Consider the following 115,343-nt stretch of genomic DNA (forward strand, 5'->3'; position numbering starts at 1 on the left):
TCATCAGGGATTGCCACAGGCGATCACTGTCGGTGCGCAGCTCGCTCAGGGTGCTGACGGGGGAGGTATCCATCTGGGCAGTGGTCATCGATTTCCTTCCTCTCGTGAATATTGTTCTTGTGATGTGTCGTGCGGTGTCAGGCTCTGCTGTCGGCCATCAGCTGCGCCGGAGTGACGAGCAGCTGGTCGGCCATTTCCACCTCGAGGGCCGTCATATGGTGCTCGGCATCCTGCATGTGCTCCGTCATGAGCTGACGGACCTGCTCATGGTCCTGCTGGCGGAACGCCGTGATCAGCCCACTGTGGTAATGCTGATTGGCGGCATCGAACTGCTTGCGCTCCGGGAGATAGGCCTTCTTGATGACGACAAGCTCGTGCAGCATGTCGTTGAGGAACTGGCACATGAAGCTGAGCAGCGGGTTGGGACAGGCGCGCGCCAGCACCTGATGGAACTCGATTTCCAGAAAACGCTGGCGACGCTGGTCCTCGTCCTGTGGCTGATGGCAACTGCAGTCACTGACATTGTGCTCGAGCGCCACCAGATCCTCTTCGCTGAGCAGGCCCACCACCGATACCGCCATCTCGACTTCCAGCAGCCGGCGCAGCTGATAGACCTGGGCGCCATTGAGCGTCTTGAAGTGCAGGAAGCTTCTCAGCATGCGACTGGCGGGCTCCATGCTCGGCGCATTCAGCACGGCGCCGCCATTGGGGCCCGTCTTCAGCGTGATCAAGCCTTCGACTTCCAGAATCTTGAGGGCTTCACGCAGCGTGCCCTTGGCGCAGCCGTATTGCGCCATCAGCGCCTTCTCGTTGGGTAGCCGGTCACCTTCACGCAACCCGTCACGCACGATGCTGCGCCTCAGATCATCGCTGATCAGCTCGGCCAGTTTCTGGCGTTTGGGAGCGCCAGAGCCATTGCTGGTGCGTGACGTGATCAGTGGTGGAGGCGATGTCGGCATGCGATGTCCTGAGCGGAGGCGAGTCATTCATATTTATTCGTATAAATAAGCTTTAGTCGCGGACTTGAGCGCTGTCAAACCCGCAATGCGAACGTGAGCGTCGCGAATTCGATCAAGGACATGACGCGTCGCATCAAAGGCTGCGCATTGGCGAAGTTCCGGGTGGCAGTCTTGAAAAGCGCCTGGTCTGACATAAGGTTTCTCTATTCGACCCCGCGAAAGGAGGCCCTATGGAAACGCATGACTCTCAGCGTACGCGTAACGCCGATATCGTCATCGTCGGTGGCGGTGCCGGCGGACTGGAACTGGCGGTCCGCCTGGCCAAGGCAGGCCACAAGGACGTGTTGCTGATTGATCGCGACACCAGTCACGTGTGGAAGCCGCGCCTGCATGAGATCGCGGCGGGCCTCGGACGGCGTCAGGTCGATGAGTTGGGGTATGCCGGTCTGGCGGAGCAGTGGGGATTTCGCTTCGAGTGCGGCACCCTCGAAGGCGTGGACCCTGAACAACGCCAGATCACCCTTGCGGCGATACCGGGCAGGGAAGATGACGCGACCGCCGAGGTGCCGGTCCGCGTCAGAGGTTATCGCCAGCTGGTACTGGCCCTGGGAGGGGTGACGCCTGACATGGGCGTCGAGGGCGTGCTGGAGCATGCCTGTCTGCTTGATTCGCCCGAAGACGCCGAACGTATTGCCGAGCGCTTCTCGCGTGGCTTGCTGGCCAATCATGTGGCGATGGAAACAGCACCGACAGGGGATTCAGGCGCGTCAGCCACCCAGGACGGCGCTCAGGATGGTGCCAAGGGTGGCGCTCAAGAGTCTCCGGGGCGGCCGTATCAGGTGGTGATCGTCGGCTCCGGTGCCACCGGTGTCGAGCTCGCGGCGTATCTGCATGAGGCGCGTGGCAGACATGATGCGCCTGCGCCGAAGGACTCGCGGGTCGAGATCACGATCCTCGAGGCCACCGAGACCTTCATGCCGGGGGTCTCCGAGGAACTGCGCGAGGCGATCCATCAGCGACTCGAGGCACAGGGCATCAATATCGAACTGTCTCGTCAGGTCGCCAAGGTGTCACCCGGCAGCGTCGAGATCAGCGAAGGTGACGAGTCCGTGACACGCGAGGCAGACCTGGTGGTCTGGGCGGCGGGGCGTGTGGGGCCTGCCATCGTCGAGGAGATCGAAGGTCTGGCCAGCAACAAGAAGCGTCAATGGAAGGTGACGCCCGGACTGCAATGCCTTGAGCAGGAAGCCATCTTCGCGCTGGGCGACTGTGCCTGCATCGATGAGGCACCCTTGCCACCCACGGCACAGGTGGCCAGCGAACAGGCCGAGTTCCTGGCGGAAGAACTGCCGCGTCGCCAGCAGGGCGAGGCGGCTCAGGCCTTCGAGTTCAAGGATCGCGGCACGCTGTTGTCGCTGGCCAGGGCGGGCAGCGTCGGTGAGCTCGGTGGCAAGCTCAGCGGCAAGCTGAGCCATGCACAAGGCAACGATGGGCATGAGGATCTGCAGGTGAGAGGGCGCTTTGCACGCGCGGCCTACCAAGGACTGCAGCGTCAGCATCAGTTCCTGCTGCTGGGGCCGCTCAAGGGCTCAGCCGAGGTGGTCAGTGACGTTCTGCGCCATGCCATGGGACCGCGACTCAAGGTGCATTGAGGCAAGCCCATGCAAGCCGGTGCGCTGGCCCGAGAGGGCAGCGTGCAAAGGAGGACAGGCCGACATGTGTCGTGGTGGATTCCATCGGCGCATGTCGGCCGTTATCGTCATCAAAGGCTCGTGTTTCTCACGAGCTTCTGGTCTGTGAACTGGCCACCGGATAGGTGCCGGGCCTGAGAATTCGCGTGTCCACGTCATGGATATCCCGCAGTCCGCACAGGGCCAGCGTGGTATCGAGCTCCTTGTGGATGATCTCCAGGGTCTTCGTCACGCCTTGCTCGCCCATGGCGCCGAGTCCATACAGGAAGGCGCGTCCCAGGTAGACGCCCTTGGCGCCCATCGCCACCGCCTTGAGCACATCCTGGCCAGAGCGAATCCCGCCATCCATGTGGACCTCTGTCCTGTCGCCGACCGCCGCGAGAATGTCCGGCAGAGCGGAGATGGAGGAGGCCGCACCATCGAGCTGACGTCCACCGTGGTTGGAGACGATCACGGCATCGGCGCCTGCCTGAACGGCCATCTCGGCATCCTCCGGCTCCATGATGCCCTTGATGATCAACTTGCCGCCCCAGCGATCCTTGATCCATTTGATGTCATCCCAGCTCAGGCTGGGGTCGAACTGACTGGCGGTCCATTTCGACAGGGAGCTGAGGTTGTCGGCGTCCTTCACGTGACCGGCGATGTTGCCGAAGCTGTGGCGCTTCGTCTTCAGCATGCCGGCGCACCAGCGCCACTTGGTCGCCAGGTTTAGCGCGGTGGCCACGGTGGGGCGAGGAGGGACGCTCAGGCCATTGATCAGGTCCTTGTGGCGCTGGCCGATGATCTGCAGGTCAGCGGTGAGCACCAGCGCGGAACATTCCGCCGCCTTGGCGCGATCGATCAGCCGCCCGATGTAATCCTTGTCGCGCATCACGTAGAGCTGGAACCAGAAGGGGCGTGTGCTGACGGATGCGACATCCTCGATGGAGCAGATGCTCATGGTCGAGAGCGTGAAGGGCACGCCGAAGTCACTCGCCGCGCGCGCGGCCAGCATCTCGCCATCGGCATGCTGCATGCCGGTGAGGCCTGTGGGCGCGATCGCCACCGGCATGGCCACATCCTCTCCCAGCATCTGCGTGCGCAGGGTGCGATTGTCCATGTCGACCATCACCCGTTGACGCAGTCCGATGGCGGCAAAATCAGCCTCGTTGGCACGATAGGTGGTTTCCGTCCATGAGCCGGAGTCGGCATAGTCGTAGAACATCTTCGGCACACGGCGTTTCGCCAGGCGTTGCAGATCATTGATGCAGGTGATGGTCATGCAGAACTCCATCCAAGGAGAGAAGGCGGATCGTTCGAGGTCCAGGGACATCGCCAAGGGGATGCTGGGCTTACTGTCTCCGATGGATGGGGGGTTCACCATTGGCGATACGTCTATCTGTCGAGGACGCCTGTGCCATAGCACCATGGCAATGATGCAACCAACCTGCTGCACGACGTCTGCAGACGGACACGTTGACTGCGCGACCTGAGGTGTCAGGTCGCGCCCCCATGAAAGGTGATGGACCCATGAGATTTGCCTGTAGCGCCTCAGCCGATGGTCGGCGCCCGACAACGCCGCGCGATCCGGCCAGGCCCCATGGCGCGGCAAGGCCAAGAGTCCTGCGTCGTGGGCGTGACGCGATGCTGGCGTCCTGTCTGTCATGGCTGATGATCAGTCCGGCTCACGCAGCGTCCGTGGTCGCTTCCGAGGCGGAGCGTGAGGGACTTGTGGTCGCCAATCTGCAGGAAATAGAGCAGCGGGTCGGCGCGCGCCTTGGTGTGACGGTACTGGATACTGCCGATGGCAGACGTGTCAGCTGGCGGGGTGATGAGCGTTTCCCCATGAGCAGCACCTTCAAGGTGCTGGCATGCGGCAATCTGCTCTCGCGGGTGGATGCCCGTCAGGAGTCACTGTCACGCAAGGTCGAGATTCGCCCGGCGGATCTCGTGACCTATTCCCCCGTCACCGAACGTCAGGTGGAGGGCGATGGCATGACACTGGCGGCGTTGTGCCGCGCCACCATCACCACCAGCGACAATACCGCCGGCAACCTGATTCTCGATGCCATCGGTGGGCCTGTCGGGCTGACGAATTATCTGCGGACTCTGAAGGATGACATCACACGTCTGGATCGTCGTGAAACGGCGCTCAATGAGGCCACTCCGGGAGATCCCCGTGATACCACCACTCCCGACGCGATGGCGTCCACCCTTCAGCGGCTGCTGCTGGGGGAGGCGCTGAGCGAGGCGTCGCGTCTCACGTTGCAGGGCTGGATGCTGGCCAATACCACGGGAAGTGACAAGCTGCGTGCCGCCTTGCCGGATGACTGGCAGATCGCTGACAAGACCGGGGGCGGGGGGCATGGCACCAACAATGATATCGCCATCATCTGGCCGCCGAATCACGCCCCGTTGATCGTGGCGGTCTATCTGACCGAGAGCGAGGCCGAGCGTGCGGTGCGTGACGCCGCGATTGCCGATGTCGGGCGTCTGCTGGTGTCTGAGGTACTGGCCATCGAGAGACTGGCCATCGAGGGTGTGGACACGCACGCTGACAATTGATCGCGTGACGCGTGAGAGCACGTGCTGAAAGAGCGTGCCTGAAGGAGCGTACCTGAGAAAGCCTGCGTGAAGCCTGGGCAACTCAGCGTTGCCGGCCCTGATGCCATCCTTTGCTTGTGACTCCTGCCTCTCGCCCGCATTGTGCCTGAACTATGTCCGCAATGGTTTGCCGGGGGAGATGGAACCCGTTCCCCCTGTCATGTCCGCTCATGAGCCTTGCCCAACCTGTTCCTGCACGTGTCTGGAGGATATCCATGTCCACACTGTTTTCCCCGCTGAAGCTCGGCCCGCTCACGCTGGACAATCGCATCATCATTGCACCGATGTGCCAGTACTCCGCCCAGGATGGCCGGATGCAAGCCTGGCATGACCAGCATCTCGGCAATCTGGCCCAGTCAGGTGCCGGCCTGCTGATCTTCGAGGCCAGTGCCGTCTCCCCCGAAGGGCGTATCACCCATGGCGATGTGGGGCTCTTTGACGAGGCAACGCGTGACGCGATGCAAGGTGTCGTCGAGCGTATCCGTCGTTATTCGCCGATGCCGTTGGCCGTGCAGATCGGTCACGCGGGCCGCAAGGCCTCATGCGAGAAGCCCTGGGAGGGCGGAACTGCCATTGCTCCGGGACAACCCAACGGCTGGCAGACACTGGCACCCAGCGCGATTCCCTTCAGTGAAGGGGGGCCGCTTCCCGAGGCGATGAGCGCCGAGCAGATCGCCCAGACCATCGACGCCTTCGTGGAAGCGGCCCGGCGTGCCGTCGAGATCGGTCTCGACGGGATCGAGCTACATGCGGCGCATGGTTATCTGCTGCATCAATTCCTGTCACCGTTGAGCAATCAGCGCGAGGACGACTATGGCGGTTCACTGGAAAATCGCATGCGGCTGACGCTTGAGGTGTTCGACGCCGTTCGCGCCGCGATTCCTGACGAGGTCATGCTGGGCATCCGGATCAGCGCGACGGACTGGGTCGAGGGCGGCTGGGATCTAGCACAGAGCATCGAACTCGCCAAGGCGCTTGACCGCCGTGGCTGCCACTATCTGCATGTCTCAAGCGGCGGGCTCAGCGAGCAGCAGCAGATTCCGGTGGAACCCAACTATCAGGTGCCGCACGCCGAGGCCTTGAAGGCTCAGGTGGTCATGCCCGTCATCGCGGTGGGCCTGATCACCGAGCCGCAGCAGGCCGAAGACCTGCTGGTGAACGAGCGTGCCGATGCCATCGCGCTGGCGCGTGGCATCCTCTACGACCCGCGCTGGCCCTGGCATGCGGCCGCCGCGCTGGGAGATACCGTCAAGGTCTCGCCCCAGTATCTGCGTTGCCAGCCGCATGGTCTGAAGTCATTGCTGGAGAATCAGCAGGACTGAAGTCCGTGAAAGGACATCGATGACTGACGCCCGCGTTCATGAGCCCTTGCTCGATGATCGCGGGCGTTCTTGTTTGCTCAATCCCCTTTGCTCAATCCCCCTGGCGGCGCGAAGCCTCGATCTGAGGGTGGAGAGTGGAGAGGCGTTTGCGCCTCTCCTGTGGCTCAAGGCGGCGCTGCGCCAGCAGGGCGATGAAGGCACGGGGGAACACAGGACGGCTGGCAGTAATTATACGAGTGTGCAATAGTGGCGGAAGATCCACCGCAATCCACTCGCTGCCAGTCGTGACACAAGGAGAGCCAATGCCAAGCCAAGCCCCGATTCTGGGTGTCTACCTGAGTGAATCCCTGGACCTGGACAGCCTCTACGGTGAGGCGCTGCGCCAGCTGGGCGAGTATGTCGTGCTGCAGAACCCGCATGAGATCGAAGACCCCACGGAAGTCGCGTTCGCCATCTGCTGGCAGCCGGGAGAAGACGCCTTCGCGCCGTACCCCAATCTCATGCTTGCCATGTCGATCGCGGCGGGGGTGGATGCTCTGCTCAGTCATCCGGGGCTGTCAGATGAGGTTCAGGTGGCACGGGTACGAGATCCGCATCAGGCATTTCTGATGGCCGGGTTTGCCGCGCATGAAGTGCTGCATCAAGAGCGCGAGTTTGCCGTCATGGCAGACAATGCCACGCGCCGTGAGTGGCAGCCCTTGCCGATGCGTGCGCCCGAGAAGGCGCAGGTGGCGGTGCTGGGCCACGGCAGCATGGGGCGCGCGGTGGTCACTTCGCTGTCGGCACTGGGATTCACGGTGACGGTCGCCTGTCGCAGCGAACCCGTCGCACCAGTGCAAGGCGTGCGCTATCTGACGGGCGACAATGCGGTGATGGCCGCGGCTCAGGGGGCGGATTACCTGATCAACATCCTGCCGCTGACTCCGGTCACCGAGAATGTGCTGAATGCGACCCTGTTCGCCCAGCTGCGGCCGGGGGCATGGCTTGTACAGATCGGCCGCGGCGAGCACCTGGTGGAAGCCGATCTCGATGCGGCACTGGCGTCCGGTCAGCTGGCGGGCGCGACGCTGGACGTCTTCCGCGAGGAGCCATTGGCGCCCAATCATCGCTGGTGGCAGGACGCGCGCCTGCGCATCACGCCGCATGTCGCCAGTGACTCGCTCCCCGAGGTGGTCGCCGAGCAGGTGGTGGCCACGGCGCGCGAGTTGCGCGATGGCCTGCCGCTCACGTTGGGCGTGGATCGCCAGCGCGGCTATTGAGGCCCTGGTCTATTGAGGACCTTGGCTATTGAGGACCTTGGCTATTGTGGCCCTCGGCTATTGAGGACCGGAAGGTGGAGGCGTCAAGGCTTTTCAGGGCTAAGCGGAGCCTTTCTCGACCCCAGACAGCGACATCTTGATCACAGGAGACAGCGACATGCAGGCATCAACCATGAGTGACGCGGAATGGCAGGCACGCCTTGATCTGGCAGCCTGCTATCGGTTGGCGGCGCACTACCGCATGACCGACCTGATCTATACCCACATCACGGCGCGAGTGCCGGGTGAGGAAGGGCACTTCCTGATCAATCCCTATGGTTGGCGCTGGGAGGAGATCACCGCATCCTCGCTGGTCAAGATCGACGTCAACGGCGAGAAGGTCGATGACAGCGCCGCGCGGGTCAATCCAGCCGGCTTCACCATTCACTCGGCGATTCATGCGGCAAGCCACTCTGCCAGCTGGATCATGCATACCCATACGCGCGCCGGCGTGGCGGTATCGAGCCTGGAAGAAGGACTGCTGCCGCTGAATCAGATCGCCCTGCAGTTCCATGGTCGCGTCTCCTACCACGACTACGAAGGCATCGCGCTGGATCTGGATGAGCGCGAACGCATCGTGGCAAGCCTTGGCGACAATCCGGCGCTGATCCTGCGCAATCATGGCCTGCTGACCACGGGTGCCTCTGCCGCCGAGATGTTCAACAACATGTTCTACCTCGAGCGCAGCTGCGAGATTCAGGTCGCGACCCTGTCCATGGGCCAGCCGGTGCGCCGTCTCTCGCCCGAGATCTGTGCGCATGTGGTCGGCCAGTACGACATGGCCATCCATGAGGATGGCGATCTGGCACTGGAATGGGATTCCCACCTGCGTCTGCTGGAGAGCCTTGGCAGTGACTATCGTCGATAAGCCTTCCCTCGATGCGTGGCCGCTGTCACGTGAGAGTGAGGCAAGTGCGGCAATCCCGGCGTTGAGTGAAGGAGAGGGGCCCAGATGAGTCGCAAGGTGTTCCAGCGCCTTTCCCAGGATCAGCGTCGGCGCGACCTGCTGGAAGCCACGCTGAGCTGTGTCGCGCAGCATGGTCTGGCCGGCGCCAGCGTGCGCCGCGTGGCGGAGGCGGCCGGTGTCTCACCCGGGCTGATTCGCCACCACTTCGGCACCAAGGATGACATGGTGCGGGCCGCCTATGCCTACATGATGGGCCAGCTGACCTCCGATATCGCCGATGCCAGCCCGGTCAGTGATGAATCCTCGGCGTGTCGTCTGGCACGCTTCATCGCGGCGAGTCTCACGCAGCCCAATCTGGCCGCCCACAAGGTCTCCCTGTGGGCGACCTTCATCGGTCGGGTACGTCACGATGCCACCTACTCGGCGGTCCATCAGGAAACCTATCGTGAGTTTCTCGATCTGCTGCGGTTACTGATCCAACCCGTTCTGAGCGCCAATGATCTGCCCGCTGATGACGCCATCTGTGAGGAACAGGCGATCGCCCTCAATGGCTTGATCGATGGTCTGTGGCTGGAAGGCGGGCTGGAACATGGCCTCTATGCCGTCGAGCGATTGCCCGGGATCGCCATGCGAGCGGCAGAGGGCATCCTGCGCCTGCCTCACGGCACCTTGCTTGAGCATGTCGAGATGACAACAACACCCCCACCTCACAGGAGTTGAGCATGCGCTACGCCACCATCACCGAACGATTGAGCGATCTGGGCGGTGACAAATGGGCCGTCCACAGTGCCGCTCGTCAGCGAATTCTGGCGGGAGAACCGATCATCGAGCTGACCATCGGAGAACCGGATATCGCCACACACCCGGCGCTGGTCGAGCGCTGTGTCGAGGCGCTGCGCGCCGGGCGTACCCGCTACTCCGATGGCCGTGGCGAACCGGGGCTGGTCGCGGCATTGGCCGAGCGCTACGCAGCGCGCATGCCCGAGATCAGCGCAGACAACGTGCTGTGTTTCCCCGGCACTCAGACGGCGCTGTTCGCGGTGATGCTGGCGCTGGTGGAAGAGGGATGCGGCGTACTGACCGGCGACCCCTATTACGCCACCTATGAAGGCGTGATCCGGGGTGCCGGCGGTGACCTGCAGCCGGTACCGCTGCGCATGGAGCATGGCTTCGTGTTGCAGCCGGAAGATCTGGCCGCGGCCATCACGCCGCAGAGTCGCGTATTGCTGCTCAATACGCCGCACAATCCGACGGGCGCGGTGATGGACCGTACGACGCTCGAGCGCATCGGTGAGCTGTGTCGCGAGCATGACCTGTGGATCGTCTGTGATGAGGTCTATGAAGCGCTGATCTTCGCGGGCGAATTCGTCTCGCCGCTGGAGATCGAGGCACTGCGTGAGCGCACCGTGGTGGTGTCCTCCATCTCCAAGAGCCATGCCGCCACCGGCTTTCGCAGTGGCTGGGCCATCGGCTCAGCGGAATTCTGCCGCCGGCTGTTGCCTGTCTCCGAGACCATGCTGTTCGGCAATCAGCCCTTCATCGCCGATATGACCGAGGCCGCGCTGCGCGGGGATTTCGATACCACCGAGCGTCTTCGCGAATCACTCGGGCGCCGCGCGCGTCTGGTCCATGAGGCGCTGGCGGCCATCCCGCAGCTGTCCTCCAGCCTGCCCCAGGGCGGCATGTTCCTGATGGTCGATGTCTCACGCACCGGCCTGGACGGTGAGCAGTTCGCCTGGCGGCTGCTGGAACGGCAGCAGGTCGCGGTAATGCCCGGCAGTGTCTTCGGCGACTGCGGAAGGCCACTGGTACGTGTTGCCCTCACCGTGCCGGATGACACCCTGCTGGAAGCCGTGCAGCGCATGGCGACACTGTGTGATCAGCTGGAAGGGGAAGTCATCGTCTGAGGCGCGACTTCGGCCATGCACAGTCTTTCGCTCAATTTCGTGCAGGTTCACGCACAAACGCCGCTCATGAGCGGCGTTTGTGCGTTCAGCGATGCTCATTTCAGGAAATCATTTCCAGCCCATCTGCCAGACATCGTCCTGCTTCAGCTCACGCCAGCCCAGCACGTGATCGCGATGTGTCAGCACCGCCTGCAACACGACCTCGACCACATGCTCATCCTGATCATCACGAATCACGCGCGTGACGATGAAATGTCGCTCACGATTCCTGGGTGTCACGGCGGTCCATTTGCTCTGCAACAGCTTTTCGGGGTTGATGCGGTTCATGCAATGTCTCGTCGGTAAAAAGGAAAAGGGAAAATGAGGAACAGGGGAGGGTATCTGAACTGGGGTAACGTGAGGATGAATCTGACCCTCAAGTCACTTCTTGAGGCCGCTCACTGCCCGAGCGGCGTTGCTCGCGCTCCTGCAGGTAGCGGGCAGGCGTGGTGCCGAGCAGCTTCTTGAACATGCTGATGAAGGCGTTGACGGACTGATAACCGACGTCTTCCGAGACGCGCTGCACGCTCATGCCCTCGGCTAGCAGGCGGATCGCCACCACCAGGTGGAGTTGCTGGCGCCAGCGGCTGAAGCTCAGGCCGGTGTCGCGCTGGATCAGGCGGGCGAGGGTGCGTTCGCTCATCGCCAGTTCGCTCGCCCACTCGGCCAGGGTGCGCCGATCATCCGGTGTCTTGATCAAGGCATCGCTGATGCGGGTCAGCCGCGGGTCTTCAGGCAAGGGCAGATGCAGACGTTCGCTGGGCATGCAGGCCAGTTCTTCCAGCAGGACATCGACCAGCCGCGCTGTCGGCCCCTGTTCAGGATATGGCTGGGGCAGCTCCGCCAGACGCAGCACCAGCTCACGCAACAGTGGCGAGATCGACAGCGTACAGCTGTGGCTCGGCATCTCGAGCGCTCCGGGCTCGATGAACAGGTGGCACACGCGGCCGCCACGGGTCAGGTGGTTGCTGTGGGGCAGGTTGCCGGGAATCCAGACGCCGCTGTGCGGCGGCACCATCCACAGCCCTTCCGGCACGCGGCTGGTCACGACGCCATGCAGGGCGATGACCAGCTGTCCCTTGCGATGCTGGTGGATCGGGACTTCCATCACCTGTTGTCCGGTATCCACATGCAGGGCGCTGGCCGGAATCTCGTAGACGTCCGGGTCATGTTCGCAGACGCTGCTTGAGAAGGGCACGGAGGAGTGACCGCTGGCGACTCCCGACGATGAGGTTGCGTCTCGCGTGGCAAGGGAAATCGGCGTCGCGGAGGTCCTTGAGGAGGTGGCTGACATGTCGGCTCGCAGATTGTCTGATTTCAGGTATCTGATGTCATGATGGCTCAATTCTGCAGCGATATTGGCGATTACGCTATCGTTAATCTGCGCGGGAATTCACCTCTGATGTGTCGTCCCGCTATCTGTCCGTTCCAAGTTCGCTGCGAGCGTCTCATGACTGAACTCTGCCACTCTTCTCCTGTTCGGCGATTGAGCCATCCTGCCGTGTTGATCGCCGGCATCCTGATGATTGCCATGAATCTGCGTGCGCCCTTTACCAGTATCGCGCCGTTGCTTGAGCGTCTGCAGGCGGCGCTGGGCTTCAATGCCACGGCGGCAGGGTTGCTGATGATTCTGCCGCTGTTGGCGTTCGTCGTGGTGTCCCCCTGGGTACCCCGTCTTGCACGGCATGTGGGGCTTGAGCGCAGTGTCTTCCTTGCCTTGCTGGCGATCGCCGCCGGCATCGTGCTGCGGGTACAGGGCAACACGCTGGCGCTCTATGTGGGGATCGCCTTGATCGGGGCGGGCATCGCGGTGGGCAATGTGCTGTTGCCCAGTCTGGTCAAACGCAGCTTTCCCCGACACATCGCGCTGCTGACCTCCTGCTATGTGCTGACCATGGGCATCATGGCCGCCATCGCCTCGGCGGTGATGGTGCCGCTGGCGCAGGATAGTGCGGATGGCTGGCAGTTCGCGATGCTCATCGTGGTCATCCTGCCAGTGGTGACGATGGTGGTGTGGTGGCCACAGTTGTCGCATCGCTCCCTACCGGCGGCGGCGAAGGAAGCCGAGAAGGCTGCCTCGCGTCCGGTGCGTCAGGCAGCCGTGTGGCGCTCGCCACTGGCCTGGCAGGTGACGCTGTTCATGGGGATCAATTCGCTGCTGTTCTATACCGTCAACAGCTGGCTGCCGAGCATGCTGGCGGATAACGGCTTTTCCCCCGAAAAGGCGGGATCGTTGCACGGCCTGCTGCAGCTGGCCTCGGCCTTGCCGGGGCTGATTCTGGTGCCCCTGATGCCGCGCCTGAAGGATCAACGACTGATCGCCTTCGCGACGCCCTGCATGTCGCTGGCAGGGTTCATCGGGCTGTGGCTGATGCCGGGGTGGGCGCTGGTGTGGGTCCTGCTGCTCGGTGCGGGGTCCGGGGCCAGCTTCATTCTCGCCCTGTCGTTCATGGGGCTAAGAGCGCGCGATGCCATGCAATCGGCGTCGCTGTCGAGCATGGCGCAGACGCTGGGCTACCTGCTCGCGGCCATGGGGCCGCCGTTGATCGGGGCGCTCTACGATCGGCAGGGTGACTGGCAGCTGGCATTGATGGTGTGTGCCTCCCTCAGTGTGCTGATGGCGGGAATCGGCTGGTTGGCGGGCAGGGACCGCCAGTTGCCTGAGGCGTCGGCATCTGAATAATGGAGCGTTGCCCTGAAGGGCCACAGGAACATCCCCCCATGACAAGGAAGTGAGAGATGGCGAATGCATCATCCGGAAGGAAAGGTCAGCCGGCCTCTGATACCAAAGAGGCTGCGGGGAACACCCGGCGTCCGCGTGCAATGCGTCGCCTGCGGGCAGCCATCCTCGGTCTGGCCAGCATTGGGGGTGTCGTGATGATCGCTCAGCCAGCCAATGCCGCGACGCTGTCACTGCGCGTGATCGAGACCACCGACATCCACGCCAACGTGATGGATTACGACTATTACAAGGACCGTCCCAGCGTGCGCATCGGCCTGGTGAGGGCGGCGAGCCTGATCCAGCAGGCGCGTTCCGAGGTGGTCAACAGCGTGCTGCTGGACAACGGAGACCTCATTCAGGGCAGCCCGATGGGCGATTACATGGCGGCGGAAGGTCTCGAGGAGGGTGATGTCTTCCCGGCCTACAAGGTCATGAATCAGCTGGATTACGATGTCGGCAACATCGGCAATCATGAGTTCAATTACGGGCTCGAGTATCTCGAACGGGCGCTTTCCGGCGCGCAGTTCCCCTATGTGAACGCCAACCTGCTGGATGCCACGACCGGCGAGCCGTACTTCACGCCTTATCAGATTACCCCCCATGCCTTCACCGACAGTGAGGGCAACGCTCAGACAGTGAAGGTCGGCTATATCGGCTTTGCGCCGCCGCAGGTGATGACCTGGGACCGCAAGCACCTCAAGGGGCGCCTTGTGGCTGAGGACATCACCGAGAGCGCCCGGCGCTGGGTGCCCGAGATGCGCCGGGCGGGCGCGGATGTGGTGATCGCCATCCCGCACTCCGGCATCTCGACTGACCCTTACCGGGTGATGGCCGAGAATTCGGTATATTACCTCTCGCAGGTCGAGGGCATCGATGGCATCGCCTTCGGGCATGCCCATGCTGTCTTCCCCAGCGAGGAATTTGCCGAGGTGCCGGGGGCCGACATCGCCAGGGGTACCCTCAATGGCGTGCCGGCGATGATGCCAGGGCACTGGGGCAGTCATGTGGGCGTGATGGATCTCGAGCTGAGCAATGACTCGGGCCAGTGGCGGGTGGTAAGTGGCCAGACAGAGGCACGCCCGATTCAGATGGGTGGCGAGGCGCAGGTGGCGGAAGATGCCGAACTGGCGGCGTTGGTCGAGCATGAGCACGACGCCACGCGGGAGTACGTCAATCGCAGCATCGGCCGCGCCAGTGCGGCGATGAAGAGCTATCTGGCGCTGGTGCAGGACGACCCGACGATCCAGATCGTCAATCGTGCCCAGGCTGATTACGTCAAACGCTTCGTCGAAGGCGACCCGGATCTGGAAGGCTTGCCGATTCTCTCGGCGGCCGCGCCGTTCAAGGTCGGTGGCCGTCACAATGATCCGACCCAGTTCACCGAGATGGAGGCCGGCGAGCTGAGCTTCCGCAATGCTGCCGACCTCTATCTCTATCCGAATACGCTGGTGGCGCTCAAGGTTACCGGCAAGGAAGTGCGGGAATGGCTCGAGTGCAGTGCCGGGCAGTTCCATCGCATTGACCCGAATCTCGCCACGCCCCAGCCCCTGATCAACTGGGAAGGTTTCCGCAGCTACAACTTCGATGTGATCGACGGCGTCGAGTATCAGGTGGATGTCACGCAGCCGGCGCGTTATGACGGCAATTGCTCGCTGATCGACGCCGATGCCCACCGTATCCAGGGGCTTGCCTACGAGGGCGAGCCGGTCAAGGACGACGATGTCTTCCTGCTCGCGACCAACAACTATCGCGCCTACGGCGAGGCCTTCCCCGGTACCGGAGAGTCGCATGTCGCCTTTGCGTCACCGGACGAGAATCGCAGCATTCTGGCCCAGTACATCTCGCGACAGACACAGCAGCAGGGCGCGGTGGACCCTGCGGCGGATCACAACTGGCGGCTGGCCGCGATCGACACCGATACCCCGCTGGACATTCGCTTCACCACCGCCCCCGGTGAGGATGCGCAGCAGTTCATCGATGCTCAGGCCGTCTACCCGATGACACTGGTGGATCAGGACGAGATGGGCTTTGCCCGTTATCGCGTCGGGCTGGACCGGATGAAATAGCCAAGGCAGCACATTGTCGAGCACGTAGTTATTGGCCTTGATTCAGGTGGGAAAAAACGCCAGTCAGCGATTGCTGACTGGCGTTTTTCTGTCGCCAGCCGTTACCCGCTATCTGTTTCACTATCCGCTTTCACTTCACGACTCTCGATCGCAGGCTCACTGCGGATCAGCGCCAGGGCGCGTGCAAGGCGATGCTCAACAGCACACGTTTGCCGCGCTCGATGCGGCTGACGCTGTGTTCGTGAAGGTCGGGGCGGAAGAACACCACGCGGTCCGTGAGGCAAAAAATGCTGCCATCGGTCTCGAAGACACCGCCCTGGCGGGGCTTCTTGAGCACGATATTGAGCTTGTAGTAGCTGCCGCTACCCATCGGGTCGTTATGGCGCATCACGCTGTGGCCCTCGGGGTAGGTCACCAGATTGATGGTCAGGCGGCGAAGATCGAGCAGACTACGGTTGATGACACGGGCCATTGGGCTTTCCCTTTGAAGATTGAGGCTATTGAAACGTATTTTGAGTGATTGATCAAAAAAGAGGTTGAGTGATTGCTCAAAAATACGTACGGTGGCTCCACGTTCACGGCGCACAAGGTTCGGCAATCGAGATCGCCGAGGCCGTGATTGAGAATCGAGCAAGCAAGGAGGTCAGCAATGAGCCACGACAACGTGACAATGGAAGCCCTGGAAACCCGTTATGCGATGATCGAAGGTCACCGCATTGCCTACAAGGAAATGGGGGAAGGTCAGCCGCTGTTGTTGATTCACGGCATTCCAACCAACAAGCTGATGTGGCGCGATGTGATGCCGGAATTGGCCAGACATTACCGTGTCATCGCCCCGGACATGCTCAACTATGGCGAGTCGGACATGCCGGTGGATGCTGATGTTTCCATCAATGCCCAGACACGCATCTTCATCAAGCTGATGGATGCGCTGGGTGTGGCGAGTGCGGATGTCGTCTCGCATGATATCGGCGGGGGCATCGGTCAGCTGATGGCGGTCAACCACCCCGAGCGCGTTCGTCGCCAAGTGCTGATCGACAGCGTGTGCTTCGATTCCTGGCCGATTCCGGAGTTCAAGCAGCTGCTGGAGCCGGGCGTCGAGGAAGCCACCAGCGTCGAGGAATTCATCAGCACCATGCGCGGCTTCATGCCCAGTGGTGTGCATGATCCGGCGGTGGCGACCGAAGAGATGGTCGAGCGCTACGTATCCCAGTGGAACAGCGAGCAAGGCAAGGCAGCCTTCTTCCGCAACATGCGCCGCCTCAACAAGGAATACACCCAGGCCATAGCGGGCGAACTCAAGAATATCGAGATCGACACCCTGGTACTGTGGGGCGACAAGGACAACTTCCAGAAGCCGGATTACGCCCCGATGCTCACAGATGCCATCCCGGGTGCCGAGCTGATCTGGGTGAAGGACGCCGGTCACTGGGTCACTGACGAGAAGCCCGAAGAAACCGTGCGCTATATCCTGGATTTCCTGGCGCGCTGAGAGATGGCCAGCCCCGATGCCCAAGCGGGGTGTCGGGCGCCATCCCAGAGAGCAAACAAAACCGCCCGGTCATGAGACCGGGCGGTTTTGTCCTCATTGCAGAGACGCTGCCGAGCTTTCTGCCATGGCGTCATGGCGAAGAGGGTGCGAAGACATCTCACTGGATGTCATGGCCCTGGCCCCCGTCTTGACCTTGCGCTGCATGGCGATGATGCCTCCCGCGCGCGTCGGGGTGAAGGGCTCCTCGAGTCTCAAGAATCCATGGCGTTCATACAGGGCGATGGCCGGGCTGTCGGAGAAGGCCCGAAGCCGCAGGAGGGTGTCGTGGGGCTGACGCTTGCTGAGGCAATCGATCAACCAGCTCAGACAGGTGGAGCCGATACCGCGTCCCTGCCACTGGGCCACCAGCTGCAGGTCACGCAGATACACCATGTCGTTCAGCGACTTGAGGCTGATGAAGCCGATCCATTCGCCATTGAGGCGCACGGCGAAGTTCTTGTTGTCCTGCCATTTTTCCTCGAATTGCTCTGCATCCCAATGGAAACCATGACGCTTGTAGGTCGCGAGCATGTTGCCACAACTCAGCCGGTGCGCCGCTGCATTCAGGTAGCGGTTGGCAGGTGTGTCGTAGATGGGGGAAATGCTGAGATCATCCATGATCCTTCCGATTCTTTTGAGAGTTATGTCAGGGAGTAGCATCCGTCACGTTGCAATTTCTGCAGGCCGACCATCCAGTCAGTTAGTGAGTGCTAATTCAAGCGCACTATCTTCAGGTTTTCAGGACAGCCTGACAAGTGAATGCCTGTCCAGTACCAGATGCCGCTCGGGATTGCCAACGCTGGTTCGTTATACTATAACATTGCGTCTTTCTCACGCTGTCTGACGGCAGCGAACATGTCTTTTTGACAGGATGCGCAATGACGATGGTCCACCCTCTGAGCAGGCTCAGGCCTCCTGACGCTGAACGGCGATGGTACAAGTCGCTTTTCCGCTCTCTGACAGCTCCCGTGTCGGCAGATCTTTCCCGGTCTGCAAGGCACTCCCGGCCCGTGGGTGAGCAGATCACGTGCTGGCTAGGAATGACGCTCATGGTGCTCGGTCTTGGCATGCCTCAGGCCGTCAAGGCATCCGCTCAGTCTTCGGGCGATGAGCAGGCGACGTCGCGTCGTCTGGAGATCGTCGCGCCCTTTGACATCAAGGGGGCGGACCCTCTGCTCAGCGGCATTCTCTTCCAGCGCATGCAGATCGTCGAGACACTGGTCGAGGTGGATGCCACGGGAGAGCTGCAGCCAGGGTTGGCGACCGACTGGTCGGTGTCAGATGACGGCCTGGAGTGGCGCTTCACGCTGCGCTCCGGCGTGCAGTTCCATGATGGCAGCCGTCTGGATGCCGAAGTCGCGCGTCAGAGTCTCGAGATCGCCCGTGCCAAGCCGGGCATCTTGAAGTCAGTGCCGATCGAGCGGATCGTCGCCGAGGATGACCAGACGCTGGTGATTGCCCTCAGCGAGCCCTTCGCCGCGTTGCCCGCCTATCTGGCCGATTATCGCCAGCAGATTCTGGCACCGGCGTCCTTCGATGAGTCAGGCACCGCTCAGCAGGTCATCGGCACCGGCCCCTATCGCATGCTGCGCATGACGCCGCCGCTGAGCCTGGAAGTCACCGCCTTCGAGGATTACTGGGGCCCGCAGCCCGAGGTGCGTCAGGCGCGCTATCAGGCGGTCAGTCGCGCCGAGGGCAGGGCATTGATCGCCGAGAGCGGAGATGCCGACTTCACCTATGGGCTGGACCCCGCCAGTCGTCAGCGTCTCTCTAAGTCGCCGCGCGTGACCCTGGCGGCGGCCGCGACGCCGCGCACGATGCTGTTGAAGGTCAACGCCAATCATCCGGCCTTCCAGGACCCTGATGTGCGGCGTGCCTTGAGCCTGGCGATCGATCGCACCGCCATCGCGCAGGTCGTGCTGCGATATCCGCGCGGGGCCAGCCAGCTGTTCCCGCCGATGGTGGAAGGCTGGCATGACCCCGCGCTCCCGGAGCTGCATCAGGATGTCTCTGAGGCGCGTGCATTGCTGGACGCCGCTGGCTGGAAGGTCGCGGAGGATGGCGTTCGTCAAAAGGATGGTCAGCGCCTCGCGATCAGCTTGATCACCTTTTCGGATCGTCCGGAGCTGCCATTGGTGGCCACGGTGCTGGAGCGTCAGTTCCACGCCATCGGCATCCAGACGCGTCTGGATATCACCAACTTCTCGGCAATTCCGGCCGGTCATCATGACGGCAGCCTCGACATGGCGCTGTTCGCGCGCAATCTGGCCATGGTGCCGGACCCCATCGGCAACGTGCTGAGCGATTACGCGGGAACGCCTGAAGCCCCCGGTGGCGACTGGGGCGCGATGGGCTGGTTCGATGCGGACTTCACCGCAGAGCTTGAGCGCATGGCACGCGAGGGCTACGGGCCTACGCCCGCAGGGCAGGACCCGCGCGCCCAGGCCAGCGGCGTGATCCAGCGGGCGCTGCCCGTGATCCCCATCGCCTGGTACTACCAGAACCTGGCGATCTCTCATCGACTGCAACGCGCTCAGGTAGACCCCTGGGAGCGTAGTTTCGGCCTTTCAGAATTGCGGTGGGCACCATGAATCTCCCTTCACGTCTGTTGCAGCTATTGATGGTGGTGCTGATGGTCGGCAGCGCCAGCTATCTGATGATGCAGAGTCTGCCCGGCGACGCCGCCTGGCGTATCGCGGCCGGCCGCTATGGCTATGATGCGCTGGATGCGGCCGCTGCGGCCTCGGTACGCGCCGAACTGGGCCTCGAGGCACAGGGCGGCTTGCACTTCCTTTACTGGCTGGGCGATATCCTGCGTCTGGAGCTTGGCACCTCGCTGATTTCCGGTGAATCGGTGTGGGTGGAGATTCGTCATCAGCTGGGCAACTCCCTGTCGCTCGCCGGCGCGGCGCTGGGCATCTCGCTGCTGATCGGCCCGCCGCTGGGGCTGCTGGCCGGTCTGCGTGCCGGTGGCTGGCTGGACCGTAGCCTGCTGGCCGTCTGCAGTCTGCTGCGTGCCACGCCGCAGTTCCTGCTGGCGCTGGTGCTGATCCTGCTGATCTCGGTGGAGATGGGCCTGCTGCCGGCCGCCGGCCACGGTGAGCCGCAGCACTTCATTCTGCCGGCGATGACGCTGGCGCTCGGGCTGGCAGCGGTATCGGCACGCCTGGCACGCGATGCCATGGCTGCCGTCACCCAGACGGCCTTTCATGATTTCGCGCGCTGGAAGGGCCTCAGCAATGCGCAGACCTTCTGGCGTCACGGCCTGCGCCATGTGGCCTTGCCGCTGGTGACCTATCTGGGGCTGCAGTTCGTGACCCTGGTGGAAGGGGTGGTGGTGATCGAGAGCATCTTCGGCTGGCCGGGCATCGGCCATGCGCTGGTGCACGCCATCTTCTCGCGCGATGTGCCGATGGTGCAGGGCACCGCCCTGGTGCTGGGCGTCGGTTTTGTCGTGATCAATCTGCTGGTCGATCTGCTGGGTCGCCAACTGGACCCACGGGGTGTGAAATGAATCAGGTGGTGGAAGGGCTTGCGCCGCAGCGCGTGGACGCCGTGCGTCGTCCACGTCTTGACTGGCCATTGCGTCGGGTGATCGGGGCCGCAATTGTCGCGAGTCTCGTGCTGCTGGCTCTGCTGGGTAATCTGGTGATACCGGGGGACCCGTTGGAACAGCATCTCTATCGTGCGCTGCAGGGCGCGGACGCCGTCGGTGTCTCTGATGCCGGTGAGGTGATCACCAGCGCCCCGCTGGGCTATGACCATCTGGGGCGCTCCCTGTATCACCGTCTGGTGGCGGCGCTCGGGTTGTCGCTGTCCATCGCTGCGGGGGCGGTGATTCTGGCCGCGTTTTCAGGCATCTCGCTGGGCCTGCTGGCCGCGGGACGCGGTGGCTGGGCCGAGCGCCTGTTGAGCCTGGTGGCAGATAGCCTGCTGGCATTGCCGGGGTTGCTGCTGGTGCTGATGGTCAGCGTCATCCTGCCGTCGACGCCGCTGGCATTGTGGTTGGGCCTGTCGCTGGTGCTGTGGGTGGAATTCTTCCGCCTGGCACGTGCCACCGGTCGCAGCGTGCTGGCGAGTCCCGGCGTCGAGGCCAGCCGTCTGCTGGGCTTCGGGGCCTGGTACCGTTTTCGTCATCACCTGTGGCCGGAAATGGCCCCCGTGATGATGACGGCGTTGGCCTTCGGCATGGCCAACGCCCTGATGGCGATTGCCGCGCTGGGCTTCGTGCACGTCGGCATTCCAGAGCCCACGCCGGAGCTGGGCACCATGATGGTCGAGCTGTTGCCGTACTGGCGTGAAGCGCCGTTCGCGCTGCTGACGCCGGTGCTGGTCACCTTCCTGCTGTTGCTGGGACTGTTGCTGATGTCCGGCAGCAAGGCCAGAACGTCAACCGCCGCTGACACCCTCGAAGGAGCGCGCCCATGAATGTCGCGACAATGAGCATGCCTGCCTCTCACGCGCGGCATGGGGTAACGACGGATGATGTGGTGCTGAGCGCCGAGGACGTGAGCGTGCGGGTCCGCGGCGCGCAGACGGCACTGCTGGCGCCTGTCTCGCTTGCGCTCAAGCCGGGAGAGCCGCTGGTGGTGATCGGCGAGACAGGCTCCGGCAAGAGCCTGCTGGCTCAGGCTCTGCTGGGCACGCTGCCTCAGGAGCTTGTGGCCTCCGGCAGCCTGTGGCTCGACGGCGAGCAATATCCCCTGCACGTGCCAGAGAATCGTCGCCCGCTATGGGGTCGCCGCCTGGCGGTATTGCCCCAGGAGCCCTGGCTGGCGCTGGACCCGCTGATGAAGGTGATTCGTCAGGTCGGTGAGTCATATCGTCTGGTCGCGAGGCGTTCGGCGCAGGCCTCTCATGCGGCCGCGCGCAGTGACCTGGAGCAGCTCGGCGTCGCTGCCGCCAGCGAGCAGTTGCCGGGCAAGCTGTCCGGCGGCATGGCGCAACGTGTGGCCTGCGCGGCCGCCCGCGCCGGCGGCGCGCCGCTGTTGATCGCCGACGAGCCGACCAAGGGGCTGGACGCCGCCCGCGTCAGCGAGATCGGCGAGCTGCTGCTCAAGTCGCTGGCCGAGACACCGCGTGCCGGCTTGATGGTCATCACCCATGACATGGCGCTGGCGCACCAGATCGGCGGCCGCCTGATGGTGGTACGCAAGGGCGAAGTGATCGAGCAGGGCGCGACGCGTGACGTGCTGGCCGCGCCGACACATGCCTATACCCAGCGCCTGGTGAATGCCGCGCCGCAGGCCTGGCCGGAGGCCGCCTTCAAGCCGGCAGCGGACAGTGCAAGCCGTGATGGCAAGGCGGCAGGCGATACCATCCTCCGTGCCGAGAATCTGACCATCGCGCGCGGGGGCACCTCGCTGCTGCGTGACGTGGAGCTCAGCGTGAAGGGCGGTGAGATCATCGGCATCCAGGGCGCGTCAGGTTGCGGCAAGTCATCGCTGGGGGATGCGCTGCTCGGCCTGTTGGCACCGCATTCAGGACGCGTGCTTCAGTATGCCGAACGCCTGGAGTATCAGAAGCTCTATCAGGACCCCGTGGCGACCTTCCCGCCACGCCGGACACTGGGCTGCCTGCTGAAGGATCTCAGCGCACGCCATCGTCTCGATGACAGCCAGTTGCCGCAGCTGATGGAACAACTGAGCCTGGCGCCGGAATTGCTCTCGCGTCTGCCGGGACAGGTCTCGGGTGGCGAGCTGCAGCGTTTCGCGCTGTTGCGTCTGATGCTGATCAAGCCGCGTTTCGTGTTCGCCGATGAGCCGACCTCACGCCTCGATCCGCTGGTCCAGCAGGAGGTGATCGCCTGCATGGTGAAGATGGTGCGGGAGCAGGGTACGGCGCTGGTGCTGGTCAGTCATGATGCGGCGCTGCTGCGCAAGGTCGCGGATCGCGTGCTGGTGGTGGAGGAAGGTCGCTTGAAGGCGCGTCAGCAGCTCTGATCACTCATCAGAGCCCATGGCGGCAGGGTTGCGACAGCAAGAGGACGATTCAAAAGACAGTGCTTCATACGCCAACGCCCGGCCGAGACTCCTGCAGAGTGTCGGCCGGGCGTTGGCGTATCTGGTGTGTTCGTCAGGGCGAGAGGCTCACGGTGCGCAGCGCTCAGCTCCCCAGCAAGGCGGGATTGGCTTGCCAGACGGACCAGGTCAGGGCACTGGCCAGCGTCACCCATGCCAGGTAGGGCAGCATCAACAGTCCGGCGAAGCGATTGATGCGCCAGAAGGTGAACATGGTGACGGCGATCAGCGTCCACAGCACCAGCACATCGATGAAGGCCGCCTGACCGAGATGCCAGGCAAAGAACAGCCAGCTCCACAGGGCATTGACGATCAGTTGCACCACGAAGAGTCCGAGCGCCAGACGATGGCGCGAGCGGAAACCGTTGCTGGCATGCAGACCGTCGCGCGCGACCCGCCAGGCGGCGAGTGCCATCATCACGAAGAGCGCCGTCCAGACTGGTCCGAAGGCGCCTGCCGGAGGTGTCCAGGCGGGCTGGGTGAGGCTTGCGTAGAAGGCCTTGGCATCTACCGAAGCCAGTGCACCGATGGCGGCAGTGAGAAAGCTCAGCCCGAACCAGATTCCCATCTGCACGGTGGCGCGCAGGGCGGTGGGGGGTGAGGACGGTGAACGCTGCAAGGTCATCGGCTGCCTCCTGCTTTCATGGGACGTGATGAAGGAAAGAACGATATACCACGCTGGGCCATGAGAAACGACCATGACTCACACGTTGTTCAGTCCGGTATCGGGGCGTCGAAGACGTCCGTGCGGCGACCGGTCAGCGTCGTGCCAACCGAGGCGGTGATCACCAGTCCAATGGCAAGCCATTGAAGTAGGCCCAGTGTCTGGCCGAGGAACAGTAGCCCGGACAGCGCCGCCACGGCCGGCTCCAGACTCATCAGGGTGCCGAAGGTATGAGTGGGCAGGCGCGGTAGAGCGATCATCTCGAGCGTATAGGGCAGGGCGGTCGAGAGCACGGCGACGGCCAAGGCCAGCGGCAATATCTCGAGTGAGAACATGGCGCTGCCCGCCTCCATCACGCCGATGGGTGCGACCACCACAGCCGCGATCGTGATGCCCAACGCAGCACTCTGAGTACCGTTGCCTGCCCCGGCCTTCTGGCCGAACAGGATGTAGAGCGCCCAGCACACGCCGGCGCCGAGGGCGAAGGCGGCACCGACGGGGTCGATCGGCGCAGCGGTGTCCTCGCCCAGCAACAACAGCAGTACCAGTCCGATGATGGCCAGCGCGACCCAGCCCAGGTCGAGCCAACGACGCGAGCTCAACAATGCCACGGCCAGCGGGCCGGTGAATTCCAGTGCCACGGCGATACCCAGCGGCACCGTCTTGAGGGCCTGGTAGAACAGCAGGTTCATCACGCCCAGCGCCACGCCATAGAGGGTGATGGACTTCCAGGCCTTGCGTGTCACTGCCTTGCGCCATGGGCGCAGAATGGCCAGCAGCAGAACGGAGGCGATGATCAGACGAATCGCCGTCGCGCCAGCGGCACCGATCATCGGGAACAGGGAAGTGGCCAGCGAAGCACCGCTCTGGATCGAGCACATGGCGACCAGCAGCATGGCGACGGGCCACAGACGAGAAGAGGAGGCTGCGACAGCAACGGACATGGGGGTCTCCTTGAGTGATCCAGTGGGTGATGGGCATGGTCAGTCAGCAACACATGCGGCATGATTCGTGGACAATGAGGTAGCAAGGGAGGAGGCGGGCCGGGCGTTATGCCCCCACTTCCTCGTCGTCGGCAAGATTGTACGGATGCGCATTATATTGCACAACGAAAATCAGAGACCTGATGTACTGGTTCACGTCGCGGCCAACGTCCGCCGCCTGCGGCTGGCGGCCGAGCTGAGCCAGCAGGCACTCGCGGATCAGGCTGAGATCAGTCGGCGGATGCTGGTGAACATCGAGAAGGGTGACGTCAATGTGAGCCTCGGCACGCTCGACAAGCTCGCCGAGGCGCTCGGGGTGCTCTTCTACGCGCTGGTGCAGCCGCCGGAAAGCGAGGATTCGGCACGTATCAATGAGGTGGCCTGGGTCGGGAAGGCACCAGAGAGCCGAGCCGTACTGCTGGCCAGCAAGCCGGCCACACAGGAAGTCGAGTTATGGAGCTGGACTCTGGCCCCCGGCGAGCGTTACGACTCCGCCCCGGATGATGCCGGCTGGAACGAGATGCTGGTGGTCACCCAGGGAGAGCTGACATTGACTCTGGAACGCGAGGACATCGTCATTCGCGCCGGCGATTTTCATGTCTATCCCAGTGACCAGGCTTATGCCTACCGCAACACCGGCACTGACATGCTGCGCTTCATTCGCAATGTGATGCATTGATTGCTGCCGGGCCATGGCCTCTCAAGCTTGCAGTATTCGACCCGAACTCAATCCAGCCTGGCCTGTCCCATTGTCATGATGTTTCGTTTCGAGGAGCAACGGATGGCGAAGGTACGTATCACGCAACAGGGCACGATCCATTGTTTTCCGGCAGGCTTGAAGGATGAGGATGGCAAGCTGGTGAATGCCGAGATTTCCGCCGTGGCCTATGACGGTGAGCGGTTGTTGATGGCGAGTGACAAACCGATTCCGGGCGAGGGGCGTTCAGCCGTCTTTTCATTGCCGTTGGATTCCAGCGGGCCGGATGATAGCCAGCTTGAGTATCTGACCACCCCGCTGATTCGTCAGGCGGTCAAGTATGAAGACTTCGCGCTGACCACCGATGGGCGTCACATGTTGGCGACTACCGGGTTTGATCGCATCGACAGCGAGAGCCATGCCCTGAATGCCTACAACCACCTGTTGATCTGGCCGCTGGGCGAACCCGACAAGGTGCAGGTGGTCGACCCGGACCCACGTGATGGGGTCGAGGGCTCACTGGAATTTCGTCAGAAGCTGGAAGCGGCCATTGGCCAGCCGTACTACAAGATCGAAGGTCTGGCGGTCGTGCCGAGTGACTGGGGCGATGGTCTGATCCTGTTCGGGGTGCGGGAACAAGGCAATTCGCATGATGATTTCGCGTATGTGCGTCGGGTCATCGGGGCGCGTTATGCCATGACCGACAGCGACAACATCGAGTTCATTGAGGAGCTTCACGACGTCTATGCCTTCGACCCGGCCGAGTATGACGGCGTGGATCACGAGTGTGGTCTTTCTAGCCTGGAATATGATCCCTATCACGCACGCCTCTATCTGGTGACCAGCTTCGAGACCGAGCAGGGCAGTGAGGAGGTGATCGGGGGATATCTGTGGGTGCTGTCGCTGGCGGACTTCCACGCCGGGAAACCTCCGACGCTGGTGACGCATGAGGATGGCCGTGTGCTGGAGTTCGAGCACAAGGCAGAAGGGCTTGCGGTACTGGATCGCGAACGGATCTTCGTGGTCTATGACAATGATCGCAACCACGAGCTGGGCAGTGTGGATGAACGCGACGAGCGCCATTCCTGTGAAGCGCCCTATACGATGCTGGCGCTGGTCTGACGGCAGCTCGCCGACTCAGAAGCTTTCTCACTGCCCGGGAGAATCAGACTCACGGCTTTTGCACTTGAATGGCAGACTGTCTGTCTTCGCCATGACGTCGTGATCGCCAGACGGGACTGATCAAAAAATCCAGCCGAAATCATCCATCTTCTATCGGGATTGATGACGACAAAGCCCCGACATGCTTCTGCATGTCGGGGCTTTTCATGATCTCACCTTCTCTGTGTCAATGCGCTCTGTCACACAACATCGAGTGGTGAATCTTCTTTATCTCTGGCTCAAGATCACATGGCCTTGTAGAACAGATAATCGGCCTGGTACATCACGATTTCGACCTTGTCCTTGTGGGCGTCATCACAGGCCATCTCAGGAGCGGCACCGCCCTGGGTATTGAGGCGCTGCACATAGGTGACGCCCTGCATATGCCCTTCACCTTCGGCCGGATTGGCCTCGACCAGCTGCAGCGGAATATTGCCCTTGCCGTTGGGCTCAACCGCCAGCTGTGTACCGGTGATCTTGGAGCCATCCATGGATTCCCAGGTGGCGGGCGGACCATAGTATTTGCCGACCTGCTTGCCATCAGCATCATTCAGCGCAGCATCCGGCCCCTTGAAGACCCAGCCCATGGTGCCATCATCCTTTGCTTCACAGGCCCATTTGATCTTGCCGACGCCAACAGTTTCCATGGCGACGTCATTGCCTTTCGGCACCGTGACGCTTTCGGGAATTTCCATGGCTTGAGCCATCGGGCTCAATGCGAGGGCAGCGAAAATACCAGAGATACAGGCGATTGTTTTCATCTTGACGACTCCGTAGACAGATAAGGTTCAGCTAGCGGTTGCAGGTGTGTCGTTGTCTCCCTTGCACTGCTCATAACGCTGGCCTTTCCCGTCTGGATGTCACGGGATCAAGATTTTTTCGTGCTTTCTATTCGAGGTGCGTTTCTGGCTTGTCAGGCGGAGTGAGGCAAGGACAGATTGAGGTAAGAGCGGGATGATCAAAGAAGGGAGGGGGAAGGAGAGAGTGGCGAAAGGAAGCCGAAAGAAAGAGGAAAGAGTGATCAACGATACAGGGCAGGTTTGAAGGCCCTGATACAAAGCCGCCCCGCAGCACCAAGGCTGCGGGGCGTCTTTCCTGCGCGACCTGAACCCTGAAAGGTTCAGCCGTAATCGCGGGTGCCGCGAATCGGGTAGTGGTTGTCCGGCTTGCGGATGAACTCGATACCCCCGATGAGCGTGTCCAGGTCAGGACGTACGAAGGGCGCATTGGCGACTTCTTCGATCTGGACCTTGCCTTCGCCATTGACGATGAAGAAGGCCGGCTCCGGGAAATCGTGATCGGTTTCCTTCTCGCTGCGTGGCGTGGAGATGAACAGCCCCAGCGTTTCCATCTGCTCTACCGTCAGGCCACCGGCAATCGGGAAATTGAGATCCAGAGATTCGAGGTGCTCGTTCAGCTGCTGCTGGCTGTCGGCAGAGACGGCGACGAGATCCACGCCTTGTGCGCTGAAGCGCTCACGATATTCCGTCAGCTTGTTGAGGAACTTGGTGCAGATCGGGCAATGCTTGCCGCGATAGACGACCACCAGTTGCCAATCATGCTCGCCCTGGGGCTTGCCGAGCGTCAGGGTTTCGCCATCGTGGCGCTGGACCTGGATGGCCGGAAATTCACTACCTGGATGAAGCTTGCGTGTATACATGCAATCTGGCTCCCCTGTTGGATATCAAGATGTGCGATACGCCACATGTCCCTCTTGAATGACGCCATTGTCAGGGTTTTCAAGGGACCCTTGGCGGAACGCGGAGATGCATCCATCGCCAGGGGCAGGGACTGGTCGGGCCAGAGCCCCCTTGCTGGGGGCTCTGGCCTGCTGGGGAAAGCCTTAGCCAAGATAGCCGGTGTGTTCCAGCAGGATGGTCGTGCCGATGCCGATCAACACCAGGCCACCGATGATTTCCGCGCGCTTGCCGACCATCTTGCCCAATACGCCCCCGAGCATCACACCGGTGGTGGCCATCACGAAGGTGGCGGTGCCGATCGCCAGCGCAGTGGTGATGATATTCACGCCAGCAAAGGCAAGCCCGGCACCGACGGCCATGGCATCGATGCTGGTGGAAAGGCCAGTCAGCATCAGGCGGGGCAACGATTGCGGCGTGCTGCAATCCTCATCTTCCTCGTCCTTGGAGAGCCCCTCATGAATCATGTGGAGACCGAGCAGCAACAGCAGAGCGAAGGCGATCCAGTGGTCCCACTGTTCGACGTAGACGGCCAATGAGCGACCGATCAGCCACCCGATCATGGGGGTGATGGCTTCGATGACGCCAAAGATGATGCCGATGCGCAGGGCATCTTTCAGGGACGGCCGTCGAATGGCCGCACCCTTGCACAAGGCAGCAGCGAAGGCGTCGCAGGACATGGAAAAGGCGAGCAGGAATGTCGATAGCAAAGGCATGTGTCAGGAAGTTCCAGGCCGGTTACGAGTCAATAACAGCGAGACACCACCGGCCGGAAGCGTCTGACTGTCATTGGTCTCGCCGAACCTTGTCCTGACCGATCATGGGCATGATCTGGATAGGTGGGTCCTCGGTGCCACGGCAATGCCTGCCGACCATGTTGACAACCGAGACTCTCGTTGGGTAACGAGAGCGGGCTACTCCCCAAAAACTGGTGGCATGTTAGCAACAAACTTTCGTCGTTTCATCCCCTTGTGTCACAAGCGTCTGACCGTCATAACTGGGCTACCGAGTTAGAGCGCCACAACAGCGACGTTTCTGACGCCATCGAAGTCTTGAAGCTTCAACAGGATGCCAAGGAGTCAAGGGTATGAGCGACAGCTATCAGCCACCCAAGGTCTGGACATGGGAAAGTGAAAGTGGCGGCAAGTTTGCCAGCACCAATCGGCCTATTGCCGGACCGACGCATGACCAGGAGCTGCCGGTCGGGGAGCATCCCTTCCAACTCTACTCCATGGCGACACCGAACGGTGTGAAGGCCACCATCATGTTCGAGGAGCTGCTGGCGCTCGGACATTCCGGTGCGGAATATGATGCCTGGCCGATCCGCATCGGTGATGGCGATCAGTTCGGCAGTGACTTCGTCGCGATCAATCCCAATTCGAAGATTCCCGCGCTGATGGATAGAAGTGGCGACACGCCTGTGCGTGTCTTCGAGTCCGGTTCCATCCTGCTGCATCTTGCGGACAAGTTCGGCGCGCTCATCCCCAAGGAGCCGGCCAAGCGGGTAGAGGTCATGAACTGGCTGTTCTGGCAGATGGGCTCTGCGCCGTATCTGGGTGGAGGCTTTGGCCACTTCTATGCCTACGCCCCGGAGAAGATGGAGTATCCGATCAACCGTTTCGCGATGGAGACCAAGCGTCAATTGGACGTGCTGGATCGTCAGTTGGCTGACAATGCCTACATCGCGGGTGATGAATACAGCATCGCGGACATCGCCATCTATGCCTGGTATGGCGCGCTTGCCGAGGGCAAGCTCTATGACGCTGCCGAGTTCCTTTCCGTGCAGGACTATCCCCATGTGCAGCGCTGGGCCAAGTCGATTGCCGAGCGTCCTGCGGTCAAGCGTGGTCGCATGGTCAATCGTTTCTGGGGGGAGCCGCATGAGCAGCTGATCGAACGCCATTCGGCGAGTGACTTCGACACCAATACCGAAGACAAGCGCGCCGACTGACCCTCAAGACCCAATGTCTAATGTCTTGTGAAGTTGCCGCTGTCTTGCAATCAAAAAGGGCTACCCATCGGGTAGCCCTTTTGCATTCTGGCCATCAGTCCCTGAGGAAACTGACTCAGTCCTGGCAAACCTTGAGCACGACCTTGCCCACATGACCTTTCTGCTGGAAAACGGCCTGGGCAGCGCTGGTGATGGCGATCACATGAGCACCACGTGCCTTGGCGAGCTGAACGGCTGCAGAGCCGCCCCCCCCCTGAGGCGCCGGTGATCAACACGCGTTCCCCCTTGGCAAGCTGCGTGCGTGTCAGCAGGTTCTCGGCGGTGGAGTAGGAACATGGGAATGAGGCCAGTTCCACATCGCTCAGTGCGCTCTTGATGGGGTGTGCATGGCGTGCTGCCACCTTGGTGTATTCGGCGAAGCCGCCATCGCCCTTGGAGTACCACGCCAGGCGTGTGTTGATGTCGGTGTTGTTGACGCCAGCAGCCCCGACGCGCACCAGTACGTCGCGCGGGCCGGGAACCGGACGGGGGATGTCGTCGCGCACTTCCAGCACCTCCGGGCCGCCGTGGCCGGTCAGATAGATACCGTGCATGGTGTCATGGCGTGTGGATTCAGCGCTCATTTGCGAGGTTTTCCCAGGAGGGTGAGGGTGGTGGAAAGTGCCGCTTCGATCGCTGTGTCGCCCAGTACCAGCCAGGCCGAGGATGCCCCTTCATGAATCAGGAACAGTTCGTTGGCGAGATCTTCCCGGCGACTGCGCGTGCCAAGCCAATGGAGGGTTTCCCGCTTGTGACGGGTGACGGCATCACTGACGTCACGATTGTCAGGGAAGGCCGCCAACGCATTGATCGACATGCAGCCATTGGGGGCTTCGTGCTTCATCCAATGTCCCAGTCGTTGGTAAAGATGACTGAGCGCAGCGGCGCCATCGCTGGGCACCTCGTCCTCAAGAAAGGCGAGGTAGCGCTCATGGCGATGCTGCAAGGCCCCGATCACCATGCTTTCCTTGGAAGGAAAATGTCGGTAGAGGGTGCGTAGGCTCACGCCAGAGGCAGCCTTGAGCTCTGACACACTGGGTTCTGCGAAGCCACGCTGGCTGAAGAGGGCTTCCAGGCGAGCGGCGATGTCGTGCTGAATCATGGAAGGACCATCGTCGAAGATTTCAGGGAGAGCGTTTGTTCTACCTCTGCAGGGTAGAGCGTTCATTCTCCCTGTGTCAATGTCCTGCAGCATTGTCCCGCTCGTCACCCCCTTTGATGGCTCGGCGACCCACGAGCGGTCCTCAATGAGGAACGACATCCTGTCCCCAGAGCGCAAGCGACTGCTTTCATCACGACCAATGGCGATGATTTCGGCCACCTGCTGGCTGGATTCTCGAGATAACGTTGCGACACTTTATGGTAAAGATTATCATTCGCGCTCAATTTGCTGGCGCAGGGGGCGTCAGTCATGGCCATGCTCTGTCGAATACAGGGCGAGATGTTGATTCAGCAGGACGCTGGCACATCACATAGAAGGGTTCCAGGTGCCAAGTCATTCTCGCAACCACGTCGTCAACAAGAATACCGTCAGCAAGAGCACCGTCAGCAAGAGCAAGGGGCCATTTTCCTGTCTGGTCTTCAGCCTCATGGCATTGCCGAGTACCACACTGGCGGCAGGTGAGTCGGCACAGGACGCCTCGGCAGTCGCAAGCTCGGTGATGGTGGTCACCGGCCAGCGGGAATCGGAAGTGGCGCCGGGCAGTTACCGTGCAGAGGCCTCAAGCCTTGCCAACAAGCAGTCGGTGGAGTTTCTCGAGCAGGCCCGCACCATCAATGTGGTGACCCGGCAGGTCATGCACGACTTCAATCTCGATGACCTGGAAGAGTCGCTGCAGCCGGTGGCTGGCATTCAGCTGGGCAATACGCTGGGGGGCACCGAGGATGGCTTCGTCAAGCGAGGCTTCGGCAGCAACAGCGATGGCTCGATGCTGATCGATGGCATCCGTCAGCCGCGCCGTACCTACACCACGGCGACGGTGGACCGCGTCGAAGTCCTCAAGGGGCCGTCATCGCTCTTCCAGGGCCAGCAGAACCCCGGCGGCGTGATCAACATGGTCACCAAGCGTCCGCAGTACGAGACGCACACCGAGATCAGCGGTGAAGTCAGCTCCTTCGGCGGTGGCAATACCACCCTGGACACTACCGGTCCCATCGAGGATACCGGCCTGGCCTATCGCTTCATCCTGTCGCATGAGGATGAGGACTCCTGGCGCGAGTACGGCAATGACCGCCGCACCACCATCGCCCCGTCCTTGCGTTGGGAGGGCGAACACAGCAGCGCCCAGATCAGCTACGAGTATCAGGACTACGAGCTGGATATCGATCGTGGCACCGTCTTCTACAACGGCAGCGCCGCCAACGTCACGCGTGGCACGCGTTTCGATGAATCCTGGAACCGCGTCTATGGCCATGACGAGTCCGTCAATGCCTGGTGGAAGCAGGAAGTCACCGACAACTGGGACATGAAGCTGACCTACGGCTGGACGCGTCGTCAGTACAGCGATGCGCGCGCCAACGTCACGAATGTCAGCGACAGCGGTGATGTGACCGTGCGCGCCGAAGAGAACCAGGGCTATGAACGCAGCGAGCACTACACGGCGCTGGACGCCATGGGTGATGTCGAGATCGCGGGGCAGCGTCACCAGCTGGTCATCGGTGCCGATTACGAGACCACCCGCGACTATCTGGATGAGCGCTATTTCGGCGACTCCGTCACGGTCTCCACCGTCACCGACGTGAATCACGGCCAGCTGGCTCAGGTGACCTCCGACGACATCAACACCTCGCGCAGCAATCGTCTCGACGAGAGTCAGGCCATCGGGGTCTATGTCAGCGACCGCTGGTATCTGAGTGACAAGTGGATTCTAGGCCTTGGCGGGCGCTACACCTGGTTTGATCAGCAGAGCGGGCAGGGCGAGGACTTCGTGTCTGACCCCGATTACAGCGATGACCTGTTCCTGCCCTCCGCGAACCTGCTGTATCGCATCGACGATGCCAGCTCCGCGTACCTCAGCTACAGCGAATCCTTTGTGCCCAACGGCAGCGACAGCGACAGTGGCGAGAGCCTCGACCCTGAGCTCGGCAAGGGCTATGAGATCGGTTACAAGCGTCAGTGGAATCCGCGTCTGGCGACGTCTGTGGCGCTCTACCAGATCCGCAAGGAGAACGTCGCAGTCACTGACAATGGGGTGACTCGCACCATCGGTGAAGCCGGCTCGCAAGGCCTGGAATTCAGCCTCGAAGGCGCCCTGACGGATCGTACTTCCTTGCTGTTCAGCTATGCCTACACCGATACCGAAGTACTCGAGGATACCGAAGGCACCGAGGGCAATCGTCTGCCGAACGCGGCGCTCAACGCGGCTAGCCTCTATCTGGCACATGATCTGGCGATTGATCCATCCTACGGCGAGTGGCGTGTCGGCGGTGGCGTGCGCTACGTCGGTGAGCGTGAAGGTGACGACGACAACAGCTTCTCGATGGATGCCTACACCGTGGCGGATGCCTTCGTCGGCTGGCGTCATGACTTCTTCGGTCCGGACACCGAATTCAAGCTGAATGCGAAGAATCTGTTCGATACCGCCTATTACTACGGCAGTGGCGGTGACACGCGCGTACTGGTGGGCGATCCGATGGAAATTACCCTGTCGGCCAGCGTGGGCTGGTAACACCGCTGATTGCTCTTTATGAGCTGATTGCTCTTTATGAAGAGGGGACGACAGGCAACTGTCATGGACCAGGGGCGCTCCAATGCGCCCCTGATGCGTTGCGACGACTCGACATCGGGGCCTGACGTATCGGGCCCTGCCGCTGATTCAATCGGATTGGCTGATAGACTGACGTCTCGAGGATCTCTTCCTTCATTCGATGTCACTACTGTCCGGAGAGCTTCACATGCTCGACTCGCTTCCCCTTGCCGATATCCGTGCCTTTGTCATGACAGCGGATCACGGCAGTTTCACCCGGGCCGCCGAGACGTTGGGCGTATCGCGTTCACAGGTGTCCAAGCAGGTCACCGCGCTGGAGAAGCTGCTGGGCGTTACCCTGATGCAGCGTTCCACTCGCTCGTTGCGGCTCACCGAGAGTGGTCATCTTCTCCACGCGCAATGTCGTAGTGCGCTGGGCGACATGGCGCAGATCGTGACGCTGGTGCGTGAAGAGCGTAACGCCATGCGCGGTCGGATTCGGCTCAACAGTGTCGGTGGCCCAATCGGCGAGCGTCTGCTGGGGCCAGCCGTTCACGCCTTCATGCAGGCCTGGCCGGAGGTCGAGATCGAACTGGATTTCAGCAGTCATCGCGTGAACCTGATTCGCGATGACTTCGATATCGCCCTGCGCATGGGTGCACTCGAGGATGCCGATTTCATTGCCCGTCCGCTGGCGACTCTGTCCTATGTGGTCGTGGCGAGTCCTGACTATCTTTCGCGGCATGGCTCACCGCAAACTCCCGGTGGCCTGCAGGCTCACCGCTGCCTGGTGGGCTCGGTCGCGCGCTGGAGCTTTCGCGCTCGACATGACCCGAAAAGCGAGACACAGGTGGATATCAGTGCCCAGTTGCAGTGTCGCAACGGGCATGTGCTGGTCAGCGGTGCCCTGGCCGGCAACGGCATCATTCGCGTGCCCAGACTCTACTGTGATGACGCCATCGCAAGCGGAGAGCTCAAGGAAATCCTGCAGGATTGGCAGCCGGCGGATGTGCCGTTGTCATTGATCTACCATCGTGAGCGCCATCGTCCGCTGCGTACCATGCGTCTGATCGAACATCTGGTCACCTGGTTTGATGAGCGCAATGCCTGATTGTGTGCTTCATTACCAAGTGAGTCATACTGAGTTGATTAGGAGCACGATGCTCCCGTGAATGTCGGCCTTCAGTGGGAAACCGCTGGGGATTCACGCATTGCGTGCGCGATGTGCTGGCGGCAAGTCACGGAGTTTCCAGGTGGGATCAATCTGACAGGGAGTCGCTCATGAACCTGATCGCTGCATTGGCCAGTGCGTTGTCAGTCTGAATGCGCCACTTGCCGAATTACCTTTATCAACCGCCCTACGGTGTAGCGACGCTCGCGCCGGAGGCGCTTGACCTGTTGGAACGGCTGTACCGACATGACGCTGACACCCTGGCGCATTCCTGGCGGGTGGCAGGGCTTTCGGTCTCGCTCTATGCCAGGCTGCTCGACCCGCAGGCGCGCAGGCTTTCCTTGCAGGCACTGCACCATGCGGCGCTGCTGCATGATATCGGCAAGCTCTCCATCCCTCGCGAGTTACTGCAGGCGCCACGAGCGCTGATACCAGAGGAGCGCTGCCTGATGCAGTGCCATGCGAGCGAAGGTGGCCTGCTGCTCGACACGCTAGGGGAGCCGCTGCGTACGCTGAGTATCGAGATTGCGGTAGGGCATCACGAATGCTGGGATGGCTCTGGCTACCCTGGCCAGATCATGACGAAGGCACTGCCCTTGTATTGCCGAGTGGTCGGGCTCATGGATGTCTTTGATGCATTGGCGTCTCCTCGGGCCTACAAGGCGGGATGGCCGCTGGACAGATTGATCGCCTTGTTCGTTGCCCAGGCCGGGCGTCAGTTCGATCCGCAGTTGATCGGTCGCCTCTCACCCCTCTGGAAGGAACTGCTCGCGGTGCATCATCAGTTGCTTGATCAGACACGAAGTGATTGAGCGTGATGATGTCTCTCCGGGACATTCAAAGGCCCCTGTCATGAACATCGACAGGGGCCTTTGAAGTTAAGTGCCAAGCGAGCAATGCGTCATCAACAGCAGCGCTCACGCTTGATGGCGGCCCAGTCAGTAGTTGGATTGCGGCGGCCATGATTGCCGGCATAGGCCGCGACCTTGGGCGACTCCCAGCCTGCGAGAACATCGCCTTCCAGCCGGTAGATCTCGACACCCAGCGGGTTGCAGGTCTCCAGCGGATCACGCGCATCAGGGCCCCACAGGTCCACAGACAGATCGCCACCCGGGCAGCAGGACATCGCGCACAGCAGGTCCGTCTCGGCAAAGAACTCCAGGTAATCGCCCTTGCGAGCCGGGCAGGCCTTCATGAAGTACTTGTCTTCGTTGTTGAGGCCGGTGCACTGGAAGATGTTGAGCACATCGTGGATATCGAATTCGGTCAGGCCCCAGGGCGCCACCGCGCGCACCAGATTGGAGTGGCAGTGGTGATCGAAGTCCTCGCCGGTCAGCAGGCGATTGACGTAGGGGTCGCAGCGCGTGCCCAGCAGGTCATACACGCGGCCGCCCTCTGCATCGACACCATAGTCGGCGAGGGTGTCATCGATGATGGTCGCCATCGGGCGCAGGTAGGGCAGTGTGGACCACAGGCGATCATAGGTGCTGACATGCGCACGCTGCAGCTGGCGGGTGCGAGACGCCCACATGCGTTCACGTGGGTTGTGCAGGTTCCACATGTTGAAATCGCCGACCTGTGAGCCCTCGGTGATCTTGATGCGCAGCACGTGGCCCGCCGGCACTTCCCACGCCAGACCATCGCGCAGCGGCACGGTATGGGTCGCGACCAGTGTGCGCTCGGCCTTGCCTTCGGTGAGGCTGTCGTAGAAGTCGCGATCGACGTCCAGAATCGATCCCTTGCTGGCTTGATAGGCGGCAGGTACATCACTCATGACAGGACTCCCGGGGTTGTCAGGTCTGGTCTCTCATTGAGGATCGATGGCGGCATTGTCGGATAATGAAATCGAGCAAGGACGACGTCCACTGTCAGATTGCCACGTCAGGCGCTTCAGTACATTTTTCGGCGACAATGAAACCTTCGGGAGAATGAAACAGAACTGGCGCAGGGATTGCTCCCTGCGCCAGTTCTGTTTCATTCCTGAGTTCAATGTTGCCCTCAGGCCAAGGGTGTCTCTTGGCCGACAGCAGATCTGATCAGCCGTTGAGCACACCAAGCCAGGCCCACAGGCCGAGCAGGGTGGCGATCAGTACCGGCGGGGTCAGCACCAGACCGACCTTGATGTACTGCCCCCAACTGATGTGATGGCCTTTCTGATCGAGCACATGCAGCCACAGCAGTGTGGCGAGACTGCCGATCGGGGTGAACTTGGGGCCCAGATCATTGCCGATCACGTTGGCGTAGACCATCAGCTCGCGTGTCGCGTCACTGACCTGCTGCGCATTGAGGTGGTCGATGGCCAGCGCGCCGATCAGCGTGGCCGGCATGTTGTTCATCACCGAGGCGGTGACGGCAGCCAGCACACCGGTGCCGAGGGTCGCGACCAGACTGCCTTGGCTGGCAAGCCAGGCGAGAATGTCACTGGCGTGGTCGGTCAGGCCGGCATTGCCCAGCCCGTAGACCACCAGGTACATGCCGACCGAGAACAGCACGATCTGCCACGGCGCGCCGCGCAGCACCGGACCGAGTTCGATCACGGCATCATCGCCGCCCAGCCAGCGCCCGGCGATGGCCAGCAGCATCAGCGCGGCGCTGCCGGTGACGACGGCGAGCGGAATGCCCAGCGGCGCGGTCACGAAGTAGGACACCAGCAGCACCCCCAGCAGCGGGAAGGCCGCGCGGAAGACCTGGGGGTCCTTGATGGCGTTCGAGGGTGCCTCGAGCTTCTCCAGCGCGTAGTGCGAGGGCAGCTCCTTGCGGAACATCAGCCACAGCACGATCAGTGTGGCGGCCAGCGCGATCAGGTCGACCGGCACCATCACGGCGGCGTAATGCGTGAAGGAGATGTCAAAGTAGTTGGCGCTGACGATGTTGACCAGATTCGAGATCACCAGCGGCAAGCTGGTGGAATCCGCCACGAACCCGGTGGCAATGATGAAGGCCAATGACGTCGCCGCCGAGAACTCCAGGCGCACCAGAATCGCGATCACGATCGGCGTCAGCAGCAGGGCGGCGCCATCATTGGCGAAGAAGGCCGCGATCACCGCGCCCAGCAGCACGATAAGCGGGAACAGCCTGCGCCCGTTGCCGCCGCCCCAGCGCGCGACATGCAGTGCGGCCCAGCTGAAGAAGCCCGCTTCATCGAGAATCAGCGAGATGATGATCAGCGCCACGAAGGTGAAGGTGGCGTCCCAGACGATATCCCAGACCACCAGCACATCCGGGAGATTGACCACGCCGCAGGCCAGCGCGACCACGGCGCCGCCCAGTGCACTGGTGCCGATGCCCAGACCGCGTGGTTGCCAGATCACCAGTGCCAGCGTGATGACGAAGATTGCCAAGGCAAGCATGACGTCTCCTTGTCGAGGGGGAAGAGCAAGAGAAGCACGACGTGTGCGAACACGGACAGCGTCAGATCGTGCTCTGATTGACGCGTTTCGAGACCTCTTCGGCACTCTCGACACGCTCGGAATAGCGCTCGGTCAGATAGTCACTGCGCTCACGGTTCAGCCAGGTGAACTTCATCAGCTCTTCGCAGACATCGACGATGCGCAGATACAGCGGTGACATGCGTATGCGGCCGTTTTCATCGAATTCATTGAAGGCCTTGGGCACGGATGACTGGTTGGGGATGGTCAGCATGCGCATCCAGCGGCCCAGAATGCGCATCTGGTTGACGCTGTTGAAGCTCTGGCTGCCGCCGCTGACCTGAAGGATGGCCAGCGTCTTGCCCTGGGTAGGACGTACGCCGCCCAGTGACAGCGGAATCCAGTCGATCTGCGCCTTCATGATCGAGGTCATCGCGCCATGACGTTCAGGGCTGGCCCAGAGCATGCCCTCGGACCACTGAGCCAGCTCGCGCAGCTCCTGTACCTTGGGGTGATCGGCATCGCAGTCATCCGGCAGCGGCAGGCCGGCCGGCGAGTAAAGGCGGACTTCCGCGCCGAATGCGGTCAACAGGCGCGCCGCTTCCTCGGCGGCGAAGCGCGAGAAGGAACGCTCACGCAGGGAGCCGTACAGCACCAGAATGCGCGGCGCATGACGTGGTGCATCCGGGCCGACCAAGCGGTCGATCTCCAGCGGTCGCCAGTGTTCGGCGTCGATATTGGGCAGGTCGGCCAATGCCGCTTTCATCGCGTCTGTCATGGTGTCGCCTGTCGGCAGGTGAGAGTGGGTGGAAGTGTGTGCGTTCATGGGTCAAGTCCTTGGGGCGTGGACGACGTCGCCGTCCTCCTTGGTGTAGTGCGCGACCGGGTTGTCCAGAAGCTCCAGTACCGTCTCCGACGGGCGGCACAGGCGCGTGGCTTCGGGCGTCACCACGATGGGGCGATTGATCAGGATCGGGTGGGCCATCATGGCGTCGATCAGCTCGGCATCGCTCATGGACGGGTCATCCAGATTGAGCTCGTCATACGGCGTACCCTTGCGGCGCAGCAGCGGGCGCGGTCCACCGCCCATGGCGTCGATCAATGCTTCCAGCGTCTCACGTGTCGGGGGTGTGACCAGATACTCGATGACCTCCGGTGTCTCACCGGAAGCCTTGAGCATGGCCAGCACATTGCGTGACGTGCCGCAGGCCGGGTTGTGGTAGATCGTGATCGTGTGGGAAGAGCGAGTGGATTCAGTCATCGTTTCCGGGCTCCTGCGACGTACCGGGAGTGTGGGCGTCACCGCAGCTGGGCAGGGTGAGCGAGGCCAGCAACGGATCGCAGACCACCGAGGAGCCAGCGCAGCAGTCGCGTACCAGAAACTGCACGGTGGCGAGCATGTGCTCGAGGTTGGCGCGGTAGATCAACGAACGTCCCTCGCGCTGGGAGTGGATCAGCCCCGCGCGACTCAACACGCCAAGATGGGTCGAGAGCGTGTTGTGCGGCACCTCGAGACGACGGGCGATCTCGCCGGCCGGTAGTCCCTCTGGTTCATGGCGTACCAGAAGGCGAAACGTGTCCAGACGCGTGGCCTGGGATAGCGCCGCGAAGGTGTCCAGCGTGGCCTGCGGGTCGGGCAGGCTGTCAGTATCATTCATATCATCTTGTCCATATGTCGAGACTTGTCGAAATGACGATGGTGCGATGATAGATCAGCGTGCCGCATATGGGAAGATGCCCGGAGGAAAGAATGGGTGCAGATAGCCCTTGGCCATTCTCGAGGATTTGTGAGGGCGCGTATTCCGGTCAGGCAAAGCCCGCACAGTCTTGGTAGCATGTGCGCCATTGATTACCGGACAAGGGAAGATGGCACGATGATGATGGTATTGCAGATTCTGGGGGGCTTCGTGCTGGCGGCGGGTGTGCTGCTTGCGGCAGTGCCGGAGCTGGTCAATCGCTTCAAGGGCCCGGATGACACGCCGTTGACCGTGCCCAGACAAACGGGTGCGGCGATCTCGCGTCGGATTCGCTGGGGCTGGGTCATCGCGGTAGGGTACCTGCTGATGTATCCGCCGATCGGTCTGGGAGTGTTGCCGGTGCTGGTGACGCTCGCGGTGGCAGGTATCGCCGGCATCATGACGGCCCGTCTGATGGGGCTGATGCTGGATGGCATCGACATGCGCCATCTGTTCCGCTTTGCTGCCGAGTCGCTGATTCTCGGCGGCCTGTGGACCTGGTTCGTCAAGCTGTCCGCTTGAGAGGGGGCACCCAGGCAGAGAGCGATTCCCGCTGTTTTTCCCTTCCCTGAGGCCTCTCATGCCGCTCAATGACAACACGCTAGCCGCATTGGCTCATCTGGACAGGTCGCACCCCGTTCTGGTGACAGGAGCGACGGGCTATGTGGCGGGGCAGCTGATTCGTCGCTTGCTGGGAGAGGGCCTGACGGTGCATGCCACCGTGCGCGATCCCGGCAATAGCGAACGTCTGGCGGCGCTCAAGGCGCTGGCCGAGCGCTTGCCGGGGGAGCTGTGTTTCTTTGCCAGTGATCTGCTCACACAGGGCTCCTACGCTGAGGCGATGGCGGGATGTCGCGTGGTCTTTCATACCGCCTCGCCTTTTGTCGTCAGTGTCGAGGATCCCGAGCGAGATCTGGTGCGGCCAGCAGTGGAGGGCACGCGTAACGTGCTCCAGGAGGCCAATCGTCAGAGCAGTGTCGAACGCGTGGTGCTGACCAGCAGTTGTGCTGCCATCTACAGTGACAATGCCGATGCGCTGGACACCCCGCGTGGCTGTTTCGACGAGAGTGTCTGGAACACCACGGCGTCGCTGACACACCAGGCCTACTCCCACTCCAAGACGCTGGCGGAACAGGCCGCCTGGCAGATTGCCGAGCAGCAGTCGCGCTGGCGGCTGGTGGTGATCAACCCCTCGCTGGTGCTCGGCCCCGCGATCAGCGATGACACGCACGGCGAATCCTTCAGCCTGATGACGCAGCTCTGTGACGGCACGCTCAGGATAGGCGCGCCGGATTACGGCATGGGCGTGGTGGATGTGCGGGATGTCGCCGAGGCGCATCTGGCGGCGGGATTTTTGCCCACGGCCACCGGGCGTCATCTGGTCGCCGGGCACTCCTCAAGCTTCATCGCGCTGGGGCGCCTGTTGAGTCAACACGCCGGCCCGCACTACGCGATTCCCACTCGCCAGCTACCCAAATGGCTGGTGTGGCTGGCGGGACCGTTGGCCAACAAGGCGGTGACTCGCAAGGTCGTCGCACGCAATGTGGGCCATCCCTTTGTCTTCGACAATACCCGCAGCCGCGAGCGGCTGGGCCTGATCTACCGGCCCCTCGAGACGACGCTGCACGACATGTTCGATCAACTGGAGGCCAGCGGCCGCCTGTCGTGAACCTCATCTTCTGCACGTCAGCGACGTCGCAGCGGCTCCAGCAGGGCATTCAACCCGTTGTGATCTATCTCGTGCATCAGCGCCAGCAAGCGACCTATCTCGCCTTGCGGGAATCCCTTGCGCGCAAACCAACCCAGGTAATCGCCGGGCAGGTCGGCAATCAGGCGTCCGGCGTACTTGCCATAGGGCATCTGGCGGGTCGTCAGTTTCTGCAGGTCTTCGGGGCTCATCCAGTGACTCTCATTCCACTCGGCTAAGGACGGTCTGGTCAGTTGCAGGTGCCATTCTGGCACAGCTGTGATGCAACGGTTGGGTTTTGCTCCGGCACCGCCATGTTCTGATCATACTCATGACACGGAGTGACTCATGTCCCGCGACTATCAGAATCTCGAGCAGCTACCCCTCGCCGGAGAATGGCGTAACGGCCGAGCCGGCAGGACGCTTGAGGTGATGGACCCCTTCGATCAAAGCTCGCTGCTCTCGATTCCCATGGCCAATGCCGAGGATCTCGATGCCAGCTATCGCAGGGCGCGTGATGTCCAGCCTGACTGGGCTCTGACACCGGCAAGCGAGCGCGCTGGCGTGATGCACAAGGTGGTGGAGCTGATGGACGAGCGACGCGAAGAGTTGCTCGGCTGGTTGATTCGTGAGTCGGGCAGTACCCGCCTCAAGGCTCAGGCGGAGCTGGCGGCGGCCCGTGCGATCACGCTGGAATCCGCCGCGATGGCCAATCGCGTGGCCGGGATGGTGATGGAGGCTCAGGTGCCGGGCAAGGAGAGCCGTGTCTTCCGCAAGCCGCTGGGTGTCATCGGCATCATCAGCCCGTGGAATTTCCCGCTGCATCTGACCCAGCGTTCCCTGGCGCCGGCACTGGCTCTCGGCAACAGCGTCGTCATCAAGCCGGCCAGTGATACCCCGCTGACCGGCGGCCTGCTGCTGGCCAGGCTCTTCGAGGAGGCGGGGCTGCCTGCCGGTGTCCTGAGCGTGGTGGTCGGTGCCGGCAGCGAGATCGGCGATGCCTTCGTGGATCACGAGGTGCCGAGGCTGATCTCCTTCACTGGTTCCACCCAGGTGGGCAAGGGTATCGGCAGGCGCGCCGTCGGTGGTGATCATCTCAAGCAGGTTGCCCTGGAGCTGGGCGGCAATAGCCCCTTCGTGGTGCTTGACGATGCGAACATCGAGCAGGCGGTGGACGCCGCGCTGGTCGGCAAGTTCCTGCATCAGGGGCAGATCTGCATGGCCATCAACCGCATCATCGTCGATGCGTCGGTCCATGACGCCTTCGTCGATCGCTTCGTGGCGCGTGCCCGTGAGCTGAAGGTCGGCAACCCCGCTCAGGTCGATACCGTCATCGGGCCGATCATCAATGCCAAGCAGCGTGATGGTCTGCTCGAGATGCTCGAGACGGCCAAGGGCGAGGGCGCCAAGGTGATGCTTGAGGGCGAGGCGCAGGGTCAGCTGGTGCCGCCGCATGTGTTCACCGATGTCACCAATGACATGAGTCTGGCGCAGAACGAGATCTTCGGCCCGGTGGTCGGCATCCAGAAAGCCCGTGATGAAGCGCATGCGCTGGAACTTGCCAATGGCACCGAATATGGCCTCTCGGCCTCCGTCTTCACCGCGGATATCGCACGCGGCGAGCGCTTCGCGCGTCAGGTCGAGGCGGGCATGGTGCACGTCAATGACATGCCGGTGAATGATGATCCACGCGCGCCCTTCGGCGGCGAGAAGAATTCAGGCCTTGGGCGCTTCAATGGCGACTGGGTGCTGGAGGAATTCACCACCGATCAATGGGTCAGTCTGCAGGTCGAGCCACGTCAGTATCCGTTCTGATCCCTCTTATCTGTAGTTGCGCATGACAAACAACGCCCCGCTCAGCCTGCTGGCTGAGCGGGGCGTTTTTGATGGTGAGTAATGCAGACACGTCATGGTGATGATGCAGGCAAGAAGGCCCAGGGATCTTGACAGCAAGGGCGGCGCTGTCGAGAGGACAGAGACGCAAGCTTCGATCATCAGTAGGGATCGAGGGCGGAAAGCGTCACGACCAGCCCCAGTACCAGCGCCGCCAACATCACTTCCAGTCGCGTCATCCACTCAAGGGCTCGTGTGGTGCCGCCCTGGCCGGAAAGCTTCGGCACAAGCCAATAGCGATTGAAGAGGGCGATACTGACCATGCTGAGCACCAGCCCGATCTTGATGGCCAGCAGTCCTTGATAAGGGTGTGACCAGTCCAGCGGGGGTGTCCCGAGAATCAGCCCGGTATTGAGGGCCCCCGTCACGACCACCAGAGCGACCGCGAGGTGGCCCATGCGGGAGAAGCGTATCAAGGCAGCTCTGGCGGCCTGGCGGAACGTTTCGGCATGCAATGCACGCAGGGTGGACACCACCGGGAACAACGCCCCGATCCAGAAGCCACCACTGAGTAGGTGCAGCCATTGATTGGCGCGGTGAATACCTCCCAGCCAGCCACCGTGCATGGCGGCGTGACCGGAGAGCGCAAGGCTTGCCAACATTGCCATGCTCGCAAGCGCCAGGACCACCAGGCGATGTGCGGGAATCACCATCAGCGCCAGCAGTGCCATCGACAGGATGCCTGCCTTGCCTGCCCAGGCAAGCCCCGAGGTCGTCTGGGTCATGACGCTCCATGCCAGGGAGACATTGGAGAGATCTCCCCAGCCAGCCCCGATGATGGCTGTCTGGAGTGGCAGTTGGCAGGCAGTGGCGATCACGGCCAATGCCAGTGCCAGGCGCAAGGCCCCCGACCAACGCTCCTCAAGCCAGAGGCGCAGCTCGCGCGACGACGATGTCAGCAGGAATCCGCTGACGCCCCAAAGGAACACGACCGCTCCGTCAAGGACGAAGCGGCTCGCGGCAAGGGCGTTATCGGGGCCGATCACGGCGTGACGGTGAACTGATACTGGCCTTCGGTCTTGTGACCATCGGTGGAAAGCACATGCCATTTGACGGCATATTTTCCTGCCTCGAGCGTCTTGCTGACCGGAGCGTTCAACGTCTTGCCGCCATTGTCGAGAGTGGCATCCCCCAGGGAGACGGGGTTGCCATCGACTCTGCTGAGACCCAGGCCACTGAAGGGCAACTCCAGCCCTTCGCTGAAGGTGAGGCTGATGCTAGTCGGCGAGGCGATTCTGGCGCCGTCCGCGGGATTGGCACTGCTGACATGGGCGTGAGCGAATGCCTGGCCACTGAACAGCAGGCTGCCAGCGACGAGTGTGGTGAGCCAATGTCTTGCATGCGTCATCTTGATGTCCTCTGGACTTCGGTCGCGTTGACTTGTGCATGGTCCAGCCATGGGGATTCACACCCTCTGGCCAGAGGTATGCACTTGCAGAAGGGGCACGTTACCTCAGCCAGCACTTTGGTGTCCCCCGCAATAATGTCGCACCCCGAGTTCCGCCTGGTGGCGGATCAATGACTGATCAGAGAGACGCTACCCAGCCAGGCAAGCCTGAGTGCCAGCAATGACAGCGCCCATTTGAACAGGCCATCGAAGTGCCGGTTGGAGACACGATCCAGAAAACGCAGTCCGAGGCGGGTACCGATCAGGCCCGCACCGATCATCAGCACGATCAGGGGCAACCACTCATGGAAGAGAAACCCTGCCATGCCGAAGATGAAGGCCTTGGTGAGGTGCTGCGCGACCATGCAGGCCGCGAAGGTCGCCACCTTGGTGTGACGCTCGCCGCCGCCTTGCTTGATGAAGCTCGCGACCAGTGGGCCGCTGGCCCCGATCAGACTCGAAAGGAACGTCGTGATGGCACCGGCGATCAAGGTGCCTGTGCGGCTCAATGCCCGCTTGGGCAGCGGCGGCCCCCAGCAGGTGAACAGCACGAACAGCGCGATGGAAAGCTCCAGCACCCCCTCAGGCAAGCGGATCAACACCCAGGCCGCGACCAGCGCACCCAGCGCCACACCCGGCAGAAAGGCTAGCAGCCGGCGCATGTCGATATGGCGCCAGGTCATCGCCATGCGCCCGCCGTTGGAACCCAGCTGCACCATGCCATGCACCGGAATCAATGCAGCGGCAGGCATCAACTGCGCCATGATCATGATCAGCAACGTTCCACCGCCGACCCCGACAGCCGCAGACAGCGCGGAGGTGGCAGCAGCCAGCAGGATCAACGCGATGACGATGGGCAGCGAGAGCGGGAAATACTGCGCGAGGCCGTCAAGCAGGCTTGCGAGGTAGGGAATATCGGCGGAATTGGCGGGCATTGCGGGCATCCTGTGCAGATAGCCAATAAAGAGAGGGAATGGGGGCTCAGGCAAGACAGTCGACATGATGCATGACCTGCCTGACAAGCGTGCAAGGCTACCTTGAGCAGGCGGCGCTGCACAGTATTGCCTTTGGGACATGTGTGGACTCATCCAGGGTGCCATTGTCTGCAAGGTCTCCGCTGACGAATGAACTGGGTATGCAACGTCAGGAAAGAAGTGCCAGCAATGAAAAGCCCCTCTGGCCGTCATGGGCTTGAGGGGCTTCAGTCTTCTGCGTCATGCCAGACAGGATGAATCAGGCCGGTGAAGAGGCCTCGACCCGCTCCGCGCGCTCGGCACGCTTGAGCATGCGATAGCGAGAGCGCACCTCGTCACGCTCCAGGTAGCAGCCCTGCAGCCAGCGGCTGCCGCTGTCGCCTTCGAAGGCATCGCGGGCGTGCAGCAGGCGGCGATTGTCGAAGATGACAAGGTCACCCGGCGCGTAGGTGAAACGCAGGGCGAAGCGCGGCTCACGCAGCATGCGCTGCAGTGTCATCAGGGCGTCGTAGGCGATTTCGGTCTGCTCGAACGGTGCCATCATCGGGCCACGCAGGAAGTCGGCGATCCGCACTTCCAGCAGCTCTCCCGCCTGGCCCAGCACGATCATCGGCGAATGCCAGACGTGATCGGTATTGCGCGAGGTATTGGCGTAACGCCAGTGCACCGTGGTGAGGGTCTCATAGGCCTCTGGGTGTTCTTCCTTCAGTGCCGTGGCGATGGCGAAGCCATCCATCATCACCGCCATGCCGCCCTCCACGCTGTTCTCGATGCAATGCAGACACTGCAGGCCCGGCTGGTATTCCCGGGTCGGCAAGTCTACATGCGGTGGCAGCGCGATGGAGGTGTAGGCGTTGGAGTCCGGGTTCTGGATCGCGCGGACATTGAAGAGGTGACCGAAGTTGGTGGTGCGGATCGCGCCGATGCGCTCGGCGACCTTCTCCAGGGCGCCGGACTCCGCCGGCAGATTACGCAGACGCACCAGTCCCTTGCCGAGCAGCTCGTGCAGGGCCGGATTGAGGATCTCGGACTCCTGCTGGCTGCCATGCTCGGCACTGGCCAGGCGGGCGGCGTCGATGGTCGGGGGCTGTTCCAGCTGTTCACCATGCCAGAGAGCAAGCGGCGGCAGTTCTGGCGGCAAGACACTCTGGTTGTCGTAATCATTGGCACGCAGGAAGCCCGGGTGGAAGCTCAGGCGGCGGTCTTCCGGCGTGAACAGCACGCTGAGCGCACCATCCTCATCGATGCTGGCCTTGGCGATCTCCGGCCATGCTGGCAGCTGGGAGAGATCCAGTATGCGTTCGCGCGTCGCTGGATTGATGGTGGTGTCATCCGCGGCGTTCTCGCGCAACCAGACACTGTGGAAACGACTGACGCGCCCGTCGCTCCAGCTCACGCTGAGATAGCGCGCTTCGTGGGTGACCTTCACGAGAGTCTCGTCAATCGGCCAGCTGTCGTAGTCGGGTGTCATCGGGAGCGCCATGGAGAGTCCTTCCTTCTGTCGGTGATCAGTTCCCCGACAGAATGGCAGTCCATGCAGGTGTCTCCTGTGCCCAATTCGACGCCATCTGTGCCCAATTCGACATCTGGTGCGCGCGTGGCGTGTCAGCTCATGAGACGGGACGCGGTGGCTGGCGTCGTGCCTGTGTCGGGGTGATCCCGAAGCGGCGACGAAAGGCGCGGGTGAAGCTCGAGTGCGATGTGAATCCGCAGGCCAGGGCGATATCGGTGATGCCGTGGCGGGTGTCATGAAGCAGACTGCGCGCATGCAGCAGGCGACGTTCTCCCTGATAGGCCTGAGGCGTGCATCCCAGCCCTTGCTGGAAGCGCCGCTCCAACTGACGCCATGAGAGCCCGAGCTCCTCGGCCAGTGCCTCGATGCTGAGTGGCGCCTCCAGGGTGTTTTCCATGCGCGTGATGGCACGTCTGAGCAGCGGATCTGCCAGGTCTGCCGATTGTTGACTGAGGCCGCGCTGCCGGCTGGCGGGCAGTCGTCCCTGATCGAGAATCAACTGTTCGCGTACCGCCTGATAGAGCGTCTGGCCATGCTGGCGGCGGATCAGCTCCAGGCTCATGTCCAGCGGGGCGCTGCCTCCGGCGCAGAAGAAACCGTCATCACTGATTTCATAAAGAGACTCCACGGCATCCACCTCATCGAAGCGTTGGGTGAATTCCGGCAGGCTCTCCCAGTGCAATGTGACCGTCTTGCCCGTCAGCAGGCCTGCACGTGCCAGCACGAAGCAGCCGGTGTCCACGCCCCCGAGCTGGCAGCCGCTGCGGGAGCGCTGCCCAAGCCATTGGAGAGTGCGATCTTCCAGATAGGCTTCCGGGGCAAAGCTGGTACATACGACCAGCTTGTCCACCGAGGGGAGCTCGTCACGTGCCGTGTCCACCGGCAGGACCATGCCGTTGGAGGCCTTGACCGGTGCGCCATCCTGACTGGCGAGTGTCCACTGATACAGGCGTGTCCCGCGCAGGCGATTGGCGATGCGCAGCGGTTCGATCATCGAGAACAGCGCGACCATCGCGAAACCCGGCAGAAGTAAGATGCCCAATTGGTGGCGCTCGTGCTGAGTCGGCGAGGCGAGCGCTGCCGTCAGGGGCGCGATGCCGGTGGGCTGCGCTGACAGAACGCCATCTTCCGCCAGGCCGACGGCGCTGCGGGAACCAGGGGAGGAGGCATGGGAGTCGTGTGATGACATGAACGCTCTGGCAATGAAGGCGTCGGGTGGCTTGGCATCGAGGCGAAGCCCATGACATTAGCCTGTTCGCTGGCAGAGTGCGAGGCGTCAGCCAATCCCCGCTCGATCGCTCGCGGGTCATCAGGGGGGGCGGTTGGCGGGAAACAAGAGGCCCGAGTGTGATCTCGGGCCCGTTTGGCGTGAAGGCAGACAGCAAGACGTTCTGTCATACCATCCTGAGGCAGTTCCGCCCATCTTCCTTGGCGGCGTACATGGCCTCGTCCGCGCGAGCGATGAGCTGCTCGCGCGTGGCACGCTCGCTGGGTGCAAGACAGGTAAGTCCGATGCTCAATGACAGTGGCAGGCGTTGTCCAGCGTGCTCCAGGACACTGTCCTTCATGCGCTGACGCAGCGTATTGATGCGTGTGGCAGAGTCGCTGAGCAGTGAATTGGGCAGGATGGCCAGAAATTCCTCACCTCCCCAGCGGGCGAGAGTATCCCCGGGAAGCAGAATGTCCTCGGCGAGGACACCCAGCTGCTGCAAGGCAAGGTCACCGGCGTCATGGCCGTAGTTGTCGTTGATCTTCTTGAAGTGATCGAAGTCCAGCAATGCGACGCACAATGGTTGGTCGACCTGGGAAGTCGACAGCGCGGTGATACTCTCCTCCAGCACTTTCTGAGCATGACGTCGGTTGTAAAGGCCGGTCAGCGGGTCAGTGATCGCGACCTTCTCGAGCGCCTGATGGGCTTCCTTCAGAGCATTGATGTCATTGGCACGCGCGACTTCATGTCCGGCCCACAGTGCGATGAGACGCACCAGCTCGATATCCTGCGAAGTGAAGGGTTTCACCGGATCGGGGCTCGAGAAGTTGAAGGTACCGTAGCGTTCACCATCCACGATCACCGGCGCGCCGATGTAGGCTTCCAGATTGAAGTTGGAGTAGCAGGGATGGTTTCTGATCTCGCTGCTTGCCACATGGTGGAAGGCTTGTACGCTATCGGCCTTGTAGACGTGATCACAGTAGGTATCGCTGAGGGAGAAACTCAGTCCCGGTGCCAGCAGGTCTTCCGGATGGCAGGCACGCTGGACGACGTAATCACCATCCGTGATGCGGCTGAAGATACCGATGGGCAGGCCAAAGTGGGCACATCCCAGTTTCAGGAGTTCATCAATGCGATCATTGAAGGACAGCTGGCGCGAAGAGGTGATGGCGTGGAGTCGGTGCAGGGTGTGCTCTGCTGTCACGCGACGAGAGACATCGCGAATCAGGCCGAACATGAAGGTGTTGTCGCTGGACGGGTCCTTGATGGGGCCGCCGAGTGTCTCGCCATAGAAGAAGCTGCCATCCTGACGTCGATAGCGAATGACCCGCCCCTCCCTGGGGGGCAGGGCATCGGTGCGGAATTGTCGCGTGCCCTGGCGCTCGAATTCATCGTTGGAGGCATACAGTATGCGTGTCTGCTGGCCGATCAGCACGTCACGCGGATAGCCGAATGCCTTTACCGCGCTGTCGTTCATGTAGGTGATGTGTCGCTGATCATCCGCAAGCAAGATGATATCGTCGATCTGGCCAAGCATCTGGCCCAGCAGGGTTTGAATCATCTCAAAGCGTTGCATGACGCATGCTCCTTGAGTCGTGCCGGTATCTTGGGAGGGGCATTCCTTGCCGCAGTCGTCATTCACATCGCTGGGAAGGCACGGACGTTACCGTCATCAAGCAGTGGCGTCGCGACGGCTGTTGCACGTTACTGAATTCATCTTAACGTATGGGGATGCAGTCGCGTCTTGATCTCATCCCGCTCGGCATTCGTATATTCAACGTAAGGGTATTGCAGTGCCAGAGGCCGTATCGTCAGGTTCCCCCCAACCGTCCACTCGCCAGGATGACCTCGAGCCGGACACCGGCGTGAAAGCGACTCCCACCACGGCTCATCAGGGCTTCGTGATGACGCGACACTGGCGGGATACGCCGGAAGGTGTCGTGATCAGCGTCTGGATTCGCACCGAGGATGGCGGGATGCGAGTCCAGACTCAGCCCCAGGAGGTGGTCGCTTTCCTGCCAGCTGAACAGCAGGTGCTGGCGCAGACTCTGGTCCGCTTCCAGCCCGGGGCCGAGCTGCGCCCGTTGGTACTGGAAGACTTTCATCATCGTCCGGTGGTGGGGCTTTACTGTCGCGAATACCGCACGTTGGGGCAGCTGGCACGTCGTTTGAAAGCGATCGGTGTCGACGTCTATGAGGCGGATGTCCGTCCGCCTGATCGCTATCTGATGGAGCGTTTCATCACGGCGGGCGTCACGGCGCGTGGTGAGCGTCACGCCGATGGCAGTCTGCACAATGCACGCCTCATGCCGCTTGACGGCTACCGTCCTCCCCTGCGCTGGGCATCGCTGGACATCGAGACCGATGCCCGGGGCAACCTGTATTCCATCGCGCTTGAAGGCTGCGGCCAGCGTCAGGTCTACATGCTGGGCCCGGAGAACGGTGAGACGACTGCCCGATGCGATTTCGGGCTCGAGTATCGGGATAGCCGGCGTGAATTGCTGCAGTGCCTGATCGACTGGGTGGCACGCCATGATCCGGACGTCATCATCGGCTGGAATGTCATCCAGTTCGATCTGCGCATGTTGGTGCGGCTCTCGGAGGCCGAGAATCTGCCTCTGCGGCTGGGGCGCGATGGCAGCACGATGCAGTGGCGAGCGCATTCGCGTCAGGCGGAGCATTATTTCGCCGAGATTCCCGGCCGGTGGGTGGTGGACGGCATCGAGGCGCTCAAGTCGGCCTTCTGGCATTTCGAGTCGTTCAGCCTCGAGAATGTCTCGCGTGAGCTGTTGCAGGAAGGCAAGGCCATCGATGATCCCTATTCCCGTCTGGACGAGATCCTGCGCATGTTCGCCGAGGACAAGCCGTCGCTGGCGCGCTACAACCTCAAGGATTGCGAGCTGGTCACGCGTATCTTCGAGCAGACGCGGCTGATGGAATTTCTGCTGGCGCGGGCCAGTGTCACCGGACTTGAAGCCGACCGCAGCGGTGGCTCGGTGGCGGCCTTCACCCACCTTTATCTGCCGCGCCTGCATCGACTCGGCAAGGTCGCGCCCAATCTGGGAGATGTGGTGGGGGAGGACAGTCCCGGCGGCTTCGTGATGGACTCCCAGCCCGGACTCTACGACTCGGTGCTGGTGCTGGATTTCAAGAGCCTGTATCCCTCCATCATCCGGACCTTCCTGATCGATCCGCTGGGGCTCATCGAAGGGTTGCGTGAGTCGGAGGATGTGTCGTTGGGCCAAAGCGTCCCGGGGTTTCTCGGTGCGCGGTTCTCGCGTGACAAGCATTGTCTGCCCGCCATCGTCGCGGAGATATGGCAGGCGCGGGACGCCGCCCGGGCGGCAGGCGATGTGCCGCTGACGCAAGCGCTCAAGATCATCATGAACGCCTTCTATGGCGTGCTGGGCTCACGCGGTTGCCGATTCTTCGACCCGCGTCTGGCCTCCTCGATCACACGGCGTGGCCATCAGATCATCCAGCAGACGGTGGCGTTGATCGAAGCACGCGGCTACACCGTGATCTACGGTGACACCGACTCCACCTTCGTCTGGCTTGGCGAGGCGCACACGGAGGAGGAGGCCGGTGAGATCGGCCGTGAACTGGCCGCCCATGTCACCGCCTGGTGGCAGCGACATCTCAAGGACAGTCTGGGGCTCGACAGTGCTCTGGAGCTCCAGTTCGAGACCCATTATCAGCGTTTTCTGATGCCCACCATCCGGGGAGCAGAGGAGGGCAGCAAGAAGCGCTATGCAGGCCTCCGGCAGACGGGGGAGGAAGGTGGGAGCGAGCTGGTGTTCAAGGGGCTCGAGTCCGTGCGCTCCGACTGGACGCCGCTGGCCAAGCGTTTCCAGCAAGGCCTCTATCGCCGCATCTTCGAGGGAAGCCCCTACCAGGAGTATCTCAAGCGCTACGTGCAGGAGTCTCTGCAGCGCCATGCTCAAGGGACTGACAGCCACTCTGACGTGGATGCGCTGATCTATCGCAAGCGCCTGCGGCGACGTCTGGATGACTATCAGCGCAACGTGCCCCCGCATGTGCGGGCAGCGCGTCTGGCGGATGACGAGAATCGCAGGCGCGGCCTGCCGTTGCGTTACCAGCGTGGCGGCTGGATTCGCTACGTGATGACCACTGCCGGGCCGGAGCCTGTCGAATACCTGCGCTCTCCCATCGATGTGGAGCATTATCTGAGTCGTCAGCTCAAGCCCGTTGCCGGTGGCATTCTTCCGTTCGTGAAGGATGATTTCGATCGTCTGCTGGATCGCCAGATGACGCTATGGTGAGACTCACGGCCACATGAGTGGCCCGTGACTGCCGAGCGCCATGAGCGAAGGGAGGTCCTCGCGGGGACAGGTGCAGAGAGCGGGATCGCGCGACGGCAGTTACCGCTGTCATTTCGTAGTGATAATATTTCTCATTATTTCTTGCATTAAAGTATGCGCGCCGTAAGATTCCTGTCGGCGCAGTCACATGAGCTGCGTCGCCGCCTTCTGGTGGCGGTCTGATTGCCATGGTGCCCGGGAGCAGGTGTGACGTTACTGAAAGTGGTTCTTGCCCATTATCGCTGGTCCTTTCTTGGTGTGATCTTTCTGAGCCTTGTCAGTGCAGGGCTGGGAATCGGTGTCATTGCCTATATCAACCAGCGACTCATCGCGCATTCTGCCACCGTCCCCCTGGACGAGGGGCTTGCGGCCCATGTCGGGGTGCTTCCGGAGTTTCTCGGACTGATTCTGCTGTTGCTGGCGATCACCCTCGGGGCACAGCTGGCGTTGACGACGCTGGGGCATCATTTCGTGCACGGACTGCGCGGGCGTCTGGTCAAGCAGATCCTCGATACCGATATCGAGCGGCTCGAGCAGCTGGGCAGCGCCAACCTGCTGGCGAGTCTGTCGAGTGACATCCGCAACATCACCCTGGCGTTCGTGCGCCTGCCGGAACTGGTGCAGGGCATCGTGCTGACCCTGGGGGCCGTGTTCTATCTTGGCTGGCTATCCCCCGGCATGATGCTGGTCACCGCCATCTGGGTGACCTTGACCATCATGGGGGGCAGCTGGCTGGTCACGCGAGTCTATCGCCACCTGGCCGAGGTGCGTGAAGCGGAGAGTCGCCTGTACGCCGACTATGAGGCGGTCATCGATGGGCGCAAGGAGCTGGCGCTCAATCGACCCCGTGCGCGTGACTATTTCGACACCCGCTATAGCGTCAATGCCCGTGAGTATCGCCATCACGTCGTGCGCGCGGATACCTACCACCTGAGCGCCGTCAACTTTTCCAACATCATGATGCTGGGGGCCATCGGCATCGTCTTCTATCTGGCCAATGGCCTGGGCTGGGCCAGCGGTGAGGTCGCCGCGACCTTTTCCCTGACGCTGCTGTTTCTGCGCACGCCCTTGATCCAGGCCGTGGGGGCATTGCCGACCTTGCTGGGGGCGGATGTGGCCTTTGCCAAACTGCGCAAGCTGGCATTGGCACCGGTCAACGCCGACTTCGCGTCTCCTCAAGATGCTCCGCCGCAGGGACATGCGTCAGCCGCAGACACGTCGGCCGGGTCTGACTGGCAGACCTTGAGTCTGCAGGGTGTCTGTTTCCGCTACGCCGGCCGCGAGACCCTGGGACAGGACATTGCGCACAACGACGCGCAGGCCTTCTGCGTCGGCCCGCTGGATCTTACCCTCAGGCGCGGAGAGCTGGTCTTCCTGATCGGTGGCAATGGCAGCGGCAAGTCGACCCTGGCCAAGCTCTTGACCGGCCTCTATCGGCCGACATCAGGCTCCCTTCTGCGGGACGGGCACCCGATAGGAGAAGACGAGCGGGAAGCCTGGCGTCAGCAGTTCTCGGCGGTCTTCACTGATTTCCATCAGTTCGATCGCCTGCTGGGTCCGACCGGTGATCCGGCAGATCCGGCATTGATCGCGCAGTGGATCGACTACCTGCAGATGCGCGAGAAGCTGGTGCTCGAGGAGAACCGTGTGATCAACACCGAGCTGTCTCAAGGGCAGCGCAAGCGACTGGCGCTGTTGATGGCCGTGGCAGAGCGTCGCGACATCGTGTTGTTGGATGAATGGGCGGCAGATCAGGACCCGCAGTTCCGCCGTATCTTCTATCGCGATCTGTTGCCGCGTCTGCGCGAGATGGGCAAGACGGTCTTCGCCATCAGTCACGATGATCATTATTTCGCGCAGGCAGACAGGTTGTTCGAGATGCGCGCCGGCACGTTGCAGGAGTTGTCGGGCGCCCAGCGTGATCGCATCAGCCAGGATGCCGTCGCGCGTCTGGATGAAGCCTGAAACAACCCGTTCGGGCTGGCGGCGAGGCGGCCGCGGGATGCCGCGGTCGCTCATTTCCTCCGACATCACCAGACAGGCAGTGGCAGGACGTGAGCCCCGGAGGCGGTCTCATGTGATGTATCAGGGATGATGCCCGGCTGCAGCGTGAATCGCCCCTCGGGGTGTTGCAGTCGGTCAGACGCGCCATTCTCGGGATTGCATGCTGGTGCATGCAGAACGGTGTGTCACCACGATTCACATTAGATGAATACGAATCATCCTGATTCCATTCCGTATTCGCCATGAGCGTGCCAGTGAGAGACGCCACGAGACGGAAGGGGAGATTGACCACACAACGATCGTTGCAAGGGAACACGATATGTCCAGACATCCAACATCACGGCAGACACCTGTCCGGCCGGCCCTCGCCCCTCTGTCGCATACCATACGGCTCTGTATCGCGGCAGGGCTCCTGTCACAGTCGGCCAGCGTGCTGGCCGCCGAGACCGATGACACCATGGTCGTGGTCGGCACGGCCCTGAAAGTCGATGCGCCACTGGTGGAGACGCCGCGTCCGGTCTCGACGGTCAATCGCGAAGAGCTCGACACGCGCAACGTCCAGCAGCTCGATGAAACCTTCCGCTACCGTGCCGGCGTCCTGTCTGGCCATTATGGGTCCGACAACAATACCGACTGGTTCAAGGTGCGTGGCTTTGATCAATCCACCTATCAGGATGGCCTGCGCATCTACCGTGAAGGTTTCTATCAGTGGTTGCCGGAGACCTGGGGGCTGGAGCGGGTCGATCTGTTCAAGGGGCCTTCCTCCATCCTCTATGGTGAGGCGCCTCCCGGCGGGTTGATCAACGCCATCAGCAAGCGCCCCACCGATGAGCCGCAGACGGAACTGCAGCTGCAGATCGGCAATCGCGGTCTGCGCCAGACGGGGCTTGATACCAGTGGGTATCTGAGCGAGTACGGGGATGTGCGCTATCGTCTGGTCGGGCTGTACCGCGAACGTGATGGGGATCTGGATCATACCGAGAACGAGCGCTACTACTTCGCGCCGAGTCTGACCTGGGACATCTCGGAGGCAACCCAGCTGACGCTGCTCGCCAGCCTCCAGAAGGATGATGGCGTCCCTACCAATGCCTTCAAGCTGGCCTATGGCACCCATGATGATACGCCATTCGGCAAGGTGGACCCGCAGACCAACTACAGCGAACCGGGGTATGACAAGGATGAGCGTACCCAGACCTCCCTGGGGTATGAGCTGCGCCACCAGCTGAACGACACCTGGGCGCTGGAGCAGGATTTCCGCTATAGCCAGCTGGATCTCGACCTGATCAGCAGTTACATCCTCTATCAGTCCTCGGCGCGCGAGGGACAGCGGGGGCTGCTGTACCGCGAGGGCACCATCGACAGCTATACCGTCGACAATCGGGCCATCGGCAAGTGGTATGGCGAGCGCACCGAGAACACCTTGCTGCTGGGCGTGGATTATCAGAATCTGAGCCTGTCGGGCAAGGAAGCGGATGACTATGCCTTCGGCGATCCGATCGATCTGTTTGACCCGCAATACGGCAATTACACCGCCTTGAGCGATGACCAGATCACGCGGCGTGATATCGACAAGGAGCAGATCGGCCTCTACGTGCAGGATCAGCTGCGCATCGATGACAAGTGGGTGCTGCTGGCGGGCGTGCGCTACGACCAGGCCGAGACCGAGAACGTCAATCAGACGACGGGGTCACGTGAGCGCTCCGATGATGACGAGATCAGCTGGTCGGGCGGGGTGATGTACCTGAGTGACTTCGGCCTCAACCCCTATCTGAGCTATACCGAATCCTTCGAGCCGATCAGCGCGACCGATGATCGCGGTTCGCTCTATGAGCCTCGCGAAGGACGCCAGTGGGAACTGGGCGCCAAGTATCAGCCCGCCGGCTGGGATGGCTACGTGACGGCGGCTGTCTTTGACCTCACCGAAGACAATACGCTGGTCACGACCGGCGGAATCCAGGTGCAGGAGGGCGAGCGTCAGTCGCGTGGCTTCGAGCTGGAAATGGTCGGTTATCTGACGGACCATCTCAAGCTGACCTCGGCGTATACCTATACCGATGCACGCCTGGAAGACGATGTGCGTGCCCCGCTGATACCGCGCCACCAGGCTTCCAGCTGGCTGGATTACGCCTTCGAGCGTGGTGCCCTGGAGGGGCTGCGTCTGGGGGCGGGTGCGCGCTATGTCGGAGAATCGGTGGATGGCGACACCACCGTGTCAGACTATCTGCTGTTCGATGCGATGGTCGGGTATGACTTCACCCGCGAGCTGAGCGCTCAGGTCAATGTCAGCAACCTCACCGACAAGGAATATGTCGCCAGCTGCAGCTACTGGTGCTACTACGGGGAATCCCGCAGCATCATTGGCAGTCTGAGCTATCGCTTCTGATTCCTTGCGCCTTTGTATCATGTCCTTTTGAACGACAACGCCCCGCAGGCATCCGCCTGCGGGGCGTTGTCGTTTCTGGCCGCGTGCCACACTCTCGCCCGCGACCTGGAGCAGTGGTCATCCCGTGATGCGCCGTCTACATCAACGCCAGATGGTTGTCCCAGTGGGTATTGGCCAGGCGCACCGGCCCCAGCGCCGGCAGCCCGTCCTCATCGATCAGCAGCCATTCTCCGCGACCATTGCTGACCACGAACCCCGCGGGAGTCTCCTGAGTGGCCGGTACTGCCAGCGCCCCCGCACAGTCGGCGAAGTCCAGTGTCGTCTCAAGCTCGCCGGTCTCGAGATTCCACAGCGTGATCAGGTTGCCCCTGGGGGCAGTGGCCACCGCCAGGTGGCCCTCGGGGGCGATGGCGATGCTCGCGATGTACTGCTTGAACTGAGGGACGTATTCCGGCGGTAGCGGCAATTCCTGCAAGGTCTCGCTGGCGGGGCGCTTCATCACCACCAGGGGGTGATGGTCCGAGGCAGGTCCCTGATACTGATACCCCGCGACGATGGTGCCATCGCGGCTGACATCCACATGACGCAATGACAGCTGATGATGCGATGGTTCGCCTTGCCAGTGAATCTCGCCCGAGACGCGATCCAGCAGCGTCAGATTGGACTGCATCGACTCCAGATTGAGCTTCACGCGACCGGTCTCCGGGCGCGTGAGAATTCCGCCATTGGCGATGATCAGCTGCCGACCGTCCGGATGCAGACGGACCTCATGCGGGCCGATCCCGCCACTGGCGAACTCGCCAAGTCGCGCGAAGTCGCGATGCATGTCGTAGATCCCGATACGGCCTTCCCCGGAGGTGATGGCGTTCTCGGTGGTGTAGAGCAGACCGCCATCCGGGCTGAACACGCCATGCCCATAGAAGTGGCGGTCCGGCGCGGCTTCGATGCGCGTGATCCGCTCACCGGTCTCGAGATCGAAGACATTGATTTCGGTGCCGGGGCGCCGGGCGAAGATCAGCGCCCAGGGCTTGTGAGGATGGCGGGTGGCGCCATGGGCGCGTTCCTTGATGGGCTGACGCCAGCGTTCCTGTCCCTGGTAACTGGTACAGCTGGCAAAGTGCTGCCCCGTGTCATCGTCACAGGCCGAGATGGCCACCCCGGCTGGCACATGGCCTCGAGCACTGGCGGCATTGTTGCCACCGGCCAGTGCCGCGCCGCCGGGTAACCCCAGCAGCGGGGTGCAGGCCAATGCCTTGAGCAGTCGCCGGCGCTGACGTGCCTCCGTTGGATGGGTTTCCAGCATGCCATGTCCTGTCTTGCTCACGTGCTTCACTCCCGAATCAATCGCCATCGGTACTGTTGAAGCCCAGAGACAGCCCGAGTGCCGGGTTGAGGGTATCGGCAAAGCCTGCCTGCAGGGTCTCGAGGTGGATCATGGCCTGCTGCAGATCGCCATTGCGCGGGTCGTCGCGCAACATGCCAGCAAGATCCGCCGGCAGGGCGGCGAAGGCGTCACGCGCATCGGCAAAGTCTCCGGTGGTGGAGGCCACCATGCGCGGGTCGACCTGCTGATTCAGGTAGCCCTGAATGCCTGCGACCTCGTCATTGCCGAGCCAGAGCGTCTCCATCATCGCAAGCGTCGCCCCGATGTTGGCAAGCCCCATGCCGCCACGCCAGGACTCTGCCGCGTACGGGTTGGCCGTGCCGCCGTTGTCGAGCCCGATCGGGCGGCGCAGCTTGCGGTCCTTGATGGCCTCAAGCTGCACGGTCATCGCGCGTACCAGGTAAAGCACGGCGTCACGTGGATCGCTGAAGGCGCCAGTGCCATCGGCCAGGTGTGGCGTGAACTGCTGCCACTCTTCGAGCAGCGTCTTGCCGGTGCTGGCGGCGTAGGCGGTGTTGGCCGTCATCAGCTCACACCGCCGCGTGTTGGCGGTGAGGGGCGAGTCGGCATAGCGGGCATCGAACAGTTGAAATTCCACACTGCCCAGCCCCTGCATGACGATGGATTGCTCCGCCAAGCCATCGGCCGTGATCGGGGCATCGCCAGCGAGCAGGGCGCGTGTCTTGCCTGACACCAGGTCCTTCTTGTCCGGCCAGAAATACAGCTGCCATTGGCGAGAATTCTGCAGGATGGGCCCCATCTCGACCCAGTTGACCTGATTCAGACCCAGCATGGCGCTGCGCCAATCCTCCTTGAGCGTCTCGAGCGTCACGTCACCCTCGGCGGAGCAGAACGCCTGGCTGTGCTGCGAGAGCTGCGTCAGGCGGTTGGCGAGCTGCTGGTGGGCTTCGCTCAAAGTGTCAGCGGCAAACTGGCTGACGGCGTCCGCGCTGGTGGTGTTGGCGCTAGAAGAGTCCGATGCCGCCAGTGTGCTCGTCGACAGCAGTGCGGTGCCCAGCAGGGTCATGGCGGAGGTCATCAGCGCCAGGGGCGAGGGCTTGCGCGTGAAAGGTTTCATCGGGATGGCAGCAGAGGTGAAGGTGTCACGGGACATGTCGCGGGATTCCTTGTCAGAACGGCACGCCAGGCGAAAGTCGGGGGCGTGCCAGAGTCGGCTGGCGGGTAGAGGCTGAGAGGAGATCAGAGCGATTCCAGGAAGCGCAGCAGCGCCTGCCGCTGGTCAGTCGGCAACGCCACGACCTTGTCTCGACTGGCCCTGGCTTCCCCGCCATGCCAGAGCACGGCTTCAAGCAGGGTGCGGGCGCGTCCATCATGCAGGAAGCCCGTCGCGGGATTGACCGTCTGCGCCAGGCCGATCCCCCAGAGTGGCGGCGTGCGCCACTCATTGCCGGTCGCCTCGAATTCGCGGCGATCATCTGACAGGCCATCGCCCATGTCATGCAGCAGCATGTCGCTGTAGGGCCAGATCGTCTGGTCAGCCAGTTGGGCGGCCACACCACCGGATGCGGTCGTCAGGCGTGGTCGGTGGCAGCTGGCGCAGTCAAGCTCCCGGAACAGTTGCTCGCCTTCGCGCACCGTCGGGTCATCGAGGTCACGCCGTGTCGGTACGGCGAGATTGCGCGAATAGAACGCCACATTGTCCATGACGTTGTCTTCCACCTCGATGGTGCCCCCGTTGGGCAGGTCTGCGCATTTCTGGACCGGCGTGCAATCGGTGGAGCTGACCAGATTCGATGTCAGGCCCATGTCGCCGGCGAACGCCTTGGCGCTTTGCTGGCGAACGTCGGGTTGGCCGGCCTTCCAGCCAAAACGCCCCATGACCTCGTGCTGCTCGGTCAGTGACCAGACGGTATTGGCGCGACCGCTGATGCCATCGCCATCCGCATCCTGCGGGTCGGCCCACTCGAGCAAGGTCTCCTCGCTGACCGCCTCGAGCAGCCCGAGGCCTACCATGCCCGGGGCAAGGCGCGGTGAGAGTGCAATGGGGCCAGGGTCGCCGAAGCCAGCCTCGACCAGGGAATAGCGCGGTTTGCGCAGCAGAACGACCTCTCCATCCGCCAACGGGACGGGCATCTCTTCATGGACGACCTGCATGCGGCCTTCGCGCTCGATACCGGGCACCGCGGCATTCTGCAGCTGAGTGCCATAGACGGGGTGCGGCATCACTCCAGCGATGCGGCGGAATTCACGCTCCTCATCGCTCCAGCTGTCCTCGTGGCTGTCCGGCATGCCCAGGCGCAGGAAGAGGCCCACCGAGGGGTCGCCCTCGGCCGGCAGACTGCCGCGTCCATCCTTGACGTGGCAGTTCTGGCAGGCATTGGTGTTGAACAGCGGGCCGAGGCCATCACGCGCGGTGGTGCTGGCGGGCGCGATCACCCAGGGGCTCTTGAAGAAGCTGTTGCCGACGCTGAAGGACAGACGTTGATCGAAGCTCAGGTTCTTGGCCGGCAGGGAGTAGGCATTGGTATCGTGCTTGCGCACGCTGCCCTCGCCACCACTCTTCGCGGTGTCCTGCAGTGGCAATGCGGCCAGATAGGCGCTGACGGTCAGCGGTGTCTGGGCGGCCTGTGCCACGCCCTGGGGCAGGGCGGTCAGTGCGATGGCAAGCGACAACGCGTGAAGGATCGGGTGTTTCGGGATGGCGTGTGGCATCGATGTAGGTCCTGGCTTGCGCGGTCAGGCTGCGAGTCCATCAGAGGCCTTCGGGCAAGGTGCTCTGAAGAATTAGCAGGCGCGCATAAAATGCTGGCACGAAAGCATCAACGCCCGAACCTGTACGAGACAGGTTCGGGCGAGGGGGCTGCGCGGCCATGGGCGGTTTCATCACCGCCCATGGCCTGGCAATCTCGGGTGAGTGCCTAGAATTCGTGATCCGCGGTATCGGCCTTCAGTCCGCTGATGCCGACGTCGTTGGCAATCTCTTCGATCAGGCGCGTCTGCGCGACCAGGTCTTCGATGCTGGCATTGATGATCTCGGCACCCTCGGCATTGCCCGGGGCGATCATCTGATCAAACTTCATGCCGTCTTCGGCGTCTGCCGTATCCACCATCACCTGCAGCTGGCCCATGGTGGTGTCCAGCGCCTCGTGCATCTTCTCGGCCAGCTCCGGGTCATTCTGGGCGACGAGTGCGTGCAATGACGGGCCTTCGAAGGTACGGCCATCCAGCGTCACGTACGTGCCTTCATAGACGTTCTGGATGCCCTTGGCATTGTAGAAGTGCGAGTAGTGGGTGTTGTCGGAGAAGCAGTCGTGCTCGTCCTCGAAGGAATTGGCTTCCAGCGCGACCTTCATGCGCTCACCGGCCAGCTCGCCCAGTGACAGGGAGCCCATGCCGAACAGCATCTTCTCGAGGCCTTCACCGGCCGGCAGGGAGGTCAGCTCGGCGCGATAGTTGTCCTTGTCGCCCTGTGCCCACTGGCCGACCATGTATTCCAGGTCATTGATCAGCAGGTCATTGGCCGCCAGCAGGTAGGCGCCACGGCGGTCACAGTTGCCGCCGGTGCAGTCCTCTCCCTTGGCATAGTCCGACGCCGGACGTTCGCCTGCGCCAGGCTCGAAGCCATGCATGTCCTGGCCCCAGAGCAGGAATTCGATGGCGTGGTAGCCGCTGGCCACGTTGGCCTCGAATCCGCCCAGCTCGTTCAGGGAGGCCAGCAGCTCCGGGGTGATCTCGGTAGTGTCGATCTTGTCGGCACCGATCTGCACGCTGTCGTTGGCGATGATGTTGGCGCTGGCGCCCGGGTTGCCCAGTTCCGCCTGATAGCCGTCGCCTTCGACGTAGTCGATCAGGCCTTCATCCAGCGGCCAGGCATTCAGCTGACCTTCCCAGTCATCGACGATGGCATTGCCGAAGCGGAAGACTTCACTCTGCTGGTACGCCACGCGCGCCTGTTTCCAGGCAGTGCGAGCCGCGGCAAGCGTCGCCTCGGACGGGGCTTCGATCAGCGCGGCGTTGGCGGCGCGCAGGGCATTGGCGCTGGCCAGGGCATCGCTGTAGGTGGCATGGGCCACGTTGGCGTACTGGTCAACGACGGCTTCAGCGCTCACCTTGCGATCATCGTGTGCATGGCCTTCATGCGCCTGGGCGGCAGAGCCGATCAGTGCCACGGAGAGCGCGATGGCGGCAGCCAGCGGCTTGCGAGCGATAGGGCGGAAATGTGCGGACATGAGGTTCCCTTGAACAGTCTTTTATTATGCAGATCGCGTGACGCGATGTCGTGAAGGCTCGACGCGACGGTGACAGGTGTCATGTCGTGCTCGGTGTCGCGTGGCCCACCTCTGACGGAATCATATTGAGAACCTTTATTATTTGCAATCGTCCAGAGTCAGTCAGGCAACTCAGCAGTGCGTTCCGTGCAATGCAGGATGCCTGTCTTCTCGAGACTCGCCACATGAGGGACGAGGCCTCCGCTGCCTTGGTGGCGGGCGCGCCCTTGAGTGGCAAGCGGGACTGTCACGTCAGTCCTGCCGCCTGGATCAGGGCCTGCGTGTAGTCCTCCCTCGGATTGCCCAGCACTTCGGTAGTCGTCCCGCTCTCCACCAGCTTGCCTTCGCGCAACACCATCACGCGGTGGGCCAGGGCCCTCACCACGGCCAGATCATGACTGATGAACAGGTAGCTGAGGCCATGACGCGCCTGCAGGTCGCGCAGCAGGGCGATGAGTTGCTTCTGGACGCTGCGATCCAGCGCCGAGGTGGGTTCATCCAGCACCAGCAGGTGAGGTTCGAGAATCAGGGCGCGGGCCAGCGAGATGCGTTGGCGTTGCCCGCCGGAGAACTCGTGAGGATAGCGATCGGCGCACTCGGCAGGCAGCTCGACCTCGCGCATGACCTGCGTCACGCGCTGGCGTACCTCGTCCTCTGAGAGCTCAGGCTGATGAAAGCGCAGGCCTTCACTGATGATGTCCGTGACGGGCATGCGCGGCGAGAGCGAGCCATAGGGGTCCTGGAAGACGATCTGCATCTGGCGTCGCTTGTGACGCAGGGCGTTGCGATCCAGCGTATCGATACGGGCATTCTCCAGACGAATCTCACCGCGTGCGGCCTGCAGCTTCAAGAGCGCCAGGGCGAGGGTGGTCTTGCCGGAGCCCGACTCGCCCACGATCCCGAGGGTCTCCCCGCGCGCGAGGGTCAGATCCAGCGGCTGAAGCGCGATGAAATCCGCTGGACGTTTCTGGAACAGCTTGCGAGGACGCGAGAAGCGCACCTCCAGATCACGTGCTTCCAGAACGGGCGTGCCCGCATCCTCAGGGTCGAGTGGCGCGGCCACCCCTTCAGGCTCGGCGGCCAGCAGTTCGCGGGTATACGGGTGGCTGGGAGAATCGAAGACCTCTGACACCGGGCCTTGCTCGATGCATTCGCCTTCCCGCATCACGATGACGCGGTCTGCATGGCGGCGGACCAGATTGAGGTCATGGCTGATCAGGATCATGGCCATGCCCTGGTCTCGCCGCAGCCTGTCGAGCAGAGCGAGGATGTCCTGCTGCACCGTGACGTCCAGCGCCGTGGTGGGCTCGTCGGCGATCATCAAAGGCGGCTGATTGGCCATCGCCATGGCGATCATCACGCGTTGGCGCTGACCGCCAGAGAGCTGATGCGGCCAGGCCTCGAGGAGTTCTTCCGGGCGAGGCAGCTGAACCTGCTTGAGCAGCTCGATCACTCGCTGGCGTGCCGCATGGCCACGCAGGCCCTGATGCAGCCGCAGGCTCTCGCTGATCTGGTCGCCGACTCGGGCCAGGGGGTTGAGGGATGTCATCGGTTCCTGGAACACGAAGCCGATCCGGTTGCCGCGCACGCGTTGCCATTGGCGGCTCGTCAGGGCTGACAGATCCAGCCTCTCTCCCTCGAGCGTGGTGAACTCCCGCGTGCCGGTGACATGGGCATGCCCCGGCAGCAGGCCGAGACTTGCCAGCAGGCTTACTGACTTGCCCGAGCCGGATTCGCCGACGATGGCCAGACATTCGCCGCGCTTCACGTCCAGCGACAGATGCCTGACGACAGGTGTCTTGCCAAAGCGGATGCAGAGATCGTCCAGTCGCAGCACACAGTGATCCCGGGAGCGCGGCTCGGCGTTGGCTGCTGTCGTGGCTTCATGCATTGACTGACTCATGCGTCCTGCTCCCGGGCACTGATATGACGTGGGTCGAAGGCATCGCGCAGCCCTTCACCGATGAAGACCAGCAGGGTCAGCATGATGCCGAGACTGAGAAATGCCGTCATGCCAAGCCAGGGGGCCTGGAGATTGTTCTTGCCCTGCGCGACCAGTTCGCCCAGCGACGGGGAGCCTGCCGGCAACCCGAAGCCCAGGAAGTCCAGCGCGGTCAGGGTCGTGATGGCGCCCGTGAACAGGAAGGGGATGAAGGTCAGGGTGGCGACCATCGCATTGGGCAGTACATGACGCCACATGATGAGACGTGAGGGCAGGCCCATGGCGCGGGCCGCGCGCACATACTCCAGATTTCGCGCACGCAGGAATTCGGCGCGCACGATATCGACGATCCCCAGCCACGAGAACAGCAGCATGATGCCGGTCAGCCACCAGAGATTGGGTTCCACGATGCTGGCCAGGATGATCAACAGGAACAGCACCGGCAGTCCAGACCAGATCTCGATCAAGCGCTGCCCGATCAGATCGACCTTGCCGCCGAAATAGCCCTGAACGCCACCGATCAGCACGCCCAGCACGATGGAACCGGCGGTCAGCACCAGAGCGAAGAGGACCGACAGGCGGAAGCCGTAGATCACCCGCGCCAGCACGTCCCGTCCCTGGTCGTCAGTGCCCAGCCAATGACGGGCATTGGGAGCCGAAGGCGCGGGCGACCCCAGGTTGAGATCCAGGGTGTCATAGGAATACGGGATCAGGGTGTTGAGCATGAAGCCCTGCGCCGCGATGGCGTCGATCACATAGGGATCGCGATAATCCGTGGCGGTCGGCAGGAAGCCGCCGAAGGTCGTTTCCGGATACTCCTTGAGCATCGGCAGGTAGAGCTCGTCCTGATAGGAGACCAGCAGTGGGCGGTCATTGGCGATCAGTTCCGCCCCGAGCGACAGAATGAACAGCACGCCGAAGATCAGCAGTGACCACCAGGCGCGCCGGTTGTCACGAAACGCCGTGATACGCCGCCGCGTGATGGGCGACAGGCGCGAGCGGTGCGGGCGTTCCGGCACGTCCTGGACGACGTTGGTCTCCCCTTGAAGGGGTGTGTCGTGACGCATCTCAAGCCTCCCGGGTCGCGAAGTCGATGCGCGGGTCGATCCACACATACATCAGGTCTGATACCAGTTTCAGGATCAGGCCAATCAGGGTGTACAGGTACAGGGTGCCGAAGATCAGCGGATAGTCGCGCTGCAGTACCGCCTCGAAGCCCAGCAGGCCCAGGCCATCGAGAGAGAAGATGACCTCGATCAGCAGCGAGCCGGTGAAGAAGATGCCGACCAGCGCCGCCGGCAGCCCCGCGATGATGATCAGCATGGCGTTGCGGAAGACATGTCCGTAGAGAATGCGGTTCTCGCTGGCCCCCTTGGCGCGCGCCGTCAGCACGTACTGCTTGTGGATCTCATCCAGGAAGCTGTTCTTGGTCAGCATCGTCAGGGTGGCGAAGCTGCCGATGGCGGAGGCCAGCACGGGAAGGGCGATGTGATGGAAATAATCGAGGACCTTGCCAAGCGTCGAGAGCTCCTCGAAATTCGGGGAGGTCAGCCCCCTGAGCGGGAACCAGTCGAGATAGCTGCCGCCGGCGAACACCACGATCAACAGGATCGCGAACAGGAAGCCCGGAATCGCGTAGCCGACGATGACGACACCCGAGGTCCAGACATCGAAGCGTGAGCCATGCACCAGTGCCTTGCGAATGCCCAGTGGTATCGACACCAGATAGACCAGCAGCGTCGTCCACAGGCCCAGGGAAATCGAGACGGGGAGTCGCTCCAGCATCAGGTCGATCACCGGGCGGTCGCGGAAGAAGCTGTCGCCGAAATCGAACTGCGCGTAGTCGACCACCATGTCGCGGAAGCGCTCCCAGGCGGGCTTGTCGAAGCCGAATTGCTGCTCCAGCTCGGCGATCAGGGCCGGGTCGACTCCCGAGGCTCCGCGGTAGGTGGAACTGGTGCCGGAGCCGCTGGTGACGCCATCGCCACCCCCACTGTTCAGCCGTGTGCTGGCCCCGGCGCTGAGGCCGTCAAGACGCGACATCAGCTGCTCGATGGGCCCGCCGGGAGCCGCCTGGACGATCAGGAAATTCAGCAACAGGATTCCAAGCAGTGTCGGAATCATCAACAGGACTCGGCGCAGAATATAGGCACCCAAGAGCAATCTCCCTGCGTGTCATGCGGCCGCCTTGTGAGTGGCGGTCCGGATGGCATCGTGTTCATTCATGGTTGAGCAATCGCCGGGGCGGGCCTTGCAGACGCCCCATGTCGGTCGTGCTGGCCAATGCCGAGGGATGCGCGGCAGTTGGCCATCTTCACGCGAGTGTTTCAGTCGTCTGACTCGTCATCAGCCTCAGCCCCGGGGACGATCCACCAGCTGTCCAGGCTCAGCAGATACTCCGGGAACGGCTGCGGATAGCCGAACTTGTCCCACAGCGCGATGCGAGTCGCCGCGAGATGCCACTGTGGCACGACATGGAAGCCCCAGCGCAGCACGCGATCCAGTGCTCGTGTGGCGCTCAGCAGATCTTCGCGGGTCTGGGCCTGGATCAGGGCATCGGTGAGTGCATCGATGACCGGACTCTTCAGGCCGATCAGGTTGCGCGAGCCGGCGACATCGGCGTAGTCACTCGTCCAGTACTCGCGCTGTTCGCTGCCGGGACTGTTGGACTGGGGGTAACTGCCGACCACGACATCAAAATCGAAGCTTCGCCGACGATTGATGTACTGGTTGACGTCGACGGTGCGGATACGCGCCTGGATGCCGATGCGTGCCAGATTGCGAATCCACGGCTGGATGACCCGTTCGAACTGGGTGTCGTAGTTGAGGACTTCCAGTGTCAGCGGCTTGCCCGTCTCGTGATTGACCAGCTGGCCATCCGCGACGCGATAGCCAGCGTCCCGAAGCAGGTTGAGTGCCTTGCGCAGCCGCGGGCGCAGTTCCGTGGGCTCATCGATGGGCAGCGGGTCGCGGAAGACGGCGGCGGGCAACTGGTCCTTGAACGGCTCAAGCAGGGCCAGTTCCCGTCCTTCAGGCAGGCCATTCGCGGCCATGTCCGAATTCTCGAAATAGCTGTGGGTCTGCTGGTAGGCGCCGTAGAAGAGATTGCGGTTGACCCAGTCGAAATCGAAGACCAATGCCAGGGCTTCGCGTACCCGCGGGTCCTGGAAGCGCGCGCGGCGTTCATTGAGCACGAAGCCCTGCATGCCGGCAGGATTGCTGTCCGGCACCTCCAGCTTCTTCAGACGCCCGTCTCTGAGCGCAGGCGTGTCATAGGCCGTCGCCCAGTTCTTGGCGCTGCTCTCCACATGCAGGTCAATGCTGCCGGCCTTGAAGGCCTCCAGCGACACGCTCTGGTCGCGGTAATAGTCATAGACCAGTGTCTGGATGTTATGGCGTCCCTTGTTGACGGGCAGGTCCTTGCCCCAGTAATCCGCGACACGCTCATAGCGTACCTGGCGTCCGGCATCCAGCGAGGCCATGCGGTACGGCCCTGAGCCAAGCGGCAGTTCCAGCGTGGCGCGGGTGAAATCACGTGTCTTCCAGTAATGCTCGGGCAGGACCGGCAGCTGACCGATGATCAAGGGCAGCTCGCGGGCGGCGTCGGGGGCCATGTCAAAGCGAACGGTATCGGTGTCGATCAGGCTGACGCGAGTGACATCGTGGTAGTAGCTCTTGAAGAAAGGCAGGCCATCCTTCATCAGCAGACGATAGGTGAAGACGACATCCTCGGCGGTGACGGGTTCCCCATCATGAAAGCGTGCGCGGGGATCGATATCGAACTCGATGGCACTGCGGTCTTCTGCCAGTCGGATCCCGCTGGCCAGCAGGCCATATTCAGTGAAGGGTTCATCGGCAGACTGGGTGAGCAGGGTGTCATAGATCAACCCGCCGAAATAATTGAGTCCTGCCACCGAGTTGCCCTTGAGGATGAAGGGGTTGGTGGAGTCGAAGCTGCCGATGGCGGCGCGAGTCATACGTCCGCCGATGGGGGCGTCAGGATTCACGTAGGGGAAGTGCGTGAAGCCTGCCGGATGTGCCGGTTCGCCATAGATGGCCAGTCCGTGCACGGTCGGCACGTCCAGGGGGGCCACGGGAGTCTTCTGATCAGTGGTCCGCGATGAGGATGCATGCGCCGGTGCAATGGCGGAGAGAATCAGAGCCCCGAGGCACAGTGCACGAAGTAGGCGTGCATGCCGAGGGATAAGAGAAGCAGCCTGCATCAAAGGACATCCTTGAATGGGGGATCATGGCGCGAAGGGCCAGGTGACAATGTCGGGCGGCACTGGTGGACACAAGGCAGGCAGGTCAACTCACTGCCAAGGGGGTCCGCAAGCATCGACCTCGCCAAGAGTATCGAAGTTCCCCGTTATCGACCATTGTTCGGCCACGACGAGGGCGACTGACTGGTGCCAGTGCCGGCGTTTCAGTGTCTGTTGTTGCCTCGTGGTGTCGGTCTCCGAGTGCTGGAGGAGTCCAGGCTGACAGGTGCTTGATATCAAGACGCCCCCGCCATGGAGCATGGCGGGGGCGTCTTGATGTTGCGTACGTGCTGCGTAGGTGCTGCGCAGGCGATGGCGCTCAGTTGGCGCTGTAGAGCGTCAGCATCTGGCCCGGACGCAGATAATCGGCGGAAGAGAGCTTGTTCCAACGCGCGATCTGGCGGGTGGTGACATTGTGACGCGCCGCAATCACCGACAGCGAATCGCCACGCTTGACGCGCACCTTCTTGAGGCCGTTGGCTTCTGCGAGTTGCGCCGCTGCCACGCCGCGAGTGGCGTCAGGCACCAATAGAGGCTGACCGACCCGGATGGTGTTGCCGCTCAGGCGATTCTTCTGCTTGAGCTCCGCCAGTGTCAGTCCACTGCGACGGGCGATGACCGACAGGCTGTCGCCACGCTGGACACGGTACTCCGCCCAGCTTTCGCGGGTCTCTTGCGGCAGGGTCTCAAGCTTGCTGAGGAAGGTGTCACGTGCCGTGGCCGGAATCACCAGCGAGCTGTCTCCCGGGCTTGTCGCCCACCGCTTGTACGCGGGATTCAGGGTGCGCAGCTCGCTTTCGCTGATGCCAGCCAGTCTGGCGGCAACGGAAAGGTCAAGCTGGCCCCGGGTATCGACGGCGGCGATTTCCGGGGTGTCCGGAATCGCCGGCAGATTCAGGCCGTACTCTTCGGGTTCACGGATCACCGCAGCCAGCGCCAGCAGCTTGGGCACGTACTCCATGGTCTCGCTGGGCAGCTTGATGTTCCAGTAATCCTCATCCCCTGAGCCGGCACGTCGGCGCGCGCGGTTCACGGTGCCGGCACCGGCGTTGTAGGCGGCCAGCGCAAGTTCCCAGTCTCCGTCGTACCAGCGCTCGCCCTGGGACTGCAGATAATCCAGTGCGGCATCGGTGGCCATCAGGACGTCCTTGCGGCCGTCGTACCAGCGGTTGCGGGTCAGGCCCATGGCATCGCCGGTCTGGGGCATGAATTGCCACATGCCGGTGGCGCCGCCGGGGTGGGCGGCATCCGGATCATAGGCACTCTCGATGAAAGGCAGCAGGGCAAGTTCGGCCGGAAGGCCGCGCGCCTCGGTGCGACGCGTCACGTAACGCAGCCAGGGGCGAGCCTGTTCGGCGATACGCTCCACGTGCTCCGGGTGCTCTTCATACCAGTCGATCCATTTGCGTACTCGAGGGCGTCCGGTGTCCTGCTGCAGCTGATAGCCGGCACGCAGGCGCTCCCACACATCATCGTAGCGCGCGGGCACCGCATCGATGGCTTGCATGAAATTCAGAGGAGCACTCTGATGCACGCTGGTGGGTGTCAGGTCGTCGAGCGCCCGAGAGCTTGCATTGGCAGGGGTCGCCATCAGCGGCAGACACAGGCCGGCTCCGAGGGAGGCGAGGCGAATCAGGTAACGCAGACGTTCAGCAGTCAGTGGCAGGCGGGCCGGCGTGTCGGCGGCAGATGTCTTGATGACAGAGGTGTCGTCGGTACGGAGGTCTTGCTGATGCATTGACGGAGTACTCTTTGGCGAGCCTGCGTCGGATGGGCACGACACGGGCTCAGCATGCCGGACATTCCGGCGCAAACTGTGACTGCGGGGGCTGATCGGGATCACGAGAACCCGACCCGCTGTCACGCGAGACGCCTGCCCATCTTCAGGTCGTGGGCAGGCGCGCGGTCAGCGGGTCTAGAAGCTGTCCTTCCACTGGCGCAGTGCCGTGAAGGCTGCCAGTGACGTGAGGGGCTCGTCCTCTGAGGCAGTGAGGCGCCCTTGCTGGAGCAAACGTTGTTGCAAGGTGGGGTCATCACTGCGCAGGAAGGGGTTGATCTGTCTTTCACGCGCGATGCGACTCGGGAGGGTCGGGCGGCCGGTCTCGCGGGCGCGCTCACACTCGGCGATCACCTGATCGCGTTGCGTGTTGTCAGGCTCCGCCGCGCGGGAAAATGCCAGGTTGGCCAGGGTGTACTCGTGAGCCGGGAAGACGAGGGTGTCTTCAGGGAGTGATGCCAGTCGCGTGAGTGACTGGTGCATCTGCTCTGGTGTGCCTTCGAACAGACGGCCACAGCCCGCACTGAAGAGGGTGTCCCCGCAGAACAGCAGCCCCGGCATGCCGGCACTCACGAACGCGATGTGGTCCAGTGTGTGGCCGGGCACTTCCAGGACATCGAACAAGCGTCCCTGCACGCGCACGCTGTCACCATCGGCGACACGCACATCGATTCCCTCGATGGCCGGGTTGTGCGGGCCGACCACGCGAGGGCGGTAGCGCTTGATCAGCTCGGGGAGGCCGCCGGTGTGATCCTGATGGTGGTGAGTGATCAGAATCGTGTCCAGAGTCAGGCCGCGGGTTTCCAGAACCTCGATCACCGGCGTGGCATCACCCGGATCGACGACGGCAACCGTGTCGCTGTCGTCGCTCTGGATCAGCCAGATATAGTTGTCCTGAAAGGCCGCTATGGGCGTAACGCTCATCATGGTGGTCAGGTACTCTTGTCGTGTCGGTATCCCATTGCGTGACGGGGGAGGCTGCCGGTGACGTGACCGAATGAAAGAACTTGGCAGTTCCGTCCCGCTGGCGATTGGCGCAAGCCTTCGCCAGGCATATGGTGGATACGATGTCTTCAAGTGATGTCGAGGCCATTGCTCACGGAGGTTTTGGCGTGGCATCGACGATGCGATTTCTCATCGGACAGCCCAGGGCGTTCATCGCCGCTCTTTTCCGGGGTGTCTGGCGTTGGCAGCGCGCAAGCGGCTGACGTATCGCCATGCAAAGGCGTAAAGCCTGCCGAGCAAGCGGGTAAGTGTCAAACCTCTTGTGGTGTGAGAATGTAGAAGTGTGTGACATCTTGCTTGCGCGTGGGGCGCTCCCCCATGAAAGAGACGGGAGATGCAGGGATGTGGAAAAGTCGCTCACGCGGGGCGGATTCCGCTGCGCAACTCACCCCGGAAGCGCGTCGCCGACAGCACGCGCGGCTGCTGGGCGCCCACGTGCGAGCGATGCGCGCCTTTCTTGAAGGGGCGGACGGCAAGGACATTCTCATCGCCGAGCGCGAGATGTTGACGCCGCTGTTCGAGCGTTGCTTCGGCTTCCACAGTCTGTGTCTGGGGCCGGGAGACAATGACCTGCTCTCCTTGTCTCCCATCCGGCATGCCATCCATTGGGCGCCGGAGCCCGCCCTGGCCCAGTCGCCATCGACCCTCATCTGCCCGCTCACTCAGCTGGCCCTGCCAGATGAAAGCATGGACATGGTGATGATCCATCATCTGCTGGAGGTCGCACCGGAGCCTCATCGCCTCTTGCGCGAAGCGGCGCGTGTCCTGCGCTCCAGCGGTTGTCTGATCATCGTCGCCTGGCAGCCGATGTCCGGGGAGGGGCTGCTGCGCCTCGACCCCCGGCGGCGGCACATCACTCCCTGGGAAGGCAGCTGGCGCACCCCGGCGGCGCTCAGGGACTGGTTGGCCTTCGTGGACTTCGAGATCGAGCGTATCGACTACGCGGGGTTTCACCTGCCTGGCTTGCGCCTGCGCCATGGTTGGCTCGAGCGGATGGGACGCCGTTACAACCTGCCTCTGGGCAGCCTGATGCTGATACGGGCCCGTCGCAATGTCGGGTACGTGCAGCCTCTGAATGCCAAGCGCTCACGCGTGGCGATTCCCGGTGTCGCCATCGGGCAGGTGACCCGCCTGCATTCACGCGACAATCATGACTCCCGTTCGTCGGATGACTCGGGCAAGGTGTGAGCCGTGCAGGCCATGCCGACACGCCGTCCGTGTCGCCAGGTGGGCTGACATGGACTGTAAGGACACACAGGTCGCTTTGCCGCTATCCGGCATGAGCGGTTAGAATGTCGCCCTGGCAGCAAGCCCGCGTCGAAGTGACGTCGCGCCGTGTCATTGCCTGTGTCCTGTCCTTTCTCCAAGAGTGTTCCCCTGTGAGTCACAGTGTCTCCTCGTCCGATCTCGCCAATGATGCCTCCTCAGCCGCCCCCAGCCCTCGGGTGGTCATCCACACCGATGGTGCCTGCCGGGGAAATCCCGGCCCGGGAGGGTGGGGAGCCATTCTCGTCAGTGGCAAGCATCGCAAGGAACTCAAGGGTAGCGAACAGGACACCACCAACAATCGCATGGAGCTGATGGCCGCCATCGAGGCCCTGAAGGCGTTGACCCGGCGCTGTGACGTGGTGCTGTGGACGGACTCCGAATACGTCAAGAATGGCATCACCAAGTGGGTCCATGGCTGGGTCAAGCGCGGCTGGAAGACGGCTGCCAAGCAACCGGTCAAGAATGAGGCGCTGTGGAAGGCGTTGCTGGAACAGAGTCAGCGTCATGATATCGAGTGGCGCTGGGTCAAGGGCCACAGTGGCGACGAAGGCAATGAACGTGCCGATAGCCTTGCCAATGAAGCGATCGATGAGATGCAGTCACGCCGTTGAGCACGCGGCCACTGGCCCGGCAGCTCAGAGTCAGGTGCCACCGAGTCACAAACCTCAGCGTCAGAAGCACCAGCGTCGGATACATCAGGACCAGTGTCTTCAGAGCCAAGTTCACCCGGACCCGTTCACCAGGTCCCGTTCACCAAGAGGTCTGAGATGCGTCAGATTATTCTCGATACCGAAACGACCGGTATCGACCCGAAGGAAGGCCACCGTCTGATCGAGATCGGTGCGGTGGAGATGATCAATCGCCGTTTGACGGGGCGCACTTATCACCAGTACATCAATCCGGAACGATTGATCGATGAAGAGGCGATCGGCGTCCACGGCATCACCGATGAACGGGTCGCCAATGAGCCGGTCTTCGCGGACGTGGCGGATGCCTTCTGGGAGTTCATCAAGGGCGCCCAGCTCGTCATTCACAACGCGCCCTTTGACGTCGGCTTCATTGATCATGAATTCGGCCTGATCAATCCACGGCGTAGCCAGCCGCTGGGGCCGGTGGCGGAACACTGCGCGATCCTCGATACCCTGAAGCTCGCCCGTGAGAAGCACCCCGGTCAGCGCAACAACCTGGATGCGCTGTGCAAGCGCTACGATATCGACAATGGGCACCGCGTGCTGCACGGTGCCTTGCTGGATGCGGAGATCCTCGGCGACGTCTATCTGGCGATGACCGGCGGGCAGACGGCGCTCGGGCTGGACGACATAGACGATGGCGATGAGGGAGAGGGCGGCATTGTCGGGGTGCGTCGCCTTCGGGCGGACCGCCCGCGTCTGGTCACGCCCGGGCTCTCGGCGCTGGAGCTTGAGCGCCATGCTGCCTGGTGCGAGGAAATTCGTGCCAAGACAGAATGTGCCTTTGACAAGGTGGCGATCGACGCGCTGGGCAGCCTTGACGGCAGAGGCAACCCGGGAGGCGCTGTCTGATGCTGATACGTGATCTGTCACGAGTGAACCAGCGTCAGGGGTACCTGATTCGCATCGGGCGCGACGGGGTCGCCCCGGCGCCCGATGGCGGCATCATTCAACCGCCATGCGACTGGCCATCCGGCGCGATTGCACTGGGAGAGTGGCAGGGGGCGCCGATCGCCGTGCTTGGCGAGAATGGGTCTTCCGAGTGGCCAGGCGCTCGGCAATGGTTGCATTCACTGCCCAGAGAGCAGTTCCCGCTGCTCTCAAGTGCCCTGCAGGTGCTCAAGTGGGCGCGGGACCATCGTTTCTGTGGACGTTGTGGCAAGCGAATGAAACGTCTGGAACATGAGTTCGCGATGCACTGTACCGGTTGTCAGCATCGCAGCTATCCGCGAATCTCACCCTGCATCATCACGCTGATCACGCGTGGGCGTGAGTTGCTGCTGGCACGCAGTCCGCGTTTCGGGCCCGGCATGTACTCGACCCTGGCCGGCTTCATCGAAGCCGGGGAAAGCGCCGAGGAAGCGGTAAGGCGCGAGGTCCTGGAGGAAGTGGGTGTCGAGGTCGGGCGCGTGAGTTACTTCCAGAGCCAATCCTGGCCATTTCCTCACTCCTTCATGTTGGGATACTACGCCGAATATGCGGGCGGGGAGATCGCCATTGATGGCCATGAGATAGAGGATGCCCAGTGGTTCACACCTGAATCCTTGCCTGGCTTGCCGCCGAAGTTCTCGATCTCGCATGCCTTGATCGACAACTTCCTGCGCTCCGTGGCCAGCGGTCGCTGACGCCTGGCACTCCGGGCTGTCAATGAAAACGCCCCTGCCAATGGCAGGGGCGTTTTCATTGACGGTATCGCTCATCGAGCGATACCGATCAGCAGAGGTCGCATCCGCTGTTCTGCCGTCACTTGTTCGGGAAGAGAGAGGTCAGCTTGGTGGCCAGCATGATGTTGCCGGTCGCTTTCAGGCGGCCCGTCATGAAGGCCTGCATGCCGTCGACTTCGCCCTTCATCACGCCCTTGAGGGTATCGCTGTCAGTGGACAGCGTGACGGACGGATCGTCGTGCTCCCCTTCGCCCACGTCCAGGGTGCCATCCTTGACGACCATGTAGTAGTCATCACTGTCGGTGATGTTGAACTGGAAGACGTCGTTCATGCCCTTGGCGGCGTCCGGGTTGAAGCGACTTTTCAGCATCTCGATGACGGCGTTGGCGTCTGCCATGGCAATATTCCTTTTCAATGGTGAAGGCTGGGAAAGTGGATATGGGGTTCAGCACTTTCAAGGCTGTGCATCAGACTATTTCAAACGATCGTTCCAATCAAGCGCCGAAGATGATCTCCTCCGTTGCAGCGGCCCTTGCGCTGACCGAATCAACCCGCGTTGTGCCACCCTGTCTCGCAGCGCCGTGCTCGCCTTGCAGAGAGGGTCATTTGCCCCCATGTAGCAGGAATCTCACAGCTGGCCTGGTGGCCACTAAAGTCGTTGTCCGTCAGACAGATCCGTGCAGGTCGCGGTGTCCGACGACACCCATGTCGTTCAGGAGCAAGTGCATGCAATGGTTATCGGAATATGGCCTCTTTCTCGCCGAGGCAGTCACGGTGGTGGTGGCCATTGGGGCGATCATCCTCATGATCGTGCGTGCCCGTCACGGGGACAGTGGTGAGCGCGAGGCTCGCCTCAAGATTCGTCCCTGGCATGAGCGCATGCAGCACCTCCAGCGGGAATTGGGACAGGCCGGGTTGGAAGATGCCGAGCGCACCGCCAATGCCAAGGCACGCGCCAAGAAGGAGAAGCAGGAGGCCAAGTCTCTCAAGAAGGCGCTCAAGGCCAAGGCGAAGCGCAAGCCTTCCGATGACGTTCAGGAACAGGACTCCACTGCCGGGCGTCGGGTGTTCGTGCTCGATTTCGTCGGCGATATCAAGGCGACGGGAGTGGAAAGCCTCGCCGAGCAGGTCACCGCGCTGGAAGGCGTGCTGACCGACAAGGATGAAGTGGTACTGCGACTGGAGTCTGGTGGTGGCCTGGTGCACGCCTACGGTCTGGCCGCCGCACAGCTGGATCGTCTACGTGCGGCTGGCGCGCGTCTGACAGTTACCGTCGACAAGGTGGCCGCGAGTGGCGGGTACATGATGGCGTGTGCCGCTGATCACGTCGTGGCGGCGCCGTTTGCCGTGATAGGGTCCATCGGCGTCGTGGCACAGGTGCCCAATGTGCACCGTCTTCTCAAGAAGCACGATGTCGATGTGGAGATCCTGACGGCTGGGCGTTACAAGCGAACGCTGACGATGCTGGGGGAGAATACGGAAGAAGGGCGTGAAAAGTTCCTGTCTGACCTGGCCCGCACCCATGACCTGTTCAAGCAGCACGTCGGTAGCCGTCGTCCGCAACTGGATGTGGAGGCTGTGTCACAAGGGGACATCTGGTATGGCAGCGAGGCGATCGCGATCGGTCTGATCGATGAGGTGGGCACAAGTCAGGCGCTGCTGGCCGGCTATCTCAAGCAGGATCTCAAGATATTCGAAGTCAGTCTCGAAAAGCCGCGTCGCATGATGGATCGATTCGGGAAGGGGGTGACGCTGAGTCTGGATCGTGTGCTTGACCGCGTGCTGGAGCGCAATGTCGAGTCACGCTGGCAGCAGCACTGAGACCTTCGCGAATCGAGACCTGCGGAAAACAGGATCTGCGCGAATCGTGATCTGCAGGCGTCAGGCTCTGCACGAATGCAAGTCTGTGGGCAATGGCGGCCATTCCCTGGCCATCCGTCAAACGAGGAGTGAGGAAGGTGCGAGAGACCCGGTGATGTTGCGGGTCTGGCTCAGCCTGGTCATGGCATCACGTCGCGACATGGCGTGACCGGATGATCCGATGGCTTCCCTCAAGGGCGTCAGTCTTCGACTGGCGCCCTTTTTCAGCGATAGAGTTGTTGAAGCGTGCGGATCACGCCTGCAGCGTTGGGGCCCAGCAGTGAGTAGTAGATGGTCTGTGACGCCCGGCGAGTCCGCACCATGCCTTCGCGACGCAGAATGGCCAGATGCTGCGACAGGGCTGACTGGGAAAGTTCGAGACGTGAATTCAGTTCACTGACCGACATTTCGCTTTCACTGAGCAGGCAGAGAATTCGCAAGCGATTTTCATTGCCCATTGCCTTCAACAGGGCAGTGGCTTCCTCGATCACGCGATCACCTGCCTGGTGTAACGTGATGACATCATCTTGCGCAGGCATGGCGGGTTTCCTCGCGGTTGAGACCTTGGCATTCATTGGTGAGCTCCGGTGCTGTCTGGGGGATTCCATCATCAGATTGGCCGTCCTTGTGGTGTCAGGCATGAAGTATCCTTGTTTTAGTGAATCATCAATAACTCCACGTGCTACGTCCAAGGCAATATTAAACGATAAATCATCGAGGGTGGTCTGATCAGGGGTGGACTTTTCCTTTTCCTGACGCTGGTCGACATACGGTCGTTCGTTTCACTGCGTGTCGATGACGTCATACGACGAACTGACCAGAGTTGGATGCCTCATCTGACATTCACACGGTCGGGTTTTGGCCTAAGGTTCTGATAGTGCGCATGCGCGTCACCTGCCATCAGCGTGGTGGGACACTTGGGGTCGCCAGCTGCCGGCATCTTCCAGGCGCAGTCCCCGAGTCGAAGGCGCGTAAGGCGTGATACTGCTTTCTGATGGCAACGCCATGCCATGAACCCCGTGCCAGCATCGTCAACGAGGTAAGCCATGCCTGAGACCGCCAAGCGATCCGCACGCGAGCACTACGAATCACTTGTCTCGCGTGCCAATCAAGCGCCAGAGGACTTCTGGGCTGAGCAGGCCAGGCGCATCGTCTGGTTCCGTGATCCAGCGACCATCCTGGCCTGGGATGCCCAGGAGCACGCCCGTTGGTTCATTGATGGCGAGATGAATATCTGTCATGCCGCGCTGGACCATCACGTGGCCAATGGCCGCGGGGATCAGGTGGCGCTCTACTGGGACTCTCCCGTCACTGACAGCAAGTGCCAGTACACCTATCGAGAGCTTCGCGACGAAGTGGCCAGGCTGGCGGGTGCCCTGCGTGACAAGGGGGTCGAGAAGGGTGATCGCGTGATCATCTACATGCCGATGGTGGCGGAGGCCGCGATGGCGATGCTGGCCTGCGCACGCCTGGGGGCGGTGCATTCCGTGGTCTTCGGAGGATTCTCCCCCAAGGAGCTGGCCGTACGGATCGATGATGCGACGCCCAAGGTCATCCTGGCGGCCTCCTGTGGCATCGAGGTCGACCGTGTCATTCCCTACAAGCCGTGGCTGGATGAGGCGATCGAACTTGCGACGCATACGCCAGAGGCCTGCCTGATCCTGCAGCGTGAGCAGCAACGAGCCACCCTGGGGCCGCGAGACCACGATTGGCAGGAATGTCTGGCGCATGCCCAGGCCACGGAAGCGGTCAGCATGCTGGGAAGCGAGCCGCTCTATATCCTCTATACCTCAGGCACCACCGGGACGCCCAAGGGTGTGGTGCGCGATCACGCCGGCTACGCCGTGGCACTGCATTACTCCATGGAAATTCTCTACGGGACCCGCCCGGGGGACACCTTCATGGCAGCCTCCGATATCGGCTGGGTCGTGGGGCATTCCTATATCGTCTATGGCCCGTTGCTGGTGGGAGCCTCGACGGTCATGTATGAAGGCAAGCCGGTCAGGACGCCGGATGCCGGAGCCTTCTGGCGCTTGATCGAGGAGTATCGGATCAACTGCTTCTTCACGGCACCGACCGCCTTCAGAGCCATCAAGAAGGAAGACCCCGACGCCAGCCTGATGGCCGGGCGTGACCTGTCCAGCCTGCGCAGCCTGTTCCTGGCGGGGGAGCGACTCGATCCTCCCACCTATCATTGGTTGAATGACCTGCTGCCAGTGCCGATCGTGGATCACTGGTGGCAGACGGAAACCGGCTGGCCGGTCGCGGGAAATCTGCTCGGTCTCGACATGATCACTCGCCAGGCGAGTGGTCCCCGAGCGCCGGTCGAGGCACGCGCGGGCAGTGCGACCTGGCCGTTGCCCGGTTTCAATGTGCAGGTGCTCGATGGCCTGGGAGACGAGGTCGAACCCGGAGTGCAGGGTAACGTGGTCATTCAGCAGCCGCTGCCGCCCGGGTGTCTCACGGGGCTCTATCACAATCCCGCGCGTTTCCACGCCGCCTACCTGGCGGCGTACCCCGGCTACTATCTGACGGGAGACGGCGGCTATCTTGACGAGGACGGCTACCTCTTCGTGATGGGGCGCATCGATGACGTCATCAATGTGGCAGGGCATCGCCTGTCCACCGGGGAAATGGAACAGGTCCTCGGCTCACACGAGGCAGTGGCGGAATGTGCGGTGATCGGCATCGAGGATTCGCTCAAGGGCGAGATGCCGCTGGGACTGGTGATCATCAAGGATGCCTGGCGCGGTGACGAATCAGCTCTTCGTCAGGCGCTGGCGCAGCGTGTGCGCGATGAGATAGGGGCGATCGCCTCGCTCAAGGACGTACTGATCGTCGAGCGGCTGCCCAAGACACGCTCCGGCAAGATTCTGCGCAAGATGATCCGTCAGATCGCCGCGGGAGAGCAGTACCAGATTCCCTCGACCATCGATGACCCGGCGAGTCTGGAGGATGTGCGTGAGGCATTGAGCGAGGCAGGCGTTGGTCTGGCCGGACAGGCGCGCAGTGCTTGAGTGATGTGAGCATTGCCGGTGAGTGAACGCTTGGGCGCAGATCGCGCCTGCCGCAAACACAAGGCCCCCGTCATGAACCATGACGGGGGCCTTGTGTTCTTGCGTGGAGCGATCAGTTCATCAGGTGCGTGCGACCACGGGGTTGGCGCGTTCCCGACGGGCAAGCCAGGCGATGCTGACGACCAGCAGCCCTGCCAGGCTCAGCCAGCCGAACAGCGTGCTGTCGGTCAGGCCCATCACCAGGTACGCCAGCAACGAGATGCAGGCGCCCAGCAGCGCGTAGGGCAACTGGGTCATGACGTGATCGATGTGATGGCAGCTCGCGCCCGTCGAGGACAGGATGGTGGTGTCGGAAATCGGTGAGCAGTGGTCACCGAAGACCGAGCCCGCCAGTACGGCACCCATCATCGGCAGCATCATCGCGATCTCGGTGGCTGCCGCCATGTCTCCGGCGATCGGCAGCATGATGCCAAAGGTGCCCCAGCTGGTGCCGGTGGCGAAGGCCATCAGGCCGGACAGCACGAACAGCAACATCGGAAGCCAGGTGGGGGAGACCACGCCATCCACCAGCGTCGCCAGGTATTCGCCCGTGCCGAGTGAGCCGATGATGCCGGTCAGCATCCAGGCGAACACCAGGATATAGACGGCCGGCAGCATCGAGCGCGCGCCCTGGACGATGGCACCGATGCTGCGGCCAGTGCCCATGCGGTGACGCAGCAGCATCATCACGGCGGCGAGCAGGCCGATGGCACCGCCGATGATCAGCGATCCTGCGACATCAGTCAGCTCGAAGGCACGCACCAGGCCGAATGCCTCGCCCTTGGCGGCCAGCGCACTGGCGCCGGTCTGCACGATCATGAAGAAGGTGGCGATCACCAGCACGATGATCGGAATCAGCAGATCCACGGGGCGGCCACGTTCCGACTCTTCGACATGGGTGTTGCCGGGAGGATTGCCACGGCTGGCGTCAAACAGCTCGCCATCACGCGCGGCGATGGCATGTCGGCGCATGGCACCGAAGTTGATGTCGAACCAGGCCGAGGCGATCACCAGCACCAACGCCGCAATCGCGTAATAGTTGAGCGCGGAAAGCTCCAGGAAGGCACCGAAGGGGCTGACATCGGTGATGTGGTGCGTGGCCAGGATTCCAGCGATCAAGCTGATGATGTAGGCGCCCCAGCTGGAGATGGGGGTCAGCACGCATACCGGTGCGGCGGTGGAGTCGATCAGATAGGCAAGACGAGCCCGCGACAGGCCCTGGCGATCCGTCAGGGGGCGGCAGATGTTGCCGACCGCCAGGCTGTTGAAGTAGTCATCGATGAAGATGAAGACTCCCAGCAGGACGGTCATCAGCTGCGAGCCGCGACGGGTAGTGACCCGTTCACGCGCCCAGTTGCCGAAGGCGCGCGTGCCGCCGGCCAGAGTGATGACACCGACCATCGCCCCGAGAGCGAGCAGAAACAGCAGGATATAGACATTCCAGCTGTTGAGCGTGACATCGGCCAGTTGACCGCTGTCCGGCAGCTCGACGAAGACCGCGACCAGCTGGCGCCAGAGATAATCCAGCGTGGTGAGCGGTGAGAAATCATTCAGCAGCAGAGCGCCAGAGACAATACCCAGCCCAAGGGAGAGCATGACGCGACGTGTCAGTATTGCGAGACCGATGGCTATGATCGGGGCGAGCAGCGAAAGCGGGGACGCCGCGTAGCTGGTCAGTTCCATGTATCACCTGTTTTCAAAGGCAGGCGCCGGGACAATGCGCGCTGCCGGGTGCCGTAATGGCTGTTAGGGTGCGTGGGCGTCAGGGAAGAGCACCGTCCTGATGTGGCGCATCCGACCGGCCGCAGTCGTGGTGTCGCAACTGGGGGAGGGCGTCGCTGATGCGCCGAACACGTCCTGCAGCATCAGGCTGACCGATGCCTGCAGGTGGGAAGGGGGCGCATTATGCCCGAGAGGATCAGACAGCGAAACATTGCCTTGTGCATCTAAAGTCTAGGATGCAGTGAAAAAGACCGACATTTCGCCGGTTCCCCACTAGAATCCCGCTGTGAAACGCCAATGTTCAGTATGCTCTTCTTGCTAATCCGTGTCGGATATGAAGAATGGCGCTCACCAAAGCATGTCGAGCAGCCCTTTCGTAGTGGTTGCTCGCTGCCAGCGGCAGGAAGGCCATGGCTTTTCACGCCGCCTGGCAGCGTCGACAAGATCAAAAACCCGCCAAAGCGAGACCGACATGTCGGAAACAACGTCCATCATTCCAGCGCCGATTCTGGCGTTGATCGATGCAGGCAATGGCCTGCTGTGGGGCAGCGTATTGATCTACCTGCTCATCGGAGCGGGTCTTTTCTTCACGGTCATGACCAAGGGCATCCAGTTCCGCTACTTCGGCCACATGTGGAAACTGCTGGCCACCTCACGTCAGGGTAGCGAAGGCGGGATCTCCTCCTTCCAGGCGCTGGCCACCTCCCTGGCGGCACGTGTCGGTACCGGTAACCTGGCCGGTGTCGCCGTGGCGATTTCCTTGGGTGGCCCGGGTGCCATCTTCTGGATGTGGATGACGGCACTGGTGGGCATGTCCACCAGTTTCATCGAGTCCACCCTGGCCCAGGCCTACAAGGTGTCACACAATGACAATACCTTCCGTGGTGGCCCGGCCTACTACATTGAGAAGGGCCTGGGGCAGCGCTGGATGGCGATCCTGTTCTCCGTGTGTCTGATCATCGCCTTCGGTCTGGCCTTCAACTCCGTGCAGTCCAACTCCATCGCGCTGGCCATGGAGCAGGCCTTCAGCGTGCCGCCGTGGATCATGGGCGTGATTCTGGTCGTGGTGATGGTGCCGATCATCTTCGGTGGCATGAAGCGCATCACGCGGACCGCCGAGCTGATCGTGCCGATCATGGCGCTGCTCTATCTGCTGCTGGCCATCTTCGTTGTGGCGATCAACATCACCGAGCTTCCGGCGGCACTGGGCACCATCTTCCGCAGCGCCTTCGGTCTTGAGCAGGCAGCAGGTGGTGCGCTGGGCTACACCATCGCGCAGGCGATGATGAACGGCATCAAGCGCGGCCTGTTCTCCAACGAAGCCGGCATGGGCTCTGCGCCGAATGCCGCGGCGATGGCGACCACCCGGCACCCGGCTTCCCAGGGCTTCGTCCAGATGCTGGGCGTCTTCATCGATACTCTGGTCATCTGCACCGCAACCGCTGCCATCATCATCATGAGCGGCACGCTGGGCAACGATGGCGGCAATGATGGTATCCAGATCACCCAGGCGGCGTTGACCTCGCAGGTCGGCAGCTGGGGGGGTGGCTTCGTGGCGATCGCCATTCTGCTGTTCGCCTTCACCTCGCTGGTGGCGAACTACTCCTATGGCGAGTCCAACATCGAGTACATCTCGGGCAAGAAGAACGCCAAGCCGGTCATCATGCTCTATCGCTTTGCGGTGCTGGGCATGGTGATGCTGGGCGCAGTCGCCAGTCTCAAGAACATCTGGAACTTCGCTGACCTGTCGATGGGGGCGATGGCGCTGATCAACCTGATCGCCATCCTGCTGCTGTCGCCGCTGGCCTTCCGGATCTTCAAGGACTACGACCGTCAGCACAAGGCCGGTCAGGAGCCGACCTTCGACCCCGAGAAGTTCCCGGAGCTCAAGGGCAAGGTCGACCCCGCCATCTGGAAGAAATGAGCGTCACCCATGAAAGCCCGCGGTGCGGAATGAGGCGTCCACCTCTCCCTGACCACCCGGTCAGAATCTCCGTGAGTTGACATGCCAATGGCCGCGCATCGTGATACGATGCGCGGCCATTCTGGTTCTCGACGGCGAGATATCGCGCGAGATACCGTCAATCGTCAGCTGTTATGCCGTCTGTCAGGGTTCCCTCACCCCTGCTGTTGGCCTGGAACCAAAAAGGACCTCAGATGCTCCTCCTCACCGCGAGTCAATCGCGTCGTGCGCTCGTCGCACTGTCCCTGTTTCATATCCTGATCATCACGGCCAGCAACTACCTGGTGCAGTTGCCGATGACACTGTTCGGCTTCCATACCACCTGGGGTGCCTTCAGCTTCCCGTTCATCTTCCTGGCCACTGACCTGACCGTCCGGCTGTTCGGCAAGGTACATGCTCGCCGCATCATCGCGCTGGTCATGCTGCCGGCATTGCTGGTCAGCTACATGATCTCGGTGATCTTCCATGGCGGCAGCCTTGCCGGGATCGAGGCGTTGGGCGAGTTCAATCTGGTCGTGGCACGCATTGCGCTGGCGAGCTTCATCGCCTATGTGATCGGCCAGCTGTTGGATATTCAGGTCTTTGATCGTCTGCGTCGCAATGCTCACTGGTGGGTCGCGCCCATGGCATCGACGCTCTTCGGCAATCTCGCCGATACCTTCGCCTTCTTTTCGGTGGCATTTCGCAATGGCCCGGACGTCTTCATGGCGGCACATTGGGTCGAGATCGCCTGGGTGGACTACGCCATCAAGTTGATCATTTCGCTGCTGCTCTTCCTCCCGATGTACGGTCTGTTGCTTGGCTGGTTGACGCGTCAACTGCTGGCGAGAGGCTTCATCGCCGGGCGTGAAGGCGCCTGATCAGTCCGACATCTCCCTGTACTCGAATTGCCGCCATGATGTGGTAGCCTTGAGAAAAACAGGGAGTTGATCTGCAATGAAAATCGCGGCGGTGTACAGCATCAAGGGCGGTGTCGGCAAGACGGCTTCTGCCATCAACCTCGCGTATATCGCTGCCAACAGTGGTCTCAGAGTGCTGTTGTGGGATCTGGACCCTCAAGCCGCAGCGACTTTCTATGTGCGGACCAAGCCCAAGCTCAAGGGCGGCGTCGAGAAGCTGATCAGCGGCAAGCAGGACCTGTCACGCGTGATCCGGGCGACCGACTATCGCAATCTGGATGTCCTGCCGGCCGAGTTCTCCTATCGCAATCTCGATCACATTCTCGAGGAAGAGAAGCGCTCTCGCCTGCGCAAGGTATTGAAGCCGGTGCGTGACGATTACGACCTCGTCATCCTGGATTGCCCCCCGAGTATCTCGACTCTCTCCGAGCAGGTCTTCGCGGCCGCTGATACGTTGCTGGTCCCGATGATTCCGACGGTGTTGTCACTGCGCACGCTGGAGCAGCTCAATGCCTATCTGGCCGAGATCGATCTCGATGTGCCTGTCTGGCCATTCTTCACGCTGGTCGATCGTCGCAAGACCTTGCACAAGGATGTGATGGAGTCCCTCAAGCAGGACCATCCGCTGCAGCTCAGTGGGCATATTCCTTACTCCAGCATCGTCGAGCGCATGGGAATCGAGCGCAAGCCGGTGCCGGTCTTCTCGCGCAACAGTGCTCCGGCGGCAAGCTACCGAGAGTTGTGGAAGGAAGTCGGCCAGCGTCTCGGGCTGCTCAAGGAGCCGGCAGCTGGTGAGGGGAAGGCAGACGCAGACGCGAGCACGCCTGAGACGAGCACGACCGCTGGCACGTCCACTGCCAATCAGTCCGCTCAGCCCTCGGACAAGCCGGAGGTCAGCACCGATTCCAAGGCCAGGACAGCCAAGTCGTCCACCGCGAAATCGTCTGGCAAACCCTCTGGCAAGCCTTCTGACAAGTCTTCCGGCAAGCCCTCTGGGAAGTCGGGAGCCAAGCGCAGCAAGAAGGGCGGCAACCTCGGCGATTGATGCCCAGCATCTCACTGAGGGATGCCCACAATGCAAGAAGCCCCGCACTGGCGGGGCTTCTTGCATTGTGGGGGAGGGTGACTCAAAGCCCGGGCAGGCCGGAGCTGGCATCGGCATCTTCCAGCAGGCGCTTGAGCGGTGCATGCAGGGCCGGTGAGGCTACCACGATATTCTCGCCATACAGCTCCTCGGGGATGCCGTCCGGGCAACGATAGAGGTGACCGGTACGTGCGCCGGCTTCGCGGGCAATCAGCAGCCCCGCCGCAAAGTCCCAGGGAGAGACGCTTTCATAGTAGGCATCCAGGCGGCCGCAGGCGACATCGCAAAGATCCAGCGCGGCACTGCCGTTGCGTCGGACATCCTGACACACCAGCAACATGGCGGAGAGACGTTTGAGCAGGGGAGGACGACTGTCCCGGTTATAGGGGAAGCCGGTCGCGACCAGTGCGCGGCTCATGTCTTCGGTCTCGCTGACCGTGATGCTCTCGCCATTCATCCAGGCTCCCTTGCCGCGAATGGCGGTGAAGGTCTCGCCGAGGAAGGGCGCGTGGACCACCCCCATCTGGATCTTGCCACGCTCGCACCAGGCGATGGAGACGGCCACATGGCGCAGCCCGTGAGCAAAGTTGACGGTGCCGTCGATGGGGTCGATCACCCACAGGCCTCCCTTGGTGCCGATGACGTCGCGCTCGGGCGATAGCTCCTCGGTCAGGCGTGCATCTTCAGGAAATTCGGCCTCGAGCGCCTCGGCAAGGAAGGTGTCGATCGCCACATCGATGTCCGTGACCAGCTCATCGCCTTTCTTGTAGTGGTGCGCGAACCCTTGCTCCTCGCGCGCTTTCACCATGCGTTCTCCCGCGTCTCTGGCCAATTGCGTTGCACGTTCCAGGCGTTGTTCCAGCGTCATGTGGCTCTCCAGCAGCGATGATCAGGTCAGATGAGTTGACGCTCATCCCTCCGGTGACCTCCTGTATAACAGACTCATGTGGTGAGTTCAGCCTCGAGGGAGGGAGCGGGCGCACGAAGGGTGTGCTCAGGCATCCGATTCAGGCGTTGCATGCCCCTTCATGGTGCTTTCCCTGCAAGGCGTGCACTGCCAGCGGGAGGTGGCGAGGACCGCTTCAGCGATTATCCCGTTATCTTGATAGGGCGTTTTCTCATCACGCTTCCTGAAGCATCCCGCTTGGGGCCCTGACGAAGACCCGGCCAGCCCCGGCCAGTAGCGGAGAGCCTGTCCCCTGGTCGGCATGACGTGTCTGACCGGGGCTTCGTCAGGACAGGCCGGTGGGATCTGAGGATTCAACATCCGTTTCATTTTTTGATTTCTGGCGCACTTGTTGCAGTAGTCTGGTCATGGCGTTCGGCAAGCCGCCGAACCTTCCCGCATTCAATGCCCTGAAGCACAAGGAGCGAACGTGACACCGATCCCTGACCAGATTCATCCCCCGCAGCGCCTCCTGATGGGCCCGGGCCCGATCAACGCGGACCCACGTGTGTTGCGTGCGCTGTCAGCGCCATTGATCGGCCAGTACGACCCCGCGATGACGCATTACATGAACGAGACGATGCAGCTCTATCGCGGCGTCTTCGAGACCCGGAACGCGGCGACCCTGTTGATCGATGGCACATCACGGGCCGGGATCGAGGCGGTGCTGGTCTCGTTGATCCAGCCGGGGGAGCGTGTACTGGTGCCGATCTTCGGCCGTTTCGGTCATCTGCTGCGCGAGATTGCCGAGCGCTGCGGTGCCCAGGTGCACACGCTGGAATGTGAGTGGGGCGAGGTCTTTCGTCCCGAGCAGATCGAAGCCGCCATTCGCGAGGTGCAGCCAACGCTTCTCGCGCTGGTACAGGGCGATACCTCGACCACCATGTGCCAACCGCTCGAGGAGATCGGTGCCATCTGTCGCCGCGAAGGCGTGCTGTTCTACAGCGATGCCACGGCCTCGTTGGCGGGCAATCCGCTCAAGACGGACGAGTGGGGACTGGATGCCGTCACCGCAGGCCTGCAGAAATGTCTCGCCGGTCCGTCTGGCAGTTCGCCGCTGACGCTGTCGCCGCGTGCGGTGGAGGTGGTGCATGCACGTCGGCACGTCGAGGCCGGGATCAGCAGTGGGGGCGATCGACTGGCGGAGCCGGGCGCGCGTATTCGCTCCAACTATTTCGATCTTTCCATGGTGCTCGATTACTGGGGAGCGCTGCGCCTCAATCACCACACTGAGGCCACCAGCATGCTGTATGGCGCGCGCGAGTGTGCGCGACTGCTGGTCAACGAGGGCATGGACAACGCCATCGCGCGACATGCGTTGCACGGTCAGGCGATGGTCGAGGGACTCAAGGGGCTGGGGCTTGCGCTGTTCGGTGACCAGGCGCATCGCATGAACAACGTCAGCGCGGTGAGGATTCCGGATGGCCTGGATGGCGAGGGGTTGCGTCGCAGCATGCTGGTGGATTTCGGCATCGAGATAGGCACCAGCTTCGGGCCGCTGCACGGCAAGGTCTGGCGCCTCGGCGTGATGGGCTACAACGCGCGTCGCGACACGGTACTCACCACGCTGGCGGCGCTGGAGCAGACTCTGCGACGCGGTGGCGTCCAGTGTGTCGCCGGCGGTGGTGTCGGCGCGGCGCTGGACTTTTACCAAGAGCATCAGGACCAGCCGGCGGGAGAGCGGCCATGACCATTGATGTGTCCCGAGCGCGCACGACAGCGGGCATCGTCCCGCTGGAAACGGCGGCGGACGTGCTGGCAGCCTGCGATGCCCTGGCGGCGATTTCACGCAGTGACAGCGGGATCGATCGCCGTTATCTGACGCCTGAGCATGCGGCGGCCAATGCCACCACGGAGGCCTGGCTCAAGGCGGCAGGACTTCACAGCTGGCAGGACGGGGCGGGCAATCAGTGGGGGCGATGGTGCCCGGAAACGCTCTCCAGCGAGAGCGAGGCGCCGCGGCTGGTGATCGGCTCCCATCTGGACAGCGTACCGGACGCCGGTCGTTATGACGGGATTCTGGGCGTGCTTCTGGGCGTCGCGGCGCTGACCCACTTCCAGCAGCGTGCTGAACGGGAGGGTGCCGGCTTGCCGTTTGCGCTCGAGGTGGTCGGCTTTGGCGATGAGGAAGGCACGCGCTTTGGCGCGACCCTGCTCGGCAGCCATGCCATCGCGGGCAGCTGGCAACCGGGATGGGAGCTTCTGGAAGATGAGGAGGGTATCAGCCTGGGGGAGGCGCTGACCGCCTTCGGGCTCTCGGGGCAATCGGCGGCCAGTGCCAGCCTGCAAGCGACTCCGCCGCTGGGCTATCTGGAAGTGCATATCGAGCAGGGGCCGGTGCTGGAAGCCGAGAATCTGGCACTGGGCACCGTGACGGGTATTGCTGGCGCGCGTCGCTTTGCCGTCAACTTCGCCGGTCAGGCCGGCCATGCCGGCACCACACCGATGGCACTGCGTCAGGATGCGCTGTGTGCCGCGGCAGAGTGGACACTGGCCGTCGAGACCCTGGCGCGTGAGGTCCAGACAGGCAAGCGCGCTGACATGCCGGATCACTCACTGGTGGCCACCGTGGGGTGTTGCGAGTTGCGTCCCGGTGCGGTGAATGTCATTCCCGGCGCCGCGGCGTTGAGTCTGGATATCCGTGCCCTGGATGATGCACAACGTGACCGGGCGCTGGAGGAGCTGCTGCAACAGGCCCATCAGATCGCCGAGCGTCGCGGCGTCACCTTCCGTTGCGAGCAGACCCATGCCGCGAATGCCGTCGCCTGTGATGAAGGGTTGATGCAGGCAGTGGATATCGGTATCGCCGCCACCGGACAGGCGCCTTTCCGGCTGCCTAGCGGTGCCGGCCATGACGCCATGGCGGTGAGTCACCTGTGCCCGGTGGGCATGCTGTTCCTGCGCTGTGAGCGGGGCATCAGTCACCACCCTGCGGAGGCGGTGACGGAGGCGGATGTCGCCAGAGCACTGGCGGCCTTGATTGCCAGCATCGAGGCAGTGGCCGCCAGATATTCGTGTTGATCATCAGCGGCCAGAAGATGGCATGGGCGGCTGCCTAGCTCGCGTCCAGCAGGCCCGGCAGTCGCACTGCGGCAATGGCATCGATCTGATTCAGGGCTTCCTGAAATTCCGTCTCGGTGGATTGCGGCAGGCGTCGTTCCAGTTCGGCGAGGATGCTTGAGGCGCTATGGCCCTTCACGCAGATGATGAAGGGGATTCCGTGACGGGCCTGATAGTCGGCGTTGGCCTTGAGAAAGCGTTCGCGGGTGGCGTCATCGAGCTGGTCCAGCCCCGCGCCACGCTGTTCGCCTTGAGAGGCGGGCGTGAGACTCTCGAGCTTGCCGGCCGCCAACTCCGGGTGGGCGTCGATCAACTGGCGGCGCTCGGTCTCGCTTGCTCGGCGTACCGCCTCGGCACAGGCGCTCAGCAGGGCTTCGGTACTGGCAAAGGGGCGCTCTGCAGCGGCGCGTTCCACTACCCAGTCGGAGTGCTCATAGAGGCCGCTCAAACGACGAGCAAGCGCTTCTGGTGGCAGGGCGTTGAGGGTGTCCAGCATTGCCAGATATTCCATCGGGGTTTCGATTGGCATGTGCCTTGCTCCAGAGAAGAAAAGAGAAAAAGACGTGAAGAATCCATTGCTTGCAAGGCACATGCCGCCGCCAGACAAGCCGGGACTCGCCCTTGAGGCAGTGCGTCTGCCGGGGAGACGTGTCCCCTGCACCTTGACCGTCAGGTCAGATTAGGCGAGTGCACTCCTGCGGTGCAATGCCACCAAAGCCCTGAGCCGTGACATGCCGAGCGCCATGCATCATTGATCGGATCAGCGGCTGCATCACGGACAACGCGTCAATGTCACACGCTATCCATCACAAGGAAATGACCATGCCCAGACTTACCACGCATGTGCTCAACCAGGCTGAAGGCATCGCCGCCAGTGGCGTCACCATTCTCCTGGAGCGCCAGGATGCGCAGGGCAACTTCCAGCAGATTGCCCGAAGCATCACCAATCAGGATGGCCGTGTCGAGGCGCCATTGCTGGAGAACGCGCCATCGAGTGACGACGATCACTCCGGCGTCTACCGCCTGACGTTCCAGATAGGGGACTACTTTGCCGGGCGTCCGGTGGGCAAGGGCATGCTCGGGCGGGTGCCGGTCGAGTTCACGCTGGAGGCCAACGGCCACTATCACATTCCGCTGCTGGTCACTCCGTGGGCCTACAGCGTCTACCGCGGCAGCTAAGGAGCCGGCATGAGCGCATATCTCCTCGATTGGGCAATGCTGCTGACACGTTGGCTGCATGTCATGGCGGGTATCGCCTGGATTGGCGCCTCGTTCTTCTTCATCTGGCTCGACAATCGCCGCCAGCCTGCCCGTCATGCCCTCGATGGTCGTCCGGGGGGCGAGCTCTGGGCAGTGCACGGCGGTGGCCTCTACCATCTGTTTCGCCATGACGGCGTCAGTGAGACGCTGCCCAGCGAGATCCACTGGTTCAAGTGGGAGGCCTACGTCACCTGGCTGTCCGGGATGGGGCTGTTCACGCTGATCTACCTGCTGCAGCCGCAGGCCTATCTGATTGATCCGCGCGTGTTCGAGATGAGCGGCAGCATGGCCGTCGGTAGCGCACTGGGACTGCTCCTCGCAGGCTGGCTGGGCTACGAGGCGCTGTGTCGCAGCCCCCTCAAGCGCAGCGCTGCGGCGCTGTTCGTCGCGGTCGGTGTCTGGCTGACGCTGGCGGCCTGGTTCGCGACGGAGCTGTTCTCCGGGCGCGCCGCCTTCCTGCTGATGGGCGCGCTGATGGGCAGCATCATGGCGGGCAATGTCTTCAACGTGATCATCCCGGGTCAGAAGGCGCTGCTTGCCGCCGCGCAGCGTGGCGAGACCCCGGACCCGATCCACGGTCAGCGCGCCAAGCAGCGCTCGGTGCACAACACCTTCATCACGCTGCCGGCGGTCCTGATGATGATCAGCAACCATTACCCGCTGCTGTACGCCAATGACTATCGTCTCGGCGTCATCCTGCTGCTGCTGGTGACGGGGGGGCTGATTCGCATCGCCACGGTGGATCACCACAAGGGGGTCAAGCGACGTTGGGTGCCGGTGGGAGCCGTAGCGGCGCTGATCGGCGTGATCGTGCTGTGTGCACCACGCGCTCAGCCCGTTCCGGCAACGGCCGGAAGCGCCGCGTCTTCACCGTCCGTGGCGGCCAGCAACACCGCTGACAATGCGGTGATGGGCGAGAATGAGGCTCTGCGCGAGAAGGTCCGCCATATCGTCGAGCAACGCTGCGCCGGCTGTCACAGTGATTCGCCGACGCTGATCGGGCTTACCGCGCCGGCCGCAGGGGTCGCCTTCAATGGCTGGGAGGACATCCAGCGTCAGGCACTGCGCATCCACCAGCGCACGGTGGTCGACAAGAGCATGCCGCTGGCCAACATGACCCAGATGACCGATGCCGAGCGTCAGATTCTGGACGACTGGTGGCAGGCGACACAGTAGTCAACCACCCCCTTTCCATCATTGCTATGGTGTCGTTCTCGATAAGCCCTCGCCGATATCTTACTGGCGGGGGCTTTGCCGTTCAGCCTGGGTGACGCGCCGCGAAGCGCGCCAGTTCATGTGGCTGGCAGGGTTCACCCACGAAGATTTCCACATAGTCAGCGACGCGCCCGATGCGCTCCGCGACGCTTTCCCGGGTGCGCATCGAAAGGTAGCCGATCTGGGTCAGGTAGATGGTGCGCGCTCGGACATCGGCCTGGGATTCAGGCTGGCCATGACGCATCAGCATCGCGGTCAGTGCCTGAATGCGTGTCTGATCCGCCTGGTCGACGACGGCGGCAACGTCCTCGTTCTGCAAGCCCCAGTTGCGGATCGCCAGCTCGAAGCGAGAGTCGAACAGCGACTCATCCAGCCAGCAATCGAAGACATTGAGCATGGCCTCCACCACCGTGGCGGCGTATTGCTCGCAGCGCCCGATCAGCCTGGCGGTATTGTGGGCATCCCAACGGGCGAGCAAGGCGGCGAGCAGGGCATCGCGGTCCTTGAAGCTCCAGTAGAAACTGGTGCGAGACAGCCCCAATGTCTTGGCCAGCGTCAGAACGCGTACCGAGTCCACGCCTCCGAGCAACAGCTGCTGATAGGCGGCCTCCAGCCAATCCTCGGCCTTGCCACGTCCTTCCGTTCTGGCGCTCGCACTCTCGGGTCGTGTGGCGGTGGTCTCTGACATGGGCGGGCTCCTGAAGGGGCTGACAGGCGGGGGATGCTGTCGTCGGGGGCTCGAAGATCCAAGCGTGACACCAGCACGGGGGTGAGTGGCGTGGCTCGAGCATGCTGTCTGCGACAGTGATGATTCTGTCTGCGCCAGCGGGACAAGAATGCCATTTCCAGCGACGCACGATCTGGATTCTAGGGCTATAGTCAGCTCATGTACACATGTGTACACGATCAAGGCATCTCTGTTTGTGATGTCTCATGACCTGACGTTCAGGAGGCCGCATGGCTCAGGATCCGCTGCTCACACCGTTCACGCTCAAGCACCTCACCCTCAAGAATCGCTTGATGATGACCTCCCACGAGCCCGCCTATCCCGAAGATGGCATGCCCAAGGCACGTTATCGCGCCTATCACGAGGAGCGTGCGCGCGCCGGTATCGCCTTGACCATGACAGCAGGCTCCGCCTCGGTCGCCCGGGATAGCCCGCCGGTGTTCAACAATATTCTCGCCTGGCGTGATGAGGTGGTGCCCTGGCTGAGCGAGCTGACCGATGCCTGCCATGAGCACGGCACTGCAGTGATGATCCAGCTCACCCACCTGGGGCGTCGTACGCGTTGGGACAAGGCCGACTGGCTACCTGCCGTGTCGGCGTCGCATCGTCGCGAGGCGGCGCATCGCGCCTTTCCCAAGCGGGTCGAGGACTGGGACATCAGGCGCCTGATCCAGGACTATGCGGACGCCGCAGAACGCATGAAAGCGGCGGGTCTTGATGGTATCGAGCTGCAGGCCTACGGGCATCTGATGGATCAGTTCTGGTCACCACTGACCAACACCCTGGAGGGGCCCTATGGCGGCAGTCTCGAGAATCGACTGCGCTTCACCATGGAAGTGTTGAGCGCGATTCGTGCCCGGGTGGGCAACGAGTTCATCGTCGGGGTGCGCTACACCGGGGATGAATGCCTGAGTGGCGGTCTGGATGCCAGTGATGGCCTTGCGGTCTCGCGCCTGCTGCGCGATAGCGGACAGGTCGATTTTCTCAATGTGGTACGCGGCCATATCGATACTGATGCAGGCCTCACCGATGTCATCCCGATTCAGGGCATGGCCAGTGCGCCGCATCTCGACTTTGCCGGACAGATTCGTGAGGCGATGGATTTCCCGACCTTCCATGGTGCCAAGATTCAGGACATCGCCACCGCGCGCCATGCCATCGCCACCGGCAAGGTCGACATGGTCGGCATGACGCGTGCCCACATGGCGGACCCGCATATCGTGCGCAAGCTGTTGGCCGGCAAGGAAGAGGATATTCGCCCCTGTGTCGGGGCCAATTATTGTCTCGATCGCATCTATCAGGGTGGCTCCGCCTACTGCATCCATAACGCAGCCACCGGGCGTGAGCTGGAGCAGCCGCATGACATCGTACCGGCCGAGGTCGCCAGGAAGGTGGTGATCATCGGAGCGGGGCCGGCAGGGCTTGAGGCCGCACGTGTCGCCGGTGAGCGCGGCCATCAGGTGGTGGTGCTGGAAGCGGCGGATCAACCCGGTGGCCAGATCCGCCTGACCGCACAGAGCGAGCGGCGTCGCGAGATGATCGGCATCATCGATTGGCGCATCAGTCGCTGCGAGGCGCTGGGCGTCGAGATTCGCTACAACGTCTTCGCCGAGGCCGAGGACGTGCTGGCGGAGCAGCCGGATGTCGTCATCGTCGCCACGGGCGGCTACCCCGAGGAAGACATGCCGCAGGTCGGCAGTGAGCTGGTCGTCTCCAGCTGGGACATCCTCTCCGGCCATGTCACGCCTGGCCGCAACGTGCTGCTGTTCGATGACGCGGGAGACCACGCCGCACTCCAGGCCGCCGAGATGATCGCCAACACCGGTGCCAGGCTCGAGATGATGACGCCAGATCGCACCTTCGCGCCGGAAATCATGGCCATGAACCTGGTGCCCTACATGCGCAGTCTGCAACGTCTCGCCGTCACCTTCACGCCGACCTATCGCCTCGGCGGTGTCGCGCGCGGTGAGGAGGGCCAGTTGATCGCCCAGATCGGCAGTGATTATCTGGATGACGCCGTAGCACAGGGCAAGGGCACCGGTGCCTACGCGGATCAGCGAATCGTCGATCAGGTAGTCGTCAACTACGGCGCCCGCCCGATGGAAGATCTCTACTTCGAACTCAAACCTTACTCGCGCAATGGCGGGGCAGTGGACTATGACGCCTTGATCGAAGGACTCGCCCAGCCTGCAGACGGCCCAAGCCCTGAACACACCGAGCGCTCAGCAGACGGCAAGTTCCAGCTCTACCGCATCGGCGATGCCGTCGCGACCCGCAATACCCATGCGGCAATCTATGACGCGCTGAGGCTGATGAAGGTGGTGTGAGGGTGAGCAGAGAGGTTGGATATCACAGGGGAGCCATGGCAAGGGACAAAGAAAGGCTCACGTATTGTCTTGAGAGAAGGTATGGATCACTCGCCCTTTGACCCGCCGACAAGACAGCAAGCCCATCCTTTCAGTAGAGGTACTGTCCGGATGGGTGCCTTCCAGCCATAGCATGCCGTCTGGTTGTATCTCACGGATGCGCTTGATGATGCGGCCGAAGTGGGGGTGCCGTGCCACCACGACATCCCCGACGCGATAGCGCGATCTCCAGCGTTTCAGCGTGACGACATAATCTCCCGGCGCAAGGCCGGGAGACATGCTGATGCCATTGACGCGATAGAGTCCGATGGGCATCCGTTCACTCTTGATCAATTCACTCTTCATCAGTTCTTTGGCGCATCATGTCGCTGAATCAGTCCAGCTTCGGATAGACGACAGTTTCAGACGGCGGATACGGGCAGGTGGCGGTAAAGGTGGTGAGTCCCTTGGTATCCCAGAACGCCGCGGCGAATTCATTGATGAGGGTCAGCAGTTTCTCGCCCTTGTCGCGCTCGATGCCCTGTTTGCAGGCAGAGCCGGCCAGCATGATGCTGTGGACCAGTGCATCGATGTCCGGATAGGCGTCACGCTGCGGCTGCTTGATGTAGTCGCCCCAGATGATGCGGATCTCATGCTTGGCTTTCTCGGCGTGGCTTTCCTTCTGCTCCACCAGACGGGCGAGCAAGGCCTGGTCTGCCAGCGTCAGGCTGTCCTTCTGGCCCAGCTCATTGATGAGGTCCATGAAGCGGATCACGCTGAGTGCGGCGATCTGCGCAGCGGACGGGTCATAGATCTTGCAGGGAATATCACAGTGCGCGGAGGCCGCAGGGAGTGAGACCAGTCGGTCAACGGTGCGGAGCAGGGCATGAAGCATGTTCAATCCTCCTTTTGCTGAGTGGTCTGACGTTTGTGACGCGACTGACGAATGACGAAGAACGCGGTACCGATGACGGCTGCGATGGCGCCATAGAACAGGGTGTGAACGAGGGGGCTGCTCCAGTCACTGTGGTCATGTCCCGGGTGGGCCAGTGCCGTATTGGCGGCGGTCAACAGCAGCAGTCCACTCGCGGTGAGGATTTTCTTCATGCCGTATCTCCTGTGAGGGTGAGAGTCAGTGATGAACCCGCGTCGGGGAGTGTCCCGCGGGGTTCGCCTGGTGAGTCCGTCGCGCGGTAACGCCGAGCCATTGCACGGTGTTCATGATCTCCATGCGTACCTGGCCGCTGCCGCGTAACAGGGCTTGTTGATGGGCATGGCAAAGACCCGGGGCGGAGAGCGCGTGGGACAGGCGCGCATGGGCAGCCTGCAGGGCGTGCATTGCTTGAGAGTGCTGGCCCTGGGCGCGATAGAGCTCCGCCAGATTCTGGTAGCTCACGACCAGTGCCGCGACGCCGCCATCCGGGTCTGCACCGGGCATCAGAAAGATGTCTGCCAGGTGGCAGGCACTGAGATAGTGCTGCTCTGCCATGACGTAGTCGCCCTGTTCGAACAACGCATTGCCTGAGCGGGTTTCACGCTTCCATTGGTCCATGAGGCCCTCCTGTGACCAGGTGTCGTCAGCATGCCAATCTTCATGATTATGATAATCATTATCATTCAATGATGGTGCAATACCTCGACTGCTGCAAGGGCTCAGGGAGAATCCGTCAGAGACGTCCTGTGATACGTCTCAGGCTGGCAGGGCCAGGCAGGTGATGTCAGCGCAGCACCGAGCTTGAATGGGAGGGCTCATTGACGACTGGCAGTCGCCGGGGACGATTGGGGAAGACGGTCGCTGCCGCCATCAGACCCGGGTGAGGCAGAGGGTGTCGGACATTCAGGTGTCAGCGGCGCTGTCGGGGCTGAGGCATAGCGCTGTCTGGCCGTGTGCATGATGGTCTCCATGCTGGCGTAGACCATGTAGAGCTCTCCCAGATGCTTGTCTGTCCTTAGCGTGGCATCGTGAAGCGGCAACAGACCGAAGCGCTTGAAGATCTTCATGTTGGCGCGCTTGCACAACGCCAGAATTCCATCACCATTTCTGGATTTCACATGGCGTGCCGCTGCAGCCATCAACAGATTGCCATGGGCGAAACGTTTGGCCTCCGGGGCCATCACCAGACGGCTGAATTCATAGATGGCACCTTCTGGGATGGAAACGACATCACTGTCGTCAAAGAGGGTGCGCGACTCGAGACCGCCAGGTGTGATGCGAATGCTGCCCAGCAAGGTATCGTGCTGTGTGTCCATCAGGCAGATATGCTGACTGTTGCTGTCGATCACGTCATCGTGGTCCGTGTGCTTCTTGAGATATGCCTTGGCGACACCATGGTGTTGGTCACGCAGCTTGAGGACCTGCTGGAAGAGTGGATGGCGACGACCGAAGAATGACACCGTCTCTCGATGGGTCTGATGCGTGAAAGAAGAGGTGAACTTCGTGATGACGGCGACGTCGTGACTGTCTTTCATTCCCTTGCTGACTCCTCGTTTCCTGAGGTGGATGAGATATCTCATGCTTGTGGGATGGTAAAGCTAGCACTTTATTAGTTTTAGTGCATGTTTGTTGCGTCGCCATGACAGGTTCATGATGGGGGAAGCCGGATGTCGGTCTGCGCGAGACTTTGCCCTGCGGGATCACGCCAGGACTGAAGCGCGAAGAGGGCATGGTCGGATATTTGGCGATATCATTGGCAAAAATGTCGCGAAAATTGGGTTGATGGCATGATTCTGGGTGGTTCGTCGAACGCGGTCATCCATCGTGAGCCATCTTTCCGCCTTGCCAGTGGCGGGGGGATCGTCGTCCATCGTCAGCAAGGAAATGGCGCAACCTCGAATATGCCATAACGCTACCCAAGGCTCATTGCTGGCGGAGATGTGCTGAGGAAACGGTGATATGGCGTATCGTTTTTTATTGAGGAATTCGTCGAAAGGGATCACGAGTTCGCGAGGTTAGCCCTGGGTGACGGGCCAAAATGGCGAAGACATCGAGTCTGATGTGTCGCTTCCGCTCACGAGATGCCACCAAGGGGGTTGCGGTCAATCTGCCAATCGGCCGAGATGGCAATGGAGCATGGTGGGAATGCGTGATTCAGGGGTGATGCGCTGCCAGAATCACCTTACATGACACACTTGAAGGAGTTGACAATGGCGCTCAAGATTCTGGTCTTTATGGGGTCAGTTCGGACAAGTTCCCCCCCATCCCCCGCACGTCTGGGAGAGCGGGTCGCCAGATGTTGCATGGCCAAGCTTGAGGAAAGTGGTCATGAAGCGGTGTTGATCGACCCCCTGGATTACGATCTCTCGGCCCCCTTCAAGCCGCTGTTTTCCTATGCACAACGCAATGCCCCGCAGGACTTGCTCAATCTCGCCCAGGAAATAGAGTCGGCGGATGGCTATGTGATGGTCAGCCCCGAGTACAACCATTCCATGAGTCCGGCGTTGGCCAATCTCCTGAATCACTTCGGCAGCTCGCTCTACTCCTACAAGCCGTCGGTGATCGCGACCTATTCCGCAGGCCAGTGGGGCGGCGTTCGGGCGGCGGTCAACATGCGCACCTTCCTCTCGGAGCTGGGCTGTCTGCCGGTCTCGGCGATGATCCACGTGCCCCGGGCCCAGGACGTGCTCGATGAGGACGGCAGCTACACCGAGACTCAAGATGCCCAGAAATGGAGCGGCTATCTCGAGCGGGCCTTCGAACAACTTGCCTGGTGGGCGAATGCGGCCAAGCGCTATCACGAGAGTGAAGAGGGTGAAAAACGCCCCGGCGCGTTCACGCGCAGCCCCTCGCAGCGCAACGCGCCTGAATGAATCACTGAGTGTGGAAAAGCAACAAGGGACTGCCGTGGCAGTCCCTTGTTGCTTTGCGGGTCACTCTCACGCCGCGTCATGCCATCTGGCGGATGGCTTACTCGAAGTAGGCGCGCAAGGTGTTCATGTCATCGGTTTCGGTCAGCGCCAGCGAGAGCAGAATGCGCGCTTTCTGAGGATTGAGTGCGCCGCTGCCGATACCTTCTTCCTTGGCCGTCACGATGCCGTTGCCGGTACGCGTGCTGCGAACGACTGGCAGACCCTCTTCCATCGCCTGCTTCACCAATGGCTTCAGAGTGTCCGGAATGGAGCCATTGCCGCTGCCGGCTATCACGATACCCTTGGCGCCATTGTCGAGTGCAGCGGTGAACAGCGCCGGGTCCATGTCCTGATGGGCGTAGATGATATCGACCTTTGGCAGGCCATCGAGGGACGTCACGTCAAAGTGTGGCTTGTCGGTCGGGGTCGCCGGTGTGTAGTAGAAGTGCGGCTTGCCGCTGATGAAGGCACCCAGATAGCCCTGCTCGGTTGCCTTGAAGGTATCCATCATGATGGCATTGGTCTTGGTGGTGTAATACGCCGAACCGATGCGGTCGTTGAGCACGATCATCGCCCCACGACCCTCCGCGCCTTCATCGGCGGCCAACGTGACCGCCTCCAGCAGATTGAAGGGGCCATCGGCACTGATGGCGGTCGCCGGACGCATGGCACCCACCATCACCACCGGTTTGTCGCTTTCGACCGTGAGATCCAGGAAGAAGCCGGTCTCCTCCAGCGTATCGGTCCCATGCGTGATCACCACGCCATGTGTGGCATCGGTGGCCAGCGCCTCATTGATCGATTTCGACAGCTTTAGCAGGATTTCCTGATCGATGTTGCTGCTGCCGGTATTGGCGATCTGCTCGCCCGTCACCTCTGCCACGTCTGCCAGTTCCGGTACGGCATCCAGCAGTGCCTGCACGCCGATGCTGCCGGATTTGTAGTTGGTGGTGTCCGTGGAGGAGGCTGAACTGCCCGCTATCGTGCCGCCGGTCGCGTAGATCTTGACGCCCGGGTGATCCGCCGCATTGGCCTGAATGCCATGGGCCAGAGAACAGGCGGCGATCGAGATGGCAGCTACAAGGCGGCGAGGAGTCATGAAGGAAGCTGTGGTCATTGTGGTGGGTCGCTCTTTGTCGTTGTTGTCGGAGTTATCGATGCCAATGGCCTGTCGATACCGTGCTGGCCAATGAACATCCGATGCGTCTGTGCAGAGGCAGGCGGTTTGCCTCATGGTTTCCTCAATCATGAATAAGGAAAGTTTAATGTCATGACGAGGTCTCATCCCTGCCCCCCCCCGGGGTCTGACGGGGGGAGGGAGGGGGGTGAACCGTACTATTGCCAGCATCAATCTGGGCAGCAACATCCCGGCCAGCTCGTGACGCTGAGTTGGCCGGATTTCATCAGGTCAGCGCCGCACCACCATCACTGCGCGGATCGTGCGCCGCCTCGACCTGGCCATCGGGGTGACGCATCACCGCGCCGGCGTGACCCAGCGTATCGCTGTAGGCGTCTTCCAGCACCTCTACTTCATGCCCCAGCTCCCTGAGTGCCTCCGCCACGTCACCCTCAAGGCGCGATTCGAGCTTGAGGCTGGTGCTGACATCGCCCCAGGTGCGACCCAGCAGCCAGCGTGGAGCACTGATCGCGGCCTGCAATGACATGCCGTGGCGGGCGATGCGCGTGAAGACAGCCGCCTGAGTCTGTGGCTGACCTTCCCCCCCCATGGTGCCGAAGGCCATCACGCGGCCATCATCGAAACACGCCAGTGAGGGATTGAGGGTGTGGAAGGGCTTGCGGCCCGGCGCCAGGCTGCGCAGTCTGTCGGGCGCCAGATCGAACGCCAGCCCGCGGTTCTGCCACATCACGCCACTGCTCGGCAGTACCATGCCACTGCCGAACTCCCAGTAGACGCTCTGGATGAAGCTGACGGTAGTGCCCTCGCTGTCCGTGGCGCCCATCCAGATGGTGTCGCCCTCGGCGGGCTCGTGGGGCCATTCCAGGGCGGCCTGCATGTCGATCATTGCCGCCTGCTGAGTCAGGGCATCCTGTGAAAGATGTACCTGTTGCGTCGCGATGCCGCTTTCCAGCCCGCCCTCGAGGCAGTCTGGTGAGGTGATCAGGCTGTCGCGCACCAGGAAGGCGCGTTTGGTGGCCTCGATCAGCGCATGCAGGTGACGCGGTGTATTGCCCTCCGCTTCGCTGATGCCGTGCCTGGCGCTCAATTCATCGTAAAGCCCCAGAATCATCAATGTCGCCAGACCCTGGGTCGGGGCGGGCAGGTTGTATACCTCACTGTCGCGCAGACGCACCTTGAGCGGCGTGACGCGTTGGGCGCGATAGCCGTTGAGGTCCTCCAGGCGCAGCGGACTGCCGGCGGATTGCAGTTCCTGCGCCATGTGCGCCGCCAGCTCGCCTCGGTAGAAATCGTCCAGCCCGGCATCCGCCAGGCGGGCGAGGGTCATGGCAAGCGCCGGCTGACGCAGGCGGGCGCCTTCCTCGAGCGCCATCGGCTCCCCTGACTCGCTCTGACCCAGATAGCGCTGCGCAAACCCGGGTTGCCGTGACAGCACGGCCAGGTGCTTCTCGCTCAAGGCTTGCTGGCTGGCGCTGACCGCGACCCCGTCATTGGCATGGCGGATGGCCTGGCGCAACAGCGTCGCGAGTGGCAACGGCGCGCGCTCGGCGTCGGAGGTGTCTGCCGAGAAGGCCAGTGCCTCCTGCCAGCCGCCGATGGTCCCGGCCACCGTCAAGGCGGACAGCGGCCCACGGGTGGGGATGCTGTCGCCATTCACCAGGGGAGCGCCTGTCTCGTCATCGGCCACACCGTAGCCTTGCGCGGCGTAGAACTCTCGGCTGGCCAGCGCCGCGGCCGGCCCACAGGCATCGATCGCGATGGGGGCGAGACCGGGTCGCTTGATCAGCCAGAAGCCATCACCGCCGATACCATTCATGTGCGGATAGACCACGGCGATGGTCGCGGCCATCGCGACCATCGCCTCGATGGCATTGCCGCCGTCACGCAGGATGTCACGGCCGGCCTCTGCTGCCAGATGATGGGGGGCAGCGCAGGCTCCGCCGAATCCTCGTCGGGTATGCATCATGGCGTCTTGCTCCTGTGAATGTCGTTGTTGTTATTGCGCCGTTGCTATTGCGCCGTTGTCATTGCGCTGAGGGCGGAGATCAGCTGCCGGTGAACAGGTCGTAGAACATGCGCAGTGCCGTGAACATCAGGAAGATGGCGAAGACCTTCTTGAGCTTGGCGGCATCCATCGCATGGGCCAGCTTGGCACCGATCGGCGCACACAGCATGGTCGCCGGCACGATGGCGGCGAAACCGAGCAGATTGACGTAGCCGATGGAGCCCGGCAGCAGGTTCGGCTCCCCGATGCCATTGAGCAGGAAGCTGGCGGTGCCCGGCAGGCTGATCACCAGCCCGAGCGCTGCGCCCGTGCCCACGGCCAGGTGCATCGGAGTGCCCAGGGTGCTGAGGGTCGGCACGCTCAGGGTGCCGCCGCCGATGCCCATCAGGGTCGAGACGCCACCGATGAAGGTACCCAGCGCACCACTGCCCAGCGGGCCCGGCAGGCCAGTGCCCAGCACGGTGGACTGACGACGGAACATGTTGAGCGCCACGAGGAAGGCGACGGTGGCGAACAGCCCCATCAGGACCGCGCCGCTGAACAGGTTGGACAGCAGGCCGCCGATGATGACGCCGATGATCACCCCCGGCAGCAGACGCTTGAGTATCGCCGGGTCAAGATTGCCCTTGGCGTAGTGGGCCCTGGCCGACATGATCGAGGTGGGAATGATGGTCGCAAGCGAGGTGCCGACCGCCTGGTGCATGCGGACCGCCTCATCGACACCCAGCAGGCTGAAGAGGTGAAAGAGCACGGGCACGATGACGATACCGCCGCCGACCCCCAGCAAGCCGGCCATCACGCCGGCAATCATGCCGGTGACGATGAGTGCGGCGATCAGACCGAGAATCCAGTGCAGTGGATAGGCTGAGAACAGTTCCATGGTGTTTCCTTGTAGTACCCGTATGGCGCGGGGTCATTCATTGCTGGTGAAAGTTGCCGACAGACGACATCGGCAGTCGAGGCATCTCCCTGGAGCGCTTTCTCTCGCGCTGTCTCCGAGGGGGTGCGAGCGGGTTGGCGAGCCAAGACATTACGCGTTGCTGAATTATCTTTTCAATGCCCTTGTGATGGCCAGGCCCCGTTGGTGGCGTCAAGTCGCCTGTCAGGCTGGCCATCGTGACCGGGTTACCAACCGATGGCGTCCGGCAGCCAGGTGGCAAGACCCGGGAAGCAGAACAGCAGCACGACGGCCATGGCCTGCAGTCCCACGAAGGGGAGTACGCCGAGATACAGGTGGCGTGTCGTGACTTCCGGTGGCGCGACCCCCTTGAGGAAGAACAATGCCCAGCCGAAGGGAGGCGTCAGGAATGACATCTGCAGATTCATCGCCACCAGTACGCCCAGCCATACCATGTCGGTGCCATAGCCGATGAAGACCGGCAGGAACATCGGCAGTGCGATATAGCTGATCTCGATCCACTCCAGGAAAAAGCCGAGCACGAACAGTATCACCATCAGGAAGATGAGAGCGCCCAGTTCTCCCCCCGGCAGCAGATTGAACAGGTCATGCACCATGTTCTCGCCGCCAAGGCCGCGGAAGGCCAGTGAGAACGGCTGCGCGCACAACAGGATGAAATAGACCATGGCGGTGATGGTCAGGGTCGAGTGCAGGCAAGCCTTGAGCATCGGGAAGTCGAGGCGCCGCGCCAGCAGTGCGATCACGAGACTGCCCAGTGCGCCCATCGAGGCCGCCTCGGTGGGGGCGGCCACGCCACCCAGAATCGAGCCCAGTACCGCGAAGACCAGCATCAGCGGCGGAATCACGCTGCGCGCCAGATCCCTCAGCAATTCCTTCATGCCGCCAGCGGCGGCGCGCTCCTCTTCTGGAATGGCCGGGACGAGTTCCGGCTTCCACCAGCCCAGCACCAGCAGGTAAACGATGTAGATGACCGCAATCGCCAGGCCCGGCACGAAGGCGGCGGCGAACAGGGTACCGACGGATTCGCCGAGAATCTCCGACAGCAGGATCAACACGAGGCTCGGCGGAATGATCTGCCCCAGGGTGCCTGAGGCGCAGATGGTGGCCGAGGCCACGCCCGGGTGATAGCCGCGGCGCAGCAGGGTCGGCAATGTCAGCATGCCGACGGTGACCACAGTCGCACCGACGATCCCGGTGGAGGCGCCCATCAGTACGCCGACCAGAATGATCGCGATGCCCATGCCGCCGTTCACGCCACCCATGGCGCGCCCGATGGTCTCGAGCATGTCCTCGGCGACCCGCGATTTCTCGAGCATGACCCCCATGAACACGAACAGCGGTATCGCCAGCAACGTGTAATTGGTGACCACACCATAGAGACGTGCCGGCATCAGGCTGAACAGCAGCGGGCCGAAGCCTGCCAGACCCGCCACGAAACCGGCCACCGCCAATGAGATCGCGACCGGAATCCCGATCAGCATCAGGATCAGGAAGCCGCCGATCATGCTGAGGGCAATCCACTCATTCGGACTCATGAAGGCACCTTGGTGTTGGATGACGTGGTGGAAGAGGCGTCGGGCATGCGGTTCGTCAATGTCAGCAAGGCGCGCAGGCAATCCGCCACGCCCTGCAGGGCAAGCGCGGCGAAACCGATGGGGATGAAGGCCTTGAGCAGGTAGCGATAGGGCAGGCCGCCGGGGTCGGGTGAGCCTTCCATCAGCTGATACGACTGCTCGGTATAGCTCAGGCCGAGCCAGGCAATGGCCGTGCCGATGGCGATGGTCATCAGTGCGCCGAGCAGATCCACCAGCGCACGCCCCTTGGGGGAAAATCGATCATAGAAGACATCGACGCGAACGTCGGCGCGATGCTTGAGGGCATAGGAAATGCCCAGCAGCGCGATGGGGGAAATCAGGTGCCACTCGAATTCCTGGAGTGGCACGGGACTGATGCTGAAGAAGTAACGCAACAGCACGTTACTGGCGACCAGCACCACGAGTGCCAACAGCGAGTAACGGGCAATGATGCCCAGCCGCTCGATGATGCCCTCGAGACAGTGGATGACATGCAGCATGACATGACCTCACGAACGCCACGACGGGACAGGCCGTGGCGTAGACAGGGGGAGCAGGGATGACACCAGCGGTGATCCGTTCTGGCACTGGGGGCGTGAGCCACAGGTACCGCGACGGGGGAGGTTCGATGTCAGCCGTCAGAGTGCCAGGAAGGTCTTCTCGCTGACGGCGGCCCATTCCTTGTGTTGATCGCGGAAGGCCATGAACGACTCGTGCACACGTGCGGTATCCGGATCGGCAGCCGCCATGTCGGTCAGCGTCTTCTCGGTGACTTCCTTCAGGCGCGCCACCACGGAATCGGGCAACGGCTGAGCGGTGACGCCCTCGTTTTCCACCAGATCATTGAGCGCTTCGGCGTTCACCGACTCACACCAGGCCTGGCTCTCGACATTGCACGCCTGAGCGGCGGCCTTGACGATGGCCTGCAGGTCTTCCGGCAGACTCTCCCAGGCGGCCTTGTTGATCATCAGCTCGGTCACGTTGGTCGGCTCGTGCCAGCCGGTGGTGTAGTAGTACTTGGCAGCCTTCTGAAGCCCCAGACGGCGGTCCTGATAGGGGCCGACGAATTCGGCGGCATCGATGACACCGCGCTCCAGCGCCGGGAATATTTCGCCGCCCGGCAACAGGCGCACGGCGACGCCCAGCTCGGCATAGACCTTGCCGGCAAGCCCCGGGATACGCATCTTCAGGCCTTTCAAGTCCTCCACCGTGTTGATCGGCTTGCGGAACCAGCCGGTCATCTGCACGCCGGTATTGCCCATCGGGAAGGCGATCAGTCCCTTGGGGGCGTACAGCTCATGCCATAGCTCCAGGCCGCCACCGTGATACAGCCAGGCATTCATGCCCTGGGTATTCATGCCGAAGGGGACGGTAGTGAAGTACTGGGCAGCGGGAATCTTGCCGGCCCAGAAATAGGCATTGCCGGCGTTCATCTCCACCACGCCACTGGCGACGGCATTGAAGCCTTCCAGTGCCGGTATCAGCTCACCGGCCGCGAAGTGCTGGATCTTCATGCGCCCGCCCGACATGGCTTCCACCTTGCGGCAGAAGTCGGTCGGGCTACCGGGGCCCTCGACATAGAAGGGCGATCCCGGGCCGTAGGCATTGGTCATCTTCCATTGATAGGTCTTGCTGGATTCCGCGCGCACGATGGCGGGCGCACCCATCACGAGTCCAGCGGTTGAGGTTGCCAGAGCGGCACCCAGGAACTTGCGACGATCGAATGTCATGGGAGGTTCTCCTGCGGACGGATGACCAGTAGTGCCCCTGCGGCGGTGGATGTGCGGATGCGGCAAGGGGAGCCTGTACGGCGTGCTGACATCGAGGTCAGCGATCTTGTTGTGTCGGTGTTTCTGCATGCTCTTGAGTAGCGATGTCTTTCATTTGTCAGTTTTGAGGCTGTCATTTGTCATCGCGCTACGAGGATGACTCTGCAAGCCGTGTGCCATTTCGCCGCCTGAGAAATTTTTCCAATTATTTCAATGAAATATGTACAGGTAGAGGGCGCTGTTTTCCGTTGAGAATGCGCGCATGCGTCTCCGGAGTTGCACATGTGAGACCGTGGAGCCGCTGATGTGCGGAGTTCAGTGCCTGACAAATGTCAGAAGATGACGCCAATCGCGGCATTTGTTCATCGATAGCATCACGGAAGGTGACATCTGGCTCGCGAATGTGGGGTGGTGATGACCAATTGTCATGCTTGCCGCATTACGGTGCGCTTGAGTCATCGCGGTGCATTACCTCTGAGCGAGGCTGTCAGGAAAGGGCTTGGCACGAGAGGGCTGAGCGGTGCGTGGGCTGATAGGGACGGGGGCAGGGAGAAGAGAGAGCTGGGCGGAGAGAGCCGACAGGGACATGAACGGGGCCGGTGATTGCCGGGCGATGACGACAGTCAGCAAGCCCGGTGGCATCATGCGGCTTTGCCCTGTTGGAGCCTTGCATGTCACCTCATGATTCTGACGATTCCGCTTCTCCCACGCCGGCCACGTCTGCCGTCTCCTCCACGCCTTTCGCGAAACATGCTGGCGTGCGCCTGCCTGCCGCCCCCGGCGCACCCACTGACGCGCGAATACCCCGCGCCTTCCTGATCGCCATCCTGCTGGTAATGGCAGTGCTTGCCTGGTGGGAGCTGCCCCAGCAGTGGGCACGCGATGTCATCGATGCCACCCTGGGGCAGGCCTTCAGTGCCTTCGCCATCGCCAAGGGCCTGAACGCGACCATCTCGGTGCTGCAGTCCTCGACCATCGACCTGCAGGTATTTCAGGTCTCGCCCGGGGAGGCGCTGGACCCCGCCAATGACATGATCGAGCGCTTCTCGTGGGTGATGTTCGCGGCCACCGGCTCATTGGCGCTGCAGAAATTGCTGCTGGGCATCTCCGGTTCCGTGATCATCAAGAGCATGACTACCGTGGCCTGCCTGCTGGCGGTGTTCGGCCTGCTGGCCGAGGGCAGGCGGGCAGACAGCGAAGCCGGGCGCGTCCCTCCCTGGTGGCAGCAGGCACTCGTGCGCCTGGCGCTATGGGGCATCGCGCTGCGCTTTGCCGTGCTCAGTGTCGCGCTGGCCAGTGGTGCGGCAGGTCAGGCCTTTCTCGATGACAGCCGAGATGCGCAGATGGCGCAGCTGAGCGTGACGCAGCAGCAGCTGGCGGAAGTGGCGGACAAGCAGGTGGGAGGCGAGCACGAAGAGCGCAGCTGGTGGCAGCAGTTCAAGGGCAGCATGGAAGGCTGGGTCGGTGGGCCGATCACCAGTGTCACCGAGGGCTTTGATGCCATGACCGACAAGGTGATCGACCTCACCATGCTGTTCATCACCCAGACGGTGCTGTTCCCGCTGGGCTTTCTGTGGGTCACCATGCGCTTGCTGCGTGGGTTGGGTCGCATGCATTGATTCGCGACCCCGGCGCGTGCTTATAGCCGCGCGCCGCCACGACGGTGCTTCACGCGTGTCATCAGCGACTTGCAGTCGACGGAGAGTATCTCGTCACGATTGAAGATATGTTCGCGCACGAAGCTGTCGAAGGCTTCGTAGCTGTCGGTGAGGGTGTGGATGTGCAGGCTTTTCAGGTCGCTCATGATGTAGAGGCTGACCACCTCGACACAGGCGGAAAGCTCCTCGGCGATGCGCTCGATGGCGCTGGGCGCGACGGTCAGGTCCACGAAGGTGGAGATGCCCTTGCCGAGCTTGTCCGGGTTGATGACGGCGGTGAACTGCTCGATCACGCCACTCTCGACCAATGCCTGGACCCGTGAGCGGGCATGGGCACGCGAGATGCCCAGCTTGCGGGCGATGTCGGCATAGGACATGCGGCCGTCCTTGATCAGCAGGTTGAGCAGTTCGCTGTCGGTGCGGTTGAGGTTCATGGGCCAGGGTCTCGACGGTCTTTGTGGTGGTGGTGCGCATGGCTTATCAAACCTGTGCGATCCGCACTTGTATAGTCCGACGTCAGCCTCTGGTGAGGATATCCCGGCTCTGGAAACGACTACGGGACGCCTTGGCGTCCCGTAGTGGTCTATCTCATTCGATCACATCGCGTCGCGAACGCGTTGAGCGTCACTGATAGACGATCTCGCCCTTCGGGGCGTACGCCGAGACATCGATCGGGCTCTGCTCGGCAAGGTAGGCCTTGAGCACATCGGCATCGACGAAGCCGGTATCCAGGTAGCCCGGCAGGTCAGTGACCTTCGGATAGCCATCCCCGCCGGCGGCATTGAAGCTCGGGACGGTAAAGCGATATTGCGCGCTTCTGTCCAGGGGCTGGCCCTGGATCATCACGTCAGAGACGCTGCCCTCGGCCCGGTCGACCTGCATGCTGATACCGGCAAACTGGGCATAGGCGCCGGAGTCCACCGGCTGGGTCGCCACGGCATTGAGGTAGTCGAGCACCTCGCTGCCCGACATGCTGACGACCCCCACGGTGTTGCCGAAGGGCAGTACGGTCAGCACATCCTTGTAGGTGATCTCTCCTTCAGGCAATGAGGCGCGCACGCCACCTGAGTTCATCACGCCGAAGTCTGCCTTGCCGGCCTGCATGGCGGCGGTGGCGATCAGGCGGCCCAGATTGGTCTGGGCAAAGCGCACCACGTCGCGATCCCCCTCCAGCTTGCCGTTGCTCTGCGCGACGGTGACATTGAGCTGCGCCTGGCCCTTCTCCTGATAGGGGCGCAGGAACTCGAGCAGCTCACTGTCCTCGGCGATTTCCTCCTTGACCAGCACCTTGTGACGCTCGCCGTTCACTTCGACGGTCTTCTTGAGGTTCACCGGGATCAGCTGATAGTTGAGCATGGTCAGTTCGCCATTGCGGAACTCGTAATCGGCACGCCCCACGTATTTGCCCCACTCGTGTGCCTGCACGATGTAGGTGCCGTTCTGGCGGTCCGGCTGGCAATCATCGCCGGGCGCAAAGTCCGCCATCCGGTTGACGCCCTCCATGCACACCGGCTCCTGGGAGTGCCCTCCGACGATCATGTCCAGCGCACCGGTGGGCAGGTAGCGCGCAAGCGCGACGTCGCCCGGCGCGTTGATGCCATGCTCGGCATTCTGATAATGCCCCATGTGGGTGACGGCGAAGATCAGGTCCGGCTGCTCATGCTCGTTCAGTTGCTCGATGACCTTGCGTGCCTCTTCCTTGGGATCGCGAAACTCGAGATTGCTGAAGTACTCGGGATTGCCGATGCGCACGGTGTCTTCGGTGGTCAGGCCGATCACCGCGATATGGACGCCGTTTTCATCGAAGATCCTGTAGGGCGCGAACAGACGCTCGCCGGTGGCCTTGTCGTAGATGTTGGCGGCCAGCATCGGGAAATCGGCCCAGTCGCGCTGCTTGAGCAGCACGTCCAGCGGGTTGTCGAATTCATGATTGCCCACCGCCATGGCGTCATAGCCGATGCGGTTCATGCCCTTGAAGTCGGGTTCGGCCTGCTGCAGGTCGGACTCCGGCACGCCGGTATTGATGTCTCCGCCGGACAGCAGCAGCACGCTGCCACCCTCGGATTCCACTTCGGCGCGGATACGGTCGACCAGCGTCTTGCGTGCCGACATGCCGTATTCGCCATCGCTGCTGCGCCAGAAGCGACCGTGATGATCATTGGTGTGCAGCACCGTCAGGTGATAGGACGTGTCTGCCTGCCATTCATGGTCCTGATGGGTGGCGCAGGCGCTGAGCGTGCTCAGCAATGCAGCCCCCAGCAGGGTCTTCAGCGCCAGGCGCGAGCGGGGGGATGCGCGCAAGCCCGGCGCGTTTGATGAGGTGAGTCGAGTATTCAGCATGAGCGATACGTTCCTTGTGTCTGGCTCCGAGGCGCTATGGCGCCTTCCAGCCTGAAAGTGCTGATTGTCAGGGTGCCGATTGCATGACTGTTGATGAGAAAGCGCTTATGTGTAGTGGGTGAAGGGTAACCGATGGCAAGGCACACCGCTGTACGAGTCTGTCTTGCCATTGTGGAGATTGGATGACCTGCTCAGGAAGTGCGAGCTGTACGCCGTTTGCGTGCGTCAGCGAATGGCGTGAAGAAGTGTGGCTGACCTGTAGAAGCGCGACTGGCCTCAAGAGGTGACCGACATGAAAAAACCGGCCAATGATGCGCCGGTTTTTTCATGTCTCATTGCGGCGCCTGCGGCTCAGGCGTGTTCCTGATCTGCGCTGATGCTGTCGGTGGACTCACGCTCACTCGCTTTGGGATTGAACACCTCGGCATCTTCCATCTTCGGCAGCAGCAACTCGGCGAGGATGGCAGTCAGGCCGCCCATGGTGATCGGCGAGCGCAAGGCATCGGCGAAGGCCCCCGGAATCGCGTTCAGCACATCCGGTACCATGCCGACGCCCAGACCAAGCCCCAGGGCCAGCGCGATGATCATCATCTCGCGACGCCCGATGGGCTGCGCCATCAGGATGCGGATGCCGGAGACGGCGATCAGCGCGAACATCAGCGTGGTGGTGGCACCGAGCACCGGGCGCGGCATCTGCGTGAGCAGGGTGGCGATGAAGGGCGACAGGCCCAGCAACAGCAGGAAGCCCGCCACGTAGCGGCCCACATGGCGGCTGGCGATACCGGTCAGCTGGATCACGCCGGTGTTCTGGCTGAAGGTGGTGTTGGGGAAGGTGCCGGCCAGCGCACCGAGTGCGGAATTCAGGCCATCCCCGAGCACACCGCCGCGCAGACGCTTCTGATGCGTGTCGTCATCCACGGCAAGCCCCGAGGCGCGTGCGCTGCCGGTGAGATCGCCGACGGTCTCGATGGCGGTGATAATGAAGATGAAGGCCACTGGCAGGAAGGCGGCCAGCGAGAAGTCGAAGCCGGTATTCAGCGTCGCCGGATGCGGCAGAGCGATCAGTGCGGCATCCGCCAGTTGTGGCGCATCGTACATGCCGCCCAGCGCCGCGATGATGCAGCCGACGGCCATGCCGATGAAGATGGAGGCGATTCTCAGCCACGGGTGACGCGAGACCTGACAGGCCAGTACCGTGATCAGCACGCAGCCGGCCAGCGCCAGATTGGCGGGGGCGCCGAAGTCCGCGGCACCGAAGCCGCCACCGATATCCGTCATGCCGACCTCGATCAGACTCAACCCGATCAGCATCACCACTACGCCCGTCACCACCGGTGTGATGACGCGCTTGAGCCATGGCAGCACCGTGCCCAATGCCATCTCGATCAGGCTGCCGGCCAGACAGGTGCCGAACAGTACCGCCAGCACCTGTTCGTCACTGGCATTCTGGCTGCGCGCGATCAGGCCGGCGGTGATCAAGGCTGATACGAAGCTGAAGCTGGTGCCCTGGATGCTCAACAGCCCCGAACCGAATGGCCCCAGGCGCTGGGATTGAATCCAGGTGGCGATCCCGGAGACCACCAGCGCCATCGACAGCAGACTGGCGGTGTAGGCCCCGAGCGATAGCGCACTGGTGATGATCAATGTCGGTGCAATGATGCCCGCCAGACTGGCCAGCAGATGCTGGGCCCCGGCGAGCGCCGAGATGGGAACGGAGGGGCAGCTCTCGAGGCCGAGCAGTGGCTCGTCGATCCCCTTGTGCTGGGAGGAAGCTTGGGTCATGGGACGCTCCTTGTCGGCTCGCGGCAAATGCGGGAGGAATGGGGCTGATGATCGAGGATGACGATGCGTGATCACGCCATGCGATTCGCGGGCGGGCAATTATAAGCAAGAAGTGAACCAATATCAGGTGTCTTTTGCTGTCACGACGTCTTGTCGCCGAGGCACTCGATGACTGGCCGGATAACGCAGGACCCCGCCGAGCGTGACTCGGCGGGGTCCTGGAATTGACGTCCCTGTGGCCCGGGCAAGCGGGTGCAGGGTCAAGCGGCTGGCGTCAGACTGTCAGCAGACGCTGGATCTTGAGGCCGATCTCGCCTTCCGCGAAGGCCCCCAGGAAGCCCTGGAAGTGCTCGGATGCCACGTGGGCTTCCAGCGCTTCTTCATCCCACCATTCCTCCAGTACCACGAAGTCGCCTTCCGGGACCGGCTCGCCTTCCTCGACCTGCTTGTCTACCGCGAAGAGTTCATATTGCAGACAGCCCTTGTCGGACTGACTCTTCTCGACCAGGTCGGCGAGAATGTCACGGGCCTTTTCCTGCTGGTCGGCGGGGAAGGTCAGAGTCGCGATAAGCTTGAGAGACATGGCATGAATCCTTTCGTGAACGAAAATGATGACGCGTGAAGCCGATGCCCCACGTGACCGGCAGACGATGGGACATGAGCAGAAACGGTGTCATGTCCGATGGGCGGATGCAATGCGGCAGGCACGGAGCCCCGTGGGGGAATGCGCTGCCCGCCGCTCGATGTCCCCTGCGCTTACAGGCGAGTGAAGAGTTCGTCTGCCGGCAGTCGGGACTTGGGCAGTTCCGCATTGAAGTCGTCAGCGGCGCGATAGCCAAGGCTCACGGCGACCAGGGCGTTGAAGCCTTTCTCGCGCAGCCCGAATTCGGCGTCCAGCGCTACCGGGTCGATACCTTCCAGCGGCACGGTGTCGATGTTCAGGCTGGAGGCGGCATACAGCAGGCTGCCGTAATTGAGGTAAACCTGCTTGTCCATCCAGTGCTGCATGTCCTTGAGATCATGACGATGCAGGTCGATGAACAGACGACGCGCGCCGTCCATCATGGCGCTGAACTCGTCATCCTTCTTGAAGCGACCATCAGAGGCTTCGGTATCCAGCAGATGGTTCAGGTAGTCGTCGTCCAGGGTAGTGCGGGTGCAGAACAGCACGACGTGAGACGCATTGGTGATCTTCGGCGAGTTGAAGGCGTACTTGTCATCCGTACCGGCGCGTGCGAAGCGCTGCTTGGCATCGTCAGACTCCAGCACCAGGAAGTGCCACGGTTGGGAATTGACGCTGGAAGCGCTCAGGCGCATCACGTTTTCCAGTTCCTGCCAGTCGGCGGCGCTGATCTTGCGCGCCGGATCGAAGGCCTTGGTGGAATAACGACGTTGCATGATGGCAGTGGGAGTCATGATGACGGACCTCGTAATGCGTCGACACCTCTGAGGGTGCCCAGGACGTTGAAAGAAGATGGCGCCATCATAACGAGTGGACTCAGCGTTGAGTATCCATGTCTCACGCACCTTTATGATGAAAAAATGGCACCAATTCTATAAATTGGCACCATTTGTCAGCATGTTGTCACCCCTGTGATGCCCTCAGGGCATTAATGCTTCAGCATGTGGGCGTGTCTTCGCAGCGGGGTGATCACTCAGCAGCATGCCGTGCCGTTTGCGGCAGCGGCCCGCCACATGCACCTCGCGAATCGCGCGGTCATCCCCGAGCATCATCAGGGCGAACAGCACCTCCCCCAGCGGTACCTGCTGTGGCTGTCCCCAGCGGGTACGCCGCGCCAGCAAGTGAGTCGCCGTGGGGTCGAGCACGATCACGTCCGCCTCCATCCCCGGACGCAGGTTGCCGACCTTGTCCTCCAGCCGCATGGCGCGCGCATTGCCCAGCGTCAATTGATAGAAGCCCTGCCAGGGCGTCAGTGGCTGGTTGGCACGTGACGCAAGCCCCGCCACATCATGGGCGACCGCACCGTGCAACTGACCGACCTGATAGGCTGCCTTGAGGCTCTCCAGCTGACACAGGCTGGAGCCACCGCCGACATCGGTGGCGATGCTGATGTTGATCCCCTGATGGCGGGCGCTGGCGCGATCGAACAGCCCGCTGCCGAGGAACAGGTTGGAGGTCGGACAGAAGGCGATGCTGGCGCCACGATCCGCGATGCGCTGGCGCATGCCATCGTCCAGGTGGATGCCGTGGGCGAAGGTGGTGCGCTCGTGACTCAGGCCGACATCCTCATAGACCGCCAGATAATCCCGAGCCTCGGGGAACAGTTCCGCCACCCACTTCACTTCATCGAGGTTCTCGGCCAGATGGGTCTGCAGGTGCAGGTCCGGCTGGCACTTGAGCAGTTGACCGGCGGCCTTGAGC

102 protein-coding genes (2 of these 102 running past the window's edge) are annotated in these 115,343 nt (G+C 62.2%); 42 read left to right on the forward strand and 60 right to left on the reverse strand.

The features are described 5' to 3' along the window. Positions 1-88, reverse strand: partial view of a Zn-dependent hydrolase gene (locus QD228_RS12525; protein WP_279875731.1) — the 5' portion only. 1,190 nt of this gene lie to the left of the window's left edge; 88 of the gene's 1,278 nt are visible here — the first part of the coding sequence; its start codon is at positions 86-88; its stop codon lies beyond the left edge, outside the window. 49 nt (positions 89-137) lie between these two features. Further along, a complete protein-coding gene (locus tag QD228_RS12530; RefSeq protein WP_279875732.1) occupies positions 138-959 on the reverse strand; it encodes an FCD domain-containing protein in 822 nt (273 codons plus the stop codon). Positions 960-1,189: 230 nt separating this feature from the next. Between QD228_RS12530 and QD228_RS12535 the strand changes: the two genes are divergently transcribed. Beyond that, positions 1,190-2,611 carry an FAD-dependent oxidoreductase gene (locus QD228_RS12535; RefSeq protein ID WP_279875733.1) on the forward strand — a complete coding sequence of 474 codons (1,422 nt, stop codon included), beginning with the start codon at positions 1,190-1,192 and terminating at the stop codon, positions 2,609-2,611. Positions 2,612-2,738: 127 nt separating this feature from the next. Here the strand turns inward: QD228_RS12535 and QD228_RS12540 are convergent, their stop codons facing one another. Then, positions 2,739-3,911: an alpha-hydroxy acid oxidase gene (locus QD228_RS12540; RefSeq protein ID WP_077376993.1), complete on the reverse strand. Its 1,173-nt coding sequence runs from the start codon at positions 3,909-3,911 to the stop codon at positions 2,739-2,741. Positions 3,912-4,159: 248 nt separating this feature from the next. Here QD228_RS12540 and bla point away from each other — a divergent pair, with 248 nt between their 5' ends. From bla to QD228_RS12570, 6 genes are all read left to right on the forward strand, one after another. Beyond that, complete coding sequence (bla, locus tag QD228_RS12545) at positions 4,160-5,194, forward strand: class A beta-lactamase (RefSeq protein WP_279875734.1); 1,035 nt, start codon at positions 4,160-4,162, stop codon at positions 5,192-5,194. Between the two features lie 254 nt (positions 5,195-5,448). Beyond that, entirely contained in the window at positions 5,449-6,555 is a 1,107-nt protein-coding gene (locus QD228_RS12550; protein ID WP_279875735.1) for an NADH:flavin oxidoreductase/NADH oxidase, read from the forward strand. 302 nt (positions 6,556-6,857) lie between these two features. Next, positions 6,858-7,814, forward strand: a complete 957-nt coding sequence (locus QD228_RS12555; protein ID WP_279875736.1) for an NAD(P)-dependent oxidoreductase — start codon at positions 6,858-6,860, stop codon at positions 7,812-7,814. Between the two features lie 157 nt (positions 7,815-7,971). Continuing rightward, positions 7,972-8,721, forward strand: coding sequence for a class II aldolase/adducin family protein (locus QD228_RS12560; protein ID WP_205632697.1), 750 nt, complete (start codon positions 7,972-7,974; stop codon positions 8,719-8,721). Positions 8,722-8,805: 84 nt separating this feature from the next. Further along, the gene (locus QD228_RS12565; protein WP_084208812.1) at positions 8,806-9,480 is read left to right on the forward strand and encodes a TetR family transcriptional regulator C-terminal domain-containing protein; all 675 of its coding nucleotides are present in this window, start codon (positions 8,806-8,808) and stop codon (positions 9,478-9,480) included. 2 nt (positions 9,481-9,482) lie between these two features. Then, positions 9,483-10,667 carry a pyridoxal phosphate-dependent aminotransferase gene (locus tag QD228_RS12570; RefSeq protein WP_279875737.1) on the forward strand — a complete coding sequence of 395 codons (1,185 nt, stop codon included), beginning with the start codon at positions 9,483-9,485 and terminating at the stop codon, positions 10,665-10,667. A gap of 108 nt (positions 10,668-10,775) precedes the next feature. Here QD228_RS12570 and QD228_RS12575 read toward each other — a convergent pair whose 3' ends face one another. Beyond that, positions 10,776-10,994 (reverse strand): TIGR02450 family Trp-rich protein, encoded by a 219-nt coding sequence (locus QD228_RS12575; RefSeq protein WP_077376973.1) that lies wholly within the window; start codon positions 10,992-10,994, stop codon positions 10,776-10,778. An 88-nt stretch (positions 10,995-11,082) separates the two neighbouring features. After that, on the reverse strand, positions 11,083-12,000 hold the full coding sequence (locus QD228_RS12580) for a helix-turn-helix transcriptional regulator (RefSeq protein ID WP_279875738.1): 918 nt from the start codon (positions 11,998-12,000) through the stop codon (positions 11,083-11,085). Between the two features lie 156 nt (positions 12,001-12,156). On the opposite strand from QD228_RS12580, the gene QD228_RS12585 reads away from it, so the two are divergent. Next, positions 12,157-13,389 (forward strand): MFS transporter, encoded by a 1,233-nt coding sequence (locus QD228_RS12585; protein WP_279875739.1) that lies wholly within the window; start codon positions 12,157-12,159, stop codon positions 13,387-13,389. 140 nt (positions 13,390-13,529) lie between these two features. Further along, positions 13,530-15,494 carry a bifunctional 2',3'-cyclic-nucleotide 2'-phosphodiesterase/3'-nucleotidase gene (locus QD228_RS12590; RefSeq protein ID WP_279875740.1) on the forward strand — a complete coding sequence of 655 codons (1,965 nt, stop codon included), beginning with the start codon at positions 13,530-13,532 and terminating at the stop codon, positions 15,492-15,494. Between the two features lie 166 nt (positions 15,495-15,660). Here QD228_RS12590 and QD228_RS12595 read toward each other — a convergent pair whose 3' ends face one another. Further along, positions 15,661-15,966 carry a hypothetical protein gene (locus tag QD228_RS12595; protein WP_077376944.1) on the reverse strand — a complete coding sequence of 102 codons (306 nt, stop codon included), beginning with the start codon at positions 15,964-15,966 and terminating at the stop codon, positions 15,661-15,663. Between the two features lie 177 nt (positions 15,967-16,143). Here QD228_RS12595 and QD228_RS12600 point away from each other — a divergent pair, with 177 nt between their 5' ends. Then, positions 16,144-16,986, forward strand: a complete 843-nt coding sequence (locus QD228_RS12600) for an alpha/beta hydrolase (RefSeq protein WP_279875741.1) — start codon at positions 16,144-16,146, stop codon at positions 16,984-16,986. Positions 16,987-17,079: 93 nt separating this feature from the next. Here the strand turns inward: QD228_RS12600 and QD228_RS12605 are convergent, their stop codons facing one another. After that, complete coding sequence (locus tag QD228_RS12605) at positions 17,080-17,643, reverse strand: GNAT family N-acetyltransferase (protein ID WP_279875742.1); 564 nt, start codon at positions 17,641-17,643, stop codon at positions 17,080-17,082. A gap of 431 nt (positions 17,644-18,074) precedes the next feature. On the opposite strand from QD228_RS12605, the gene QD228_RS12610 reads away from it, so the two are divergent. Genes QD228_RS12610 through QD228_RS12625 form a run of 4 tightly spaced genes read left to right on the forward strand, consistent with a single transcriptional unit; the run spans position 18,075 to position 22,967 of the window. After that, on the forward strand, positions 18,075-19,616 hold the full coding sequence (locus QD228_RS12610; RefSeq protein WP_279875743.1) for an ABC transporter substrate-binding protein: 1,542 nt from the start codon (positions 18,075-18,077) through the stop codon (positions 19,614-19,616). Further along, positions 19,613-20,539: an ABC transporter permease gene (locus QD228_RS12615; RefSeq protein WP_279875744.1), complete on the forward strand. Its 927-nt coding sequence runs from the start codon at positions 19,613-19,615 to the stop codon at positions 20,537-20,539. Before QD228_RS12610 ends, QD228_RS12615 begins: the two co-directional genes overlap by 4 nt. Next, positions 20,536-21,453 carry an ABC transporter permease subunit gene (locus QD228_RS12620; RefSeq protein ID WP_279875745.1) on the forward strand — a complete coding sequence of 306 codons (918 nt, stop codon included), beginning with the start codon at positions 20,536-20,538 and terminating at the stop codon, positions 21,451-21,453. Before QD228_RS12615 ends, QD228_RS12620 begins: the two co-directional genes overlap by 4 nt. Beyond that, positions 21,450-22,967, forward strand: coding sequence for an ATP-binding cassette domain-containing protein (locus tag QD228_RS12625; protein ID WP_279875746.1), 1,518 nt, complete (start codon positions 21,450-21,452; stop codon positions 22,965-22,967). Before QD228_RS12620 ends, QD228_RS12625 begins: the two co-directional genes overlap by 4 nt. Before the next feature lie 163 nt (positions 22,968-23,130). Here the strand turns inward: QD228_RS12625 and QD228_RS12630 are convergent, their stop codons facing one another. Both QD228_RS12630 and rhtA read right to left on the reverse strand, forming a co-directional pair. Next, positions 23,131-23,670, reverse strand: coding sequence for a tryptophan-rich sensory protein (locus QD228_RS12630; RefSeq protein WP_279875747.1), 540 nt, complete (start codon positions 23,668-23,670; stop codon positions 23,131-23,133). A gap of 89 nt (positions 23,671-23,759) precedes the next feature. Beyond that, entirely contained in the window at positions 23,760-24,653 is an 894-nt protein-coding gene (gene rhtA / locus QD228_RS12635) for a threonine/homoserine exporter RhtA (protein WP_136937920.1), read from the reverse strand. 145 nt (positions 24,654-24,798) lie between these two features. Here rhtA and QD228_RS12640 point away from each other — a divergent pair, with 145 nt between their 5' ends. Together QD228_RS12640 and QD228_RS12645 are read left to right on the forward strand one after the other, a co-directional pair. Continuing rightward, complete coding sequence (locus QD228_RS12640; RefSeq protein ID WP_279875748.1) at positions 24,799-25,371, forward strand: XRE family transcriptional regulator; 573 nt, start codon at positions 24,799-24,801, stop codon at positions 25,369-25,371. 102 nt (positions 25,372-25,473) lie between these two features. Further along, positions 25,474-26,511 (forward strand): hypothetical protein, encoded by a 1,038-nt coding sequence (locus QD228_RS12645; RefSeq protein ID WP_279875749.1) that lies wholly within the window; start codon positions 25,474-25,476, stop codon positions 26,509-26,511. A gap of 284 nt (positions 26,512-26,795) precedes the next feature. Here the strand turns inward: QD228_RS12645 and QD228_RS12650 are convergent, their stop codons facing one another. From QD228_RS12650 to QD228_RS12660, 3 genes are all read right to left on the reverse strand, one after another. Continuing rightward, entirely contained in the window at positions 26,796-27,245 is a 450-nt protein-coding gene (locus tag QD228_RS12650) for a DUF3455 domain-containing protein (protein WP_279875750.1), read from the reverse strand. A 425-nt stretch (positions 27,246-27,670) separates the two neighbouring features. Then, a complete protein-coding gene (locus QD228_RS12655) occupies positions 27,671-28,210 on the reverse strand; it encodes a redoxin domain-containing protein (protein WP_077376894.1) in 540 nt (179 codons plus the stop codon). 183 nt (positions 28,211-28,393) lie between these two features. Next, positions 28,394-28,963 (reverse strand): manganese efflux pump MntP family protein, encoded by a 570-nt coding sequence (locus QD228_RS12660; protein ID WP_279875751.1) that lies wholly within the window; start codon positions 28,961-28,963, stop codon positions 28,394-28,396. Positions 28,964-29,334: 371 nt separating this feature from the next. Between QD228_RS12660 and yghU the strand changes: the two genes are divergently transcribed. Further along, complete coding sequence (gene yghU / locus QD228_RS12665; protein WP_077376888.1) at positions 29,335-30,198, forward strand: glutathione-dependent disulfide-bond oxidoreductase; 864 nt, start codon at positions 29,335-29,337, stop codon at positions 30,196-30,198. A 50-nt stretch (positions 30,199-30,248) separates the two neighbouring features. On the opposite strand, the gene QD228_RS12670 is transcribed toward yghU, so the two are convergent. Together QD228_RS12670 and QD228_RS12675 are read right to left on the reverse strand one after the other, a co-directional pair. After that, entirely contained in the window at positions 30,249-30,791 is a 543-nt protein-coding gene (locus QD228_RS12670) for a hypothetical protein (RefSeq protein WP_279875752.1), read from the reverse strand. Between the two features lie 26 nt (positions 30,792-30,817). Then, a complete protein-coding gene (locus QD228_RS12675; RefSeq protein ID WP_279855504.1) occupies positions 30,818-31,339 on the reverse strand; it encodes a TetR/AcrR family transcriptional regulator in 522 nt (173 codons plus the stop codon). Between the two features lie 385 nt (positions 31,340-31,724). Between QD228_RS12675 and QD228_RS12680 the strand changes: the two genes are divergently transcribed. The 3 genes from QD228_RS12680 (at position 31,725) to QD228_RS12690 (ending at position 35,906) form a co-directional block, all read left to right on the forward strand. After that, positions 31,725-33,905 carry a TonB-dependent siderophore receptor gene (locus tag QD228_RS12680; RefSeq protein WP_279875753.1) on the forward strand — a complete coding sequence of 727 codons (2,181 nt, stop codon included), beginning with the start codon at positions 31,725-31,727 and terminating at the stop codon, positions 33,903-33,905. Positions 33,906-34,131: 226 nt separating this feature from the next. Beyond that, positions 34,132-35,034, forward strand: coding sequence for a LysR family transcriptional regulator (locus QD228_RS12685; RefSeq protein WP_077376882.1), 903 nt, complete (start codon positions 34,132-34,134; stop codon positions 35,032-35,034). Between the two features lie 221 nt (positions 35,035-35,255). Next, positions 35,256-35,906, forward strand: a complete 651-nt coding sequence (locus QD228_RS12690; RefSeq protein ID WP_279875754.1) for an HD domain-containing phosphohydrolase — start codon at positions 35,256-35,258, stop codon at positions 35,904-35,906. 92 nt (positions 35,907-35,998) lie between these two features. On the opposite strand, the gene QD228_RS12695 is transcribed toward QD228_RS12690, so the two are convergent. From QD228_RS12695 to QD228_RS12720, 6 genes are all read right to left on the reverse strand, one after another. Then, positions 35,999-36,868, reverse strand: coding sequence for a DUF1989 domain-containing protein (locus tag QD228_RS12695; protein ID WP_279875755.1), 870 nt, complete (start codon positions 36,866-36,868; stop codon positions 35,999-36,001). A 33-nt stretch (positions 36,869-36,901) separates the two neighbouring features. Next, positions 36,902-37,072 carry a hypothetical protein gene (locus tag QD228_RS12700; protein WP_176493208.1) on the reverse strand — a complete coding sequence of 57 codons (171 nt, stop codon included), beginning with the start codon at positions 37,070-37,072 and terminating at the stop codon, positions 36,902-36,904. Between the two features lie 58 nt (positions 37,073-37,130). Continuing rightward, on the reverse strand, positions 37,131-38,444 hold the full coding sequence (locus QD228_RS12705) for an arsenic transporter (RefSeq protein WP_279875756.1): 1,314 nt from the start codon (positions 38,442-38,444) through the stop codon (positions 37,131-37,133). Positions 38,445-38,505: 61 nt separating this feature from the next. Then, positions 38,506-39,240, reverse strand: coding sequence for an arsenical resistance protein ArsH (gene arsH, locus QD228_RS12710; protein ID WP_279875805.1), 735 nt, complete (start codon positions 39,238-39,240; stop codon positions 38,506-38,508). A 51-nt stretch (positions 39,241-39,291) separates the two neighbouring features. Continuing rightward, the gene (gene arsC, locus QD228_RS12715) at positions 39,292-39,723 is read right to left on the reverse strand and encodes an arsenate reductase (glutaredoxin) (RefSeq protein WP_279855500.1); all 432 of its coding nucleotides are present in this window, start codon (positions 39,721-39,723) and stop codon (positions 39,292-39,294) included. Further along, complete coding sequence (locus QD228_RS12720; RefSeq protein WP_176503692.1) at positions 39,716-40,120, reverse strand: helix-turn-helix transcriptional regulator; 405 nt, start codon at positions 40,118-40,120, stop codon at positions 39,716-39,718. Before QD228_RS12720 ends, arsC begins: the two co-directional genes overlap by 8 nt. 216 nt (positions 40,121-40,336) lie before the next feature. On the opposite strand from QD228_RS12720, the gene QD228_RS12725 reads away from it, so the two are divergent. Together QD228_RS12725 and QD228_RS12730 are read left to right on the forward strand one after the other, a co-directional pair. Continuing rightward, positions 40,337-40,720 (forward strand): hypothetical protein, encoded by a 384-nt coding sequence (locus QD228_RS12725; RefSeq protein ID WP_077376856.1) that lies wholly within the window; start codon positions 40,337-40,339, stop codon positions 40,718-40,720. Between the two features lie 58 nt (positions 40,721-40,778). Then, on the forward strand, positions 40,779-41,867 hold the full coding sequence (locus QD228_RS12730; protein WP_279875757.1) for an NAD-dependent epimerase/dehydratase family protein: 1,089 nt from the start codon (positions 40,779-40,781) through the stop codon (positions 41,865-41,867). 17 nt (positions 41,868-41,884) lie between these two features. Here QD228_RS12730 and QD228_RS12735 read toward each other — a convergent pair whose 3' ends face one another. Further along, positions 41,885-42,097 (reverse strand): DUF3820 family protein, encoded by a 213-nt coding sequence (locus tag QD228_RS12735; RefSeq protein WP_052384432.1) that lies wholly within the window; start codon positions 42,095-42,097, stop codon positions 41,885-41,887. Positions 42,098-42,233: 136 nt separating this feature from the next. Between QD228_RS12735 and QD228_RS12740 the strand changes: the two genes are divergently transcribed. Further along, positions 42,234-43,700: an aldehyde dehydrogenase family protein gene (locus tag QD228_RS12740; RefSeq protein WP_279875758.1), complete on the forward strand. Its 1,467-nt coding sequence runs from the start codon at positions 42,234-42,236 to the stop codon at positions 43,698-43,700. 179 nt (positions 43,701-43,879) lie between these two features. Here the strand turns inward: QD228_RS12740 and copD are convergent, their stop codons facing one another. From copD to QD228_RS12770, 6 genes are all read right to left on the reverse strand, one after another. Beyond that, positions 43,880-44,827 carry a copper homeostasis membrane protein CopD gene (copD, locus tag QD228_RS12745; RefSeq protein ID WP_279875759.1) on the reverse strand — a complete coding sequence of 316 codons (948 nt, stop codon included), beginning with the start codon at positions 44,825-44,827 and terminating at the stop codon, positions 43,880-43,882. Continuing rightward, on the reverse strand, positions 44,761-45,126 hold the full coding sequence (gene copC / locus QD228_RS12750) for a copper homeostasis periplasmic binding protein CopC (protein WP_136937901.1): 366 nt from the start codon (positions 45,124-45,126) through the stop codon (positions 44,761-44,763). Before copC ends, copD begins: the two co-directional genes overlap by 67 nt. A gap of 167 nt (positions 45,127-45,293) precedes the next feature. Beyond that, positions 45,294-46,100 (reverse strand): sulfite exporter TauE/SafE family protein, encoded by an 807-nt coding sequence (locus QD228_RS12755; protein ID WP_279875760.1) that lies wholly within the window; start codon positions 46,098-46,100, stop codon positions 45,294-45,296. A gap of 298 nt (positions 46,101-46,398) precedes the next feature. Next, positions 46,399-47,622, reverse strand: a complete 1,224-nt coding sequence (locus QD228_RS12760) for a TauD/TfdA family dioxygenase (RefSeq protein ID WP_279875761.1) — start codon at positions 47,620-47,622, stop codon at positions 46,399-46,401. Between the two features lie 127 nt (positions 47,623-47,749). After that, entirely contained in the window at positions 47,750-48,841 is a 1,092-nt protein-coding gene (locus QD228_RS12765; protein ID WP_279875762.1) for a GlxA family transcriptional regulator, read from the reverse strand. 205 nt (positions 48,842-49,046) lie between these two features. Next, positions 49,047-50,438, reverse strand: a complete 1,392-nt coding sequence (locus QD228_RS12770) for a diguanylate cyclase (RefSeq protein WP_279875763.1) — start codon at positions 50,436-50,438, stop codon at positions 49,047-49,049. A gap of 289 nt (positions 50,439-50,727) precedes the next feature. Between QD228_RS12770 and QD228_RS12775 the strand changes: the two genes are divergently transcribed. The 3 genes from QD228_RS12775 (at position 50,728) to QD228_RS12785 (ending at position 57,571) form a co-directional block, all read left to right on the forward strand. Further along, on the forward strand, positions 50,728-53,145 hold the full coding sequence (locus QD228_RS12775) for a DNA polymerase II (RefSeq protein WP_279875764.1): 2,418 nt from the start codon (positions 50,728-50,730) through the stop codon (positions 53,143-53,145). Positions 53,146-53,391: 246 nt separating this feature from the next. Next, positions 53,392-55,149, forward strand: a complete 1,758-nt coding sequence (locus tag QD228_RS12780) for a multidrug ABC transporter permease/ATP-binding protein (protein WP_279875765.1) — start codon at positions 53,392-53,394, stop codon at positions 55,147-55,149. A 496-nt stretch (positions 55,150-55,645) separates the two neighbouring features. Further along, positions 55,646-57,571 carry a TonB-dependent siderophore receptor gene (locus tag QD228_RS12785; protein ID WP_279875806.1) on the forward strand — a complete coding sequence of 642 codons (1,926 nt, stop codon included), beginning with the start codon at positions 55,646-55,648 and terminating at the stop codon, positions 57,569-57,571. A gap of 136 nt (positions 57,572-57,707) precedes the next feature. Here QD228_RS12785 and QD228_RS12790 read toward each other — a convergent pair whose 3' ends face one another. From QD228_RS12790 to gloB, 10 genes are all read right to left on the reverse strand, one after another. Then, entirely contained in the window at positions 57,708-58,895 is a 1,188-nt protein-coding gene (locus tag QD228_RS12790; RefSeq protein WP_279875766.1) for a DUF1513 domain-containing protein, read from the reverse strand. Between the two features lie 16 nt (positions 58,896-58,911). Beyond that, positions 58,912-60,069 (reverse strand): imelysin family protein, encoded by a 1,158-nt coding sequence (locus tag QD228_RS12795; protein ID WP_279875767.1) that lies wholly within the window; start codon positions 60,067-60,069, stop codon positions 58,912-58,914. Between the two features lie 86 nt (positions 60,070-60,155). Then, positions 60,156-61,628 (reverse strand): di-heme oxidoredictase family protein, encoded by a 1,473-nt coding sequence (locus QD228_RS12800; protein ID WP_279875768.1) that lies wholly within the window; start codon positions 61,626-61,628, stop codon positions 60,156-60,158. Positions 61,629-61,834: 206 nt separating this feature from the next. After that, positions 61,835-63,145, reverse strand: a complete 1,311-nt coding sequence (locus QD228_RS12805; protein ID WP_271303021.1) for an imelysin family protein — start codon at positions 63,143-63,145, stop codon at positions 61,835-61,837. A gap of 286 nt (positions 63,146-63,431) precedes the next feature. Next, a complete protein-coding gene (locus QD228_RS12810) occupies positions 63,432-65,075 on the reverse strand; it encodes a dipeptide ABC transporter ATP-binding protein (RefSeq protein ID WP_279875807.1) in 1,644 nt (547 codons plus the stop codon). Between the two features lie 8 nt (positions 65,076-65,083). Next, a complete protein-coding gene (locus tag QD228_RS12815) occupies positions 65,084-66,193 on the reverse strand; it encodes an ABC transporter permease (protein WP_279875769.1) in 1,110 nt (369 codons plus the stop codon). A gap of 1 nt (position 66,194) precedes the next feature. Beyond that, a complete protein-coding gene (locus tag QD228_RS12820; protein ID WP_279875770.1) occupies positions 66,195-67,283 on the reverse strand; it encodes a microcin C ABC transporter permease YejB in 1,089 nt (362 codons plus the stop codon). 170 nt (positions 67,284-67,453) lie between these two features. Continuing rightward, on the reverse strand, positions 67,454-69,220 hold the full coding sequence (locus QD228_RS12825) for an extracellular solute-binding protein (protein ID WP_308457336.1): 1,767 nt from the start codon (positions 69,218-69,220) through the stop codon (positions 67,454-67,456). Positions 69,221-69,707: 487 nt separating this feature from the next. Then, positions 69,708-71,126: a LysM peptidoglycan-binding domain-containing protein gene (locus tag QD228_RS12830; RefSeq protein ID WP_176493234.1), complete on the reverse strand. Its 1,419-nt coding sequence runs from the start codon at positions 71,124-71,126 to the stop codon at positions 69,708-69,710. A 177-nt stretch (positions 71,127-71,303) separates the two neighbouring features. Then, on the reverse strand, positions 71,304-72,092 hold the full coding sequence (gene gloB / locus QD228_RS12835) for a hydroxyacylglutathione hydrolase (RefSeq protein ID WP_136937885.1): 789 nt from the start codon (positions 72,090-72,092) through the stop codon (positions 71,304-71,306). Positions 72,093-72,512: 420 nt separating this feature from the next. Here gloB and QD228_RS12840 point away from each other — a divergent pair, with 420 nt between their 5' ends. From QD228_RS12840 to nudC, 4 genes are all read left to right on the forward strand, one after another. Next, entirely contained in the window at positions 72,513-73,358 is an 846-nt protein-coding gene (locus QD228_RS12840) for a methyltransferase domain-containing protein (RefSeq protein ID WP_077376780.1), read from the forward strand. Between the two features lie 191 nt (positions 73,359-73,549). Beyond that, on the forward strand, positions 73,550-74,050 hold the full coding sequence (rnhA, locus tag QD228_RS12845; RefSeq protein WP_240704129.1) for a ribonuclease HI: 501 nt from the start codon (positions 73,550-73,552) through the stop codon (positions 74,048-74,050). A gap of 156 nt (positions 74,051-74,206) precedes the next feature. Further along, on the forward strand, positions 74,207-74,980 hold the full coding sequence (gene dnaQ, locus QD228_RS12850; protein ID WP_077376774.1) for a DNA polymerase III subunit epsilon: 774 nt from the start codon (positions 74,207-74,209) through the stop codon (positions 74,978-74,980). Continuing rightward, positions 74,980-75,753, forward strand: coding sequence for an NAD(+) diphosphatase (nudC, locus tag QD228_RS12855; RefSeq protein WP_077376771.1), 774 nt, complete (start codon positions 74,980-74,982; stop codon positions 75,751-75,753). The genes dnaQ and nudC overlap by 1 nt, the downstream gene beginning before the upstream one ends. Positions 75,754-75,871: 118 nt before the next feature. Here the strand turns inward: nudC and QD228_RS12860 are convergent, their stop codons facing one another. Then, positions 75,872-76,189, reverse strand: coding sequence for an SCP2 sterol-binding domain-containing protein (locus tag QD228_RS12860; RefSeq protein WP_077376768.1), 318 nt, complete (start codon positions 76,187-76,189; stop codon positions 75,872-75,874). A 329-nt stretch (positions 76,190-76,518) separates the two neighbouring features. Here QD228_RS12860 and sohB point away from each other — a divergent pair, with 329 nt between their 5' ends. Beyond that, on the forward strand, positions 76,519-77,613 hold the full coding sequence (sohB, locus tag QD228_RS12865; protein WP_279875772.1) for a protease SohB: 1,095 nt from the start codon (positions 76,519-76,521) through the stop codon (positions 77,611-77,613). A gap of 263 nt (positions 77,614-77,876) precedes the next feature. Here sohB and QD228_RS12870 read toward each other — a convergent pair whose 3' ends face one another. Then, positions 77,877-78,191, reverse strand: coding sequence for a metalloregulator ArsR/SmtB family transcription factor (locus tag QD228_RS12870; RefSeq protein ID WP_077376763.1), 315 nt, complete (start codon positions 78,189-78,191; stop codon positions 77,877-77,879). 507 nt (positions 78,192-78,698) lie between these two features. On the opposite strand from QD228_RS12870, the gene QD228_RS12875 reads away from it, so the two are divergent. Further along, entirely contained in the window at positions 78,699-80,669 is a 1,971-nt protein-coding gene (locus QD228_RS12875) for an AMP-binding protein (protein WP_279875773.1), read from the forward strand. A 120-nt stretch (positions 80,670-80,789) separates the two neighbouring features. On the opposite strand, the gene QD228_RS12880 is transcribed toward QD228_RS12875, so the two are convergent. Then, positions 80,790-82,391 (reverse strand): Na+/H+ antiporter NhaC family protein, encoded by a 1,602-nt coding sequence (locus QD228_RS12880; protein WP_084208769.1) that lies wholly within the window; start codon positions 82,389-82,391, stop codon positions 80,790-80,792. Between the two features lie 511 nt (positions 82,392-82,902). Here QD228_RS12880 and QD228_RS12885 point away from each other — a divergent pair. The 3 genes from QD228_RS12885 (at position 82,903) to QD228_RS12895 (ending at position 86,337) form a co-directional block, all read left to right on the forward strand. Then, positions 82,903-84,354 carry a sodium:alanine symporter family protein gene (locus QD228_RS12885; protein ID WP_279875774.1) on the forward strand — a complete coding sequence of 484 codons (1,452 nt, stop codon included), beginning with the start codon at positions 82,903-82,905 and terminating at the stop codon, positions 84,352-84,354. A 233-nt stretch (positions 84,355-84,587) separates the two neighbouring features. Then, positions 84,588-85,253 (forward strand): 7-cyano-7-deazaguanine/7-aminomethyl-7-deazaguanine transporter, encoded by a 666-nt coding sequence (locus tag QD228_RS12890; protein ID WP_077376751.1) that lies wholly within the window; start codon positions 84,588-84,590, stop codon positions 85,251-85,253. A gap of 76 nt (positions 85,254-85,329) precedes the next feature. Continuing rightward, positions 85,330-86,337: a ParA family protein gene (locus QD228_RS12895; RefSeq protein WP_347882133.1), complete on the forward strand. Its 1,008-nt coding sequence runs from the start codon at positions 85,330-85,332 to the stop codon at positions 86,335-86,337. An 82-nt stretch (positions 86,338-86,419) separates the two neighbouring features. Here QD228_RS12895 and QD228_RS12900 read toward each other — a convergent pair whose 3' ends face one another. Then, positions 86,420-87,244: an inositol monophosphatase family protein gene (locus QD228_RS12900; protein ID WP_084208767.1), complete on the reverse strand. Its 825-nt coding sequence runs from the start codon at positions 87,242-87,244 to the stop codon at positions 86,420-86,422. Positions 87,245-87,752: 508 nt separating this feature from the next. On the opposite strand from QD228_RS12900, the gene QD228_RS12905 reads away from it, so the two are divergent. Next, positions 87,753-89,012 (forward strand): alanine--glyoxylate aminotransferase family protein, encoded by a 1,260-nt coding sequence (locus QD228_RS12905; protein ID WP_279875775.1) that lies wholly within the window; start codon positions 87,753-87,755, stop codon positions 89,010-89,012. Then, positions 89,009-90,343, forward strand: coding sequence for an allantoate amidohydrolase (locus tag QD228_RS12910; protein WP_279875776.1), 1,335 nt, complete (start codon positions 89,009-89,011; stop codon positions 90,341-90,343). Before QD228_RS12905 ends, QD228_RS12910 begins: the two co-directional genes overlap by 4 nt. Positions 90,344-90,377: 34 nt before the next feature. Here the strand turns inward: QD228_RS12910 and uraD are convergent, their stop codons facing one another. Beyond that, positions 90,378-90,911 (reverse strand): 2-oxo-4-hydroxy-4-carboxy-5-ureidoimidazoline decarboxylase, encoded by a 534-nt coding sequence (gene uraD, locus QD228_RS12915; protein WP_170877430.1) that lies wholly within the window; start codon positions 90,909-90,911, stop codon positions 90,378-90,380. 293 nt (positions 90,912-91,204) lie between these two features. Between uraD and uraH the strand changes: the two genes are divergently transcribed. Beyond that, a complete protein-coding gene (gene uraH, locus QD228_RS12920) occupies positions 91,205-91,561 on the forward strand; it encodes a hydroxyisourate hydrolase (RefSeq protein ID WP_077377409.1) in 357 nt (118 codons plus the stop codon). 9 nt (positions 91,562-91,570) lie between these two features. Further along, positions 91,571-92,818, forward strand: a complete 1,248-nt coding sequence (locus QD228_RS12925) for a urate hydroxylase PuuD (protein WP_279875777.1) — start codon at positions 91,571-91,573, stop codon at positions 92,816-92,818. 82 nt (positions 92,819-92,900) lie between these two features. Here the strand turns inward: QD228_RS12925 and QD228_RS12930 are convergent, their stop codons facing one another. Further along, complete coding sequence (locus QD228_RS12930; RefSeq protein WP_279875778.1) at positions 92,901-93,545, reverse strand: TetR/AcrR family transcriptional regulator; 645 nt, start codon at positions 93,543-93,545, stop codon at positions 92,901-92,903. Between the two features lie 269 nt (positions 93,546-93,814). Here QD228_RS12930 and QD228_RS12935 point away from each other — a divergent pair, with 269 nt between their 5' ends. Then, a complete protein-coding gene (locus tag QD228_RS12935; protein WP_279875779.1) occupies positions 93,815-95,911 on the forward strand; it encodes an NADH:flavin oxidoreductase in 2,097 nt (698 codons plus the stop codon). A 57-nt stretch (positions 95,912-95,968) separates the two neighbouring features. On the opposite strand, the gene QD228_RS12940 is transcribed toward QD228_RS12935, so the two are convergent. From QD228_RS12940 to QD228_RS12960, 5 genes are all read right to left on the reverse strand, one after another. Then, positions 95,969-96,265, reverse strand: coding sequence for a S24 family peptidase (locus QD228_RS12940; protein ID WP_279875780.1), 297 nt, complete (start codon positions 96,263-96,265; stop codon positions 95,969-95,971). A 58-nt stretch (positions 96,266-96,323) separates the two neighbouring features. Continuing rightward, positions 96,324-96,824 (reverse strand): superoxide dismutase, Ni, encoded by a 501-nt coding sequence (sodN, locus tag QD228_RS12945; protein ID WP_176493247.1) that lies wholly within the window; start codon positions 96,822-96,824, stop codon positions 96,324-96,326. A gap of 2 nt (positions 96,825-96,826) precedes the next feature. After that, positions 96,827-97,036: a hypothetical protein gene (locus tag QD228_RS12950; RefSeq protein ID WP_279875781.1), complete on the reverse strand. Its 210-nt coding sequence runs from the start codon at positions 97,034-97,036 to the stop codon at positions 96,827-96,829. 25 nt (positions 97,037-97,061) lie between these two features. Then, complete coding sequence (locus QD228_RS12955) at positions 97,062-97,481, reverse strand: hypothetical protein (protein ID WP_279875782.1); 420 nt, start codon at positions 97,479-97,481, stop codon at positions 97,062-97,064. Positions 97,482-97,678: 197 nt separating this feature from the next. Then, entirely contained in the window at positions 97,679-98,398 is a 720-nt protein-coding gene (locus QD228_RS12960; protein WP_279875783.1) for a hypothetical protein, read from the reverse strand. Positions 98,399-99,073: 675 nt separating this feature from the next. On the opposite strand from QD228_RS12960, the gene QD228_RS12965 reads away from it, so the two are divergent. Continuing rightward, positions 99,074-99,736, forward strand: a complete 663-nt coding sequence (locus QD228_RS12965; RefSeq protein ID WP_279875784.1) for an NAD(P)H-dependent oxidoreductase — start codon at positions 99,074-99,076, stop codon at positions 99,734-99,736. 97 nt (positions 99,737-99,833) lie between these two features. Here the strand turns inward: QD228_RS12965 and QD228_RS12970 are convergent, their stop codons facing one another. The 6 genes from QD228_RS12970 to dctP form a co-directional block, all read right to left on the reverse strand. Next, positions 99,834-100,892 carry a type II asparaginase gene (locus QD228_RS12970; protein ID WP_279875785.1) on the reverse strand — a complete coding sequence of 353 codons (1,059 nt, stop codon included), beginning with the start codon at positions 100,890-100,892 and terminating at the stop codon, positions 99,834-99,836. A gap of 286 nt (positions 100,893-101,178) precedes the next feature. Beyond that, positions 101,179-102,879, reverse strand: coding sequence for a gamma-glutamyltransferase family protein (locus QD228_RS12975; RefSeq protein WP_279875786.1), 1,701 nt, complete (start codon positions 102,877-102,879; stop codon positions 101,179-101,181). A gap of 79 nt (positions 102,880-102,958) precedes the next feature. Beyond that, positions 102,959-103,798, reverse strand: coding sequence for a sulfite exporter TauE/SafE family protein (locus QD228_RS12980; RefSeq protein WP_054556070.1), 840 nt, complete (start codon positions 103,796-103,798; stop codon positions 102,959-102,961). 245 nt (positions 103,799-104,043) lie between these two features. Continuing rightward, positions 104,044-105,372, reverse strand: coding sequence for a TRAP transporter large permease subunit (locus tag QD228_RS12985; RefSeq protein WP_136937865.1), 1,329 nt, complete (start codon positions 105,370-105,372; stop codon positions 104,044-104,046). Then, entirely contained in the window at positions 105,369-105,911 is a 543-nt protein-coding gene (locus QD228_RS12990; protein ID WP_084208754.1) for a TRAP transporter small permease subunit, read from the reverse strand. The genes QD228_RS12985 and QD228_RS12990 overlap by 4 nt, the downstream gene beginning before the upstream one ends. Positions 105,912-106,049: 138 nt before the next feature. Continuing rightward, positions 106,050-107,141: a TRAP transporter substrate-binding protein DctP gene (dctP, locus tag QD228_RS12995; RefSeq protein WP_077376697.1), complete on the reverse strand. Its 1,092-nt coding sequence runs from the start codon at positions 107,139-107,141 to the stop codon at positions 106,050-106,052. A gap of 710 nt (positions 107,142-107,851) precedes the next feature. Between dctP and QD228_RS13000 the strand changes: the two genes are divergently transcribed. Continuing rightward, complete coding sequence (locus QD228_RS13000; protein ID WP_279875787.1) at positions 107,852-108,799, forward strand: hypothetical protein; 948 nt, start codon at positions 107,852-107,854, stop codon at positions 108,797-108,799. Between the two features lie 20 nt (positions 108,800-108,819). Here the strand turns inward: QD228_RS13000 and QD228_RS13005 are convergent, their stop codons facing one another. From QD228_RS13005 to guaD, 6 genes are all read right to left on the reverse strand, one after another. Then, on the reverse strand, positions 108,820-109,272 hold the full coding sequence (locus tag QD228_RS13005; RefSeq protein ID WP_077376692.1) for an Lrp/AsnC family transcriptional regulator: 453 nt from the start codon (positions 109,270-109,272) through the stop codon (positions 108,820-108,822). A 190-nt stretch (positions 109,273-109,462) separates the two neighbouring features. Then, positions 109,463-111,178: a bifunctional UDP-sugar hydrolase/5'-nucleotidase UshA gene (gene ushA, locus QD228_RS13010; protein WP_279875788.1), complete on the reverse strand. Its 1,716-nt coding sequence runs from the start codon at positions 111,176-111,178 to the stop codon at positions 109,463-109,465. Between the two features lie 351 nt (positions 111,179-111,529). After that, the gene (locus QD228_RS13015; RefSeq protein ID WP_279875789.1) at positions 111,530-112,960 is read right to left on the reverse strand and encodes a solute carrier family 23 protein; all 1,431 of its coding nucleotides are present in this window, start codon (positions 112,958-112,960) and stop codon (positions 111,530-111,532) included. 274 nt (positions 112,961-113,234) lie between these two features. Beyond that, on the reverse strand, positions 113,235-113,543 hold the full coding sequence (locus QD228_RS13020) for a putative quinol monooxygenase (protein WP_084208749.1): 309 nt from the start codon (positions 113,541-113,543) through the stop codon (positions 113,235-113,237). Positions 113,544-113,716: 173 nt separating this feature from the next. Then, complete coding sequence (gene nfsB / locus QD228_RS13025; protein ID WP_077376681.1) at positions 113,717-114,376, reverse strand: oxygen-insensitive NAD(P)H nitroreductase; 660 nt, start codon at positions 114,374-114,376, stop codon at positions 113,717-113,719. A gap of 186 nt (positions 114,377-114,562) precedes the next feature. Next, positions 114,563-115,343 carry the 3' portion of a guanine deaminase gene (guaD, locus tag QD228_RS13030; protein WP_279875790.1) on the reverse strand. It continues 764 nt past the right edge of the window, so only the last 781 of its 1,545 coding nucleotides appear in the window; its start codon lies beyond the right edge, outside the window; the stop codon is at positions 114,563-114,565.

Origin of the sequence: Cobetia sp. 3AK, from assembly GCF_029846335.1 — a bacterium.
GTDB lineage: Bacteria > Pseudomonadota > Gammaproteobacteria > Pseudomonadales > Halomonadaceae > Cobetia > Cobetia marina.

What these genes read in the sequence shown, in the direction of transcription:
- QD228_RS12530 (WP_279875732.1), bottom strand. Translation starts at nt 959, where the DNA reads ATGCCGACATCGCCTCCACCACTGATCACGTCACGCACCAGCAATGGC.
- QD228_RS12535 (WP_279875733.1), top strand. Translation starts at nt 1,190, where the DNA reads ATGGAAACGCATGACTCTCAGCGTACGCGTAACGCCGATATCGTCATC.
- QD228_RS12540 (WP_077376993.1), bottom strand. Translation starts at nt 3,911, where the DNA reads ATGACCATCACCTGCATCAATGATCTGCAACGCCTGGCGAAACGCCGT.
- bla (WP_279875734.1), top strand. Translation starts at nt 4,160, where the DNA reads ATGAGATTTGCCTGTAGCGCCTCAGCCGATGGTCGGCGCCCGACAACG.
- QD228_RS12550 (WP_279875735.1), top strand. Translation starts at nt 5,449, where the DNA reads ATGTCCACACTGTTTTCCCCGCTGAAGCTCGGCCCGCTCACGCTGGAC.
- QD228_RS12555 (WP_279875736.1), top strand. Translation starts at nt 6,858, where the DNA reads ATGCCAAGCCAAGCCCCGATTCTGGGTGTCTACCTGAGTGAATCCCTG.
- QD228_RS12560 (WP_205632697.1), top strand. Translation starts at nt 7,972, where the DNA reads ATGCAGGCATCAACCATGAGTGACGCGGAATGGCAGGCACGCCTTGAT.
- QD228_RS12565 (WP_084208812.1), top strand. Translation starts at nt 8,806, where the DNA reads ATGAGTCGCAAGGTGTTCCAGCGCCTTTCCCAGGATCAGCGTCGGCGC.
- QD228_RS12570 (WP_279875737.1), top strand. Translation starts at nt 9,483, where the DNA reads ATGCGCTACGCCACCATCACCGAACGATTGAGCGATCTGGGCGGTGAC.
- QD228_RS12575 (WP_077376973.1), bottom strand. Translation starts at nt 10,994, where the DNA reads ATGAACCGCATCAACCCCGAAAAGCTGTTGCAGAGCAAATGGACCGCC.
- QD228_RS12580 (WP_279875738.1), bottom strand. Translation starts at nt 12,000, where the DNA reads ATGTCAGCCACCTCCTCAAGGACCTCCGCGACGCCGATTTCCCTTGCC.
- QD228_RS12585 (WP_279875739.1), top strand. Translation starts at nt 12,157, where the DNA reads ATGACTGAACTCTGCCACTCTTCTCCTGTTCGGCGATTGAGCCATCCT.
- QD228_RS12590 (WP_279875740.1), top strand. Translation starts at nt 13,530, where the DNA reads ATGCGTCGCCTGCGGGCAGCCATCCTCGGTCTGGCCAGCATTGGGGGT.
- QD228_RS12595 (WP_077376944.1), bottom strand. Translation starts at nt 15,966, where the DNA reads ATGGCCCGTGTCATCAACCGTAGTCTGCTCGATCTTCGCCGCCTGACC.
- QD228_RS12600 (WP_279875741.1), top strand. Translation starts at nt 16,144, where the DNA reads ATGAGCCACGACAACGTGACAATGGAAGCCCTGGAAACCCGTTATGCG.
- QD228_RS12605 (WP_279875742.1), bottom strand. Translation starts at nt 17,643, where the DNA reads ATGGATGATCTCAGCATTTCCCCCATCTACGACACACCTGCCAACCGC.
- QD228_RS12610 (WP_279875743.1), top strand. Translation starts at nt 18,075, where the DNA reads ATGGTGCTCGGTCTTGGCATGCCTCAGGCCGTCAAGGCATCCGCTCAG.
- QD228_RS12615 (WP_279875744.1), top strand. Translation starts at nt 19,613, where the DNA reads ATGAATCTCCCTTCACGTCTGTTGCAGCTATTGATGGTGGTGCTGATG.
- QD228_RS12620 (WP_279875745.1), top strand. Translation starts at nt 20,536, where the DNA reads ATGAATCAGGTGGTGGAAGGGCTTGCGCCGCAGCGCGTGGACGCCGTG.
- QD228_RS12625 (WP_279875746.1), top strand. Translation starts at nt 21,450, where the DNA reads ATGAATGTCGCGACAATGAGCATGCCTGCCTCTCACGCGCGGCATGGG.
- QD228_RS12630 (WP_279875747.1), bottom strand. Translation starts at nt 23,670, where the DNA reads ATGACCTTGCAGCGTTCACCGTCCTCACCCCCCACCGCCCTGCGCGCC.
- rhtA (WP_136937920.1), bottom strand. Translation starts at nt 24,653, where the DNA reads ATGTCCGTTGCTGTCGCAGCCTCCTCTTCTCGTCTGTGGCCCGTCGCC.
- QD228_RS12640 (WP_279875748.1), top strand. Translation starts at nt 24,799, where the DNA reads ATGCGCATTATATTGCACAACGAAAATCAGAGACCTGATGTACTGGTT.
- QD228_RS12645 (WP_279875749.1), top strand. Translation starts at nt 25,474, where the DNA reads ATGGCGAAGGTACGTATCACGCAACAGGGCACGATCCATTGTTTTCCG.
- QD228_RS12650 (WP_279875750.1), bottom strand. Translation starts at nt 27,245, where the DNA reads ATGGAAATTCCCGAAAGCGTCACGGTGCCGAAAGGCAATGACGTCGCC.
- QD228_RS12655 (WP_077376894.1), bottom strand. Translation starts at nt 28,210, where the DNA reads ATGTATACACGCAAGCTTCATCCAGGTAGTGAATTTCCGGCCATCCAG.
- QD228_RS12660 (WP_279875751.1), bottom strand. Translation starts at nt 28,963, where the DNA reads ATGCCTTTGCTATCGACATTCCTGCTCGCCTTTTCCATGTCCTGCGAC.
- yghU (WP_077376888.1), top strand. Translation starts at nt 29,335, where the DNA reads ATGAGCGACAGCTATCAGCCACCCAAGGTCTGGACATGGGAAAGTGAA.
- QD228_RS12670 (WP_279875752.1), bottom strand. Translation starts at nt 30,791, where the DNA reads ATGCACGGTATCTATCTGACCGGCCACGGCGGCCCGGAGGTGCTGGAA.
- QD228_RS12675 (WP_279855504.1), bottom strand. Translation starts at nt 31,339, where the DNA reads ATGATTCAGCACGACATCGCCGCTCGCCTGGAAGCCCTCTTCAGCCAG.
- QD228_RS12685 (WP_077376882.1), top strand. Translation starts at nt 34,132, where the DNA reads ATGCTCGACTCGCTTCCCCTTGCCGATATCCGTGCCTTTGTCATGACA.
- QD228_RS12695 (WP_279875755.1), bottom strand. Translation starts at nt 36,868, where the DNA reads ATGAGTGATGTACCTGCCGCCTATCAAGCCAGCAAGGGATCGATTCTG.
- QD228_RS12700 (WP_176493208.1), bottom strand. Translation starts at nt 37,072, where the DNA reads ATGAAACAGAACTGGCGCAGGGAGCAATCCCTGCGCCAGTTCTGTTTC.
- QD228_RS12705 (WP_279875756.1), bottom strand. Translation starts at nt 38,444, where the DNA reads ATGCTTGCCTTGGCAATCTTCGTCATCACGCTGGCACTGGTGATCTGG.
- arsH (WP_279875805.1), bottom strand. Translation starts at nt 39,240, where the DNA reads ATGACAGACGCGATGAAAGCGGCATTGGCCGACCTGCCCAATATCGAC.
- arsC (WP_279855500.1), bottom strand. Translation starts at nt 39,723, where the DNA reads ATGACTGAATCCACTCGCTCTTCCCACACGATCACGATCTACCACAAC.
- QD228_RS12720 (WP_176503692.1), bottom strand. Translation starts at nt 40,120, where the DNA reads ATGAATGATACTGACAGCCTGCCCGACCCGCAGGCCACGCTGGACACC.
- QD228_RS12725 (WP_077376856.1), top strand. Translation starts at nt 40,337, where the DNA reads ATGATGATGGTATTGCAGATTCTGGGGGGCTTCGTGCTGGCGGCGGGT.
- QD228_RS12730 (WP_279875757.1), top strand. Translation starts at nt 40,779, where the DNA reads ATGCCGCTCAATGACAACACGCTAGCCGCATTGGCTCATCTGGACAGG.
- QD228_RS12735 (WP_052384432.1), bottom strand. Translation starts at nt 42,097, where the DNA reads ATGAGCCCCGAAGACCTGCAGAAACTGACGACCCGCCAGATGCCCTAT.
- QD228_RS12740 (WP_279875758.1), top strand. Translation starts at nt 42,234, where the DNA reads ATGTCCCGCGACTATCAGAATCTCGAGCAGCTACCCCTCGCCGGAGAA.
- copD (WP_279875759.1), bottom strand. Translation starts at nt 44,827, where the DNA reads ATGGCATGTGCTTTCCACCGATGGTCACAAGACCGAAGGCCAGTATCA.
- copC (WP_136937901.1), bottom strand. Translation starts at nt 45,126, where the DNA reads ATGACGCATGCAAGACATTGGCTCACCACACTCGTCGCTGGCAGCCTG.
- QD228_RS12755 (WP_279875760.1), bottom strand. Translation starts at nt 46,100, where the DNA reads ATGCCCGCCAATTCCGCCGATATTCCCTACCTCGCAAGCCTGCTTGAC.
- QD228_RS12760 (WP_279875761.1), bottom strand. Translation starts at nt 47,622, where the DNA reads ATGGCGCTCCCGATGACACCCGACTACGACAGCTGGCCGATTGACGAG.
- QD228_RS12765 (WP_279875762.1), bottom strand. Translation starts at nt 48,841, where the DNA reads ATGTCATCACACGACTCCCATGCCTCCTCCCCTGGTTCCCGCAGCGCC.
- QD228_RS12770 (WP_279875763.1), bottom strand. Translation starts at nt 50,438, where the DNA reads ATGCAACGCTTTGAGATGATTCAAACCCTGCTGGGCCAGATGCTTGGC.
- QD228_RS12785 (WP_279875806.1), top strand. Translation starts at nt 55,646, where the DNA reads ATGGTCGTGGTCGGCACGGCCCTGAAAGTCGATGCGCCACTGGTGGAG.
- QD228_RS12795 (WP_279875767.1), bottom strand. Translation starts at nt 60,069, where the DNA reads ATGTCCCGTGACACCTTCACCTCTGCTGCCATCCCGATGAAACCTTTC.
- QD228_RS12800 (WP_279875768.1), bottom strand. Translation starts at nt 61,628, where the DNA reads ATGCCACACGCCATCCCGAAACACCCGATCCTTCACGCGTTGTCGCTT.
- QD228_RS12805 (WP_271303021.1), bottom strand. Translation starts at nt 63,145, where the DNA reads ATGTCCGCACATTTCCGCCCTATCGCTCGCAAGCCGCTGGCTGCCGCC.
- QD228_RS12810 (WP_279875807.1), bottom strand. Translation starts at nt 65,075, where the DNA reads ATGCATGAAGCCACGACAGCAGCCAACGCCGAGCCGCGCTCCCGGGAT.
- QD228_RS12815 (WP_279875769.1), bottom strand. Translation starts at nt 66,193, where the DNA reads ATGCGTCACGACACACCCCTTCAAGGGGAGACCAACGTCGTCCAGGAC.
- QD228_RS12830 (WP_176493234.1), bottom strand. Translation starts at nt 71,126, where the DNA reads ATGCATCAGCAAGACCTCCGTACCGACGACACCTCTGTCATCAAGACA.
- gloB (WP_136937885.1), bottom strand. Translation starts at nt 72,092, where the DNA reads ATGATGAGCGTTACGCCCATAGCGGCCTTTCAGGACAACTATATCTGG.
- QD228_RS12840 (WP_077376780.1), top strand. Translation starts at nt 72,513, where the DNA reads ATGTGGAAAAGTCGCTCACGCGGGGCGGATTCCGCTGCGCAACTCACC.
- dnaQ (WP_077376774.1), top strand. Translation starts at nt 74,207, where the DNA reads ATGCGTCAGATTATTCTCGATACCGAAACGACCGGTATCGACCCGAAG.
- nudC (WP_077376771.1), top strand. Translation starts at nt 74,980, where the DNA reads ATGCTGATACGTGATCTGTCACGAGTGAACCAGCGTCAGGGGTACCTG.
- QD228_RS12860 (WP_077376768.1), bottom strand. Translation starts at nt 76,189, where the DNA reads ATGGCAGACGCCAACGCCGTCATCGAGATGCTGAAAAGTCGCTTCAAC.
- sohB (WP_279875772.1), top strand. Translation starts at nt 76,519, where the DNA reads ATGCAATGGTTATCGGAATATGGCCTCTTTCTCGCCGAGGCAGTCACG.
- QD228_RS12870 (WP_077376763.1), bottom strand. Translation starts at nt 78,191, where the DNA reads ATGCCTGCGCAAGATGATGTCATCACGTTACACCAGGCAGGTGATCGC.
- QD228_RS12875 (WP_279875773.1), top strand. Translation starts at nt 78,699, where the DNA reads ATGCCTGAGACCGCCAAGCGATCCGCACGCGAGCACTACGAATCACTT.
- QD228_RS12880 (WP_084208769.1), bottom strand. Translation starts at nt 82,391, where the DNA reads ATGGAACTGACCAGCTACGCGGCGTCCCCGCTTTCGCTGCTCGCCCCG.
- QD228_RS12885 (WP_279875774.1), top strand. Translation starts at nt 82,903, where the DNA reads ATGTCGGAAACAACGTCCATCATTCCAGCGCCGATTCTGGCGTTGATC.
- QD228_RS12890 (WP_077376751.1), top strand. Translation starts at nt 84,588, where the DNA reads ATGCTCCTCCTCACCGCGAGTCAATCGCGTCGTGCGCTCGTCGCACTG.
- QD228_RS12895 (WP_347882133.1), top strand. Translation starts at nt 85,330, where the DNA reads ATGAAAATCGCGGCGGTGTACAGCATCAAGGGCGGTGTCGGCAAGACG.
- QD228_RS12900 (WP_084208767.1), bottom strand. Translation starts at nt 87,244, where the DNA reads ATGACGCTGGAACAACGCCTGGAACGTGCAACGCAATTGGCCAGAGAC.
- QD228_RS12910 (WP_279875776.1), top strand. Translation starts at nt 89,009, where the DNA reads ATGACCATTGATGTGTCCCGAGCGCGCACGACAGCGGGCATCGTCCCG.
- uraD (WP_170877430.1), bottom strand. Translation starts at nt 90,911, where the DNA reads ATGCCAATCGAAACCCCGATGGAATATCTGGCAATGCTGGACACCCTC.
- uraH (WP_077377409.1), top strand. Translation starts at nt 91,205, where the DNA reads ATGCCCAGACTTACCACGCATGTGCTCAACCAGGCTGAAGGCATCGCC.
- QD228_RS12925 (WP_279875777.1), top strand. Translation starts at nt 91,571, where the DNA reads ATGAGCGCATATCTCCTCGATTGGGCAATGCTGCTGACACGTTGGCTG.
- QD228_RS12930 (WP_279875778.1), bottom strand. Translation starts at nt 93,545, where the DNA reads ATGTCAGAGACCACCGCCACACGACCCGAGAGTGCGAGCGCCAGAACG.
- QD228_RS12935 (WP_279875779.1), top strand. Translation starts at nt 93,815, where the DNA reads ATGGCTCAGGATCCGCTGCTCACACCGTTCACGCTCAAGCACCTCACC.
- QD228_RS12940 (WP_279875780.1), bottom strand. Translation starts at nt 96,265, where the DNA reads ATGCCCATCGGACTCTATCGCGTCAATGGCATCAGCATGTCTCCCGGC.
- sodN (WP_176493247.1), bottom strand. Translation starts at nt 96,824, where the DNA reads ATGCTTCATGCCCTGCTCCGCACCGTTGACCGACTGGTCTCACTCCCT.
- QD228_RS12950 (WP_279875781.1), bottom strand. Translation starts at nt 97,036, where the DNA reads ATGAAGAAAATCCTCACCGCGAGTGGACTGCTGCTGTTGACCGCCGCC.
- QD228_RS12955 (WP_279875782.1), bottom strand. Translation starts at nt 97,481, where the DNA reads ATGGACCAATGGAAGCGTGAAACCCGCTCAGGCAATGCGTTGTTCGAA.
- QD228_RS12960 (WP_279875783.1), bottom strand. Translation starts at nt 98,398, where the DNA reads ATGAAAGACAGTCACGACGTCGCCGTCATCACGAAGTTCACCTCTTCT.
- QD228_RS12965 (WP_279875784.1), top strand. Translation starts at nt 99,074, where the DNA reads ATGGCGCTCAAGATTCTGGTCTTTATGGGGTCAGTTCGGACAAGTTCC.
- QD228_RS12970 (WP_279875785.1), bottom strand. Translation starts at nt 100,892, where the DNA reads ATGACCACAGCTTCCTTCATGACTCCTCGCCGCCTTGTAGCTGCCATC.
- QD228_RS12975 (WP_279875786.1), bottom strand. Translation starts at nt 102,879, where the DNA reads ATGATGCATACCCGACGAGGATTCGGCGGAGCCTGCGCTGCCCCCCAT.
- QD228_RS12980 (WP_054556070.1), bottom strand. Translation starts at nt 103,798, where the DNA reads ATGGAACTGTTCTCAGCCTATCCACTGCACTGGATTCTCGGTCTGATC.
- QD228_RS12985 (WP_136937865.1), bottom strand. Translation starts at nt 105,372, where the DNA reads ATGAGTCCGAATGAGTGGATTGCCCTCAGCATGATCGGCGGCTTCCTG.
- QD228_RS12990 (WP_084208754.1), bottom strand. Translation starts at nt 105,911, where the DNA reads ATGCTGCATGTCATCCACTGTCTCGAGGGCATCATCGAGCGGCTGGGC.
- dctP (WP_077376697.1), bottom strand. Translation starts at nt 107,141, where the DNA reads ATGACATTCGATCGTCGCAAGTTCCTGGGTGCCGCTCTGGCAACCTCA.
- QD228_RS13000 (WP_279875787.1), top strand. Translation starts at nt 107,852, where the DNA reads ATGTCACCTCATGATTCTGACGATTCCGCTTCTCCCACGCCGGCCACG.
- QD228_RS13005 (WP_077376692.1), bottom strand. Translation starts at nt 109,272, where the DNA reads ATGAACCTCAACCGCACCGACAGCGAACTGCTCAACCTGCTGATCAAG.
- ushA (WP_279875788.1), bottom strand. Translation starts at nt 111,178, where the DNA reads ATGCTGAATACTCGACTCACCTCATCAAACGCGCCGGGCTTGCGCGCA.
- QD228_RS13015 (WP_279875789.1), bottom strand. Translation starts at nt 112,960, where the DNA reads ATGACCCAAGCTTCCTCCCAGCACAAGGGGATCGACGAGCCACTGCTC.
- QD228_RS13020 (WP_084208749.1), bottom strand. Translation starts at nt 113,543, where the DNA reads ATGTCTCTCAAGCTTATCGCGACTCTGACCTTCCCCGCCGACCAGCAG.
- nfsB (WP_077376681.1), bottom strand. Translation starts at nt 114,376, where the DNA reads ATGACTCCCACTGCCATCATGCAACGTCGTTATTCCACCAAGGCCTTC.